114 protein-coding genes and 1 pseudogene (2 of these 115 only partly in view) are annotated in these 114,280 nt (G+C 55.2%); 89 read left to right on the top strand and 26 right to left on the bottom strand.

What is annotated here, in order from left to right; genetic code table 11:
* A protein-coding gene (locus MOMUL_RS01100) for an ATP-binding cassette domain-containing protein (RefSeq protein ID WP_062280460.1) crosses the window boundary here: on the bottom strand, nt 1-17 show its start. It extends 961 nt beyond the left edge of the window; only the first 17 of its 978 coding nucleotides appear in the window; its start codon is at nt 15-17; the stop codon falls past the left edge of the window.
* 191 nt (nt 18-208) lie between these two features.
* Between MOMUL_RS01100 and MOMUL_RS01095 the strand changes: the two genes are divergently transcribed.
* Nucleotides 209-958, top strand: coding sequence for an N-acetylmuramoyl-L-alanine amidase (locus tag MOMUL_RS01095; RefSeq protein ID WP_062280458.1), 750 nt, complete (start codon nt 209-211; stop codon nt 956-958).
* Between the two features lie 82 nt (nt 959-1,040).
* On the opposite strand, the gene MOMUL_RS01090 is transcribed toward MOMUL_RS01095, so the two are convergent.
* The 3 genes from MOMUL_RS01090 to MOMUL_RS01080 form a co-directional block, all read right to left on the bottom strand.
* Nucleotides 1,041-2,483 carry a carbon starvation CstA family protein gene (locus MOMUL_RS01090; RefSeq protein WP_062280455.1) on the bottom strand — a complete coding sequence of 481 codons (1,443 nt, stop codon included), beginning with the start codon at nt 2,481-2,483 and terminating at the stop codon, nt 1,041-1,043.
* Between the two features lie 117 nt (nt 2,484-2,600).
* Nucleotides 2,601-3,350: a LytR/AlgR family response regulator transcription factor gene (locus tag MOMUL_RS01085; protein ID WP_062280453.1), complete on the bottom strand. Its 750-nt coding sequence runs from the start codon at nt 3,348-3,350 to the stop codon at nt 2,601-2,603.
* On the bottom strand, nt 3,347-5,053 hold the full coding sequence (locus MOMUL_RS01080) for a sensor histidine kinase (RefSeq protein ID WP_062280450.1): 1,707 nt from the start codon (nt 5,051-5,053) through the stop codon (nt 3,347-3,349). The genes MOMUL_RS01085 and MOMUL_RS01080 overlap by 4 nt, the downstream gene beginning before the upstream one ends.
* Before the next feature lie 259 nt (nt 5,054-5,312).
* Between MOMUL_RS01080 and amrA the strand changes: the two genes are divergently transcribed.
* From amrA to MOMUL_RS01065, 3 genes are all read left to right on the top strand, one after another.
* Entirely contained in the window at nt 5,313-6,689 is a 1,377-nt protein-coding gene (gene amrA, locus MOMUL_RS01075; RefSeq protein ID WP_062280449.1) for an AmmeMemoRadiSam system protein A, read from the top strand.
* A 24-nt stretch (nt 6,690-6,713) separates the two neighbouring features.
* Nucleotides 6,714-7,715, top strand: coding sequence for an AmmeMemoRadiSam system radical SAM enzyme (amrS, locus tag MOMUL_RS01070; RefSeq protein ID WP_062280446.1), 1,002 nt, complete (start codon nt 6,714-6,716; stop codon nt 7,713-7,715).
* A gap of 66 nt (nt 7,716-7,781) precedes the next feature.
* Complete coding sequence (locus MOMUL_RS01065; RefSeq protein WP_062280443.1) at nt 7,782-8,714, top strand: aminopeptidase; 933 nt, start codon at nt 7,782-7,784, stop codon at nt 8,712-8,714.
* Here MOMUL_RS01065 and MOMUL_RS01060 read toward each other — a convergent pair.
* Nucleotides 8,711-8,983, bottom strand: a complete 273-nt coding sequence (locus tag MOMUL_RS01060) for a hypothetical protein (RefSeq protein WP_062280440.1) — start codon at nt 8,981-8,983, stop codon at nt 8,711-8,713. The two genes, MOMUL_RS01065 and MOMUL_RS01060, sit on opposite strands and share 4 nt — an antisense overlap.
* Nucleotides 8,984-9,055: 72 nt before the next feature.
* On the opposite strand from MOMUL_RS01060, the gene MOMUL_RS01055 reads away from it, so the two are divergent.
* Together MOMUL_RS01055 and MOMUL_RS01050 are read left to right on the top strand one after the other, a co-directional pair.
* Nucleotides 9,056-10,243 carry a M20 family metallopeptidase gene (locus MOMUL_RS01055; RefSeq protein ID WP_062280439.1) on the top strand — a complete coding sequence of 396 codons (1,188 nt, stop codon included), beginning with the start codon at nt 9,056-9,058 and terminating at the stop codon, nt 10,241-10,243.
* A 26-nt stretch (nt 10,244-10,269) separates the two neighbouring features.
* Nucleotides 10,270-11,229 (top strand): SH3 domain-containing protein, encoded by a 960-nt coding sequence (locus MOMUL_RS01050; RefSeq protein ID WP_062280437.1) that lies wholly within the window; start codon nt 10,270-10,272, stop codon nt 11,227-11,229.
* A 15-nt stretch (nt 11,230-11,244) separates the two neighbouring features.
* Here the strand turns inward: MOMUL_RS01050 and MOMUL_RS01045 are convergent, their stop codons facing one another.
* A complete protein-coding gene (locus tag MOMUL_RS01045; RefSeq protein WP_062280427.1) occupies nt 11,245-12,462 on the bottom strand; it encodes an MFS transporter in 1,218 nt (405 codons plus the stop codon).
* 205 nt (nt 12,463-12,667) lie between these two features.
* On the opposite strand from MOMUL_RS01045, the gene argC reads away from it, so the two are divergent.
* The 7 genes from argC (at nt 12,668) to argH (ending at nt 20,792) form a co-directional block, all read left to right on the top strand.
* Entirely contained in the window at nt 12,668-13,708 is a 1,041-nt protein-coding gene (gene argC / locus MOMUL_RS01040) for an N-acetyl-gamma-glutamyl-phosphate reductase (RefSeq protein WP_062280424.1), read from the top strand.
* A gap of 92 nt (nt 13,709-13,800) precedes the next feature.
* Nucleotides 13,801-15,018, top strand: a complete 1,218-nt coding sequence (argJ, locus tag MOMUL_RS01035) for a bifunctional glutamate N-acetyltransferase/amino-acid acetyltransferase ArgJ (protein ID WP_062280422.1) — start codon at nt 13,801-13,803, stop codon at nt 15,016-15,018.
* Between the two features lie 19 nt (nt 15,019-15,037).
* Complete coding sequence (gene argB / locus MOMUL_RS01030) at nt 15,038-15,931, top strand: acetylglutamate kinase (RefSeq protein ID WP_062280419.1); 894 nt, start codon at nt 15,038-15,040, stop codon at nt 15,929-15,931.
* A gap of 30 nt (nt 15,932-15,961) precedes the next feature.
* The gene (locus tag MOMUL_RS01025; RefSeq protein WP_062280416.1) at nt 15,962-17,170 is read left to right on the top strand and encodes an acetylornithine transaminase; all 1,209 of its coding nucleotides are present in this window, start codon (nt 15,962-15,964) and stop codon (nt 17,168-17,170) included.
* Between the two features lie 36 nt (nt 17,171-17,206).
* Nucleotides 17,207-18,148, top strand: a complete 942-nt coding sequence (gene argF / locus MOMUL_RS01020) for an ornithine carbamoyltransferase (protein WP_062280412.1) — start codon at nt 17,207-17,209, stop codon at nt 18,146-18,148.
* A gap of 53 nt (nt 18,149-18,201) precedes the next feature.
* Entirely contained in the window at nt 18,202-19,410 is a 1,209-nt protein-coding gene (locus MOMUL_RS01015; protein ID WP_062281402.1) for an argininosuccinate synthase, read from the top strand.
* Nucleotides 19,407-20,792 (top strand): argininosuccinate lyase, encoded by a 1,386-nt coding sequence (gene argH, locus MOMUL_RS01010; protein WP_062280410.1) that lies wholly within the window; start codon nt 19,407-19,409, stop codon nt 20,790-20,792. The genes MOMUL_RS01015 and argH overlap by 4 nt, the downstream gene beginning before the upstream one ends.
* A gap of 63 nt (nt 20,793-20,855) precedes the next feature.
* On the opposite strand, the gene MOMUL_RS01005 is transcribed toward argH, so the two are convergent.
* Both MOMUL_RS01005 and MOMUL_RS17750 read right to left on the bottom strand, forming a co-directional pair.
* Nucleotides 20,856-21,539 (bottom strand): nucleotidyl transferase AbiEii/AbiGii toxin family protein, encoded by a 684-nt coding sequence (locus MOMUL_RS01005; RefSeq protein ID WP_062280407.1) that lies wholly within the window; start codon nt 21,537-21,539, stop codon nt 20,856-20,858.
* On the bottom strand, nt 21,488-21,787 hold the full coding sequence (locus tag MOMUL_RS17750; protein ID WP_407937680.1) for a DUF6922 domain-containing protein: 300 nt from the start codon (nt 21,785-21,787) through the stop codon (nt 21,488-21,490). The genes MOMUL_RS01005 and MOMUL_RS17750 overlap by 52 nt, the downstream gene beginning before the upstream one ends.
* 235 nt (nt 21,788-22,022) lie before the next feature.
* On the opposite strand from MOMUL_RS17750, the gene MOMUL_RS00995 reads away from it, so the two are divergent.
* From MOMUL_RS00995 to MOMUL_RS00920, 17 genes are all read left to right on the top strand, one after another.
* Nucleotides 22,023-24,758, top strand: coding sequence for a sigma-54-dependent transcriptional regulator (locus MOMUL_RS00995; protein WP_062280402.1), 2,736 nt, complete (start codon nt 22,023-22,025; stop codon nt 24,756-24,758).
* Between the two features lie 233 nt (nt 24,759-24,991).
* The gene (locus MOMUL_RS00990; RefSeq protein ID WP_062280400.1) at nt 24,992-25,483 is read left to right on the top strand and encodes a PTS sugar transporter subunit IIB; all 492 of its coding nucleotides are present in this window, start codon (nt 24,992-24,994) and stop codon (nt 25,481-25,483) included.
* A 13-nt stretch (nt 25,484-25,496) separates the two neighbouring features.
* Nucleotides 25,497-26,264 (top strand): PTS mannose/fructose/sorbose/N-acetylgalactosamine transporter subunit IIC, encoded by a 768-nt coding sequence (locus tag MOMUL_RS00985; protein ID WP_062280397.1) that lies wholly within the window; start codon nt 25,497-25,499, stop codon nt 26,262-26,264.
* A 2-nt stretch (nt 26,265-26,266) separates the two neighbouring features.
* Nucleotides 26,267-27,100, top strand: coding sequence for a PTS system mannose/fructose/sorbose family transporter subunit IID (locus MOMUL_RS00980; protein WP_062280394.1), 834 nt, complete (start codon nt 26,267-26,269; stop codon nt 27,098-27,100).
* Nucleotides 27,101-27,171: 71 nt separating this feature from the next.
* Nucleotides 27,172-27,582 carry a PTS sugar transporter subunit IIA gene (locus tag MOMUL_RS00975; protein WP_062280391.1) on the top strand — a complete coding sequence of 137 codons (411 nt, stop codon included), beginning with the start codon at nt 27,172-27,174 and terminating at the stop codon, nt 27,580-27,582.
* The gene (locus MOMUL_RS00970) at nt 27,579-28,691 is read left to right on the top strand and encodes a uroporphyrinogen decarboxylase family protein (RefSeq protein ID WP_062280385.1); all 1,113 of its coding nucleotides are present in this window, start codon (nt 27,579-27,581) and stop codon (nt 28,689-28,691) included. The genes MOMUL_RS00975 and MOMUL_RS00970 overlap by 4 nt, the downstream gene beginning before the upstream one ends.
* A gap of 25 nt (nt 28,692-28,716) precedes the next feature.
* Nucleotides 28,717-28,986: an HPr family phosphocarrier protein gene (locus MOMUL_RS00965; protein ID WP_062280382.1), complete on the top strand. Its 270-nt coding sequence runs from the start codon at nt 28,717-28,719 to the stop codon at nt 28,984-28,986.
* Nucleotides 28,987-29,023: 37 nt separating this feature from the next.
* On the top strand, nt 29,024-30,727 hold the full coding sequence (gene ptsP, locus MOMUL_RS00960) for a phosphoenolpyruvate--protein phosphotransferase (protein WP_062280379.1): 1,704 nt from the start codon (nt 29,024-29,026) through the stop codon (nt 30,725-30,727).
* An 80-nt stretch (nt 30,728-30,807) separates the two neighbouring features.
* Complete coding sequence (locus MOMUL_RS00955; protein WP_062280376.1) at nt 30,808-31,290, top strand: hypothetical protein; 483 nt, start codon at nt 30,808-30,810, stop codon at nt 31,288-31,290.
* A 57-nt stretch (nt 31,291-31,347) separates the two neighbouring features.
* Entirely contained in the window at nt 31,348-32,127 is a 780-nt protein-coding gene (locus MOMUL_RS00950) for a DNA-methyltransferase (RefSeq protein WP_201786440.1), read from the top strand.
* Between the two features lie 96 nt (nt 32,128-32,223).
* Complete coding sequence (locus tag MOMUL_RS00945; RefSeq protein ID WP_062280371.1) at nt 32,224-33,738, top strand: sodium:solute symporter family transporter; 1,515 nt, start codon at nt 32,224-32,226, stop codon at nt 33,736-33,738.
* The gene (locus MOMUL_RS00940) at nt 33,716-35,014 is read left to right on the top strand and encodes a phenylacetate--CoA ligase family protein (RefSeq protein ID WP_062280369.1); all 1,299 of its coding nucleotides are present in this window, start codon (nt 33,716-33,718) and stop codon (nt 35,012-35,014) included. The genes MOMUL_RS00945 and MOMUL_RS00940 overlap by 23 nt, the downstream gene beginning before the upstream one ends.
* Nucleotides 35,015-35,150: 136 nt before the next feature.
* A complete protein-coding gene (locus tag MOMUL_RS00935) occupies nt 35,151-35,384 on the top strand; it encodes a ribbon-helix-helix domain-containing protein (protein ID WP_062280366.1) in 234 nt (77 codons plus the stop codon).
* Entirely contained in the window at nt 35,369-35,539 is a 171-nt protein-coding gene (locus MOMUL_RS17745; protein ID WP_407937679.1) for a type II toxin-antitoxin system PemK/MazF family toxin, read from the top strand. The genes MOMUL_RS00935 and MOMUL_RS17745 overlap by 16 nt, the downstream gene beginning before the upstream one ends.
* 114 nt (nt 35,540-35,653) lie before the next feature.
* Nucleotides 35,654-37,450, top strand: a complete 1,797-nt coding sequence (iorA, locus tag MOMUL_RS00930; RefSeq protein WP_062280364.1) for an indolepyruvate ferredoxin oxidoreductase subunit alpha — start codon at nt 35,654-35,656, stop codon at nt 37,448-37,450.
* On the top strand, nt 37,443-38,027 hold the full coding sequence (locus tag MOMUL_RS00925) for an indolepyruvate oxidoreductase subunit beta (RefSeq protein WP_062280361.1): 585 nt from the start codon (nt 37,443-37,445) through the stop codon (nt 38,025-38,027). Before iorA ends, MOMUL_RS00925 begins: the two co-directional genes overlap by 8 nt.
* Before the next feature lie 214 nt (nt 38,028-38,241).
* Nucleotides 38,242-39,546, top strand: coding sequence for a pyrimidine-nucleoside phosphorylase (locus MOMUL_RS00920; protein WP_062280358.1), 1,305 nt, complete (start codon nt 38,242-38,244; stop codon nt 39,544-39,546).
* 128 nt (nt 39,547-39,674) lie between these two features.
* Here the strand turns inward: MOMUL_RS00920 and MOMUL_RS00915 are convergent, their stop codons facing one another.
* The gene (locus MOMUL_RS00915; RefSeq protein WP_062280355.1) at nt 39,675-40,415 is read right to left on the bottom strand and encodes a sulfite exporter TauE/SafE family protein; all 741 of its coding nucleotides are present in this window, start codon (nt 40,413-40,415) and stop codon (nt 39,675-39,677) included.
* Nucleotides 40,416-40,512: 97 nt separating this feature from the next.
* On the opposite strand from MOMUL_RS00915, the gene MOMUL_RS00910 reads away from it, so the two are divergent.
* The 9 genes from MOMUL_RS00910 to sucD all read left to right on the top strand — a co-directional run bounded on the left by MOMUL_RS00910 (nt 40,513) and on the right by sucD (nt 49,853).
* The gene (locus MOMUL_RS00910; protein ID WP_062280352.1) at nt 40,513-41,457 is read left to right on the top strand and encodes a LysR family transcriptional regulator; all 945 of its coding nucleotides are present in this window, start codon (nt 40,513-40,515) and stop codon (nt 41,455-41,457) included.
* Between the two features lie 348 nt (nt 41,458-41,805).
* Nucleotides 41,806-43,311 carry an SLC13 family permease gene (locus tag MOMUL_RS00905; protein WP_062280349.1) on the top strand — a complete coding sequence of 502 codons (1,506 nt, stop codon included), beginning with the start codon at nt 41,806-41,808 and terminating at the stop codon, nt 43,309-43,311.
* Between the two features lie 218 nt (nt 43,312-43,529).
* On the top strand, nt 43,530-43,676 hold the full coding sequence (locus MOMUL_RS16495; protein WP_161484945.1) for a hypothetical protein: 147 nt from the start codon (nt 43,530-43,532) through the stop codon (nt 43,674-43,676).
* Between the two features lie 35 nt (nt 43,677-43,711).
* A complete protein-coding gene (locus MOMUL_RS00900) occupies nt 43,712-45,271 on the top strand; it encodes an FAD-dependent oxidoreductase (protein WP_236712928.1) in 1,560 nt (519 codons plus the stop codon).
* Nucleotides 45,272-45,285: 14 nt separating this feature from the next.
* Nucleotides 45,286-46,458, top strand: a complete 1,173-nt coding sequence (locus MOMUL_RS00895; protein ID WP_062280343.1) for a 2-oxoglutarate ferredoxin oxidoreductase subunit alpha — start codon at nt 45,286-45,288, stop codon at nt 46,456-46,458.
* Nucleotide 46,459: 1 nt separating this feature from the next.
* Nucleotides 46,460-47,296 (top strand): thiamine pyrophosphate-dependent enzyme, encoded by an 837-nt coding sequence (locus MOMUL_RS00890; protein ID WP_062280341.1) that lies wholly within the window; start codon nt 46,460-46,462, stop codon nt 47,294-47,296.
* Nucleotides 47,296-47,832, top strand: coding sequence for a 2-oxoacid:acceptor oxidoreductase family protein (locus MOMUL_RS00885; protein WP_062280338.1), 537 nt, complete (start codon nt 47,296-47,298; stop codon nt 47,830-47,832). Before MOMUL_RS00890 ends, MOMUL_RS00885 begins: the two co-directional genes overlap by 1 nt.
* Before the next feature lie 7 nt (nt 47,833-47,839).
* Complete coding sequence (sucC, locus tag MOMUL_RS00880) at nt 47,840-48,970, top strand: ADP-forming succinate--CoA ligase subunit beta (RefSeq protein WP_062280335.1); 1,131 nt, start codon at nt 47,840-47,842, stop codon at nt 48,968-48,970.
* A 4-nt stretch (nt 48,971-48,974) separates the two neighbouring features.
* Nucleotides 48,975-49,853, top strand: a complete 879-nt coding sequence (sucD, locus tag MOMUL_RS00875) for a succinate--CoA ligase subunit alpha (protein WP_062280332.1) — start codon at nt 48,975-48,977, stop codon at nt 49,851-49,853.
* An 85-nt stretch (nt 49,854-49,938) separates the two neighbouring features.
* Here sucD and MOMUL_RS17740 read toward each other — a convergent pair whose 3' ends face one another.
* On the bottom strand, nt 49,939-50,151 hold the full coding sequence (locus MOMUL_RS17740) for a HepT-like ribonuclease domain-containing protein (protein ID WP_269085178.1): 213 nt from the start codon (nt 50,149-50,151) through the stop codon (nt 49,939-49,941).
* A gap of 384 nt (nt 50,152-50,535) precedes the next feature.
* Between MOMUL_RS17740 and MOMUL_RS00870 the strand changes: the two genes are divergently transcribed.
* The 12 genes from MOMUL_RS00870 to MOMUL_RS00815 all read left to right on the top strand — a co-directional run bounded on the left by MOMUL_RS00870 (nt 50,536) and on the right by MOMUL_RS00815 (nt 64,181).
* The gene (locus MOMUL_RS00870; protein ID WP_062280329.1) at nt 50,536-51,231 is read left to right on the top strand and encodes a FadR/GntR family transcriptional regulator; all 696 of its coding nucleotides are present in this window, start codon (nt 50,536-50,538) and stop codon (nt 51,229-51,231) included.
* Between the two features lie 376 nt (nt 51,232-51,607).
* On the top strand, nt 51,608-52,609 hold the full coding sequence (locus tag MOMUL_RS00865; RefSeq protein WP_062280326.1) for a LacI family DNA-binding transcriptional regulator: 1,002 nt from the start codon (nt 51,608-51,610) through the stop codon (nt 52,607-52,609).
* Between the two features lie 23 nt (nt 52,610-52,632).
* Nucleotides 52,633-53,484: a creatininase family protein gene (locus MOMUL_RS00860; RefSeq protein WP_062280323.1), complete on the top strand. Its 852-nt coding sequence runs from the start codon at nt 52,633-52,635 to the stop codon at nt 53,482-53,484.
* Between the two features lie 88 nt (nt 53,485-53,572).
* Complete coding sequence (locus MOMUL_RS00855) at nt 53,573-54,166, top strand: class II aldolase/adducin family protein (protein ID WP_062280320.1); 594 nt, start codon at nt 53,573-53,575, stop codon at nt 54,164-54,166.
* 81 nt (nt 54,167-54,247) lie between these two features.
* Nucleotides 54,248-55,165: a sugar phosphate isomerase/epimerase family protein gene (locus MOMUL_RS00850; RefSeq protein WP_062280317.1), complete on the top strand. Its 918-nt coding sequence runs from the start codon at nt 54,248-54,250 to the stop codon at nt 55,163-55,165.
* A gap of 21 nt (nt 55,166-55,186) precedes the next feature.
* Nucleotides 55,187-56,449, top strand: a complete 1,263-nt coding sequence (locus MOMUL_RS00845) for a Tm-1-like ATP-binding domain-containing protein (RefSeq protein ID WP_062280314.1) — start codon at nt 55,187-55,189, stop codon at nt 56,447-56,449.
* Nucleotides 56,450-56,538: 89 nt separating this feature from the next.
* Entirely contained in the window at nt 56,539-57,615 is a 1,077-nt protein-coding gene (locus MOMUL_RS00840) for a zinc-dependent alcohol dehydrogenase (RefSeq protein ID WP_054938175.1), read from the top strand.
* Between the two features lie 150 nt (nt 57,616-57,765).
* On the top strand, nt 57,766-59,220 hold the full coding sequence (locus MOMUL_RS00835) for an SLC13 family permease (RefSeq protein ID WP_062280311.1): 1,455 nt from the start codon (nt 57,766-57,768) through the stop codon (nt 59,218-59,220).
* A 172-nt stretch (nt 59,221-59,392) separates the two neighbouring features.
* Nucleotides 59,393-60,532 carry a fructose-1,6-bisphosphate aldolase/phosphatase gene (gene fbp / locus MOMUL_RS00830; protein ID WP_062280309.1) on the top strand — a complete coding sequence of 380 codons (1,140 nt, stop codon included), beginning with the start codon at nt 59,393-59,395 and terminating at the stop codon, nt 60,530-60,532.
* Between the two features lie 304 nt (nt 60,533-60,836).
* Nucleotides 60,837-62,336: an aminotransferase class I/II-fold pyridoxal phosphate-dependent enzyme gene (locus tag MOMUL_RS00825; protein ID WP_062280306.1), complete on the top strand. Its 1,500-nt coding sequence runs from the start codon at nt 60,837-60,839 to the stop codon at nt 62,334-62,336.
* A 450-nt stretch (nt 62,337-62,786) separates the two neighbouring features.
* Nucleotides 62,787-63,938: an HD-GYP domain-containing protein gene (locus MOMUL_RS00820; RefSeq protein WP_062280303.1), complete on the top strand. Its 1,152-nt coding sequence runs from the start codon at nt 62,787-62,789 to the stop codon at nt 63,936-63,938.
* Nucleotides 63,939-63,962: 24 nt separating this feature from the next.
* Entirely contained in the window at nt 63,963-64,181 is a 219-nt protein-coding gene (locus tag MOMUL_RS00815) for an FmdB family zinc ribbon protein (protein ID WP_062280300.1), read from the top strand.
* 59 nt (nt 64,182-64,240) lie between these two features.
* Here MOMUL_RS00815 and MOMUL_RS17450 read toward each other — a convergent pair whose 3' ends face one another.
* Entirely contained in the window at nt 64,241-64,372 is a 132-nt protein-coding gene (locus MOMUL_RS17450; protein WP_269085171.1) for a hypothetical protein, read from the bottom strand.
* 344 nt (nt 64,373-64,716) lie between these two features.
* Here MOMUL_RS17450 and MOMUL_RS00810 point away from each other — a divergent pair, with 344 nt between their 5' ends.
* The 11 genes from MOMUL_RS00810 to cimA all read left to right on the top strand — a co-directional run bounded on the left by MOMUL_RS00810 (nt 64,717) and on the right by cimA (nt 79,462).
* Nucleotides 64,717-66,462 carry an L-lactate permease gene (locus MOMUL_RS00810; RefSeq protein ID WP_062280297.1) on the top strand — a complete coding sequence of 582 codons (1,746 nt, stop codon included), beginning with the start codon at nt 64,717-64,719 and terminating at the stop codon, nt 66,460-66,462.
* A gap of 245 nt (nt 66,463-66,707) precedes the next feature.
* Nucleotides 66,708-67,586 (top strand): branched-chain-amino-acid transaminase, encoded by an 879-nt coding sequence (gene ilvE / locus MOMUL_RS00805; protein ID WP_062280294.1) that lies wholly within the window; start codon nt 66,708-66,710, stop codon nt 67,584-67,586.
* A gap of 21 nt (nt 67,587-67,607) precedes the next feature.
* A complete protein-coding gene (ilvD, locus tag MOMUL_RS00800; RefSeq protein ID WP_062280292.1) occupies nt 67,608-69,266 on the top strand; it encodes a dihydroxy-acid dehydratase in 1,659 nt (552 codons plus the stop codon).
* A 37-nt stretch (nt 69,267-69,303) separates the two neighbouring features.
* Entirely contained in the window at nt 69,304-70,989 is a 1,686-nt protein-coding gene (ilvB, locus tag MOMUL_RS00795; protein ID WP_062280289.1) for a biosynthetic-type acetolactate synthase large subunit, read from the top strand.
* Nucleotides 70,986-71,504, top strand: a complete 519-nt coding sequence (ilvN, locus tag MOMUL_RS00790) for an acetolactate synthase small subunit (protein WP_062280286.1) — start codon at nt 70,986-70,988, stop codon at nt 71,502-71,504. Before ilvB (MOMUL_RS00795) ends, ilvN begins: the two co-directional genes overlap by 4 nt.
* Nucleotides 71,488-73,170: a biosynthetic-type acetolactate synthase large subunit gene (gene ilvB / locus MOMUL_RS00785; protein WP_062280283.1), complete on the top strand. Its 1,683-nt coding sequence runs from the start codon at nt 71,488-71,490 to the stop codon at nt 73,168-73,170. The genes ilvN and ilvB (MOMUL_RS00785) overlap by 17 nt, the downstream gene beginning before the upstream one ends.
* 25 nt (nt 73,171-73,195) lie before the next feature.
* Nucleotides 73,196-74,743: a 2-isopropylmalate synthase gene (locus MOMUL_RS00780; RefSeq protein ID WP_062280281.1), complete on the top strand. Its 1,548-nt coding sequence runs from the start codon at nt 73,196-73,198 to the stop codon at nt 74,741-74,743.
* A 297-nt stretch (nt 74,744-75,040) separates the two neighbouring features.
* On the top strand, nt 75,041-76,306 hold the full coding sequence (leuC, locus tag MOMUL_RS00775) for a 3-isopropylmalate dehydratase large subunit (protein WP_062280278.1): 1,266 nt from the start codon (nt 75,041-75,043) through the stop codon (nt 76,304-76,306).
* A complete protein-coding gene (locus tag MOMUL_RS00770) occupies nt 76,303-76,803 on the top strand; it encodes a 3-isopropylmalate dehydratase small subunit (RefSeq protein WP_062280275.1) in 501 nt (166 codons plus the stop codon). Before leuC ends, MOMUL_RS00770 begins: the two co-directional genes overlap by 4 nt.
* Nucleotides 76,796-77,869 carry a 3-isopropylmalate dehydrogenase gene (gene leuB, locus MOMUL_RS00765; RefSeq protein WP_062280272.1) on the top strand — a complete coding sequence of 358 codons (1,074 nt, stop codon included), beginning with the start codon at nt 76,796-76,798 and terminating at the stop codon, nt 77,867-77,869. The genes MOMUL_RS00770 and leuB overlap by 8 nt, the downstream gene beginning before the upstream one ends.
* Nucleotides 77,870-77,872: 3 nt before the next feature.
* On the top strand, nt 77,873-79,462 hold the full coding sequence (gene cimA, locus MOMUL_RS00760) for a citramalate synthase (protein ID WP_062280270.1): 1,590 nt from the start codon (nt 77,873-77,875) through the stop codon (nt 79,460-79,462).
* Nucleotides 79,463-79,475: 13 nt separating this feature from the next.
* Here the strand turns inward: cimA and MOMUL_RS00755 are convergent, their stop codons facing one another.
* Together MOMUL_RS00755 and MOMUL_RS00750 are read right to left on the bottom strand one after the other, a co-directional pair.
* Nucleotides 79,476-80,201 (bottom strand): DUF881 domain-containing protein, encoded by a 726-nt coding sequence (locus MOMUL_RS00755; protein ID WP_062280267.1) that lies wholly within the window; start codon nt 80,199-80,201, stop codon nt 79,476-79,478.
* Nucleotides 80,202-80,936: a DUF881 domain-containing protein gene (locus MOMUL_RS00750; protein ID WP_062280264.1), complete on the bottom strand. Its 735-nt coding sequence runs from the start codon at nt 80,934-80,936 to the stop codon at nt 80,202-80,204.
* 155 nt (nt 80,937-81,091) lie between these two features.
* Here MOMUL_RS00750 and cdaA point away from each other — a divergent pair, with 155 nt between their 5' ends.
* From cdaA to MOMUL_RS00685, 15 genes are all read left to right on the top strand, one after another.
* A complete protein-coding gene (cdaA, locus tag MOMUL_RS00745) occupies nt 81,092-81,925 on the top strand; it encodes a diadenylate cyclase CdaA (protein ID WP_106007069.1) in 834 nt (277 codons plus the stop codon).
* A gap of 2 nt (nt 81,926-81,927) precedes the next feature.
* Entirely contained in the window at nt 81,928-82,893 is a 966-nt protein-coding gene (locus MOMUL_RS00740; RefSeq protein ID WP_062280262.1) for a CdaR family protein, read from the top strand.
* A 50-nt stretch (nt 82,894-82,943) separates the two neighbouring features.
* On the top strand, nt 82,944-84,278 hold the full coding sequence (gene glmM, locus MOMUL_RS00735) for a phosphoglucosamine mutase (protein WP_062280259.1): 1,335 nt from the start codon (nt 82,944-82,946) through the stop codon (nt 84,276-84,278).
* A complete protein-coding gene (locus tag MOMUL_RS16490) occupies nt 84,275-84,439 on the top strand; it encodes a hypothetical protein (protein ID WP_161484944.1) in 165 nt (54 codons plus the stop codon). Before glmM ends, MOMUL_RS16490 begins: the two co-directional genes overlap by 4 nt.
* A 314-nt stretch (nt 84,440-84,753) precedes the next feature.
* A complete protein-coding gene (glmS, locus tag MOMUL_RS00730; protein WP_062280256.1) occupies nt 84,754-86,574 on the top strand; it encodes a glutamine--fructose-6-phosphate transaminase (isomerizing) in 1,821 nt (606 codons plus the stop codon).
* Nucleotides 86,575-86,730: 156 nt separating this feature from the next.
* On the top strand, nt 86,731-88,152 hold the full coding sequence (locus tag MOMUL_RS00725; protein ID WP_062280253.1) for an ATP-binding protein: 1,422 nt from the start codon (nt 86,731-86,733) through the stop codon (nt 88,150-88,152).
* 54 nt (nt 88,153-88,206) lie between these two features.
* On the top strand, nt 88,207-88,719 hold the full coding sequence (locus MOMUL_RS00720; protein WP_084785369.1) for a YkgJ family cysteine cluster protein: 513 nt from the start codon (nt 88,207-88,209) through the stop codon (nt 88,717-88,719).
* Between the two features lie 334 nt (nt 88,720-89,053).
* A complete protein-coding gene (truD, locus tag MOMUL_RS00715) occupies nt 89,054-90,214 on the top strand; it encodes a tRNA pseudouridine(13) synthase TruD (protein ID WP_062280248.1) in 1,161 nt (386 codons plus the stop codon).
* Between the two features lie 45 nt (nt 90,215-90,259).
* Nucleotides 90,260-91,030, top strand: a complete 771-nt coding sequence (locus MOMUL_RS00710) for a pseudouridine synthase (RefSeq protein ID WP_062280245.1) — start codon at nt 90,260-90,262, stop codon at nt 91,028-91,030.
* A gap of 42 nt (nt 91,031-91,072) precedes the next feature.
* On the top strand, nt 91,073-91,558 hold the full coding sequence (locus tag MOMUL_RS00705; protein WP_062280242.1) for a flavin reductase family protein: 486 nt from the start codon (nt 91,073-91,075) through the stop codon (nt 91,556-91,558).
* Nucleotides 91,559-91,587: 29 nt separating this feature from the next.
* A complete protein-coding gene (locus MOMUL_RS17145) occupies nt 91,588-91,788 on the top strand; it encodes a DUF6485 family protein (protein WP_084785368.1) in 201 nt (66 codons plus the stop codon).
* A 240-nt stretch (nt 91,789-92,028) separates the two neighbouring features.
* Complete coding sequence (locus MOMUL_RS00700) at nt 92,029-93,240, top strand: DUF401 family protein (RefSeq protein WP_153018185.1); 1,212 nt, start codon at nt 92,029-92,031, stop codon at nt 93,238-93,240.
* A 155-nt stretch (nt 93,241-93,395) separates the two neighbouring features.
* Nucleotides 93,396-93,740, top strand: a complete 345-nt coding sequence (locus MOMUL_RS00695; RefSeq protein ID WP_062280239.1) for an ArsR/SmtB family transcription factor — start codon at nt 93,396-93,398, stop codon at nt 93,738-93,740.
* A gap of 193 nt (nt 93,741-93,933) precedes the next feature.
* Nucleotides 93,934-94,281, top strand: a complete 348-nt coding sequence (locus MOMUL_RS00690) for an ArsR/SmtB family transcription factor (protein ID WP_141304769.1) — start codon at nt 93,934-93,936, stop codon at nt 94,279-94,281.
* Nucleotides 94,282-94,292: 11 nt separating this feature from the next.
* Nucleotides 94,293-96,413: a heavy metal translocating P-type ATPase gene (locus MOMUL_RS00685; protein WP_062280237.1), complete on the top strand. Its 2,121-nt coding sequence runs from the start codon at nt 94,293-94,295 to the stop codon at nt 96,411-96,413.
* Between the two features lie 55 nt (nt 96,414-96,468).
* Here MOMUL_RS00685 and trxB read toward each other — a convergent pair whose 3' ends face one another.
* From trxB to MOMUL_RS00665, 4 genes and pseudogenes are all read right to left on the bottom strand, one after another.
* On the bottom strand, nt 96,469-97,707 hold the full coding sequence (gene trxB / locus MOMUL_RS00680) for a thioredoxin-disulfide reductase (protein WP_062280234.1): 1,239 nt from the start codon (nt 97,705-97,707) through the stop codon (nt 96,469-96,471).
* Nucleotides 97,708-97,807: 100 nt separating this feature from the next.
* Nucleotides 97,808-98,350: pseudogene (locus MOMUL_RS00675) on the bottom strand (YeeE/YedE thiosulfate transporter family protein).
* A 37-nt stretch (nt 98,351-98,387) separates the two neighbouring features.
* On the bottom strand, nt 98,388-98,615 hold the full coding sequence (locus MOMUL_RS00670; RefSeq protein ID WP_062280232.1) for a sulfurtransferase TusA family protein: 228 nt from the start codon (nt 98,613-98,615) through the stop codon (nt 98,388-98,390).
* Nucleotides 98,616-98,646: 31 nt separating this feature from the next.
* Nucleotides 98,647-99,318 (bottom strand): YeeE/YedE thiosulfate transporter family protein, encoded by a 672-nt coding sequence (locus tag MOMUL_RS00665; protein ID WP_062280230.1) that lies wholly within the window; start codon nt 99,316-99,318, stop codon nt 98,647-98,649.
* A gap of 154 nt (nt 99,319-99,472) precedes the next feature.
* Between MOMUL_RS00665 and MOMUL_RS00660 the strand changes: the two genes are divergently transcribed.
* Nucleotides 99,473-100,375, top strand: coding sequence for a selenium metabolism-associated LysR family transcriptional regulator (locus MOMUL_RS00660; protein WP_062280227.1), 903 nt, complete (start codon nt 99,473-99,475; stop codon nt 100,373-100,375).
* Here MOMUL_RS00660 and MOMUL_RS00655 read toward each other — a convergent pair whose 3' ends face one another.
* The gene (locus MOMUL_RS00655) at nt 100,376-100,603 is read right to left on the bottom strand and encodes a sulfurtransferase TusA family protein (protein ID WP_062280224.1); all 228 of its coding nucleotides are present in this window, start codon (nt 100,601-100,603) and stop codon (nt 100,376-100,378) included.
* A gap of 289 nt (nt 100,604-100,892) precedes the next feature.
* On the opposite strand from MOMUL_RS00655, the gene MOMUL_RS00650 reads away from it, so the two are divergent.
* From MOMUL_RS00650 to MOMUL_RS00640, 3 genes are read left to right on the top strand one after another with little or no spacing between them, the layout of a single operon-like run.
* Nucleotides 100,893-102,062, top strand: coding sequence for a permease (locus MOMUL_RS00650; protein ID WP_062280222.1), 1,170 nt, complete (start codon nt 100,893-100,895; stop codon nt 102,060-102,062).
* Nucleotides 102,063-102,099: 37 nt separating this feature from the next.
* A complete protein-coding gene (locus MOMUL_RS00645; RefSeq protein WP_062280219.1) occupies nt 102,100-102,345 on the top strand; it encodes a thioredoxin family protein in 246 nt (81 codons plus the stop codon).
* An 18-nt stretch (nt 102,346-102,363) separates the two neighbouring features.
* Entirely contained in the window at nt 102,364-102,735 is a 372-nt protein-coding gene (locus MOMUL_RS00640) for a putative zinc-binding protein (RefSeq protein ID WP_062280216.1), read from the top strand.
* Between the two features lie 96 nt (nt 102,736-102,831).
* Here MOMUL_RS00640 and MOMUL_RS15460 read toward each other — a convergent pair whose 3' ends face one another.
* The 3 genes from MOMUL_RS15460 to MOMUL_RS00625 form a co-directional block, all read right to left on the bottom strand.
* Nucleotides 102,832-103,578 carry a DUF2703 domain-containing protein gene (locus MOMUL_RS15460; RefSeq protein WP_084785367.1) on the bottom strand — a complete coding sequence of 249 codons (747 nt, stop codon included), beginning with the start codon at nt 103,576-103,578 and terminating at the stop codon, nt 102,832-102,834.
* 14 nt (nt 103,579-103,592) lie between these two features.
* A complete protein-coding gene (locus MOMUL_RS00630; protein WP_062280213.1) occupies nt 103,593-104,489 on the bottom strand; it encodes a permease in 897 nt (298 codons plus the stop codon).
* 180 nt (nt 104,490-104,669) lie between these two features.
* Nucleotides 104,670-105,032 (bottom strand): PadR family transcriptional regulator, encoded by a 363-nt coding sequence (locus MOMUL_RS00625; RefSeq protein ID WP_062280211.1) that lies wholly within the window; start codon nt 105,030-105,032, stop codon nt 104,670-104,672.
* A 170-nt stretch (nt 105,033-105,202) separates the two neighbouring features.
* On the opposite strand from MOMUL_RS00625, the gene MOMUL_RS16485 reads away from it, so the two are divergent.
* The 3 genes from MOMUL_RS16485 (at nt 105,203) to MOMUL_RS00615 (ending at nt 107,241) form a co-directional block, all read left to right on the top strand.
* Nucleotides 105,203-105,373 (top strand): hypothetical protein, encoded by a 171-nt coding sequence (locus tag MOMUL_RS16485; RefSeq protein WP_161484943.1) that lies wholly within the window; start codon nt 105,203-105,205, stop codon nt 105,371-105,373.
* Nucleotides 105,374-105,472: 99 nt separating this feature from the next.
* A complete protein-coding gene (locus MOMUL_RS00620) occupies nt 105,473-106,624 on the top strand; it encodes an aminotransferase class V-fold PLP-dependent enzyme (protein ID WP_062280207.1) in 1,152 nt (383 codons plus the stop codon).
* 101 nt (nt 106,625-106,725) lie between these two features.
* Nucleotides 106,726-107,241 (top strand): (Fe-S)-binding protein, encoded by a 516-nt coding sequence (locus MOMUL_RS00615; RefSeq protein ID WP_062280203.1) that lies wholly within the window; start codon nt 106,726-106,728, stop codon nt 107,239-107,241.
* A gap of 4 nt (nt 107,242-107,245) precedes the next feature.
* Here the strand turns inward: MOMUL_RS00615 and MOMUL_RS00610 are convergent, their stop codons facing one another.
* Entirely contained in the window at nt 107,246-107,788 is a 543-nt protein-coding gene (locus tag MOMUL_RS00610; RefSeq protein WP_062280200.1) for a permease, read from the bottom strand.
* Nucleotides 107,785-108,267 (bottom strand): permease, encoded by a 483-nt coding sequence (locus MOMUL_RS00605; protein WP_062280198.1) that lies wholly within the window; start codon nt 108,265-108,267, stop codon nt 107,785-107,787. The genes MOMUL_RS00610 and MOMUL_RS00605 overlap by 4 nt, the downstream gene beginning before the upstream one ends.
* A gap of 111 nt (nt 108,268-108,378) precedes the next feature.
* On the opposite strand from MOMUL_RS00605, the gene MOMUL_RS00600 reads away from it, so the two are divergent.
* The gene (locus MOMUL_RS00600) at nt 108,379-108,789 is read left to right on the top strand and encodes a PadR family transcriptional regulator (protein WP_062280196.1); all 411 of its coding nucleotides are present in this window, start codon (nt 108,379-108,381) and stop codon (nt 108,787-108,789) included.
* Here the strand turns inward: MOMUL_RS00600 and MOMUL_RS16480 are convergent.
* A complete protein-coding gene (locus MOMUL_RS16480) occupies nt 108,786-108,884 on the bottom strand; it encodes a DUF5320 domain-containing protein (RefSeq protein ID WP_161484942.1) in 99 nt (32 codons plus the stop codon). The two genes, MOMUL_RS00600 and MOMUL_RS16480, sit on opposite strands and share 4 nt — an antisense overlap.
* Before the next feature lie 369 nt (nt 108,885-109,253).
* Here MOMUL_RS16480 and MOMUL_RS00595 point away from each other — a divergent pair, with 369 nt between their 5' ends.
* The 4 genes from MOMUL_RS00595 (at nt 109,254) to MOMUL_RS00580 (ending at nt 113,110) form a co-directional block, all read left to right on the top strand.
* The gene (locus MOMUL_RS00595) at nt 109,254-110,432 is read left to right on the top strand and encodes a putative sulfate/molybdate transporter (RefSeq protein WP_084785366.1); all 1,179 of its coding nucleotides are present in this window, start codon (nt 109,254-109,256) and stop codon (nt 110,430-110,432) included.
* 282 nt (nt 110,433-110,714) lie between these two features.
* Nucleotides 110,715-111,104, top strand: a complete 390-nt coding sequence (locus tag MOMUL_RS00590) for an ArsR/SmtB family transcription factor (RefSeq protein ID WP_084785365.1) — start codon at nt 110,715-110,717, stop codon at nt 111,102-111,104.
* A gap of 72 nt (nt 111,105-111,176) precedes the next feature.
* On the top strand, nt 111,177-112,250 hold the full coding sequence (arsB, locus tag MOMUL_RS00585; RefSeq protein WP_062280191.1) for an ACR3 family arsenite efflux transporter: 1,074 nt from the start codon (nt 111,177-111,179) through the stop codon (nt 112,248-112,250).
* A 155-nt stretch (nt 112,251-112,405) separates the two neighbouring features.
* Nucleotides 112,406-113,110: a hypothetical protein gene (locus tag MOMUL_RS00580; RefSeq protein ID WP_062280188.1), complete on the top strand. Its 705-nt coding sequence runs from the start codon at nt 112,406-112,408 to the stop codon at nt 113,108-113,110.
* A gap of 143 nt (nt 113,111-113,253) precedes the next feature.
* On the opposite strand, the gene MOMUL_RS00575 is transcribed toward MOMUL_RS00580, so the two are convergent.
* Both MOMUL_RS00575 and MOMUL_RS00570 read right to left on the bottom strand, forming a co-directional pair.
* On the bottom strand, nt 113,254-114,015 hold the full coding sequence (locus MOMUL_RS00575; protein ID WP_062280184.1) for a LytR/AlgR family response regulator transcription factor: 762 nt from the start codon (nt 114,013-114,015) through the stop codon (nt 113,254-113,256).
* Nucleotides 114,005-114,280: the end of a histidine kinase gene (locus MOMUL_RS00570; RefSeq protein ID WP_062280181.1), read on the bottom strand. Its footprint extends 1,080 nt past the window's final position; the window shows 276 of its 1,356 coding nt (coding positions 1,081-1,356); its start codon lies beyond the right edge, outside the window — the gene reads right to left on this strand; its stop codon occupies nt 114,005-114,007. Before MOMUL_RS00570 ends, MOMUL_RS00575 begins: the two co-directional genes overlap by 11 nt.

Genomic DNA, 114,280 nt, shown 5'->3' with positions numbered 1-114,280 from the left:
ACTACGATTACGGCCACACGGTTTCTTCCCTTCGTATTCCCAGCGTTTTCACTTCTTAGATGGTTTATTTTCGCTTTTACTTGAGAATTAATTTTAACAATGTAAGGAACAAGGATCAAGGATTAATTATTTTACTCCCGGCAGGAAATAGTTCCCTGGTTTAACGAATTAATCAGGGGCATATTTTTTACGGGGGGAGGCGGGGTTCATGGCGCGGGTGGTATTTGTTCGCCGGCGGCGCAGCCTTAAGTTTATGGCAGCCGTACTGGTAGTTATGGCTGTATTTTTGGCCTGGAGTCGCTACCAGGGCCTGAAAGAGGAGCAGGCCATCCAGGCCCTTTCCTGGGCGGTGGCCAACCAGGTGGTGGTGGTCGACCCCGGCCACGGCGGGATTGATTCCGGAGCCACAGGCCCGGCTGGAACCCCGGAAGACCGGATTAACCTGGCTATCAGCCAGCGACTGGCAGAATTTTTAAGCCAGGGCGGCGCCAGGGTTTTCCTCACCCGCCAGGATGAAAACGTCCAGGAAGGAGAATCCGGCGATGACCTGGTGGAACGGGTTAAGCTCGCCCAGAAGGTCAAGGCTGACCTCTTTATCTCCGTCCACTGCAACGCCTTTGACGGCCGGGAGAGGGGCGCCCAGCTCTTTTATGATCCCAAATCGCCGGAGGGGAAAAAACTGGCTGAGGCCATCCAGGCTGAAATCAGGCGCCGCCTGGCCAATACCGACCGGGTGCCTTTAAGTATTGATGCCTTTGTCCTGCGTACCCAGAAGATCCCGGCAGTTATTGTAGAAGTTGGCTTTATCTCCAACCCCCGGGAAGAAAAGCTCCTGGCCGATCCCCACTACCAGCGCCAGATGGCCTTTGCCATCTATGCCGGTGTTGTTAATTACCTGGCGGGAAAAGGCCCCGGGGCTGAAGGGGAGTCCAGCCAGGCAAAAAGGGAAGCCCCCTGATGCCAGAGGGGTACGGGCGACCAGGATGGTCGGGAGATATAAAAATCCCCGGGTTAGGGGCTTAACCCGGGGATTAATTTCTTTACCTGGTCTCCGGTTTTGGCTTGGCGCCGCTTAAGACAGCTTCCCGGCTGTAAACCTGCCACAGGAAGGCCAGCAGGGTCAGGGCGGCTGCGGCTATACCTACCGGGTAGGAAATGCTGGTAGCCAGGTGCAGGCCTTCCGGCGCCTGGAGGATATAGGTGATGCTGACGGCTGTCATGAAGGTAGCCGGAAGGGTGGCTACCCAGTGGAAGCTGCGCTGCCGGGCCAGGTAGACGGCGGCGGCCCAGAGGGCAATCATGGCCAGGGTCTGGTTGGACCAGGCGAAGTAACGCCACACGATGGTGAAGTCAATCTGGCTCAAAATAAAACCTATGGTAAAGATGGGAATGGCAATTTTATAGCGGTTAATTATGGGCCCCTGCTTTAACCCCAGGAATTCGGCAATGGTGAGCCTTGCTGCCCGGAAGGCGGTATCACCGGAGGTGACGGGCAGGACGATAACCCCCAGGACGGCCAGGACGCCGCCAATGGTACCCAGGAGGGTAAAGGAGGCCTGGTTGACGACACCGGCCGGACCGCCCAGGCTCTTCAAACCGTTAGCCAGGCCGTTGGTGCCGCCAAAGAAAGTCATGGCAGCAGCGGCCCAGATAAGGGCGATAATCGACTCAACAATCATGGCCCCGTAAAAGACCCGGCGGCCATAACGCTCATTTTCCAGGCAGCGGGCGATTATAGGCGACTGGGTGGCGTGGAAGCCGCTGATGGCGCCGCAGGCGATGGTGATAAAGAGCAGGGGCCACAGGGGCGCTCCCTGGGGATGCAGGTTGGCCAGGGTTAACTCAGGAATATGATACCCCTTAACCATAATCCCACCGACAATCCCTACGGCCATGATAATCAGGACGGCGCCAAAGAGGGGATAAATCCTGCCGATAATTTTATCAATGGGCAAAATTGTCGCCAGCAAGTAATAGACTAAAATAACGCCGAGCCAGAAGGTGTAATTTAGACTTTCAGGAGTAAGCCTGGTCAGGAGCTGGGCCGGGCCGGTCATAAAGACGGTTCCAACCAGGATCAGGACGATGACGGTAAAAATGTTAACGAACTGTTTCATCTTGGAGCCAAGGTAATTGCCGACAATGGCCGGCAGGTTGGCGCCGTCGTGGCGCACGGAGAGCATGCCGACGAGGTAATCATGGACGGCGCCGGCAAAAATACCGCCCAGGACGATCCAGATAAAGGCCACCGGTCCCCACAGGGCCCCCTGGATGGCGCCGAAAATGGGCCCCAGGCCGGCAATGTTTAAGAGCTGGATCAGGAAATCCCTTTTCCAGTCCATGGGCACATAGTCAACGCCGTCGTTGAGCCTTACTGCCGGGGTGGGGCGCTGTTCCTGGGGGGCAAAGACCCTCTCGACAAAAGTGCCGTAAAGGAAGTAGCCCACCACCAGGATGACGATGGATACCCAGAAAGTTATCATGATTGCTGTAACCTCCCCTGTTTGATTATTTATTTAAAATTTTAAGGCCAGAGGGAGGAAGCAACCATTAATATTGCCCCAACGACGCTATTGATGCCTGAACGGCGCCGGGAGAACTTAAAAGCCGAGGATAGTCCGCACGTCCTTGAGATAGGTGCGGCCGACGGGTATTTCGGTTTTTTCCTGGTCCTTGAGCAGCAGGTGGTAGGTGCCGTGGAAATAGGGGACTACTTCCCGCACCAGGTCAAGGTTGACAATAAAACTGCGGTGGACCCTTAAGAAACCCCTGTCCAGCTTGTCTTCCAGTTCCTGCAGGGTACCGGGAAATCGCAAAGCGCCCTGGTTAGTTTTCAGGAGCACCTGGTGGCCCCGGGCTTCGGCATAGATAATTTCCCCCGGGTCGATAACCAGCAGCCGGTCTTCTTTCCAGGCAGCCACCTTGGTAGTCTTGCGGGTGGTCGCCAGGTGGCGCAGGAGGCTGGCCAGGGGTGGGGTTTCATGTTGCTGGAGCAACTGGCGCACCCGGGCCAGGGTGGTGGCCACCCTTTCGGCCGTGAAGGGCTTTAACAGGTAATCGACAGCATTGAGTTCAAAGGCCTCGATGGCGTAGGCGTCATAGGCAGTGGCAAAGATGATTAAGGGGGGACGGGGCTGCTTTAAAAGCAGCCGCGCCACCTCTACCCCGTCCAGGTCCCAGAGTTCGATATCCAGGAAAACAACGTCCGGCTGCAGGAAAGAGGCTAGTTCCAGGGCCTCGCTGCCCCCGGCAGCCTCCCCGCAGACCGTAAAGTTGGCATCCCGTTCAATATAATAACGTAGTTCCTGGCGGGCCGGTTCTTCGTCGTCGACGATGAGGGCCTTGATCAACTGGCAACCCCTTCCTTGAAAGCTGCCTGGCTCTGCCGGGGCAGGGAGAATTCCACTCGCGTACCACCTCCCGGATTCAGGCTAAAGCGGAGGCCATATTCCGGGCCGTAGAGCAGGCGCAGGCGCTCGTGGACGTTAAGCAGGCCAACATTATTACTATTGGCCTGGTTACCCGCTAATAAACCGGTTACCTTGTTTAAATCTATACCCACACCATTGTCACTAACTGTTATCCGGGCCTCGCCGTTTACCTCCCGGGCGGTGATGGTTACCTGTCCTCCTTCCCGGCGGGGTAAAAGGCCGTGCTTGACGGCGTTTTCCACCAGGGGCTGGAGGGTCAGGGCCGGTAACAGGTAATGGGCCACTCCGGGCTCGACATCAATGGTTACCTCCAGGCGGGAGCCGAAGCGGGCCTTCTCAATGGCCAGGTAAGAACGTACATACTCAATTTCCGTAGCCAGGGTGACCGGCCGCTCCGGGTGCTGCAGGTTGCGGCGGAAAAAGTCCCCCAGGTAGCCCAGGAGCTGCCGCGCCTTTTCCGGGTCCAGGCGGCAGACGGACATGATGGTGTTCAGGGCATTAAACAAAAAGTGGGGGTTGATCTGGGACTGCAGGGCCCGGATTTCGGCTTTGGCAACCAGTTGTTCCTGCCGGTCAATTTCCGCCAGTTCCAGCTGGGTGGAGAAGAGGTGGCCCAGGCCGGCGGCCAGCTCCAGGTCCAGGGGGCCAACGGCATTGGCCCGGGTATGGTAGAGCTTTAAGGTGCCGATTACCTTGCCCCGCGACTCCAGGGGGACAACTACGGCTGCCCTTAAGGGGCAATCCTGGTGGTGGCAGCCGATTTCTGCACCCGTCTGGGCCACCTGGATTTTGCCGGTGTCCAGGGCCTGGCGGGTGGCGTTGGTCAGGACCTTCTGGCCCTGGCGGTGGTGATCGCTCCCGGCACCGACGTGGGCCAGGATCTCATCGCCGCTGGTAATGGCTACAGCCTCCAGGCCGGTAATTTCCATAATAATAGCGGCTGCCTGGCGGGCGGAATCCGCATTTAGACCCTGGCGTAAGTACGGCAAGGTCTTGTTGGCAATCTTTAAGGCCTTCTGGGCCTGGACGGCGCCGGCCAGCTCCTGCTCCCGGAGTACACTCTGGATAATGATTACCGCCAGGGCAATACCGCTGGCATTAACCAGCATCATGGGCCAGGCGATGACCTTGACCAGGCTCCAGGCGGCGGTAAAAGGCCGCGCCAGGGCTAAGATAATCAGCATCTGCAGGGCTTCAGCAACAAAACCGGCAGCAAAGGCCACCGGCCAGGGCAAAGGGCGCCGGCGGTAGGCCCGGGCCACCAGGCCCCCCAGCAGGCCTTCGACAGTGGTGGAAACGCCACAGGCCAGGGCCGTAAAGCCCCCCATAAAAAAACGGTGGCCGCCGGCAATAAGCCCGGCGAGGAAACCAACCAGGGGACCACCAAACAGCCCGCCGACCATGGGGGCAATGACCCGGGAGTTGGCCAGGGCATCCTGGATGGGGATGCCGGCATAGCTGCCGAAGATCCCCAGCAGGCCAAAGACCAGAATTAAAAGTAATTTTTGGTGAGAACTGGCCTGCTCCTGGAGCAGTTTCCGGAATGTCCGGGAACGGCTCAGGATAAAGGCCAGGGTTATAACTACACTCATCCGTTCAACCAGGGATATGAAAAGAGGCATTTCCTGTCACCTCCGGGAAGGCAAATTGATTTAAACCTGCCACCGGGTTGCCGGAAACAGCAGCGTGCGCTTAGCCAGCTTATTCCCTTTTATTGTAACGTAATTACCGCCACCGGCACAATAGCAAATGGCGCCAGGCCTTCACCCCCTGTCAAAATGCTGGTGGGTGTGGTAAAGTTAATTTTGAAGGGAAGACCCGGGCTGGAAGCAGTTACATGAAAGGATGGGCGCCGGGCTATATTAAAAAAGGGGTGATTGTATGGGACGGTTACTGGATGTGGCCTTTATGCCCCACCCACCTGTTATGGTCCCGGAGGTTGGGCGCGGCGAGGTGGCCAGAATTACTGCTACAGTTACGGCGGTTAAAGAACTGGCAGCAAAACTTGCCGCCCGCCGCCCGGAGGTGGTAGTCATTATTTCCCCTCACGGGCCGGTTTTCCGCGACGCTGTAGGACTTTGGGCCACTGGGCAGCTAAAGGGTGATCTGGCGGCCTTTAGAGCCGGGGAAGTCAAGTTTACTTATCGCCTGGACCTGGAGCTCAGCCGGGACATAGCTGATGCAGCCCGGGAAGCCGGGTTGCCGGTGGCCTGGCTCGACGCTGCCGCCTGCCGGCGTTACGGCTTAACTCCGGAACTGGACCACGGCATGATGGTGCCCCTCTATTTTTTGCGCCAGGCAGGCATCGATACCCCCCTGGTAGCCATGGGCATGGCCTTCCTGCAGCGGCAGCAGCTCTATACCTTTGGTGCCGCCCTGGCCCGGGCGGTTGCGGCCAGCCCGCACCGGGTCCTGCTGGTGGCCAGCGGTGATCTGTCCCACCGGCTGTTGCCCGGGGCGCCGGCAGGGTATGATCCCCGGGGAAAAGATTTTGATGCAAGGGTGAAGGAGCTCCTTGCGGCCGTGGACGTGGAGGGCATCCTGGCCATACCGGAAGAACTGGCGGAAAAAGCCGGCGAGTGCGGCCTGCGTTCCTTTATCATGGGCCTGGGGGCCCTGGACGGCTATGAAGTACGGGGGGAAGTTTTGTCCTACGAAGGCCCCTTCGGCGTCGGTTACCTGGTGGCCCACCTGGAGCCTGTAGGGGAAGCTCCAGAACGGAGCCTGCTGGCTAAAGATAAGAAACCGGTAGCGGAGTCGCTGCCGGTGCGCCTGGCCCGCCAGAGCCTGGAGTATTACCTGCGGACTGGCAAGGTGCTGCCCGTTCCCGAACCCCTGCCCCCGGAACTGGCCGGCCGGGCCGGTGCTTTTGTGTCTATAAAGAAGCACGGCAGCTTAAGGGGATGTATCGGTACCATCGGCCCTACCAGGACCAACCTGGCCGAGGAGATTATTTACAACGCCCTGGCAGCCGGCCTGGAAGACCCCCGTTTTCCCCCGGTCACAGTAGACGAACTGCCGGAACTCCAGTATTCAGTAGACGTTTTGAGCGAACCCGAACCGGCCACCCTGGCGGACCTGGACCCCAAAGTCTACGGCGTCATCGTCAGCCGCGGCCGGCGGCGGGGACTGCTCCTCCCCGACCTGGAGGGTATTGATACCGTCGAGGAGCAGGTGGCCATTGCCCGCCAGAAGGGCGGCATCGGCCCCGATGAACCATATCAAATAGAAAGATTTAAGGTTACACGCTACCATTAACGGAGGCAGGAGGCAGATAAGCCGGTGACTGGCGTTACGGAAGCCTTATATTATGTAAAGTTACCCGGGGAGAAGGTGGAATGCCGCCTCTGCCCCCATACCTGCGTCATCGCCCCCGGCGGCCGGGGCATTTGCCGGGTGCGGGAAAACCGGGAGGGGCGCCTTTATACCCGCAACTACGGCCGCTGTTCCTCCCTGGCCCTGGATCCCATTGAAAAAAAACCCCTCTATCATTTTTATCCCGGGAGTCTCATCCTTTCGGCCGGGACGGTGGGCTGCAATTTTCGCTGTGAGTTCTGCCAGAACTGGGAGATAGCCCAGGAAGAGCCGGAGACGGTAGCTATTACCCCGGAGGACCTGGTCCTGAAGGCCCGGGAAGTAGACAGCCTGGGGATAGCCTATACCTATTCCGAACCCCTGGTGTGGTTTGAGTTTGTCCTGGATACAGCCCGGCTGGCCCGGGAAGCGGGGCTGAAGAATGTCATGGTAACCAACGGCTTTATCCGGCCGGAACCCCTGGCCGAACTCCTGCCCTGGATTGATGCCTGGAATATTGATTTCAAGGGTTTCAGCCTGGAATTTTACCGTAAAGTCGTCCATGGCGACTACCGGCCCGTCCTCGAGACGGCGGCGGCGATAGTTGCGGCCGGCAGCCATGTGGAGATAACCACGCTGCTGGTGACCGGCTTAAACGACGACCCGGAGGAGCTGGCTGAGCTGGTAAAATGGGTGGCGGATAAGTTAGGAGTAGATACGCCCCTGCACTTTTCTCGCTACTTTCCCCAGTACCGCCTGCAGGCGCCGCCGACGCCCCTGGCGACCATGCGCCGCACCTGGGAAATGGCCCGGCAGCACTTGCATTATGTTTACCTGGGCAATGTGGCCGACCCGGAGGCCAGCAACACCTATTGCCCGGCCTGTGGCGAGCTGGTCATCCGCCGCACGGGCTATCATGTTTCCCTGCCGGGCCTGGCAGGGCGCGCCTGCCGCGCCTGCGGAAATGAGCTGGCCATTGTAAGGGATTGACGACCAGGGAGCGCGGCGAAAACAAAGCCAGCCTGCGAAAGAGCCATTTATGAAGGAGTTGTTAACATGCCTGATCTAGCTTCAGCCTGCCGCCTGGCCCTTGCGGAGTGCCTGGCGGTCAGGGCCGGAGATACAGTCCTCGTTGTTACCGATACTGTTCTCCAGACCATTGGTGATGCCTTCTTCCAGGCCGCCCGGGAGTTAAAAGCCGAAGCGGCCATCATCACCATGCTGCCGCGGGATAACCACGGCCAGGAACCGCCGGCCATGGTGGCGGCGGCCATGCGGCAAAGCCAGGTCGCCGTCCTGGCTACCTCCAGATCCCTGTCCCATACCCGCGCCCGCCGGGAGGCTAACGCAGCCGGCGCCCGCATAGCCTCCTTGCCCGGCGCTACAGCCGATATGCTGGAACGCACCCTGGCCGTCGATTATACAGCCCTGGCCGCAGATTGTGAGCATTATGCGGCCATTCTGACCCGTGGCCAGGAGGTCCACCTGACGACGCCGGCAGGGACGGATCTTACCTTTAGTATTGCCGGCCGCCAGGGTTACCCCGATACCGGCCTCTACCGCCGTCCGGGCAGCTTTGGTAACCTGCCAGCGGGGGAGGCTTATATTGCCCCGGTGGAAGGTACGGCGGCGGGGCTGCTGGTTATTGACGGGGCCCTGGCCGGGATCGGCGTTTTAGAGAAGCCCCTGCGGATTAAAGTTGAAGCAGGGCAGGCCGTTGCGGTCGGCGGCGGCCGGGAAGCCCGCCTGCTAGAAGATATTTTCACCCGCTATGGCCCGGCCAGCCGCAACATCGCCGAGCTGGGCATAGGGCTAAATCCCCTGGCCAGGCTGACAGGCAACGTCCTGGAAGATGAGAAGGTCCGGGGTACCGTGCATATTGCCCTAGGCGATAACAGTACCTTTGGCGGCCAGGTAGAAGCTCCCAGCCACCTGGACGGCATTCTCCTGCAGCCACAGCTCAGGGTTGACGGGCAGCAGGTCCTTTAGCTTACACCCGGTTCCGGCGGGGCGCTGATCCCCTGGGAAGAGCGGCTGCCGGTACATACTGGATTAGTTCCGGGGTAGCGGTAATGAGGGGGAGTTGCGAGGCTGCGGGGCAGTCTGGCCGGCGGAAAGCTTACTTCCCCGGTAAGGGCGGCCGTTTCCCGGTGCCGGTAAGGGCAAAGGACGGGCTGGCCCTGCTCCAGGATCCCGGCCAGCTCACAGGCACCGTCGTTTAAATAGGAGCAATGCCGGTTGCAGGTTGCCAGGGTCATGGGAGTACCTCCTTCAGGTTGTATTATTTCCCCTGGCCGTAAATCTAATCTACTACTGCAAGGGGTCTATATATGCTTGCCGTCAAAGAAAGAATTGCCCGGGCCATTGCATCTTTAAAAGAACAGATTATCAATGTAGCCGAAGCTATTTATGATCACCCGGAACCGGGCAACCAGGAGTTTTTTGCCGTAGAGCTGCTGACAGGTATCCTGGCGGAACGGGGTTTTAAGATTACCAGGCCCCTGTGCCAGCTGCCGACTGCCTTCAGGGCCGAGCTGGCTGGCGGTTCCGGCCCGCGGGTGGCCCTGCTGGCCGAATACGACGCCCTGCCGGGGCTGGGGCATGCCTGTGGCCACAATCTGATAGCTGCTGCCAGCCTCGGGGCGGCCTTAGGGTTAGCAACCATAATTAAAGAACTCCGTGGTACCATTGTCGTTTTAGGTACGCCGGCCGAAGAAACCCGGGGGGCCAAGGTGGTGCTGGCTCGCCAGGGCGCCCTTGACGACCTGGATGCGGCCATGATGTTCCACCCCGGGGATACCAATACCGTGGAAGTGAGCTCCCTGGCCCTGGAAGCCCTGGAATTCGTTTTTGAGGGCCGGGCGGCCCATGCTGCCTCCAGCCCGGAGGAAGGTATTAATGCCCTGGAAGCGGTCATCCAGTTATTCAATCATATCAACAGCCTGCGCCCCTACCTTAAAGACGGCGCCAGCGTCCACGGCATTATTACCGAGGGGGGGACTTCGCCCAACATCATTCCCGAACGCGCCGTGGCCCGCTTTTACCTCCGGGCCCGTACCCGGGGGGCCTTAAATAAGGTTATCGAGCGGGTGGAAAATTGCGCCACGGCGGCAGCCCTGGCAACCGGCAGCCGTTACTGGTACCACAACTACGAACCTTCCTATGAACCCATGCTGACCAATCGCGCCCTGGCCGCAGCCTGGCGAGACAACGTGAAAGAGCTGGGGGTAATCGATTCCGGCTTCCCCAGCATTAGCCGCGGTTCCCTGGACATGGGGAACGTCAGCCAGGTGGTGCCGGCCATCCACCCCTACCTTTCCCTGAATGCTGGCAAGCTGGTGCCCCACAGCCGCCAGTTTGCCCAGGTAGTCCGGGGTGAGGCCGGGCGGCGGGTTGTAATCCTGGCTGCCACGGCCCTGGCCTGGACGGCAGCGGATGTCATGCTTGACAGGGATTTGTTGCAGCGAATTAAAGAGGAATTTACCAGCACTATTCATACCCGCCATCCTGGTGCATAAAGATTTAAAAGGATGGGGGTGGGGACATGGATAATCGCTGGCGCTGGTTACGGGCCTTAATTATCCTGGCTGTGGCAGCCTTTATCTTCTGGCAGCGGGCAGCAAGCGGGCAGGTCAATGTTTATGAAGCCCGGGCCCTGGCCGTTATGGGCCAGAATAGCAAGGAAGGCAGGGAAATATTAAAGGAACTGGCCGAAGGCCGTAAGCCAGGGGTCTATCACCTGCAGGCTGAAGGAGATATTGCCCCGGCGGCAGGGACGGAAAAAATTATTGGCGTTACTGTATCCAAAGACCGGGGCCTGCTGGGTATCTTCAGCACCCCGGGAAGCCAGCCGGTAATGCTGGACTGCATCGATACCTTGCCGCTGCAGGAAGTAAAGGTGGTCCAGCTGGAGGCCGGACGCAATGCCATTTTAATCCGGGAACTCCTGGACGAGCGCTTCGGTGCCTATTTTTTAAGCAGCTTTTATACCCTTTATACCTGGCAGGGGGAAGGTTTGCAGGAAATCTGGCGTAAAGTTGCCGGCAATGAAGAACGCTGGCATAAAAAATGGCTGGACCAGGGCGAAGGCTGGCAGGGGGTCAGCGAACAGGTGACGACGGACTTTACCCGGGAAGAGGGGCGTCTGGCCATTAAAACCATTAGCAGCCAGACCCTCTGGTCGGCCCCGGCAGCAACCGGTCCCCGGACGAAAATCCAGAGCCGGACGGTAACCCACACCTATCGCTGGGAACCGGCCTGGGGGGCCATGGTCATGGCCGTAGGCAGGGTAAATAAAGCTACCAGCCTTAAAGAGCGCCAGGGAAATAAGTATGCTGACCGGCTTAATCTGGCGGCCGGGGAGGAGGTAGCTGTCCTGGAGGATGAGGACCTGCTGTCCTGGTTAAAACCGGGGGAACCTTCTTACTGGCGGGTAAAGACCAAAAGCGGCCGGGTGGGTTATGTTTTAAAAGGTCACCTGGACCTGTTGGCAGGCAAGGCTTAGAAGGTTGCCGATCCTTCACTTGCCGCTGCTTATTTTTAAGGCTGTTTGCGGTTCCCGCACTTCCCGCCACACCCAGATGAAATTGAGGAACAGGAGGATACTGGCGGCGTAAAAAACCGATCGCAGGCCAAAGAGGGCGGCCCAGAAGCCACCGGCCAGGGGGCCGGAGAAGTTGCCCAGGAAGAAAGCGCTCTGGGTAAGGCCATAGACCCGGCCCCGTTTTTCAGGCGGGGTAAACAGGCCGATGAGGGAATTGGCCATGGGCAACAGGCCCCCCAGGAAAAGGCCCTGGAAGAAACGCAGGCTGATGAGGGGGAAAACCTGGCCGACAAGGGCCTGGGGGAAGTAAAACAAAGCCGAACCGGCCAGGCAGGCCAGGAGGCAACGTTTGTAGCCCCAGTAAGGGGCCTGGCGACCGAGGATGGTGACGGCTATTACCTGGGCCAGCCCTGTCACCGCCACCACCAGGCCTACCAGGGTATTAAAATTGGAGCTCCCGGCAGATAGTTCTCGCACATAGAGGGGCATCAGGGGTTCAACCCCCCGCGTGGCAAACTGGGACAGGAAGATAACGACAAACAGGCTATAAATAGTTAGCGGCCAGGAGAGCAGCCCGATCAAGCTGCTCTTTTCTGTGGTTTTGGCTGCTGTCCGCACAGGTGGGTGAAAGTCTTCATGGACCAGGGTGGCCGCCAGGATGGTACCGGTTATGGCCAGCAACCCGGCCAGCATGAAGACGACCCGGAAGGGAAAAATATCAGCCAGGACGCCGCCAATTAAAGGTCCCAGTACCAGGCCCAGGACCTGCCCGGTTTGCAGCCAGCCCAGGGCAAACCCGAGGCGGTTTTCCGGGGTGGTACTGGCGGCCAGGGTCAGGGCAGCAGAGGAAAAGCCGCTGAAGACACCCATCAGGATGCGGCAGATTAACAGTTGATAGGCGCTGGTAACGAAGGCGGGTAATACAGTAAAGATGGCAACGCTGGCTGCTGAACGGACCAGCATGGCCTTGCGGCCGTAACGGTCGGCCAGAGCACCCCAGAAAGGTGACATCAAGCCGGAAAAAAGGGCGTTGACGCCAACGAGGATACCGGACCAGGCTTTAAGGGAGCGGGGATCGGTAACCCCCAGCTCGGCAACAAAGAAGGGTAAAAAGGGAGTGACAATCTGGAAGGTACTTGTCGCCAGCAGTTGAATGATGACCAGGAGATAAAGGTTGCGCTGCCATTCGGACATAAATTCCTTTCCCCTCCAGGTTGCACCTTTTCACCGGGCACCGGTATGACAGAATTTATCGGCGTATAAAGTCCAACATTTATCTTATGCCTCTTGGCAACTGTTGTCAATGCAATGTTAAGATAAAGTAAAATTTTACCCTGCTATTGCATTAATATGCATTTCTATTGTATAATTATAACATCACTCAAGGAGGTTCCCACCCTTGGTCAAAGCAGGCATTATCGGCGCCACCGGCTATACCGGAGCCGAACTGGTGCGCATCTTAAGCCGGCACCCGGAAGTGGAGCTGGTGGCCCTTACCTCACGGAGTTATGCCGGTGAGGATATGGCGGCCGTTTACCCGGCCCTCACCGGCTATACCGGCCTTCCCTGTGCAGATCTAACCCCGGAAGAGGTCCTGGAACGGGTGGAAGTGGTCTTCATCGCCCTGCCCCACGGCCACGCCGTGCCGGTGGCCGCCCGGGCCCTGGAGAAAGGCGTCAGGGTCATCGACCTGGGAGCCGACCTGCGCTTCAGGGAGGCCAAAACTTACGAAGAATGGTATAAAGTCCCCCACGGTAACCCTGAGCTGGCAGCCAGGGCCGTTTACGGCCTGCCCGAAATCCATAGAAAAGCCATCCGTCAGGCCCGGGTGGTTGCTAATCCCGGCTGCTACCCCACTAGCGTCATTCTAGGCCTGGCGCCCCTGCTCAAGGCCGGTTATATCGACCCGGCAACCATTATTATCGATGCCAAATCAGGCGTGTCCGGGGCCGGCCGGGAGGCCAAAGTTACCAGCCTGTTTGTGGAGTGCAATGAAAATATTAACCCCTACGGCGTGGCCGGCCACCGCCACACCCCGGAGATCGAGCAGGAACTGAGCGCTCTCGCGGGGATGGAGGTTAAGGTATCCTTTACCCCTCACCTCCTGCCCATCAGCAGGGGGATTTTAAGCACCATGTATGCCACCCTGGCCCGGCCGGCAACGGAAGCAGAACTCCGGCAGGTATACCAGGATTTTTACGCCGGGGAACCCTTTGTCTATCTCCTGCCGCCCGGCAGGTGGCCCCATACCCGCTGGGTCTATGGCAGCAACAACTGCCATATCAACCTGGCGGTGGACGGCCGCACCGGCCGGGTGGTAGTCGCCAGCGCCATTGACAACCTGACCAAAGGCGCTTCCGGCCAGGCGGTGCAAAACTTCAACCTCATGTGCGGTTTCCCGGAGACCACTGCCCTGGCCGCACCGGGACTATGTCCTTAAATACGGAGGAGCCTCCCATGGCGACGAGCTGCTACCAGCGAGGGTATGACAATGCCAGCCTGCGATAGAGTTATTTTTGGAGGAAGGAAGAGATGACTGGAGACATCCAGAAGGTTGATGGCGGCATTACCGCCCCCCAGGGTTTTGTGGCCGCCGGTGTCCATGCCGGCTTAAAAAAGGAAAAGAAGGACCTGGCCCTGATTGTCAGCGAAGTACCGGCGGCGGCGGCAGCCGTCTATACCAGGAATCGCGTCAAGGCAGCACCCCTGATAGTTACTAAAGAGCATCTCAAAACCGGGATAGCCCGGGCCATTGTCTGCAACAGCGGCAATGCCAACGCCTGCACCGGGGAGCGAGGTTACCGGGATGCCCGGGAAATGGCAGCTATTACGGCTGAAGCCATAGGCTGCGAACCCTGGCAGGTGGTGGTGGCTTCCACCGGTGTGATTGGCGTGCCCCTGCCCATGAATAAGATCAGCGCCGGCATCCGGGCAGCGGTAGAAAAGCTGGCAGTAGATGGCGGCAGCGATGCGGCGGCGGCTATTATGACTACCGACACTAGGAAGAAGGAAATTGCCGTCCAGTTGCCCCTCGGGGGGGCGACGGTAACCATCGCCGGCATAGCCAAAGGTTCTGGCATGATCCACCCTAACATGGGAACCATGCTCTGCTTTTTGACCACCGATGTCGCCATGGAACAGCCCGACCTGGACCAGGCCCTACGGGCAGTGGTAGACCGGACCTTCAATATGGTAACGGTAGACGGCGACACCAGTACCAACGATATGGCCGTTATCCTGGCCAATGGCTGCGCCGGCAACGCCCCCCTGACCATTGAAGATCACGCCGCCTTCCGCGCCGGCCTGGAGTACGTCTGCCGTCACCTGGCCCGCCTGATTGCCCGGGATGGTGAGGGAGCTACCAAACTCATCACTGTGGAAGTGCGGCGGGCGGCCAGCGAGGCTGAAGCCCGTCTGGTTGCCCGGACCGTGGCCGGCTCTAATCTCGTGAAGAGCGCCATCTTTGGCGCCGATGCCAACTGGGGTCGCATTCTCTGTGCTGCCGGTTACTCCGGGGCAGAGATTGACCCGGAGAGAGTGGACATTTACCTGGAAAGCCGGGCCGGCTGCGAGCAGATGGCCATGGACGGCGAGCCCCTGCCATTTTGTGAAGAGAAGGCGGCGGCCATCTTACGGGAAGAGGAAATCACCATTACCCTGGATTTAAATCAGGGAACGGCCACAGCCACCGCCTGGGGCTGCGACCTGACCTATGACTATGTGAAGATCAATGCTTCCTACCGGACTTAAGGAGAGGAGGGACCGGAAGATGACCCTTTCGCCCCTGGAAAAGACGGGCATCCTCATCGAAGCCCTGCCCTATATCCGCCAGTTCTACGGCAAAACGGTAGTGATCAAGTATGGCGGCCATGCCATGACCAACTGCGACCTGAAAAGGGCTGTTATGCAGGACGCCGTCCTCATGCACCTGGTGGGCATGCGGCCGGTGATTGTCCATGGCGGGGGGCCGGAAATTACCGGGATGCTCAAGCGCCTGGGCAAGCAGTCGGAGTTTATCCAGGGCCAGCGGGTAACCGACGCCGAGACCATGGAGATTGTGGAAATGGTCCTGGTGGGGAAGATTAATAAAGAAATCGTCACCAATATCCACCGTTACGGTGGCAAGGCCATCGGCCTCTGCGGCAAGGACGGCAATCTCATTGAAGCCAGGAAGCAGCTGGCCCATATCCAGCAGGAAGATGGGGCGGAGGTTGACCTGGACCTGGGCTTTGTCGGCCGGGTGGAAAGGATCAATCCCGGCATTATTGAAACTGTCATCGCCGAAGGTTACATCCCCGTGGTGGCCCCCATCGGCGTGGGCCCGGAGGGTGAAAGCTATAATATCAACGCCGACCTGGTAGCGGGAGAACTGGCCGTGGCTTTGAAGGCCGATAAACTGGTCCTCCTGACGGATGTGGAGGGGATTTTAGCGGACCGCAATGATCCCGGCTCTTTAATTTCCGCCCTGGAGGTTGGCCGGGTGCCGGAACTCATCCGGCAGGGCGTTATTACCGGCGGCATGATCCCCAAGGTCAACTGCTGCATCCGCGCCCTGGAGGGCGGCGTTAAGAAAACCCATATTATTGACGGGCGCATACCCCACTCTATTTTGCTGGAGATATTCACCGATACCGGCGTGGGGACCATGGTAGTACCGGGGTAAAACGAAAGTCGGAGGCAGGAGGTGCCGGAAATGGATAATGCGGCTCTTATCGCTCTGGGGGAAAAATATGTGATGCGTACCTACGGGCGCTACCCCCTGGCCCTGGTGCGGGGTGAGGGAGCCCGGGTCTGGGATGCCGACGGCCGGGAGTACCTGGACTTTGTGAGTGGCCTGGCAGTTAACTCCCTGGGGCACTGCCACCCCCGGGTAGTGGCGGCCGTCCGGGAGCAGGTGGGGAAGCTCATCCACTGCTCCAACCTTTACTGGATTGAGCCCCAGGTTGAGCTGGCGCAATTGCTGGTGGAAAATTCAGCTCTGGATAAAGTCTTTTTCTGCAACAGCGGCGCGGAGGCCAATGAAGCGGCCATTAAACTCGCCCGCAAGTATGCCAAGGAACACCGGGGGCCGGAAAGCTACGAGATTATTACCATGCGCCGTTCCTTCCACGGCCGTACCCTGGCTACCCTGACGGCTACCGGCCAGGAGAAATTCCACCGCGGTTTTGCTCCCCTGCCGGCAGGCTTTAAATACGTCCCCTTCAATGACCTTGCCAGCCTGCGGGCAGCGGTAGGTCCCCGGACCTGCGCCGTCATGCTGGAACCGGTCCAGGGGGAAGGCGGCGTCTACGCGGCCAATAAAGATTACCTCCAGGCGGTGCGGGCCCTCTGCGACGATGAAGGACTTTTACTTATTTTTGACGAAGTGCAGTGTGGCCTGGGCCGCACGGGCTATCTCTTCGCCTACCAGTATTATGGGGTGGAGCCCGACATTATGACCCTGGCCAAGGCCCTGGCCGGCGGGGTGCCCATCGGCGCCATGCTGGCCAAAGAAAAGGCAGCCGCTGCCTTTGGCCCTGGGGACCATGCCTCCACCTTTGGCGGTAATCCCCTGGCTACGGCCGCCGGGGTGGCCGCCTTTAAGGCCCTGCTGGAAGAGGGCCTGGTGGAAAATGCCCGGGTCCTGGGAGAATATTTCTACCAGGAGCTGGAGAGGCTGGCCCGGGAATTTCCCCAGTTAACAGATGTAAGGGGCCGCGGCTTCCTGCTGGGAATAGAAATTGACGGCCCGGCTGATGCCGTGGTGGCCGCCTGCCAGGAGCGGGGTTTATTAATCAACTCCCTCCACGGCCACGTCCTGCGTTTCCTGCCCCCCCTGACTATTAGTAAGGACGAAATCGACCAGGCCATAGCTATTTTAAAGGAGGCTTTACAGGAAGTTTTGGGGCAAGGAGCGAATTAAGGGAGACAGGGTTTATATAGAAAGGAGATGCATTTAATGAACGACCTGGCAAAGGGCCTCAAAGGCCGCGACTTCATCTCCCTGAAGGACTTTACCACCGAAGAAATCTTTTATCTCCTGGACCTGGCCGCCGAGCTCAAGGCCAAACTAAAAAGGGGGGAGCCCCACCCAATACTTGCCGGCAAAACCCTGGGTATGATCTTTACCAAGCGTTCCACCCGCACCCGGGTATCCTTTGAGGTGGGCATGTACCAGCTGGGCGGCTATCCCCTTTTCCTGACCAAGGACGATTTGCAGCTGGGGCGGGGAGAAACCATTGCCGATACGGCCCGGGTCCTGTCCCGTTACCTGGATGGCATTATGATCCGCACCTATTCCCACCAGGAGGTGGAGGAACTGGCGGCCCACGCCACCATCCCCGTCATCAACGGCCTGACGGATTTTCTCCACCCCACCCAGGCCCTGGCGGATATCATGACCATCCGCGAGTGGAAGGGGGAGCTTAAGGGTTTAAATCTCATCTTTATCGGTGATGGCAATAACGTCGCCCATTCCCTCATGTACGGCGGGGCCAGAGTGGGCCTCAATGTGACCATCGCCTGCCCGTCTGGCTATGAACCCCTGCCCCAGGTAGTAGAAGAAGCCCGGCGCATAGCCGCCTATAACGGCTGCCAGATAGCCGTTACCAATAATGTCCGGGAAGCAGTGGAGGGGGCCGATATCCTCTATACCGATGTCTGGGCCAGCATGGGCCAGGAAGCCGAGGCGGAAAAGCGGCGCCAGGCCTTCCAGAAATACCAGCTTAACAGCGAACTATTAAAACGGGCCAAACCTGACGCCATGGTCATGCACTGCCTGCCGGCCCACCGGGGCGAAGAGATTACCGACGAAGTGATCGACGGTCCCCAGTCGGCCGTCTTTGACGAAGCCGAAAACCGCCTCCACGCCCATAAGGCCATTCTGGCAGCATTGATGTAGGTTTGCTGGTCGATAACACAGGCTATTTTACCAGTGAGAAAGGAGTCTTTATTGTGGCGGAAAAGGTAGTCCTCGCCTATTCCGGCGGGCTGGATACTTCCATTATTATCCCCTGGCTCAAAGAAACCTACGGCTACGAAGTTATTGCCCTGGCCGTTGATCTCGGCCAGGGAGAGGAACTGGCGCCCCTGGAGGAAAAGGCCATCAAGAGCGGGGCGAGCAAGATTTACATCCTCGACAAAAAACGGGAGTTTGTCGAAGAGTACATCTGGCCAACTTTAAAAGCCGGGGCCATTTATGAAGGCAAGTACCTCCTGGGTACCTCCTTCGCCCGGCCCCTTATTGCCAAATGCCTGGTAGAGGTGGCGGAGAAGGAAGGCGCCACTGCCGTGGCCCACGGCGCTACCGGCAAGGGTAATGACCAGGTGCGCTTTGAACTGGGAGTTAAAGCGTTAAACCCCAATTTGAAGGTCATTGCCCCCTGGCGCCTCTGGAACATTCGCTCCCGGGAAGAGGCCATTGACTATGCCACCGCCCGGGGCATCCCGGTACCGGTCACCAAGGACCGGCCCTACAGCATGGACCGCAACCTCTGGCACTTGAGCCACGAAGGCGCCGACCTGGAGAACCCCTGGAACGAACCCCAGGACGACCTCTATTTAATCATTACCCCGCCGGAACAGGCCCCGGATAAACCCACTTATGTGACTATTGACTTTGAAAAGGGCATCCCGGTGGCCGTGGAGGGGGAAAGGCTGGACGCCGTAACCCTGGTGGAAAAATTGAACGACCTGGCGGCGGCCAACGGCGTCGGCATCGCCGACATGGTGGAAAACCGCCTGGTGGGCATGAAATCCCGGGGCGTCTATGAAACCCCCGGCGGTACCGTCCTTCACCTTGCCCACCGGGAGCTGGAAGCCCTCACCCTGGACCGCATGACCATGCACTTCAAGGAAATTGTGGCCGCCAAATACGCCGAGCTGGTCTATGACGGCAACTGGTTCTCGCCCCTGAAAAAGGCCCTGGACGCCTTTGTGGACAGCACCCAGGAAACGGTCACCGGCACCGTGCGCATGAAGCTGTACAAGGGTAACTGTACTCCGGCAGGAGTTAAATCACCCTACTCCATCTACAGCGAAGACCTGGTGACCTTCGGCGCCGGCGGCGATTACGACCACAAGGATGCCACCGGCTTTATCAACCTCTTCGGCCTGCCTTTGAGGGTTCGGGCCTTGATGGAAAAGAAGGCAGGCTTAAAATGAAGCTCTGGGGCGGACGTTTTACCAGGACTACCGACCGGCTGGTGGAGGACTTTCATTCCTCCATCAGCTTCGACCAGCGCCTTTACCGGCAGGATATTGCCGGGTCGATAGCCCATGCCAGGATGCTGGCAGCGGTGGGGCTCATTACCCCGGCCGAGGGCGAGGCCATTATTAAAGGGCTGGAGGAAATCCGGACCGACATAGAGGCCGGGCGGGTAACCTTTGATGTGGGCGCTGAAGACATCCATATGAACATAGAAAAGCTGCTCACGGAACGGATCGGCGAGGCCGGGAAAAAGCTGCACACGGCGCGCAGCCGCAACGACCAGGTGGCCCTGGACCTGCGCCTGTATTTAAAAGAAGAAATTCCAGAAGTAAAAAGACTCCTGGCCGGCCTGCAAAAGGTCCTGGTGGACCTAGCGGCTGAGCACCTGCACACCATCATGCCCGGCTATACCCACCTGCAGAAGGCCCAGCCCGTCACCCTGGCCCACCACCTGCTGGCCTACTTTGAAATGTTCTACCGCGACCAGGAGCGTTTAGACGGGTGCCTGGCGCGGGTAGATGTCATGCCCCTGGGCGCCGGCGCCCTGGCAGGGACAACCCTCCCCATTGACCGGGAGATGGTGGCCCGGGAACTGGGCTTTAAAGAGATCAGCGCCAACTCCCTGGATGCTGTGGCCGACCGCGATTTTGTGGTGGAATTCCTGGCGGCAGCTTCCCTCATCATGATGCACTTAAGCCGCCTGGCCGAAGAAATAATCCTCTGGTCCAGCGAGGAATTCGGCTTTATCGAGCTGGACGACGCCTACAGCACCGGCTCCAGCATGATGCCCCAGAAGAAAAACCCTGACGTGGCTGAACTGGTGCGGGGGAAGACGGGCCGGGTGTACGGCCACCTCATGGGCATGCTGGCGGTCCTGAAAGGTTTACCCCTGGCCTACAACAAGGACCTGCAGGAGGATAAAGAAGCCCTCTTTGACGCCCTGGATACGGTGAAGGGGTGTCTCATGGTCTTCACCCCCATGCTGGCCACGGCCAGATTCCGGGTTGAGCGGATGCGGGAAGAGGCGGCCCGGGGGTTTGCCGCTGCCACCGACGTGGCCGAATACCTGGTGCGCAAAGGTTTACCCTTCCGCGAGGCCCACGCCGTGGTGGGGTCTCTGGTGCTGCACTGCCTGGAACAGGGCAAGTCCTTTGAGGACCTCACTTTAGCCGAGTGGCAGTCCTTTTCACCTTATTTCTCGGAAGATATTTTTAGCCGCATCAAGGTAGAAGCCTGCGTGCAGGGCCGCGACCTCCCCGGCGGTCCCGCCCCCGCCGCTGTAGCTAAGGCCCTGGAGCGGGCCAGGAAGATTCTTGCGGGAATCTACAGCATATAATAGCGCCCGGACTTTAATAACAGGTCCGGGTTTTTTTATCCTGGCTGGGAAATCTCTAAATTATTACAGAACGGCTGCCTCAAAAAATATTATCTCCAGTTCTATTATTATGCCAGGGAAAACTTTTGGTTGTAACGGCGCTTTTCCCGTACGGGTATATAAAACAGGAGCCTGGTTCCAGCTTACCCGGCGCAGGAGTACCGGTTCTTTTTCCCTTTCGGCATCGGCAAAATAGGTCAGGCTTTTCAGCACGTGATACAAGTTAAAGTTGGTCCCTGCAAACTTGCGCTTGTAGAATTCCAAGCACTGGCGCAGGTCGGCAATTTCCCGGGCAATAAAATACAGGTCATAAAAGTCCTTTCTACTGCCCCGCGAGGCGATGGCTTCTATTTTCATAGGGGCAATATCTTCAGGGGATGCCACCGGGCAACCCCTGAACGTAGCAATGGGAAAGAGAAGGGGATACCGGTAATACAGAAAACTAACTTTAGTTCCCCGGAAAATCCCGTGCAAGGTGCCCCACCTTTCCCCCAATAACTGAAAGTCGTCCAACTCATCGAGCCTTTGTTTAAGCATTAAAGTATCTACAGGAGATGGCGAAAAGAAATCCAGGTCTTCCGAAAGGCGATGTCCTAGGTGTAAGGCCAGGGCCGTGCCACCGGCCAGGTAAAAATTTTGCAGTAAACCGGTAGAGCTTAATAATTCCAGTGCCTCCTGTCCCTGCGGTGGGAGGGCGGACGTAAACACCTGAGGTCATCCTCCTGCAAATGGTAGTAACAGCGCCAGAAGTTGCCGGTTTTAGCGGACAATCTAGGGCTCGTCTTGATTACTTCCAGGAGCTCTTCATCCCTGTACTGTCTCATAACCCACCGGATGGCTCTAGTATCCCCATATTCCAGCAATCGCTCGAGGATAAAATATGACTCATTCCAACTATCCAGGCTGTCAAAGGATACGTCCCAAAAATACTTTTTTAAAAAAGCCGGTAACCTCAACGGATATCTCCTGCCCTTTTACCAGCTTCAGGAAAATCTTTTTCGGTCACTCTTTCAACTTTTTCACCACGATAATTATACCATTTTTTACGGGGATGTGAAAGTTTACCAGTGACTTTTCCTTACTTGAGTTCTCCCGTTTATTTCAAAATGTTCTTGCTCTCAGCCTGAAAATAAGCTACATTATACATTATAATAGTGTTTTAAAGTGTTTTAGGGTGAGGAGCGGGGGATAATGGAACGCAAGAAAAAAGTATTGTTAGCCCTGGCCAGGCTCTGCCGGGAAAAGGCGCCGGCAGGTCAACTGGAAATTGGCTTTACGGCGCAAGAAGTGGCCCGGGAGGCAGGCATAATCCGTAGCAATGCCAGCGGCGACCTTAATTACCTGGTCAAGGAAGGGCTGGTGGTTAAATTTCCCGGCCGGCCGGTAAGGTTTGTCACCAGGCAATACTGGGAAGAGAGTAAGGCCAGGAATGGCAGGGAAGATACCGGAAGGATGGCAGTCCAGGAAATCGAAATGAATCCTTTTACCAGTCTATTGGGCTGGAATTCAAGCCTCAAGGTAGCCGTGGAGCAGGCCCGGGCCGCCCTCCTTTACCCGCCCCACGGCCTGCATACCCTCCTTATCGGCCCTACCGGCAGCGGTAAAACCCTTTTTGCCCGGACTATGTTCAGGTACGCCCAAACTTTGGGGCGAGTTACCGGCCAGGCCCAGCTGGTCTCTTTCAACTGCGCCGATTATGCCCACAATCCCCAGCTGCTCATGAGCCAGCTCTTCGGCCATGTTAAAGGCGCCTTCACCGGGGCCGCCCAGGAAAAGCCCGGCCTGGTAGATGCCGCCCACAAGAGTATCCTCTTCCTGGATGAGATCCACCGCCTGCCCCCGGAAGGCCAGGAAATGCTCTTTTATTTAATGGATAACGGCCAGTACCGGCGTTTAGGAGAAACCGGGAGCTACCGTTCCTGCACCACCCTGGTTATCGGCGCCACCACCGCCGACCCCCATTCTTCCTTACTGGCTACCTTTTACCGGCGTTTTCCGGTAGTGATCAACATCCCGGCCCTGGCCGAGCGCCCCCTGGCCGAAAGGTTATTGCTTCTAAAGCAACTATTGGCGGGCGAAAGCCGGCAAATTGGCCGGCCTTTAAAGGTTACTGCTGATGCCATCCGCGCCCTGCTCCTCTATGATTGTCCGGGAAATATTGGCCAGCTATTTAACGATATCCGTTTAACCTGTGCCCGTGCCTTCCTGGATGCCACCAGCAAGGGGACCAGGGAAGTAGTTATTACAGCGGCCAGCCTGCCGCCCCATGTTCAGCCACGCTCTGCTGCTGGAGATAACTACCTCCAGGAACTGGCCGGGCTGGTCCTGGAAGAGGAATGGTATATTGAACCTGATGAAGCCGGGGTTACCGCGGCTTGCCAGGTACCAGACCTTTATACTTTACTGGAGAAAGAAAGGGAAGCTAACGGGGTTGAGGGTATAAACAATGAAGTTCAATGGAAGCGGTCCCGGCAGGCCCTAGAAGAATATTATCACCGCTACCTGAAAGAGACGGTCCAGGATTGGAAAAATGCCAGGTTACGGCTGGCGCGCCTGGTTGGCCAGGATATCATCGCCCTGGCCCAGGAGGCCGTTAAAATAGCCAGGGAAGACTTGCCGGGGCAGGTCGACACCAGTACTTTCCTGGCCCTGGCCCTGCATCTCAACGCCTGCCGGCAGCGGTTAAAGGCCGGCCAGGAAATTGTCAACCCCTACCTGGAGGAAATTCAAAAGGAATACCCCCGGGAGATAGAAGTCGCCCGGAAAGTCATGGCTTTGATTGAAAAGAAATTAAACCTTGCCCTCCCGCCGGATGAAGCGGGATTTCTGGCCATGTTGTTCCGGGCAGGCAGGCAGGGAAAAGAACCGGCAGGGGAACCGGTGGGCGTCGTCGTCATGGCCCACGGCAGCCGCACGGCTACCAGCATGGCGGAAGTAGCCAATAAACTGGTAGGTACCAATGCGGCCCTGGCCCTGGATATACCCCTGGAGGGCGAACCGCAGCAGTGGCTGATTGAAGCCACCAGGGTGGTCCGCCAGGCTGATAGAGGAAGGGGTGTACTCCTGCTGGTAGATATGGAGCCTTTAATTTCTTGGGGTGAAATAATTGCCAAACGGACGGGTCTTAAAATTCACGTTCTGGATAATGTCACGACGGCGATGGTTATCGAGGCTGTGCGTAAAGCCAGCAGGTTTCCCCTGCATGAACTGGTAGCAGAAATAGGAAAGTATCATTACCTGGAAGAATATTGGCCCCTGGAAGGGCAGGGGAATAAAATCATCGTAGCCACCTGCCTGACAGGGGAAGGGGCGGCCCGCCGGATCAAGGCCATGATCCGGGAATGGCTGGGGGATAGGGAGGAGATAAATATTGTTACGGTTAATATGAACGGCCAGGTAACCGGCAGCGGTATGGGATGGCAGGCTTTGAAAGGAAAAGGGAAACTGGTAGCCGTGATCGGTAGCGTTGACCTGAAAATCCCGGATGTACCCTTTATTTCCCTGGAGGAATGGCTGCTGGGGCAGGGCCGCTGGCGTTTGCAGGAACTATTGCAGTTACCAGCTAGAGAGCAGGATATTACACCTCAGGAATTGGAGGCGGTCCTGGCCCAGTACCTGCGTTTTTTGGAGCCTGGCAAGATGCTAGATCTTTGTTCACAAATCACCCGGCAACTCAGCCAGAGCCTTGGGCGCCGGCTGTTGCCGCACCATAAAATTAACCTGATCGTCCATTTGAGTTGCCTGGTAGAAAGGCTGCAGGCCGGCGAACAGGGCAGTTTCTGGCCGGGGGAAGAGGAGATAAAAAGACGCTACCCGCGGGAATGGCTGGCAGTAGCCGAAGCCATGGCCGGCCTGGAAAAAAATTTTAATATAACTATCCCTACCGGTGAGATAGCCTTTGTGGTTCAATTTCTCCAGGAAACTTAAGCCGGGCGGGGACGATGGGGCCGGGGCTTTTAACCCCGGCTGATTATTTTTGCCACCGGCCTTTAGTGTTTTCTTGTGTTTTAAACACTAATCTCCGGCCCGGATGCCCTAAAGGCTGGCATGAAACTTGCAATGTTAAGGAATTGTTACGTTGATTAAAATTTCTTTACGGAGGTGAGAGAAAGGAGAAAAGGACTGCTCGAGATACAAGGGAAAGGAGGTGTTGAGAAGGCTTGAGTGCGGTAGTTTTATTCCGGATCGATGAACGCTTGATTCATGGCCAGGTGGTTACGGCCTGGGTAGGTCATGTTAAAGCCAAAAGTATTATGGTTGTCGATGATGCCAGTGCTCGTAACCCTGTGCTGACTAAAGTTTTAAAAATGGCGGCGCCGCCGGGAATACCGGTAAGTGTCTATGATGTAGAAGCAGCCAGCCAGGCTTTAGCCCGGAGTGATGAGACCAGCCGGGTCATGCTCATTGTCAAGACGCCGGAGGTAGCCCGGAGGCTTATTGCCAGGGTGGATAACAATAACGTGTTTCCTCCGGAGATTAATATGGGCAATGCCGGCAAGACGCCGGAGAGGACGAAAATTACTCCTAACGTTTACCTGGATGCCAGCGGCCTGGCGGCGCTAAAAGAAATTAAAGCTACAGGTTATGAAGTGTATTTTCAGACTGTTCCGGGCGATACTCGTTTTACGTGGGAAAAGGTAGTAAAGGTATGAGGGAGGGTTAAAGATGGAATTATGGCAGGCGGCAGCTATTGCCTTTGCCGGCTACCTGGGATGGATTGCCACCCCCTGGCTGGGAGGTCAGCCTATAGGCTGGTATGTTTTTGGGCGTCCCCTGATTGCCGGTACCATAGTTGGATTAATTTTAGGGGACCTGCCTACCGGTATGATGATTGGTGCTACTATTAATGCCTTGTATATTGGTGCTGTTACTCCCGGCGGGGCAATGGCGGCTGATCTGAATTTTGCCGGCTATGTCGGCACGGCTTTAGCAATGTTAACTAAAGTGTCACCGGAGGTTGCCGTTACCCTGGCCGTACCCCTGGGACTGGTAGGCACCTTTACCTGGCAGCTCTTTGCCACGGTGGGGGTATTTTTTGCCCATGCTGCCGACCGGTATGCTGAAAAGGCTAATATTCCCGGCCTTACTTTTATGCTAATGGGTGCCCCCCAGATTTTAGCTTTTATTCTGCGCTTTGTACCGGCCTTCCTGGTTATCTACTTCGGAGCACCAATTGCCAATAACCTGGTAGCCTTCATCCCGGCCTGGCTGACTAAAGCCTTAACCGTTATCGGTGGTATGCTCCCTGCCCTGGGTATGGCCGTCCTGCTCAAAATGTTAAATAAAGACAACCGGTATATGGCCTTTTTCCTCCTGGGTTTCCTGGCCGTGGCTGCTTTGAAACTACCTATTTTACCTGTATCGGTGGCAGGGGTTGCGCTGGCCCTGATTAACTTGATTTATACCAGCGAAACCAGCCAGAAGGAGGCATAAAAATGCAGGAACAACCGGCCAAAGCGGTACCTGAAATAACGAAGAAGGACCTCCGGGCAGTTACTTTACGATGGCTTTTCTTCAATACTTCGGCCTTTAACTGGGAACGCATGCAGCATATTGCCTTTGCGTGGAGCCTGCTGCCGGTTCTAAAAAAGCTTTATCCAGGTAGAGAGGAACTTGGTGCGGCGCTGAAAAGGCACATGGTTTTCTTCAATACCGAGATGACCATCGGCAGTCCTATTATTGGCGCCATAGCAGCCATCGAACGCCAGAAGGCTGCCGGAGAGGAAATAGCCGATGAAACCATTAATGCTATTAAAAGTGGTCTTATGGGACCTTTTGCAGCTATCGGGGATTCCCTCTGGGCCAGCGCTGTAAATGCCATTCTGTTAAGTTTTGCCATGAGCATGGCCTTGCAGGGCAATATCTTGGGACCTGTAATCTATGCCATCGCCTGGATTGCCCTGACCTGGTATATGATGTCTACCGGAATCAATTTAGGTTATCGCCTGGGAGTAGATGTGTTAGATTCGGAATTTTTGACTCCCCAGACTATTGAGCGGGTGACCCGGAGCCTTAATATTTTAGGCCTCGTTGTAGTAGGAGCTTTAAGTGCTACCTTTGTTTCCCTTTCCACTCCTATCCAGTGGACTTTACAGCAAAAGGCGACTACCCTGCAATCCATCTTAGACGGCATGATGCCCAAGTTTTTACCCCTTTTGTGGGTAGGCCTGGTGTGGTACCTGCATCAATTCCGCAACTGGTCGATTATGAAGTTACTTGGCTTTACCATCGTGGTAGGTTTCGTTGGTTCTTTACTGAAAATCTTTTAACTTATCTTACCTGGGGCTTGGAGGCAAACTCCAGGCCCCACCAACCCGACTTCAACTGGGAGGATTATATTTTGGTTGGCATATTATTATTGACTCATGGGAAACTCGGCGAGGCTGTACTGGATGTAGTAACAATGCTTTTAGGTCCCCAGGAACAGGTCCGGGCCCTGGCCTTAAATCCAGGCGACCAGATTGATGCCTTTCGGGAAAAGGCCCGGGAACTGGCTACGGCGCTGGATCAAGGTGACGGGGTTTTACTTCTGGTGGATGTCGCCGGGGGTAGCCCGGCTAATATAGCCCTGGAGATGGTTACTTCGAGCAACAGGGCCGTGGTAACCGGTGTTAACCTGCCGATGTTGCTGGAATTATTTATCCATCGCAAAGGGGCAACATTGGCGAGTTTAGTTGACCGGGTTCAGGACTGGGGCCGCGAAGGGATCTCTACCATGAAGCCGGAAGATATGGGGAGTGCAGCTGTATGAACAGCAGGGAAAGGGTTATTAAAGCCTTAAAACACGAAGAACCCGACCGGGTACCTCTGGCTTTGGGCGGTAGCGCTTACAATATCCATGATCAAGCTTACCGTAGGCTCCTTGAATATCTAGATTTACCCAGTGACTGGCCGCCGTTTCGCCAGGATGGGTTTAAGACAGGTAACTACCTGGACGAAAGGGTACAGGCCGCCCTGGGGATAGATTTTCGTTATGTTTATCAACCAACACCTGATCTGGTACGCCTGAATGGTACTAGAGCCGTGAACGGCTGGGGGCTTACTTTAGAAAAGGTAAACGGGTTTTCCCATGCCCAGCCGACCCTGGCCGGAGCTACAATTAAAGATATTGAAAACTATCCCTGGCCTGATCCCCGCGATTACCGGCCTGCTCCCGGGACCGGGAAACGGGCGCGGGCCTACCAGGAGGCCGGACTGGCGGTAGTGGCCCGTTCGGTTTGTTCTTATGGCTTCCTCGAGCAAGCAGGGCAATTACGCGGCACCGAACAGTTCATGGTTGACATGTTGCTGGATGAAGCCCTGGCCCGGTGCCTGGTTGATCACATCGGCAATACGATTTATAGTTTAATGGAAGTATACCTGGATGAAGTAGGGGGATATATTGATATCCTGGAACTGCCTGGTGACGATTACGGCTCCCAGGCCGGCCCGATTATTTCCCCGGACCTGTTTAAAAAATACTTCCAGCCCTGGTACAGGAAGCTGGTGGATTTAGTAAAAAGCAAGTCGCCCGGTACTTATGTCCTGGCCCATAGCGACGGTTTTATTACTCCTTTCATACCCGGTTATATTGAAGCCGGCATTGAAGTGCTGCACCCCTTACAACCGGGTGTAGGCATGGACCTGGCGGCCGTTAAACAGGAATTTGGCAAGGATATTGCTTTTATAGGCGGTATTGACATCCAGCAGGCCCTGCCTGCCGGCCCGGAGGCGGCAGTAGAAGAAGTTAAAAAACGCTTGCAGGAGCTGGCTCCCGGCGGCGGCTATATCCTGGCACCCGCCAACCATATCGGGCCGGACGTAGCCCCGGAAAGCATTATGGCTATGTACCGGGCGGCAGCAGAACTGGGGAAATATTAAAAACCGTGAACAGGGAGATGACTTTATGCCAGAGGCAAGGGTTATCCTTAAGAACCCTTCCGGCTTACACGCCAGACCGGCAGCAGTATTCGTCCAGGCGGCGAATGGCTTTACAGCAGACATTATCTTGCAGCGTGACGGTAAAGAGGCAAACGGTAAAAGCATCCTAGCGGTTATGGGACTGGGAGCCAAATGTGGTACCGAACTGGTTATCCGCGCCGAAGGGGAAGATGCCGACCAGGCTCTGGTTACCCTGGTGGAACTGGTGCAGGCAGGCCTGGGCGAAGCAAGCTAGCGGGGTAACTGCTTAATGCTTAAAAGGAGATGGCTGTATGCTGAAAGGAATTGCCGCTGCGCCGGGAATAGGTATTGGGCCGGTGTACCTGCTAGAACTAAAACCCGGGCAAGAAGAAAGCCACAATAACCAGTTCTTAAATGGTTCGGAGGAAGTCAAGGCCGAGCTGGCGCGGCTGGAGGAAGCCATTGGCCGGGCCAAAAGAGACCTGGAAGAGCTGGCGAACAGAACAAGGCAAGAAATCGGTGAGGCAGAGGCCGGCATTTTCAACGCCCACATCCTGATGCTTACCGATCCCACTTTTATTGCCAGCGTAAAGGAAAAAATTAAGGTTGAGAAAAAAAAGGCCGCCCGGGCGGTAGAGGAAATAGCCGAAGCCATAGCCAGCAGCTTTGCCGTCCTGGACGACGACCTGTTCCGGGAAAGGGCTGCGGACATCAGGGATGTGGCCGCCAGGCTTCTGGACAATCTTGCGGTGGGGTCACGCCGGGCCCTGGAGCTGAAAGCAGGTTCAATCGTCGTAGCCAGGGAACTTACTCCTTCCCTCACGGCTAATTTTTCCCGGAATACTGTAGCCGGGATTGCCACAGAGATAGGAGGACCTACCAGTCATACGGCAATTATGGCCCGGGCCCTGGGGATACCTGCCGTCCTGGGTGTTCAGGGGCTAATGAACCAGGCCAGAGACGGTGAACTGGCCATTATCGACGGTAGTGCCGGGGTGGTTTACTTAAACCCCGGCAGCGAGCTATTAGAGGAATATAAAAAGAAAAAGGCGGTACTGGAAGCAGGCCGGCGCGATAGCAAATATGCCGGGCCGGCCAGGACGAGGGATGGCCGGCACATTGAAGTGGCGGCCAATATCAGGAACGCTGCGGAAGTAAAAATGGCCCTGGAGCATGGTGCCGGGGGCGTGGGATTATTTCGTACCGAATTTCTCTTTATGAACCGGGAGGAACCGCCTGGAGAAGAAGAACAATTGCAAGCATACAAAGAGGTAGTGGCCGCCTTTCAGGGGAAACCAGTCGTGGTCCGCACCCTGGATGTTGGCGGCGATAAGCCCTTGCCCTATCTTAACCCCGGCCACGAAGAAAATCCCTTCCTGGGCTTAAGGGGGTTGCGGCTTTGTCTGGCCCGGCAAGAACTTTTCAAGACCCAGTTGAAGGCCCTCCTCCGGGCTGCCAGTTATGGCAACCTGAAGATTATGTTCCCCATGGTGACCACCCTGGAGGAGATACGACAGGCTAAAAAGATAATGGCAGAAGCCCGGATGGAACTGGAGGCCAACGGGTTAACTGTTAGCCACGTAGAAACAGGCATTATGATCGAGGTTCCGGCAGCCGCCCTGATGGCGGACGTCCTGGCCCGGGAAGTAGACTTTTTTAGCATTGGCACCAACGACCTGGCCCAGTATACCTTGGCGGTAGACCGGGGTAATGAAAGGGTGGCCGGGATGTACGATGCCTGTCACCCTGCCGTGCTGCGGTTGATAGATGTCACCGTTAAGGCGGCCCACCGTTACGGCAAATGGGTGGGTTTGTGCGGCGAACTGGGCAGCGAGGTTGATGCCGCCCCCCTGCTGGTTGGCCTGGGACTGGATGAAATAAGCATGAGCCCTGTTTTTATACCACCAATGAAAGAGGCTGTAAATAAGATTGCTTACCACGAGGCCAGGGAACTGGTGCGGAGGCTGCTCGAACTACCAGGTCCCGGGGAGGTACGGGTAGCATTAAGCAAATAATATCTTCGCACCCAGGACAGGGTGCATTTTTTCTTGCCTGGCTTTAGCTGCCATGATAAGATTTTATGGGAGGGGTAACAGTGGAGGAACAAAAAGTCCTTTTGATGCTGGAAAATATCCAGGCGATGGTTAAAGCCAACCTGGAAGGACAAAAGGCTTTTGAAGAGGCCTTTGAAAGGCGCTTGTCAGCGCTGGAGAAAGGTGTTGATTGTCTTAATGAAAAAATGCAATGGGCCGCTAATGCCGTCAGGGATTTGAGACAGGAAGTGGGCGCAGTTCAGGGTGAAATAGTATCGCTCAAGGCAGATGTAGCCGAGTTAAAGGCGGAGATGGCAGCCGTAAAAGCAGATGTAGCCGAGTTGAAAACGGAGATGGCGGTGGTAAAAGCAGATGTAGCTGAGCTTAAGGTGGAAATGGCGTCGGTAAAAGAAGAGATAGCAAACCTGCGTGCCGAAAATACAACTCAACATCAAAAAATGGAGAGGCGTTTAAATGTTTTAGCAGGAGAATTTGGTCGCCAGCATATTGAAATTGAGATGCTAAAAGCCAATGCAGGATGGTAATCAAGGATGGTGCTCATCGATAGACCGGAAGCAGCGAATTATCCCTTGTCAGAGATTATGAACAGGGTTATTTTGGGTAATGCCCTGGAGGTGCTGAAGAAAATACCGGCAGAGGCGGTGGATACAGTCTTTCTGGATCCTCCATATTTTCTCCAGCTGCCTAAAAAGGAGCTAAGAAGATGGACGGTAAACACGGTCGTTGAAGGTGTTGATGATGACTGGGATAAGTTTGGGTCTTTCGAAGAATATGATGAATTCATCTGCCGGATTCTTACTGAAGTAAAGAGGGTAATGAAGCCCCAGGCTACCATTTGGGTAATTGCTACTTACCATAGTATTTTCCGGATCGGTAAGATTATGCAGGACATGGGGTACTGGATCCTCAACGATGTTATCTGGGCCAAGACCAACCCTATGCCGAACTGGCTGGGAGTAAGATTTACCAATGCCACGGAGACGCTAATCTGGGCAGTCAAAGACAGGAGGGCCAAAAAATATACCTTTAATAAAGAACTGGCTAGAGAATTTGGGATAGGTAAAGTTGCTGCCAATATCTGGGTTCTACCAATATGTAACGGACCGGAGAGATTGAAAGATGGGAATGGGAAGAAATTACATTCAACCCAAAAACCAATTGAACTGCTGCGGAGAATCATCCTTACTTCGACCAGGGAAGGTGACGTCGTCCTGGACCCCATGGCCGGGGTGGGGACCACGGGATACGTAGCTAAGGCCCTCAACCGGAATTTCATTATGATCGAGATTAACCCCAAATACATCGAAGGTATAATGAGGAGGTTCCAGCAACCTTTGCAATTAACTTTGCCATCTGCGTAAAATCGTAAGAAACTTTACTGGCCCGGCAGGATTCTGGCCTTTGTTGTGGAATATGTAAAGGCATTAAACTTCACGGCAGGACGGGGGGAAGGCAGGATGAAGTTTTTTATTTTGGGCTTATATTTTGCAGTACTTATCGTTATCGGTTTTTACAGCTTGAAGAAATCGCGGGATGTCGGCGGTTTTTTCCTGGGTAACCGGACCGTGGGCCCCTGGATATCGGCCTTTGCCTACGGGACGACCTACTTCTCCGCCGTTATTTTTATTGGCTACGCCGGCAAGGTGGGCTGGGGTTTCGGCCTTTCGGATTTATGGATCGTTATCGGCAACGCTTTTATCGGTTGTTTCCTGGCCTGGAAGGTGCTGGCGCGGCCGACCCGGGAAATGACGGTGCGCCTGAATGCTATGACCATGCCCGAGTTCCTGGCAGCGCGTTATGACAGCCCGGCTCTGCGAACGGTAGGGGCGCTGTTAATCTTTATTTTCCTGGTTCCCTATTCCGCCTCAGTATATATGGGTTTGAGCTACCTCTTTGAACAGGTCTTCCAGATTGACTTTGCCACCGCCCTTATCATTATGGCCGCCCTGACGGCCGTCTACCTTGTCCTGGGTGGTTATATCGCCGTCACCCTGACGGATTTCATCCAGGGCTTGATTATGATCGGCGGCGTCTTTATTCTAATTTATTATGTTATTACCGCGCCACCAATAGGCGGCCTGGTCACCGGCATCAGCCGCCTGGCAGCCATAAATCCCCGGCTGGTTTCCCCGGTGGGACCTAACTGGTTTGCCCTTTTATCCCTGGTGATTCTCACCAGCCTGGGACCCTGGGGCCTGCCCCAGATGGTGCAGAAGTTCTATGCCATTAAGGATGAGCGTTCTATCTGGCCGGCCACGGTGGTCTCGACCCTGTTTGCCCTGATTATCGCCACCGGTGCCTATTTCACGGGTGCCTTTGGCCGCCTCTTTTTCAACAACCAGATGCCTCTCTTGAACGGCCAGCCCAACCCGGACCTGATTATGCCCCAGATTATCAACCAGTACCTTCCGTCCTGGGTAGGTTTGCTCCTGCTCTTGCTGGTGCTGGCGGCTTCCATGTCCACCCTGGCTTCCCTGGTGCTGGTCTCCAGTTCGGCAGTGGCCATTGACCTGGTCCAGGGGTCAGTGCCTCACGTTTCACGGCGAACGGTCATGGCTTTACTGCGTTTCTTATGCGCCTTCTTTATCGGACTGTCAGTGTACATAGCCTTAAAGCCCACCATTATCCTAGTCCTCATGTCCCTGTCCTGGGGTACGGTAGCCGGGGCCTTCCTGGCACCCTACCTGTACGGTTTGTACTGGCCCCGCACCACCAAAGCCGGGGCCTGGGCGGGACTTTTGAGCGGGCTTATTATTTCCCTGGGGTTAGCTTTCTACTACCACCTTGACGGCAGCGTTATCCCCACCATTGGCTCCCTGGCCATGATTATTCCCCTGGGAGTGGTACCCCTGGTGAGCCTTGTGACCCCGGCCTTTTCCCGGGAGCATTTAGCCAGGGTTTTTGGCCCCGGCAGGGTGAGTACGGCAACAACTAAAGGATTGGTGACTGATGATCTGGGATTTGGCAAATGAGTGTCGTTCCCGGGCGGATATCGAGGCTTTGCAGCTGGCCCGGCTCCAGGAAACGGTAGCCAGGGTCTACGAGCGGGTGCCTTTTTACCGCCAGGCTATGGATGCCAAAGGTATCCGGCCATCGGATATCCGTACCCTGGCGGATGTCCGCCTGCTGCCCATGACCACCAAGGAAGATTTTCGCCAGAATTACCCGTATGGCCTCTTTGCCGTGCCCCTGAAGGAAGTGGTCCGCCTCCATGCTTCTTCCGGTACTACCGGGAAGCCCATTGTCGTGGGCTATACCCGCCGCGACCTGGAAACCTGGACGGACCTAGTGGCACGGATGGTGACTCTCGCCGGCGTCACTGCTGACGATGTCGTCCAGGTAGTCTTCGGCTACGGCCTTTTCACCGGCGGTTTTGGCCTGCACTACGGCCTGGAACGGGTAGGAGCCACGGTGGTACCGGCTTCAGCCGGCAACTCCAAACGGCATATTATGTTAATGCGGGACTTTGGCACCACCGTCCTGGTGGGGACGCCGTCTTACGTCCTGCACCTGGCCGAGGTGGCGGAAGAAGAAGGTGTGGACCCGCGCGAATTGCCCGTGCGCCTGGGCCTGTTTGGCGGCGAGGCCTCCAGCCGGGAGATGCTCCGGGAAATCGAGCGGCGCTGGGGAATGCTGGCCACGGATAATTACGGCCTGTCGGAAGTCATGGGCCCGGGCGTCTCCGGCGAGTGCGAGTACCAGGACGGCCAGCACGTGGCCGAAGACCACTTCCTGGTGGAGGTCCTTGACCCGGTTACCGGGGAACCCTGCCCGCCGGGGGTCAAGGGCGAGGTGGTTATTACTACCCTGACCAAGGAAGCACTGCCGGTGCTGCGTTACCGCACCCGGGACATTTCCTCTTTAAATTTTGAACCCTGCCGCTGCGGCCGTACCACGGCGCGCCTGGCCAAAATTACCGGCCGGACTGATGATATGCTCATTATCCGGGGGGTCAACGTTTTTCCCTCCCAGGTGGAGAGCGTCCTCATGGAAATCGAGGGGGTAGCCCCCTACTACCAGCTTATCGTCAGCCGGCGCAACTACCTGGATGAACTGGAAATCCAGGTGGAAGTAGACCCGGAGTTTTTCAGCGACCGCTACCGCCAGCTGGAGGCACTGGAAGAAAAGGTGGTCGACCGCCTGCATACAGTGCTGCAACTCAAAGCCCGGGTGCGCCTGGTGGAGCCCCACAGCATTCCCCGGAGCGAGGGCAAGGCACGGCGGGTGGTAGACCTGCGGCCGAAGTAAGCTAATGGTTCCTTATCGCCACCTCGTTAATTAAGGCGTCAATTTGAGTATTTTCACATGCCTTATTGACGCCTATATTATTAATATGTATTATGATGTTGAATAGATTCCACATAAAGTTAGGGGTGGCGACTCCATGCGTACTATCCAGATTACAATTGATGAACCTATGTTAGTAGAGGTAGACCGGGTTACGCAGCAGCTTGGTATAACACGGTCGGCGTTTATTCGCCACGCCCTGCAACTCGCCCTTAAACAGCAAAAAATCTCATTGTTGGAACGCAAGCACCGCGAAGGGTATGCTAAAAAACCTGTTGAAGCAGGTGAATTTGATATCTGGGAAGCTGAACAGGAGTGGGAGAACCTGTGAATCGTGGGGAGGTAAGGTGGTATTCATTTAAGCCGCCGGATAAAAGGCGGCCTGTTTTAATTTTAACCCGCAATTCAGCCATTTCTTTTCTTAACGATGTAACCATTGCACCTGTAACGTCAAATATCCGGGATATACCTCACACTTTCAGCTGATAAAATGGCTGAAGCTGGTGTAGCTATATGCTTCGCCCTGGGTATCGAAATATAAAGTGAATGAAAGCCCTGGCCCGGATTACAACGGGCCTGAAGTGTGGGAGAGGTGAAAGTGTGCGGGAACTGTTGATTGGTAACCATGCCCTGGCCCGGGGCGCCTGGGAAGCAGGCGTCCGGGTAGCCGCCGCCTACCCGGGGACGCCGAGCACGGAAATAATCGAAGCCCTGGCCGGGTACCCGGAAGTATACGCTGAATGGGCGCCCAACGAGAAGGTGGCCCTGGAGGTAGCCATCGGCGCGGCTATTGGCGGTGCCAGATCCCTGGCAGCCATGAAACACGTGGGCGTCAATGTGGCCGCCGATCCCCTGATGACCCTGGCCTACACCGGCGTCAATGCCGGCCTGGTCCTGGTGTCGGCCGACGACCCGGGTCTTTTTAGCTCCCAGAACGAACAGGACAACCGCTTTTACGCCCGTATGGCCCAGATACCCTGCCTGGAGCCTGCCGACAGCCAGGAAGTTAAGGATATGGCCATGCTGGCTTTTAGTTTAAGCGAGGAATTTGATACCCCGGTAATCTTGCGCCTGACCACGCGCATTGCCCATTCCTACAGCCTGGTGGAACTGGGCGAGCGGCGGGAAGTGCCGCTGAAGGATTATGTTAAACAGCCCGCTAAATACGTCATGCTGCCGGCCTTTGGCAAGGTTCGCCACCGGGTGGTGGAAGAAAGGCGTCTCAAACTGGCGGCCTATGCGGAAACTACACCCCTGAACCGGGTGGAATGGGCTGACCGGCGCGTAGGTGTTATTAGTAGCGGTGTTGCCTACCAGTACGTTAAGGAAGCCCTGCCAGGGGTTTCGGTGCTGAAGCTGGGGTTAACCTATCCCCTGCCGGAGAAATTGATCCGCGATTTTGTCAATGCTGTTGACACCTGTTATGTAGTGGAAGAGCTGGAACCCTTCCTTGAAGATCAAATCCGCGCTTTGGGCCTGGCCGTAACTGGAAAGGAACTGGTACCACGGGTAGATGAACTGAGCAGCGTTATTGTCGCCCGCACTGTAGGATCCCGGGTAGCAGCTTTCGCTCCGGAACTCGTTTCGCCGGCACTGGCCCCGGCAGCAAGAGCCCCGGAAGCGGCGGCGACGGCAGCTGCAGAACTTCCCGGCCGCCCGCCCCTCATGTGCCCCGGCTGTCCCCACCGCGGCGTCTTTTACGTCCTGAAAAAGCTCCAGCTGGTAGTGGCCGGAGATATCGGCTGCTATACCCTGGGGGCCACCCCGCCCCTGCAGGCTATGGATACCTGTATCTGCATGGGGGCCAGCCTGGGTGTGGCCATGGGCATGGAGAAGGCCCGGGGCCCGGAGTTTGCCCGCCGGGTGGTGGGTGTTATCGGTGATTCCACCTTCCTGCACTCAGGCATGACCGGCCTCCTGGACATGGTTTATAACGGCAGCAACGGTACCTTGATTATTTTAGACAATGGCACCACGGCCATGACGGGGCACCAGGATCACCCCGGTACCGGTTATACCGCCGCCCACCGGCATGCTCCCAAGGCCGATCTGGAGCAAATCGCCCGGGCCCTGGGGGTGCAGCGGGTGCAGGTGGTCGATAGCTACGACCTGGAGGCGGTGGAAAGGGCTATCCGTGAAGAAACGGCGGCAGCCGGACCTTCGGTAATTATCGCCCGCCGTCCCTGCGCCCTTTTGCATAAGGAGAAAGAAGCAGTCTATTTAGTAGATAAGGAAAACTGCCTGGGCTGCCGTTACTGCCTGGAACTGGGCTGTCCGGCCCTATCCTTCAACGGAGAGCAGGCCGTCATTGACCCAATCCAGTGCAACGGCTGTGGCCTCTGCATCCAGGTTTGCCCGGCGGAGGCTATCAGGAAAGCAGGTGAAGGTAATGAATAATGGCGTTGTTAATGTCCTGCTGGTCGGCGTCGGCGGCCAGGGGACGATCCTTGCCGGCCGCGTCCTGTCCCGGGCGGCCGCCTCCCTGGGAGGCGAGGTCAAGGTTTCCGACATCCACGGCATGGCCCAGAGGGGCGGCAGCGTAGTGACCCAGGTCCGTTTCGGCCCCAGGGTATATTCTCCCGTGATGGCTCCCGGTACGGCTGACTTCCTGGTGGCCTTTGAAAAGCTGGAGGCCCGGCGCTGGCTCTATTACCTGAAGGACGGGGGGCAGCTCATCGTGAATAATCAAGAACTCCCGCCGCTACCTGTTCTTACCGGGGCGGCGGTTTACCCGGATAACCTGGTAGCTGAGATGGAAAAGCTGGTTAAAAATATGCTGGTCATCGACGCCCTGGATCTGGCCCGCCGGGCTGGAAACGTCAAGGCCGTCAATATGGTCCTCATGGGAGCCCTGGCCAGGCGCCTGCCTATCAGCCGGGAGGCCTGGGAAGAAGCCCTGGCCGCCTCGGTGCCGGATCGGTTTTTGGAGGTTAATAAAAAGGCATTTAATCTTGGGTGGGAGCAGAACGGGTAACAAAAAGGTCATATCTTCCAGGCTATTCCTGGGGATATGACCTTTAGTTTTAGATGCAGGAGGCACTCTTGCCCCGGATAAGCCGGCAAGGTATAATGCTTGCAAGAGTATTTCCTGGCATTTCCACCTGGCGGACTGCCAGCAGTCTATGAGGGGCTTTTTCGTTACCGGCGGGTGAGAAAAAATCGATTGTTAGCGGGAGGTTTATATAATTATGCAGATGCTCGACTTAATCCGCCGCAAGCGGGAAGGCCAGGCCCTGACACCGGCAGAAATTGAGGCCATGATTCAGGGTTATACGGCCGGTACGATTCCCGACTACCAGATGGCGGCCTTTCTTATGGCTGTCTACTTCCGCGGCCTGGACCGGAAAGAGACGGCGGCCCTGACCCGGGCCATGGTAGCCTCGGGGGAGAGAATTGACTGGAGTTCCATCCCCGGTGTCAAGGTCGACAAGCACAGCACCGGCGGCGTAGCCGATACCACTACGCTGGTCCTGGCACCCCTAGTAGCGGCCGCCGGGGTACCGGTGGTCAAGATGTCCGGCCGCGGCCTGGGCCACACCGGCGGCACCATTGACAAGCTGGAGTCCATTCCCGGTTTCCGGGTGCAGCTATCCAGGGAGGATATGGTCCGGCAGGTGAAGGAAATCGGGCTGGCCATCACCGCCCAGACGGGCAAACTGGCCCCTGCTGACGGCAAGCTCTATGCCCTGCGGGATGTTACGGCCACGGTGGAAAGCATCCCCCTCATCGCCAGCAGCGTTATGAGCAAAAAAATCGCCGCCGGCGCTGAGGCCATCGTCCTGGATGTCAAGGTCGGCAGCGGCGCCTTTATGCCTGATCTGGAATCAGCCCGGAAGCTGGCCCGGATCATGGTGGACCTGGGCCGGGAGATGGGCCGGCGGGTGGTAGCAGTGATTACTAATATGGACGAGCCCCTGGGGATGATGGTGGGCAATGCCCTGGAGGTCCGGGAAGCCCTCAACGTCCTGAGGGGCGGCGGGCCCCGGGAACTGCGGGAGGTCTGCCTCACCCTGGGCAGCCAGATGCTTTTGCTTGCCGGTGCGGCCGGGAGCAACAAAGAAGGCCGCCGGCTCCTGGAAAATTTGCTGGCCGGAGGCCAGGGGTTGAAAAAATTCCAGCAGTTTATCGCCGCCCAGGGAGGCGACCCGGAGGTGGTAGACAATCCGCAACTCCTGCCGCAAGCCGGGGAACAGGTGACGGTAGCTGCCCCGGCCGGCGGTTACATCAGCGCCGTCCAGGCCCGTCTGGTGGGCGAGGCGGCCCTGCTCCTGGGCGCCGGCCGGTTGACCAAAGAAAGCCCTATTGACCTGGCGGTTGGTATTGAACTCAAAAAACGCCGGGGTGAATACATCCATGCTGGCGAACCCCTGGCCGTCTTCCATGTTAATGACCGGACCAACCTGGAGGCGGCCCGGGAAAGATTCCTGGCGGCCTATACCCTGGCACCAGAACCGCCGGCCCCCCAGCCGCTGGTGTATGAGATAATTAAGTGAGGGCTCTGTGGTAATTTTATGCAGGTTATGCCGGTAGCGGCACAGTGCGTTCCCTCGCACAGGTGGCTTATCAGGCCCTTGCTGGGAACCCTGATTCTGGCCAGGGACAGGATAACGGGGCTCAAATTCTAAAGAATAGTTGTCAGCAAGGAATACAGGCCGGTGGCAATGACGAGCAAAGGTACGCTGTAATGAAAATGTTTTTGTGAAACCCGGGGAAAAAGGAATAACCCCAGGTTGCTACCCAGGAAAGCAAAGGGTAGAAGTAGAGCAGCGTTTAAAATAATTTTTGTGTTGACACCCCTGGAAAGGGCCATAAGGGTAAGACTGACGGCATACAGCAGGGTAAAATAGGCGGAGGCTGTAGCACGGAATTTGTCCTTACTTAAATCCTGATGATTTAAGAACAATATCACCGGTGGCCCGGCGATACCAATGCTGGTACTTAAAAAGCCGGAAAGGCTGCCAACCAGGTGTTCTACCCAGCGACCTGCCAGCTTATCTATTTTTATGGTCTTTAGTTTCAGCAAAACCAGAGCAAAAACTATAGTTAAGATGCTGATTAATATTTTCAGGCTTTTAACGTCAAAGTGTAAAAAAACATATAAACCGGCAGGTATACCTAAAAGGCTACCTTGAAAAAGGTTAATAAGTAAAGAGCGAACTATCCCCTGCCGTACCCGGAGACTTAAAACCAGCTGGGTACAAAAAGAAACTAGCAGATTTAAAACCACTGCCGTATGGGCATCGAAAACAACCATTAGTAAAGGGACGGCAATTAAGGCAAAGCCAAAACCTGTAATTCCCTGTAGTACGGCGGCCAGCAAAACAGCCAGGGGAGCAGGCAGCCAGATTAAAAAGCCAGGCAAGCTTATCACCCCCTTCTAAATCTAAATCAAAAAGGGAAAAACAGGATTACGGCGAATTATTTTCTTTATAACGCCTTTATAAAGTGAGGTGTACCCTGTGGACAGCCAGCTCCTCACATTTGTAACCGTTGTCGAGAAGAAAAGTTTCTCCCTGGCTGCCCGGGAACTCCATCTAACCCAACCAGCGGTTACGACGCAAATCCATAATTTAGAGAAACATTATGGTGTCAAACTTCTCGATCGTGATAATAAATATGTAAGACCTACGCCCGCGGGGCAGAAGCTGTATGAATATGCGCGCCAAATTATTGCCCTTTACAACTATGCCCATGCTGAACTTAAAGAGTTAGGAGGTATTATGCATGGCCGTCTAAGTGTAGGGGCAACCTACACTATCGCCGAAAACATTTTACCACAGGTTATAGGGTTCTTTAAGACGGAATATCCAGAAGTCGAAATTGCTATTTGCCTGGGTAACAGAGAAGAGATCTTTCGTGCACTTTCAGAAGGGCGTTGTGATGTTATCCTGGTAGCAGGAGACTGCTATAACAAGAAAGTGATTTGCGAAAATTGGCTGAAAGATAATCTGGTACTGATTGTTAACAGCGATCATCCGTGGGCTGAACGCGGGAGTATTGTTCCCCTTGAACTTTATGAAGAAAGATTTATCCTCAGGGAGGTTGGTTCTAGTTCCCGGCAGCTTTGGGAAAACGCTTTAAGGGAGAAGGGTTTTGAGCCAGCTAAATTAAATGTTTTCCTGGAATTAAATAGCCATGAGGCCATCAAAAAATGGGTAGAGCTTAATTTCGGTGTGGCTGTGCTTTCCGAATGGGTTGTAATCAAGGAGGTGCGGTTAAAAACCCTTGTTAAAGTTAACATTGAAGGTTTATCCCTCTGTCGCAATATCAATCTTATTTATCCCAAACACCGCCTGCACCCTGTAGCAGAAGAATTTCTCAGGTTCTGCCGTTTAAATAAAAATCGTTTTCTTAATATGCTGGATGAATCTGGTGTGGTAAATACTCCTGCGGTTAACAAATAATTCATATAATATTTTATGAAAGGAGTCATGCTGGGTGACGACTATTATTGAGATGTGCCCTAAGGGTAACCAGGAGTTCTACATTGTACTGGTGGGAGAGGAATTTGGCTATTAAAACCAATTATAAAAGACTTTTATAAGATGATAATTTTTATTGATTTGCCTGATAAATTGGCAACCGGTAAAATATAAAATTGAAAGGGGTTTTCATCGTATTTAAGGAATGTTACCCCATGAACTTTTATCAAGGGAAAAGGTGGTGGTTAAAGCCCAAGTCTGCTAAAAAAGTGTAAATAACTATCACTAAAACGGGGGAAACAAAATAGTGATTCATGAGGAGGGAAAATAATGGCATCTATCGGAAGGCAACCCCTGACTACAAAATACCCTATCAATCAACAGTATTCAAAAATTATTATCTTCATTATTGCCATATTAGCCATGTTATTGCTACATTTTTTGCCGGCCCCGCAACCCCTGGTTCGTAACGGGCAGGAAATACCGCTGACATTGGCAGGGAAAACCGCCATCGGAATATTGGTTTTTTGTATTATCCTCTGGATGACAGAAGCCATTCCTTTCGCAGTAACTGTCTTGATTGCCAACCTGCTTTTACCTGTGTATGGTATCTATGATTTTAAAAAAGCCATCCAAACAAGTTTCGGCGATACTCTGTTTGTTTTTTTCTTAGGTGTTCTAGCTCTAGGTGCGGCTTTTGTTAGTTCTGGCCTGGGAAGGAGATTAACCCTTATCCTTTTAACTAAAATAGGTACTAAAACTGATCGAGTTGTACTAGGTTTTATTTTAGTTGGGAGTATTATTTCCATGTGGGTAACAGATGTAGCTGTAGCAGCCATGCTTAGCCCCTTGGCCGTAGCTCTGCTTCAGGAAATAGATGCCAAACCATTGCAAAGCAATTTCGGCCGGGCGCTCCTTATGGGTTGCGCCTGGGGAGCTCTTTTTGGGGGCATTGGAACACCGGTGGGTTGCGGCCCAAATGTAGTTGCTATGACTATGTTAAGAGAAATGACAGGATATGTTCTTACCTTTCCAGCCTGGATGGCAATAGGTGTTCCTACAGCTATTTTATTAGCGGTAGTTGGGTGGTTTATTCTGATTAAAATTTATCCTCCGGAAATCAAAGAATTGCCCTATGGTATCCATCATATTAGAGAAGAACTTCATAAATTAGGACCTCTAAGTTTACCTGAAAAAAAGACACTGATAATTTTTGGGATAGCGGTATTATTATGGATAACCAGTCCTTTTATCCGGCCATATAAATTTTTTGGCGGCTTCCCTTATGGAGATGAATATATAGCTATTTTGGCAGGTATCTTGCTTTTTTTACCCGGTATTGGTGTTATGAGCTGGAAAGAAGCTGAAAAAGAAATATCCTGGGACAGTATCATATTAATCGTAGGTGGAGTTTCCTTGGGAATGGCTATTTATGATACAGGTGCGGCACGATGGTTGGCCTGGATTCTTTTGGGTCCCGCATCGCAGATCAATCCCATTTTGAGGATTGGCGCGATCTCATTGATAGTAGCCATCCTCCATATTGCTTTTTCAAGTAATAGCGTTACTGGTGTTATTATAATACCACTGGTTATAACTTTAACCAAGGATCTTGGTGGCAACCCATGGACTCTTGTTGCTCCGGCTGCTTTTACCATGTCTCTGGCATTTATTTTAGTAACAGAAACTCCAACCAATGTTATTCCATACAGTACCGGATATTTTACCATAAAAGAGTTTGCTAAAGCAGGCGTGATTATGACCATAGCGGCAGCTATATGTGTTATGATAACCGTAACTGTTATTGGCAGTTTGACGGGGATTTATAAAATATAAAATTCAAAGATAATTGGCAACAACAGCCCCTCATGGGAGAAAGCCTGATAGGCTCCTGCGAGGGGCCTTTTCGAACCGCAAGAGTCTTTTGCTTCGCTCGGGAAAGATGAATAAAACCTGTTAATAGGCATATAAACAGGAATTAATTTACAAAAATTTTACCTTGCATTTAGAATGGAATCAGGAGGTGAACTGGAGTTTAGGTAGGGGGATAAGGATTGAAAGAATTTACACAAGGACAGAGGAATTGCCAACCCGGCAAAGGAGCAGAATTAGAATTTATTCCCCTTCAAAAAAACGAAGGTTTAAACGCTAGAAAGGAGTTGGCAAGAGGATCATGGGAGATCGAAATTGCCAGAAGTTAGCCCCGTGCAAGGAAGCCTGCCCGGCTGGTGTGGATGTGCCACGTTATGTCAGGTATATCCGGCAGGGAGAATTTCAAAAAGCGCTCGAGGTTATCAAAGAGAGCATACCTTTCCCGGCCATCTGCGGCTATGCCTGTGTGCACCCCTGCGAAAGCAAGTGCGCTCGCAACCAACTTGATGGACCGGTAGCTATCAGGCTCCTGAAGCGTTTTACGGCTGAAAACAGCACAAAAGGCGCCGCCTGCCAGAGTGAAACCAGGCAGGGAAAGACAGGCAAAAAAGTAGCTGTCATCGGCGCCGGCCCCAGCGGGCTGACGGCAGCCTATTACCTAGCCCGTTGCGGCCACCAGGTTACGGTCTTTGAGGCCAGAGCTGAAGCGGGCGGCATGATGCGGTATGGGATCCCCGCCTACCGCCTGCCGCGGGAAATTTTAGATAAGGAAATCAGGGCTATCCAGGAGGCGGGTGTGGAGATCAGGGTTAATACTCCGGTCACTTCCCTGGACGAGCTTAAAAAAGATTATGATGCCGTCCTGGTGGCCTGCGGCAGCTGGAAGAGCAGCAAACCGGGCATTCCCGGCGAGGATTTGCCGGGCGTCAAGGACGGCCTGGCTTTCCTGGAGGAAGTTAACGGCGGCCAATCAGTATCTATAGGGAAAAAGGTTGCCGTTATTGGAGGCGGCAATACGGCTATTGACGCCGCCCGGACGGCCCGCCGCCTGGGAGCCAAAAATGTAACCATATTCTACCGGCGGACGCGGGCGGAAATGCCTGCCAGCCAGGAAGAGGTTAACGGCGCCCTGGAGGAAGGCGTGCAGATTGAGTTCCTGGCCGCGCCGGTTAGCATAGCCCAAGCGGGTGGAAGTCTAAATCTTACCTGCCAGAGGATGGAACTTAAAGGTAAGGACGCCAGCGGCAGGCCCAAACCTGTTCCGGTTGCAGGCAGCGAGTTTAGCAATCTCTTTGATACGGTGATTGTGGCTATCGGGCAGGCTCCTGAGGTGCCGGCAGCATGGGGCCTGGAAGTAAGCGAGGGCGGCCAGTTAAAAGCCTGCGCGGAAACCCTGGCCACAAGCTTGGCAGGCGTATTTGCCGCAGGCGATGTAGTAAGCGGGCCAGCCTCGATTATTGAAGCCATTGCCCAGGGCAAAAAGGCAGCTAACAATATCGATAAATTCCTGGGCGGCCAAGGCAACCTGGCCGGGCATGTGATAGAAGAGGCTAACGCAGCCGAACCGGAAGTAATTTTAACCCCCACCGGGCGGACATATGTACCTGCTATTCCCCTGGGTGACCGTTTGCATAGTTTTGCCAGCGTAGAGCTGGGTTTTGATGCCGTTGCAGCGCAAAAAGAGGCAAAAAGGTGCCTGGCCTGCGACCTGCGGACTTATATGGTGGAAGTGGATGGGAACGGTTGTAAAGAATGTGGCTATTGCGCCCACGTCTGTACATTGGGAGTCTTTGCACCGGCTAATTACTTTAACGACCGCGGTTATAAGCCCATGGTCGCAGCACACCCCGAGAAATGCATTGGCTGCCTGAAATGCTTCTTTGTTTGCCCTGATTTTTCCATCAGCATAGAGAAGAATGCATAGGGGGAAGGAACGCTATGAGACGAACGCTGGATACCGGCAACGCTGCCATTACTGAAGGCGCCATTATAGCCGGGTGCAGGCTCTTTGCCGGCTACCCCATTACCCCGGCGACGGAAATTGCTGAAAATATGTCCCGGCGCCTGCCCCAGGTGGGCGGGTATTACGTCCAGGCCGAAGACGAAATGACGGCCCTGCATATCTGTATCGGCGGTTCATTGGGCGGTTTAAAGACCATGACGGCTACTTCAGGTCCGGGTTTTATCCTCTACGCCGATCCCATGGGGTGGGCCCTGGGCAGCGAAATTCCGCTGGTAGTGGTCAATGCCCAGCGGGTCGGCCCGGTGAGCGGTATTACCGGGGCCCCGGGACAGGGCGAGTTTTACATGAGCCGTTATCCCACCCAGGGAGGCAATTATGAGACCATTGTCCTGGCCCCCAATAGCGTCCAGGAGGCCTTTTCCATAACCGTCGAGGCTTTCTACCTGGCAGAACGCTTCCGCATGCCGGTGATTATTCTCGCCGACCAGCTGGTTACCGACGGCTGGGAGAGTTTGAGCATACCGGAAACACCGGAAGAAGTTGAAGCTATGGGCCTCAAAGTTATTCCACGCCGTATTAATGAAGGCCCGGAATTCTACCCGGCTACCGATGAAATCGACATCCCTCCCGTAGTTCTGGGGCACAATACGGACGCGGCCTGTTCCGACTGGACGCCGACCCCGGAAGGTTACGATACAGAAGAAGTAGATTTCCAGCATAAACACGCCTACCGTTTAATTTATAAAGTAAGAAACCATAAAGACCTGATCACCCGGTATGAATCTTACTTTGTCGACGATAACCCTGATTTAATCCTGGTGGCTTACGGCAGCCCTTCCCGGGTGGTCATCAGCGCTGTCAAGCAGGCCAGGGAAAAGGGATTGAAGGTTGGGGCACTGAGGCTTATCTCCCTGTGGCCCTTCCCGGATGAAATTTTTAAAGTGCCGGCCAAGTATTTAAGTGTGGAATTAAACTACGACGGGCAGCTGGTGCGCGAAGTGCAGCGGGCCATGCCCAAGGGCAGCGAAGTCCATTTCTTTGGCAAATGCGGAGAATTACCAACGGTAGCTGAATTAGAAGAAATGATGCAGGCGTTGCTAGCGGGTAAAGAGATAAAAGCGCGCAACTGGGAATGGGAGGCGTGGTAAAATGGATTATTTAGCTACTAAATATTTGCGACCCCGGAAAATACCCAGCACGGCCTGCAGCGGTTGCGGCCTGGGCCAGGCTCATAAAAAAGTCGTCAAGGCCATCGATGAGCTGGGTTTGGGTATTGGGGATGTAATCTGGGGGACCGGCATCGGCTGCGCCGGCCGGCAGACCTTTAACACCTGGAAGGGCGATAATTTTGCCGGTACCCATGGCCGCGCCTATGCTATTGCTACAGGCCTGAGAATGGCCCTGGCGCCGGACAAAAAGATTATTATGACCGTGGGCGACGGTGACGCCTTTGGTATCGGTTTTCTCCACCTGTTAAACTGCGCCCGGCGCAATGTCGGCATGACGGTAATCGTCCTGGATAACCTCGGTTACCAGTCTACTGGCGGCCAGTACGGGTGGACGACGCCCCGCGGCTACCGCACCGACAGCAGCCCCTATGGTATGCGCGAGCCCAACTGGACCCAGGAAGGCCGGGACGTGCTTAATATACTGCGGGAGGCCGGAGCTACCTTTCTGGCCCGTTACACCAGCCTCCAGGGACAGGAAGCGGTAGAAGCCATTAAAAAGGCCATCATGAACAACGGTTTTTCCCTGGTCCATATGCCGTATCCCTGCGTTACGAATTTTGCGGAGCGGGCCCTGGGCACCCGGAAACCGGTAGAGATTTATAAATGGTTTGGAGAGCATACCTGCAGTATGCATGAAAAGGGTCCCGATGACTTTGCCTTCCGGACCGGGATTTATCATGATGCCAGCAATAGCCGTCCCGAGTTTTCCGAGTATATGAAGACATGGGTCGCGGAGATCCAAAGGAGGTATAGCTGATGGCCAAACGGACGGAAGTGCTTGTGAGCGGTTTCGGCGGGCAGGGAGTTGTGCGTATCGGCCAGACCCTCAGCACGGCAGCCGTGTACCAGGGTTTAAATACAACCATGCTTGTCAGCCACGGTACGGAAACCCGGGGTGGCTATGTCCGCACCCAGGTGGTTATGGCATCAGAAAGCATTGACAGCCCGGTGGTGGAGAACCCGGATTATTTTATCGCCCTTTCCAAGGCGGCCTATAACCGTTTTATTTCCCTGGTCAAAGAGGGTACGGTGATCTATGACCCGGCTTACGTTGAGCCGGACGAGTCCCTGCCAATCAAGCAAGTACCCCTGGCGGCCCGCGATACAGCCGTAAAGGAGCTGGGGCGGGAACTCTATGCCAATGCCGTCGTTTTAGGCGCCATGGCCAGGATGATGGCGGGGCTGGTAGATAAAGAGAATATCTTGAAAGCCATGCTGGAAAGGATACCCCGCTTCCATGAGGAGAACAAAAGGGCCTTTGAATTAGGCTATGCCCTCATGCCAAAGGAGTAATGCCGGTATGAAATTATATGAATATGAGGGAAAGGAACTCTTTAAGAAAATAGGGATTCCCGTCCCCCGGGGAATAATGGTAACTTCAGCTGCGGCGGCCGGGGAGGCCGCTGCGCAGCTGGGGACGGAAGTAGTAATCAAGTCCCAAATCTTACAAGGTGGCCGGGGCAAGGCCGGCGGCATCAAGTTTGCCGCAACCACCGGTGAGGCCCGGGAAGCTGCGGCGGCTATCCTGGGCAGCCAGCTCAAAGCCGAGACGGTAAGCAAACTTTTAGTCGAGGAGAAGCTGGCCATTGCCCGGGAACTCTATCTTGCCATTACCATCGACGCTGTTAAGGCTTCGCCCCTGATTATGGCCAGCGCGGCCGGGGGCATGGATATTGAAGAAGTGGCCCGGGAAACGCCGGAACGAATTGTGCGGGAAGCTGTCCCCATTTTCCGCGGCCTGCTACCCTTTCAGGCCAGGCGGGTAGCCTACCGCCTGGGACTGGCGGGTAAGGAGGCCAGTGCCTTTACTGATATCCTTCTAAAACTCTACCGTGTTTTCCGTTTTTATGACGCTGAACTCGTGGAGATCAATCCCCTGGTCGTTACGGACGACGGTAAAATGGTGGCGGCCGACGCCAAGGTGAACATCTATGATGGAGCCCTTTTCCGCCAGATAGATTTTGTTAAAGGGCCGGAGCGTTATGATAACGAGCGGGAATACCGGGCGGCCCGGTACGGTTTGGGTTACGTGAAGTTGGAGGGCAATATCGGCGTCCTTTGTACCGGCGCCGGCCTGACCATGACGGTCCTGGACCTGATTAACTACTACGGTGGCAAGCCAGCCAACTTCCTGGAGTTTGGCGGCGCTACTTATAAAAATTCCTATTATGCCATGCAGCTCGTATTAGAAGACCCCGATGTCAAAGTAATTTTAATCAACACCTTCGGGCTGGTGGCCCGGGCCGATGTAATCAGCCAGGGCCTGGCCCAGGCTATTAAGGAGCTAAAACCCACCCAGCCCATAATTGCCTCGATACGTGGTACAGGGGAAGAGGAAGCCCGGGAGATTTTACGTAAAGAGGTGGGCCTCGAGCCTTATGCCAATGTGGAAGAGGCCGTCCGGGCAGCCGTAAAATTAGCAGGAGGTTAAAGACATGGGCATCCTCTTGTCAAAGGAAACGCGAGTTGTGGTACAGGGTATAACAGGCAATGAAGGTACTTTCTGGACGGAACGGATGCTGGCGGCCGGTACCAATATCGCCGGCGGCGTTACCCCGGGGAAAGGCGGCACCCAGGTCCATGGGGTACCGGTCTACAATACAGTGCAAGAGGTAGTAGAAAAACATGGGGCGGAAGCCTCGGTAATCTTTGTGCCGCCGCCCTTTGCCAAAGATGCCACCTTTGAAGCACTGGAAGCCGGGCTGAAGCTCATTGTTCTGCTGGTAGACGGCCTGCCGGTCCAGGACGCCCTGGAGGTCAGGACTTATGCCAGGGAGGTAGGGGCCTATGTTATTGGACCCAACAATCCTGGTATGGCCACCATTGGGGAAGCTATGCTCGGTTTTATCCCCGTGTGGCTATCTTATGTTTACCAGCCCGGCAATATCGGTGTGATCGCTCGCAGCGGTAGCCTGATTAACGAGGTCTGTTCGCATATTGTGGCCGCTGGCATGGGTATCAGTACCTGCATTGGTCTTGGTGGCGACCCGGTTCCCGGGACCACCCTTACCGAGGTCCTCGCCCTGTTCCAGCAAGATGAACACACCCAGGGTGTAGTAATAATTGGCGAAGTAGGCGGGAGCATGGAAGAAGATGCGGCTGATTTCATGAAGGTTGGCGGCTTTACCAAACCGGCAGTGGCCTTTATCGCCGGTCGTTCGGCGCCGCCGGGAAAAAAGATGGGCCATGCCGGCGCCATTATGACCCTCGGGCGCGGTTCAGTCCAGAGTAAAGAAAGCGCTCTGAGTGCAGCGGGCGTAAAAATTGCCCAGCGGCCCTCGGAAGTCGGCCGGCTATTAAAAGATATAGTTTAGATTCAATCTTATTCAATCTAAGTGATTTTGATATATAGTAGTTCCCCCACGCTTTAGGAAGAACCTTATTTGGGGCTCTTCCTTTTTATTTGTCCAATCTCCTCTGCTGTAGGCGATTTATACTTTTATAGTCCTCGGGTCGGTCATAACCCTTCTTGGCGACAATATGTCGGCCGATGTCCAGGAGGGCTTCCAGAGCCCGGCGCAGGTGGTGCTCGGCGATGGCAAAGTTATCATTATCGGCTATAAAAGTATCTCTTGGGAGAGCTATAAGGCGCTTTAAGCGATTGGTGGAAATACGAACCTGATCCAGACGCTCATGGATAAGTTTAAGATTTCTTTCGCTATCATGACCTTACTTTGCACCTGCTATTCCAGAAACTTTCAGCCTCATTTTAGCAGAGAAGAGGTAGAATAGCAATTTGCTTTTGAGAGCATCACGGGATTCTAGCAGTTACCACTTTAGAACCTGCCTGTGTGCGTGTCTGTCCTGCAAAAGCACTGCAATTTGGCCCGGTAAATGAATTGCTGCACCAGGTGGAAGGTCAGGTTGCCGCCAGGATGGCAGATGCTACGAGCTGCCTGGTGGTTGGCAAAATCATGTCCAAGCCTAAAAATAGCCAGTTGCCATCAGCCTGAAATAATGCAATAATGATCTAAAAAGAACTCCGAGGTAGGGCCGATGGAACTGCAGCCTATTAAAACGAAAAAGATTTACGAAGAAATTGTCGAGCAGGTAAAAAAATCCCTCAGTGAAGGCAAGCTCATGCCTGGGGAGCGTTTTTATTCTGAACGGGAGCTGTCGGAGAAACTGGGCGTCAGCCGGGCGTCTGTCCGGGAGGCCATCCGCGCCCTGACTACCATGGGCGTCCTGGAGGTAAAACCCGGTGAAGGTACTTTTGTCCGCAAGGTGCAGAACTGCGATATTGTCCAGCCCCTGGTCATGGCCCTGCTGCTGGAAGAACAACAGGCCATATATTTACTGGAAGCCAGGCAGATCCTGGAACGGGAGATAGTTTACCTGGCGGCGCGGCGAGCTACGACCGAGGAAAAAGAAAAGCTGGTAGAGATAATCCAGCAGATGAGCAACGAACTGGCCCGGGGATTTCTCCAGGAGGATACGGATGTCAAATTTCATTTAACCATTGCCGGCATGTCCCATAATCCCATCCTTTCCCGTTTGATGTACACTATTGCTGATACCATTGCCCAGACCCTGGCCAATAAACGCAACCGTCTTTACTCTGATCCGGAGAACGCTCGCGTGCTTTTTGAACAGCACAGTGAAATTGCCCAGGCCGTTATTTCCGGAGCCGCGGAATCGGCACGCCGGGCCATGGGCAAACACCTGCGCTTTGTGGCCCGGCAATTGAAATAGGAGGCCTTGTCCTGGCGGCCTTTGCCAACAACTCTATAATGGGATATTGTTCACCTGAAACTCCCCGTAATTTTTAGTTACCCTACGGGGAGATTTTATTTTTTGGAAGAATGTCCACGGTATCTGAGTGGCGTATGAATACTGGGTTTGTTACTATGGCAGCAGATTGTGGCAAAAAGTATGGTCGCATATTTCATGGCTTTCCATAAAGGGGTGCGGAAGAACAAAAAGAAAACGTTTACCATAACATATAATGCCAGGGGAAAACGATTACCATAAGAAAAATATTCACGATTTAAAATTGGTTATTGACATGGGGGCTAAACCATGCTAAATTTATAGCCAAGGAAAACGTTTTCCGAAAGGGGTGAAAGCCATGGTAACCATAAAAGATGTGGCGAGGCATGCCGGGGTTTCTGTTACTACCGTTTCTCGTGTCCTTAACAACAGCCAGCATCCTATCAGCCCCGAGACGAGGGAACGCGTCCTGGCAGCTATCAAAGAACTTGGCTTTTACCCCAACGCCATGGCCCGCAGCCTCCAGCTGAATGAAACAAAAACCATCGGCCTGATCCTCCCGGATATTGCCAACCCTTATTACCCGGGGATTGTCCGGGGGGTGGAGGATGTAGCCCATGAAAAGGGCTATACAGTTATCCTCTGCAATACCGACCGTTCCCGGGAACGCACGAAAGAATATCTCCGTGTCTTGCGGGAAAAACGGGTGGACGGGGTAATTTTTACCGGCGGTGGAGCTGTAGAGGATGCCAGCCGGGAACACTTTTTTGAACAGGGCTCGGTGGCGACGGTGGTCATCGGGCGCCATAAAGCCGACCTGCCGGCGGTGCAGGTTGATAATGTACGGGCTGCCCGGGAAGCTGTTGAGCATTTATTACGTCTCGGCCACCGGCGGATTGCCACGGTTACCGGCCCCGCGGTTTCGACTACGGCCAGGGACCGCCTGGAAGGTTACCGCCGTGCTATGGAGGCTGAAGGGGTAGATATAGAACCCGGGTGGATCATCGAAGGCGACTTTGAGTTTAACAGCGGTTACCAGGCTGTTGCGCAAATGCCCCTTAGCGGCAACCAGAGGATAACTGCCATCTTCGCCCATAACGATCTTATGGCTATAGGCGCTATTAAAGCCCTGTACGAACGGGGAATTAAGGTGCCAGAAGAAGTTGCTGTTGTGGGTTTTGATAATATCCCCCTCGCATCCTTTGTTACGCCGGCACTATCTACTGTAGCAGTCCCGGTCTATGACCTGGGGGTGACTGCCATGAGGGTACTGGCTGAGCTCCTTGCCGGCCGGAAGGTGCCGCCGGTTACCACCCTGGCAACCCACCTCGAGGTCAGGGAATCTTCAATTCTAAAATAAAAATTGGCAGGAGGTTTACTGAAATGGCAAAACGTTACAACCTCTTGGAATGTTCTTTCGTTGATGCCCAGGAATGGTTCAAGGAAACCGACACCGTTCTCGTACCAGTCGGGAGCTGTGAAAAGCACGGCGCCCATGTGCCCCTGGGAACGGACAGCATTACTACCATTTCCGTAACCGAGCGGGCCGCTAAACTGGCCAATGTTCCCCACACACCCTTGCTGCCCTTTGGCTACTCACCCCACCACATGGGCGAAGTTGGGGAAGGATGTGGCACCATCACCCTTGCTGCCGAGACTTTCCGCCGTGTGCTCCATGATATTGCTCGCAGCTTGATTTTCCACGGTGCTAACAAGATTGTCTTTGTATCCCACCATGGTTCCAACACCAAACCCATTGATGAACTCTTGCGGAAACTTCGTTACCATACCGGCGCCTTTGTGGCCTGGTACAAGACGCCCACCGAGAGGGAATGCGAGGTAGTTAAAGGTATCCTCGAAGGTCCTCCCGAGGAGACGCCCGGCTGGCACGCCGGTGAAATGGAAACGGCCCAGGTAATGGCTTACAACATTGAGCTGGTGGATATGAGCCGGGCGGTCAATGACCGTGCCCACGCGCCGCGGTGGATGGGACCCGAATTCTCCAAGATCGACGGCACTGCTACCGTTAAATTCCGGGGTTCCGAAAATATCATTGTCCCCATGGAGCACCATGAGTACTCCGATCACGCCACCATTGGTAATCCCTTCCGGGGCACCCCAGAAAAAGGCCTGAAGCTATTTGAGAAAGAAGCCGAGCACCTGGCTGCCTTCATTGAGGAAGTTAAGAAGTTCCCCTTCAAAGTAGAAAATCGCGATTTCCCCGAGAGGGCATAACAGCTGCGTAAACCCCTTGGCTCAAGGTACAAGCCTGGCTTTAAAAGCCTGGCTTGTACCCGCGAGCAAGGCTGGGAGGAAACTAAAAATGATCGATATAGATGCGGTTAACAAGTTGCGCGAGGAAATGGTGCAGGTCAGCCGGCAGATCTTTGCCCGCGGCCTTACGTCGGCTACCAGCGGCAATACCAGCGCCCGCGTCCCGGGACACCCGGAGCAAGTCCTTATTAAAGCCAGCGGCAAGTCCTTCGGGGACGTGGAACCCGAAGATTTCATTCTGGTTGATTTAGAGGGGAATATCCTGGCGGGCGAGGGCAAACCTTCCAAGGAGATCCGCTTTCATCTTGGTATTTTAAAGGCCCGTCCGGAAGTCCAGGCCGTCGTTCACGGCCATTCGGCCTTTGCTACGGCTTATGCGACGGCCAGGGGCGAGCTGCCGGTGGTTACAGCCGCCGCGGAAGCGGGTCTTAACAAAGTAGGCATTGTCGAATATGCCGCGCCGGGGTCAGTGGAACTTGCGGAAATGGTTATTAGAGCCTTTGAGGATCCAACCCTCAAAGCTGCCGTCCTTAAGCGCCATGGTTTTGTTACAGTGGGTAAAGATATTCATCATGCTTTCTACCTGGCAGATGTTTTGGAAGATAATGCTAAAGTCGCCTTCTTGTTATCCCAGTTAGGATAAATTTTTTTCCAGGAGTTAGCCAGAATTAATCTACACTTCCGGCGAGTGGGGAAAATGGCGTAAATTAAGGGGAGGTTAAGTATGAGGGCTTCCATTTATGAATTCATGAAGGTGGGCATCGTCCATTTTAAGGCCTTTCCCGAGGTAGTAAACGGTACCGGACCGGTGGTGGAAACCCTGCGCCGTATTACCGAAGACGATTTCTTTACAGCCGTGGAAGTAGGCTGGATCAAGGACATTAAACAGCGCACCGAAGCAGCCCATTTATTAAAGATCGCCCACATGGAGGTTTGCTATGCCTGCCAGCCGGCCATCTTTTCCCAAAAATTAAACCTTAATTCCTTCGATCCCGGAGAAAGAAAGCGGGCCGTCAAGCAGGTTTTCAATTGCCTGAAAGAAGCTTCCGACCTGGGTGCCGTTGCCGTGCGCATCCCGGCGGGTAAAGACCCCGGCCCGGAACGGCGGGAAGAGGCCAAAAAGCTGCTTGTTGACTCCCTGGCCCAGATTTGTGAATATGCCAGGGAGATGGGCGACCCGGCCATTACCTTAAAGATTTTTGACCGGGACATTGACAAAGAATCCTTAATTGGCCATTTCAGGGATGCTTTTGATATTGCCCGGGAACTGCGTCCCAGTTATCCTAAATTCGGGCTCCTGGCGGACCTCTCCCATTTCCCTTTGCTTAGGGAAAAGCCCGAAGAAGCCCTGCCCCTGGTAAAGGATTATTTAATGGCTTTTCATATCGGCAACTGCGTTATGAAGGACCGGCGTCATCCCCTGTACGGCGACCTGCAGCCGAGGTTCGGTGTGGAGGATGGGGAGATAGATACCGGGGAGGTCAGCGCTTATTTCCGCCTGCTGGCCGACATGGGCCTCATCGGCCCGGAAAAACGCCCTGTCCTGAGTGCCGAAGTGCGCCCCCTGCTACCCGGTGAGACTTCGGAATTAATTCTGGCCAATGCCAAAAGGGTCATTAAAGAAGCCTGGGCCCTGGCTTAAAGCAACCAGGAGGAGAAAAGCGTGCCTCGCAAGGCTATCGCCATTATTGCCACAGTCGATACCAAAGAAGCTGAAACTCGTTTTTTGCAGGAATTCATCACTTCCCGGGGCTGGCAGGCTCCGGTTCTGGATGTGAGCACCTACCTCCCCCATGGTTTTAAGGCTGCCTATCCGCGGGAAGAAATCTGCCGCCTGGGCGGGGTGGAATTTAAGGATTTGCCGGCTTTGCGCCGCGATGCCATGATGCAGACCATGGGGCTGGGAGCGGCCCGGGTGTTAACCGGCCTCTATGCACGGGGCGAGCTGGCCGGCGTCCTGGGCATCGGCGGCAACCAGGGTACGGCCATAGCGGCCATCGCCATGCGGGCCTTGCCTATCGGGCTGCCCAAGGTGATTGTCTCCACGGTGGCTTCCGGTAACATCCGCCCCTATATCGAGTACAAGGATATCATCATGATGTTCTCGGTAGCCGACCTCCTGGGAGGACCCAATACCGTCAGCCGTACCATCCTCAGTAATGCTGCCTGGGCGGTCATGGGCATGGCTGCCCACGGCGAGCCCCTGCAGGCCAGCGACCGGCCGGTAATTGCCACTACCGCCTTTGGCAATACCAATGAGGTAGTCACGGCCGCCCGGGATAGGCTGGTAGAGCTAGGTTATGAGGTAATTGCCTTCCATGCTTCCGGGGCCTGCGGTTCGGCTATGGAAGAATTAATCGAGGCCGGCCTGATTCAGGGTGTCCTCGATCTCACTACCCATGAATTAATCGGCGAGGTTTTTGGTGAGGCCGGCGACATCTATACCCCCATGCGGCCGCGTCTGGAGGCAGCGGGCCGGAGGGGTATTCCTCAGGTGATTTCCCTTGGGGGACTGGATTACTTCTGCTTCGGCCCGGCGGAGAGCATACCGCCGGCCTACCGGGGCCGCCCGACCCATTACCATAATCCTTACAACACTAACGTCCGGGCGACTAAAGAAGAGTTAACCCGGGTGGGCGGAGTGCTGGCCGCCAGGTTAAATGCCGCCCGCGGGCCGGTGGCCGTTATGGTCCCGCTTAAAGGCTGGTCGGAAAACGGCCGCGCCGGTGGCCCCCTCCACGACCCCGAGGCCGATGCCGCCCTGGTGGCGGCCCTGGAGGCCAACCTGGAGCCCCGGGTAAAGTTAATGAAATTGGACGCCAATATCAACGACCCGGTCTTTGCCGCCAGCGCAGCTGCCGTTATGCACCAGTTGATGGAAGTATGGCTGGCGGGCCAGGAAAGTTCTGCCGCCTGCGAACACTAAAAATTTGCCTGGGCGTTAGGATGGGGATATGTCCCCAGCCAGCAGATACAATTTCCGGTATAATCATTCGGAGGAGGTTATTCATTAAAATGGAATATCAAATCCCCGAGAAAATGAAAGCCCTGGTCCTTTTTGGTCCCAATGACGTGCGCCTGGTGGAAAAGCCGGTACCCAAGCCCGGCCCGGGGGAAGTGCTGGTGCGCGTAGCGGCCTGCGGCATTTGTGGTACCGATGTGAAAATCATAACCAAAGGAATGCCCAAGATGCCGCCCTACGGGGAATTTACCTTCGGCCATGAGTGGGCCGGTACGGTAGTGGCCCTGGGGGAAACGGTGGACGAGTTCAAGGTAGGCGACCGGGTGGCCATTGAGGCCCATAAGGGTTGCGGCCGTTGCGAGAACTGCATTGACGGCAAGTATACCGCCTGTTTAAACTACGGCCGCCTGGATAAAGGCCACCGGGCTGCCGGCATGACGGTAGACGGCGGCTTTGCCGAGTATGCCGTCCAGCACGTGAACTCTGTTTATAAAATTCCAGATAATATTTCCTTTAACGAGGCAACCTATGTGACTACCGCCGGCTGCGCCCTTTACGCCATTGATAAGAGCGGCGGCTATATTGCCGGTGATACGGTCCTGGTTATCGGCCCGGGTCCCATAGGCTTATCCGTTGTCCAGGGAGCCCGTGCTTTAGGTGCTGAAAAAATCATCCTCATGGGCACCAGGGAAGACCGCCTGGCCAAGGGCCGCCAGCTGGGGGCAACCCATACCATCAATATCCGCGAGGTTGCCGATCCCGTCGCCGAAGTCATGGCCATCACCGGTGGTAAAGGTGCCGAAAGGGTTTTCGAGTGCGGTGGCAACTCCCAGGCCTTTGAATACGGCATCAAGTCAACTAAAAAAGGCGGCGTGATGGTGCTGGTTTCCTTCTACAAAGAGCCGGTTACTGCCAACCTGGACTATGTGGTCATGAACCAGATCAGCCTTTTGACGGTACGCGGTGAAGGCAACCAGAACTGCAAGCGCGCCCTGTCCCTGATGGCTCAGGGTAAAATCGACGCCAAACCCATCATGACCCACGCCTTCCCGCTGGAAGAGTTCCACAAGGGCCTGGACTACTTCGTCAACCGCAAAGACGGGGCCATGAAGGTAGTTATTAATCCTTAAAAGAGAACGGCCTTGATTAAGGCCGCTCGTCCCGGCAGGGAGCAGGATAATATCCCTCACCTGAAAGCCGGCTCCCTGCCCACTTATATATTAAATGCTCAATTTCCCATTTGGCAATAAAAATATAAATATTGGAGGCAGGGATATTTAATGTGTGCAGCTAATCAGGCGGCTAAAATCCAGCCGGCAACGTCTAATAGCAAAACCAACGTTAAGTGGGCTTATTTTATTGTCGGACTGGCTATTCTGGGTCTCTTCTACGTGTTACCAGTCCCGGCCAGTATGAAACCCGAGGCTTTGCGTACCCTGGGCGTCATGGCGACTACTGTCTTCTGGTGGCTTACAGAGACGCTGCCCATCCCGGTAACAGCTTTAATGGTTCCGGTAATGCTGCATATAACCGGCATACTAAGTTTGGATAAGTCTATTGGCCAGAGTTTTGGTGACAGCTTTGTGCCGTTCCTGATCGGTGTATTGGCCCTGTCGGTAGCCTTCACTAAGTCCGGTCTTGGCAAGCGGATCACTTACCTGTTACTTGCCCTTTCCGGCACCAAAGTTAGCCGGGTAATAGGTATTTATTTCCTGGTATCTTTTGTTATATCCATGTTTGTTACCGACGTTGCCGTGGTTGCCATGATGCTGCCCATTGTCGTGGGCTTACTGCAGTCGGTGGATGCCAAGCCGGGGCAGAGCAACCTGGGCCGGGGTCTGATGATGGCCATCATGTTTGGTTCGACCCTGGGCGGTATCTGTACTCCTTCGGGGGTTGCTTCCAATGTTATTACCATGAGTTTTCTGAACAAAGCTAAAGTAAGCGTGTCTTTTTTGGAATGGACTGCCATTGCCACACCAATCTTTGCAGTAGTGAGCATTATCTCCTGGTGGTTAATTCTTAAGCTATTCCCTTCCGAGATTAAAGAATTGCCCTATGGCAAAGATGTTATTTACAAAGAACTTAAAGGTATGGGTCCCTGGTCCACGGAGGAAATTACTACGCTGGCAGTTTTTCTCCTGGCTGTGGTGCTGTGGCTTACCGGAACATGGAATAAATTACCCATAGCCTTTGTTTCCTTACTCATTCTTGGCCTCCTATCAATGCCGGGGGTGGGTGTTTTCAAGAAATGGAGCGATGTCGAAAAACGCCTGGAATGGGGGGCTTTGATGCTGGTGGTGGGCGGTTTCGCCCTGGGCCTGGCAGCCAGCCAGAGTGGCCTGGCCCAGTGGGTTGCCCAGCATGCTTTAAAACCCATGGCAGCATTGCCCCTGGCTTTGCAACCTTTTGCGGTAACCCTGCTGGTAGCCATCGACTCTTTAGGGTTTTCCAGTTTTACGGCGGCAGCTTCTGTTAATGTGCCCTTTATTATCGCCTATGCCCAGCAAAATGGTTTTCCGGTGTTATCTCTGGCTCTGGCAGCAGGATTCGCCTCTTCGACCCACTTCATCCTGGTAACTGAGAGCCCATCCTTCGTCTTGCCCTACGCCTACGGTTACTTCAGCTTTAAAGACCTTTTCAAAATCGGGGTTATTTTAACACTCATCAGCGCAATTGCCATTGCGTTAGGGCTGGTTATTGCCGGGATGCCGGCGGGGATACCGTTACAGTAATAGAACGTTATAAAATAAGGTAATAGAATACATCCAGGGGTCAAAATGACCCCTTATTTTTTTATCCCAAAAAATTTACTTCGAATAGAGGAATCTGCTATTCTATATCGAATAAAAGAGCATATAGTATAACACAATTATTTTTATTACGGGATAAGGGGGTTATGTAACCTTGGGTGAAAAGATCACTTTAAGCGTCATTAAGGCTGATATTGGTGGCTATGTAGGGCATTCCAGCGTCCACCCGCGGCTCCTGGAGACGGCTGAGCGCTGCCTGGCCGCCAGCAAGCTGTTGATAGATTACCGGGTGGCCCATGTGGGTGATGATATTAACCTCATCATGACCCATAAATATGGCGTTGATTGCCCGGAAATTCATCACCTGGCCTGGAATGTTTTTCTTCAATGTACCGAGGTCGCCCGGGAGCTGAAACTTTACGGTGCCGGCCAGGATCTCCTTTCCGACGCCTTCTCCGGCAACGTTAAGGGTATGGGTCCCGGGGTTGCAGAAATGGAATTTGAGGAACGTAAGAGTGAGCCGGTGATTGTCTTTGCCGCCGATAAGACTGAACCCGGCGCCTGGAACTTTCCCCTCTACAAGATGTTTGCCGATCCCTTCAATACCATCGGCCTGGTTATCGATCCCAAGATGCACCAGGGCTTCCGCTTTGAGGTTTACGACCTGATTAAAAATGAGCGGGTGGAGTTTTCTTTACCCGAAGAACTCTACGACCTCCTGGTCTTCATTGGCGCTCCGGGGCGCTATTGCATCAAGGCTGTTTATTCTAAAACCACAGGCGAAATCGCCGCCGTGTCCAGTACCCAGCGCTTGAACCTCATGGCCGGGCGTTATGTGGGTAAGGATGACCCGGTGTGCATTGTCCGCTGCCAGAGCGGCCTGCCGGCCGTAGGAGAAGCCCTGGAACCCTTTGCCAGTCCCCACCTGGTGGCTGGCTGGATGCGCGGTTCCCATATCGGTCCCCTGATGCCTGTGGGGCTTAACCAATCGGCGCCGACACGCTTTGACGGGCCACCGCGGGTGGTAGCCATGGGCTTCCAGCTGGCCCAGGGACGCCTGGTGGGTCCCCAGGATCTCTTCGCTGATGTGGCCTTTGATAAGGCCCGCCAGACGGCCAACGAAATTGCCAATTACCTGCGTTCCCTGGGGCCTTTCGAACCCCACCGCCTGCCCCTGGAGGATATGGAATATACCACCATGCCCGAAGTTATGGCTAAACTGAAGAGCCGCTTTGTTAAAGTGGGCAGGGATGGAGAGACCAGAAGGTTTGCAGCTGAACTGGGGGCGAAGTAAATCGGGAGCTCGGAGCCTCACGGCTGACCCAGCACTCAACCTGGCCCTCTAATTATCCTGGCCAACCCGAAAGTAAGCATGCAAAATTTTAGGCTGAGTGCTGGGCGCTCCGCGAGGGCCATGGAGCGATGCGAAAACAAAAGCCGGCAAATACCAGAGTCACCGGGTGGTGGCTCCCTTTTATTTTAGGGGTAACCCGGCATGGCTAAAGCCCATAGAAATATAAAGAAAGATTCTGCTTGCATTCCTGCGCCTTTTGTGGTGTAATAAATTCTGTTGCAAAGCATGATAGGGGGCTTTTGTCATGCTGGACCAGACCAGGACACCGGTTTTTACGGCCATCAAACAGTATATTGAAGAAGGAGTTATTCCCTTTCACGTACCCGGTCACAAACAGGGCCGGGCCCTGGCAGAATTTAAAGAGTATGTCGGCGAGCGGGTCCTGGCCATGGACCTGACCTGTGTGCCCGGACTGGATAATATCTGCAATCCCCGGGATGTTATCCGGGAGGCAGAAGCTCTGATGGCGGCTGCCTACGGGGCGGATTATGCCTTTTTCCTGGTAAACGGTACTACCTCCGGTATCCAGGCCATGATCCTGGCCGTTTGCCAGCCGGGAGACAAGATTATTATCCCCCGCAATGCCCACCGGTCGGCCCTGGGCGGCCTTATTTTAAGCGGGGCTCACCCTGTTTATATCGAACCGGAGATTAACGAGGATTACGGCATTTCCATGGGGGTAACGCCGGAGAAGGTAGAAAGGGCGTTAAAGGACCACCCCGACGCCAAGGCGGTTTTTGTCATTAGCCCCAATTACTACGGGACAGTACCGCCCCTGAAGGAAATAGTAGCTGTAGCCCACGAGTTTGACGTGCCCGTGCTGGTGGATGAGGCCCACGGTGCCCATTTACCGTTCCACCCGGCGCTACCCCTGTCGGCCATGGCAGCGGGGGCGGATCTCGCGGCCGTGAGCGCCCATAAATTAGCCGGGTCTATGACTCAGAGTTCTTTTCTCCTTTTCCAGGGGGAGAGATTGGATCCCAAGCATATTAAGGCCGTCCTCAACCTTTCCCAGACCACAAGCCCTTCGTATATTTTACTGGCTTCCCTGGATGTGGCCCGCAAACAGATGGCCCTCCGGGGACGGGAGCTTTTAGAGCGCACCTTAGAAATAACCTGGTGGATACGCCGGGAACTTTCCCAGATCGAAGGCCTGAACATTATGGGAGACGAAGTAACCTCCCTGCCCGGCTGTACCGCCCTGGACCCGACCAAAATCACCGTCAACGTCCAGGGATTGGGCCTTTCTGGCTATGAGATGGAAGCCATTTTGCGCCGGGAATACAAGATCCAGGTAGAGCTTTCCGACCTCTACAATGTCCTGTTGCTTGTTTCTATTGGTGATGACCGGGAAACGGCCGGCCGCCTGGTTGCTGCCTTCCAGGATATTGCCAGGAAACGCTCTTTAAAAAACGTGATTCGTTTTTGTCCACCCCTGCCGGCCCTTCCGCGGATGGCAGTGCTGCCCCGGGCGGCCTTCTACAGCCAGACGCGCAGCATTGAACTGGAGTACGCCGAAGGGGAAATCAGCGCCGAAGCCATTACGGCCTACCCGCCGGGTATTCCCCTGGTCTGCCCGGGAGAAGTCATCACCCGGGAGATTATAGACTATGTCAACTTGCTTAAGAACGAGCATGCCGACCTCCAGGGACCGGAAGACCCGGAACTGAAATTCATCCGCATCCTCAAGGATACGGTGAGCCTCATGGAACACGAAAAGGCCAGCCGGGCCGGGCTGGCATGAACGTTGACACCACCCGGCAGGTTTTTTATACTAAAGCTGGTGGTAGAAAGCAGGAGGAAACTCTCCTGCTGCGGGAGCCAGTGATAGGTGGCTGAAACAAAAGCTGGGGGTGATAGGGAGTGATTTACGGGATAGTAATCCTCGGCGGGGCGGTACTGGCCCTGGGCTATTACCTTTACCGCCAGCAAAAAGACCCGGGTTATAACATTTTCCCCCATAACCAGCAATCCCGATAAAAACGCAACCACCCTCACAAAGGGTGGTTACTTTTTTCCGGGGCAGGCTGCCGCCGCTGCCGGGTGTTATTATCCTGCTTAAGTCAGGACGCCTCCGGTCGATATTACATACTGCTGGTCTCTTTGGCAGACAGGCCAGGTCGGCCCTTACAGGAAGGATTTTACGTTACCGGTGTCGAAATAACGGCGCGGCGGGAAATGGGGAGTGCCGGTATTGCGTAAGCTATCGGTAGATAGTTTAAAACCGGGGATGGTAGTGGCCCGGGCCATTTACAGTGCCGAAGGGCAGGTATTACTGAATAAAGGGGTAGTTTTAAAGCCCAGCTACATAATTCGCTTAAAAGAACTGGGCGTGCCGGCGGTATATATTCGCGATGAACTCCTGGGGGACCTGGAAGTAGAAGATATGGTCAGTGAGCAGACCCGCCTGGCAGCCGTCAGGGCTGTGAAGGAACTCTTCGGCAATTACCAGGGCTGGGAAAAAAGCCATGTGCCCCTGCTGGTAGATTCGGGACGCATCCAGCGGATAGTCAGCAGATTGCTCGAGGACCTTTTAAACCGCAAAGAACTTATGCTTAATCTTACCGATATCCGCGCCATGGATGATTATACCTTTGCCCATTCCGTTAATGTCTGTATTTTAGCCCTGGTTACTGGTTTAACCCTGCGTTACAGCCGCGAGGCCCTGCTACACCTGGGCGTGGGAGCCCTGCTTCATGACATTGGTAAGACCTGTGTACCCCTGCATATCCTTAATAAACCCGGGAAGCTGACCATGGAGGAATATGAACTGGTCTGCCGCCATGCCCAGTGCGGTTTTGATATTCTCCGGATGCAGAAGGAAGTCAGCCTGGTTTCAGCCCGGGTGGCCCTGGAACACCATGAGCGCTATAACGGTAGCGGCTATCCCCAGGGGTTAAAGGGGCAGGAAATCCATGAATTTGCCCGGATTACCGGCGTAGTGGATGTTTATGATGCCCTGACGGCCGACCGGGTCTACCGCCGGGCCTACCCACCCCATGAGGCCTATGAAATGCTGGCCGGGTCGGGCAATTTTACCCATGATTTCGAGATAGTTAAAGCCTTCCTGGCCAATGTGGCTGCTTACCCGGTGGGGACCCTGGTGCAACTGAACAGCGGCGATGTCGGTGTAGTAACGGGCACGGCCCGGGGACATTCTCACCGGCCCCGGGTACGCCTCCTTTACCGGCCTTCCGGAGAACCTTATAGCGAACAACTGACCCTTGACCTGGCGGTAGAAATGGACTATTATGTTAGCCATCTCCTGCCGGCAGAGGCTTCACTACCCTTAACCTGTGATCTTAAGGTTGCTGAGGGTGACAACGAGGGTTACCGGGTGTTATAATCATTAGGGGAAGGAGATGAAGCCATGCCGACTTATGATTTTAAGTGCAAAGAATGCGGGCACCTGTTCAGCCAGTTTGTAGCCATTAAGGATAAAGATAAAGTCCGTTGCCCGGAGTGCGGCGGCGAGGTAAGCCAGCGTTTTACCGGTTTTTTATATGTCCGCAAAGGTGAGCCGGGCGCGGCTACTTCCGGCAGCAGCTGCAGCGGTGGTAGTTGCAGCAGCTGCAGCGGTTGTCATTAAAAACCCCGGTCAGGGGCAACCACTACACCCGGGACTTGGCCCGGGTTATTATTTTTGGTTTACTTTTTCTTCAAGGCCATCAGGTAGATGTCCTGGTTGCCGGCGGCGTTGATCAGCTTTTCGGCTTCCTGCAGGCGTTTGATCTGCTCTTCAGTCAAGGGGGCGATTTCTAAATCGTTTAATCCGGCCATAAATGACAGGTCCTCCTTTGTAATTTTAAACTTAGTATGCAACAAAGAATTTTATTTATACCGGAGGCCATATGTGTTCAAGTTATCACAAGTTTAAGGTGAAATAAAAATTTTTTCATCATTCAGCAGGAAAATCTGGTCCCTTGTTGAATATATTATAGTACCTAAACCTGGTCTAACCAGCAGGACAGTTACGCCGTGGGGATTAATGTGAGCCGGCGTTTCCCTACTGGTGGCATAAATTTAATCAGGGGGGTGAGAATGTTATAATGTTAATCATTTAAAAATGACTTTATTTTTGTTTTCCACTATTCTTGGGGGAAAATTGAGAGGAGGGTTATTATTTGCAGTACTTCCAGAATTATAACCCGCTGAACAACGTTTTTTTATCTACCGTTGTGGCCGCCCTGCCCATTGTCGTCCTGCTGTACTTGCTGGCCATTCATCCCCATAAGGATAAGTATGGCCGGACCGAGCGTGGTATTTTTGCACCTTATGCAGCTATCAGCGCGGCTGTTGTCGGTATCCTGGTGGCAGTACTGGTAATGAAAATGCCGGTGCCGTCAGCCCTGAGTGCTTTTGTCATGGGTGCTATGTATGGCCTGCTGCCCATTGGCTGGATTGTTTTTTCGGCAATTTTCCTTTATACAATGACTCTGGTAACGGGAAAATTTGAAATCGTCAAGAATAGCGTGGCCAGTATTTCCCCCGACCGGCGCCTGCAGGCATTGCTGGTGGCCTTTAGCTTCGGTGCTTTCATGGAAGGTGCGGCCGGTTTCGGCACCCCGGTGGCTGTGGCCGGCGCCCTGATGGTGGGCCTGGGATTCCGGCCCCTGACCGCGGCCGTGATTTGCCTGATCGCCAACACGGCGCCGGTGGCGTGGGGAGCCATCGGCACCCCTATTCTTACCTTGAGCAATGTCAGTGGTATCCCCGCTGAACTGATTACCAAGATGGCCGGGCGCCAGTTACCCTTTTTCTCGATCATCGTCCCCTTCTGGCTAGTAGCTACGCTGGTCTTTATGGATAAAGGTAAGTGGAAGGACGTGTGGGAGGTCTGGCCGGCCACCCTGGTATGCGGCGCTTCCTTTGCTTTGACCCAGTATGCCATGTCCCAGGCCGGCAACGTCATGCTGGTGGATATTGCCAGCGGCATCGTCAGCATGGTGGCAACAGCCCTCTTCCTCAAAATATGGCAACCCAGGCACATTATTGCTACGGAAGATGCCCTTGCCGGTAGTGAAGCAGCAGCGACCAGCGCTGTGGCCGTTAAGAAGCAGCAATTGCCCAGGTATACAACAGGCGAGTTAATCCAGGCCTGGCTGCCCTGGGTGCTGCTGGCGGCAGCAGTTTTCCTCTGGGGTATGGGCGATTGGAAAGCATTTCTTAATAAAATTTCTGCCCCCAAAATCAATATGCCCTATCTCCACGGTCTTGTTTTCCGCACGCCGCCTGTAGCACACGGCAACAAGCCGGAATTAGAGGCGGCAATCTATGTTTTTAACTGGCTGTCGGCTGCCGGTACCGGCATAATGGTGGCAGCATTGATTTCAGGCTTTTTCGTGCTGCGGCTGACGCCGGCCCAGTGGTCGGAAACCCTCCGGCGCACAGTAGTCCGCATGAAGGTTCCCATTACCGTTATCGCGACTGTCGTGGGCCTGGGTTATACCACCCGTTATGCCGGTACCGACGCCATTCTGGGCCTAGCCTTTACCAGGACGGGGGCGGCCTACCCCTTCTTTGCCTCCATGCTCGGCTGGCTGGGGGTCTTCCTGACAGGCAGCGATACCTCATCCAATGCCATGTTCGGCAGCCTGCAGCGCATCACGGCCGAGCAGCTGGGCTTGAACCCGGTCCTCATAGTGACGGCCAACAGTACCGGCGGTGTTATGGGTAAGATGATTGACGCCCAGAGCATCGTGGTTTCCACGGTGGCCTGTTATGAAGACCATGAAGAAGGCATGGCAGCAGTCGGGCCCATCTTCCGCAACGTGGTCTGGCACAGCCTGGCCCTGGCCATCCTGTTAAGTGGTCTGATCTGGCTGCAGGCTTACGTCTTTACGGGTATGCAGGTGCCCTTTACACCATAATAACCCTTGCGGGTTAAACTGCCGGGCTACTCCTGAACGGGAGTAGCCTTTTCTTTTTATCAGGACCACTTTCGTGCGAAGCTGTTTTTGTTTTACCGGGACTTAATGTTGTATAGGGGTATTTTTGAAAAATCCTTGACACTTAATTTATGGTTATTTATACTGAAACATAAACATATTTTGCGGCTCCTGTCGCGCCGGCCTAAAAACTGCCACTGACCGGTAGAAAATGAGGAGGAAGAAGCGTGGGGCTCATTATCTATCTTGACGGCCAGTATGTGGACGAAGAAGAGGCAAAGTTGTCTGTTTTCGATCACGGCCTGCTCTATGGCGATGGGGTCTTTGAAGGGATACGCGCCTACCACGGGCGGGTCTTCCGCCTGAAGGCGCACATCGACCGCCTTTATGAGTCCGCCCGGCATATCAACCTCGACCCGGGCCTGACCAAGGAAGAGATGACGCAGATAGTCCTGGAAACCTGCCGGCGCAATAATTTGCGGGATGCCTATATCCGCCTGGTGGTTACCCGGGGCAAAGGAGACCTGGGACTGGATCCCCGCAAGTGTCCCCGGCCTTCAGTCTTCTGTATCGCCGCGGCCATTGAACTTTACCCGGCGGAACTGTACGAGAGGGGCCTGGAGCTGGTAACCCTGGGTACCCGGCGTAACGCCCCCGACGCCCTGGATCCGCGGATTAAATCGTTAAACTACCTTAATAATATAATCGCCAAGATGGAAGCCACCCGGGCCGGGGCCCCGGAAGGCCTGTTCCTCAACAAAGAAGGCTATGTAGCCGAAGCTACAGGCGATAATATTTTTATCGTCAAAAACGGCCAGCTGATTACCCCGCCGCCTTATGTGGGCTTGCTGGAAGGCATTACCCGTAATGCCGTTATGGAGCTGGCCGCCGGGGCCGGGATACCTGTTTATGAAAAGGTCTTTACCCGTCATGATGTTTATACGGCCGACGAATGCTTCCTCACAGGCACGGCGGCAGAGGTCATCCCGGTTGTCAAGGTAGACGGTCGCGCCATAGGGGATGGCCAACCGGGACCCATCACCAGGGATCTCATCGCCAGGTTCAGGGAACTGACAAAAACAGATGGCCCGGAAATCTTTATTTAGTTAAAGGTTAGGGGAGAAACCATGCGCAGTGATGCTATGAAAACGGGTCTGGCCAGGGCCCCCCACCGGTCGCTCTTAAAGGCCATGGGCCTGACCGACACCGAAATAGAACGCCCGCTTATAGGTATTGTCAACGCCCATAACGAACTTATTCCCGGTCATATTCACTTAAATACCCTGGCCGAAGCAGTTAAAGCCGGGGTCCGCCTGGCCGGCGGGACGCCCCTGGAGTTTCCCACCATTGGTGTCTGCGACGGCCTGGCCATGAACCATGTGGGCATGAAGTATTCCCTGGCCAGCCGCGAGCTCATTGCCGATATGATTGAAGTCATGGCCATTGCCCATCCCTTTGATGCCCTGGTATTTATACCCAACTGCGATAAAATCATCCCGGGCATGCTCATGGCTGCGGCCCGTCTAAATATCCCTTCGATTTTTGTCAGCGGCGGCCCCATGCTGGCCGGTCGCTACCGGGGCAGGGATGTCTCCCTAAGCACCATGTTTGAGGCTGTAGGCGCCACCCAGGCTGGTAAGATGGCCGAAGCTGAACTGGCCGAGCTGGAGGATTGCGCCTGCCCGGGCTGCGGTTCGTGTGCGGGGATGTTTACGGCCAATACCATGAACTGCATGACGGAAGCCTTAGGGTTGGCCCTGCCTGGTAATGGTACCATCCCAGCCGTTAGCGCGGCCCGCGTACGCCTGGCGAAGCAGGCCGGGATGCGCATTATGGAATTGCTGAAGGAAAATATTCGACCCAGGGATATCATGACAACAGCTGCTTTTCACAATGCCGTTGCTGTAGATATGGCCCTGGGTGGTTCCACCAACACCTGCCTCCACCTGCCGGCCGTTGCCAGGGAAGCGGGCGTGGAGCTGGATTTGAGCACCTTCGACGCCATTAGCAGGCGGACGCCCCAGATCTGTAAACTGAGCCCGGCTGGCAGCCAGCATATCCAGGACCTGGATGAAGCCGGCGGTATCCCGGCGGTGATGCATGAGCTTTACCGCCATGGCCTGATTGATGGCAGCGCCCTGACGGTAACCGGTAAAATGGTGGCGGACAACGTTACCGGCCGGGAGGTAAAGCGACGGGAGGTAATCCGGCCCGTCGAGGATCCCTACAGCCCTGAAGGTGGCCTGGCCATCCTGTACGGGAATCTCGCCCCGGAAGGAGCGGTGGTGAAAAAGGGTGCCGTCCTGCCGGAGATGATGCAGCATGAAGGGCCGGCCCGGGTTTTTAACAGCGAGGAAGAGGCTTTTGCGGCCATTATGGGGCAACGGATTAAGCCCGGTGATGTCGTCGTTATCCGTTATGAAGGCCCCAGGGGTGGCCCAGGTATGCAGGAAATGCTCAGCCCTACAGCCGCCCTGGCCGGTATGGGCCTGGATAGCTCCGTGGCCTTGATTACCGACGGTCGCTTCTCAGGGGCCAGCCGCGGCGCCTCCATCGGCCATGTCTCGCCGGAGGCGGCGGCAGGGGGCCTCATTGCCCTGGTGGAAGAAGGAGATATCATTGCCATTGATATTGAGGCCGGCAAGTTAGAATTAAAAGTACCGGAAGAAGAAATTGCCCGCCGCCGGTCCAGGTGGCAGGCACCGCCGCCGAAGATCACCAGCGGTTACCTGGCCCGCTATGCCCGGATGGTGGGTTCCGGGGCTAAGGGTGCGGTATTGGAGTAAAAAAGCGCAAAGGAGTGCTTCAACCATTGGGGATCGCGTGGAAACGAAAAAATTAACCGGTTCCGAAATCATCATTAAAGCCCTGCAGGCGGAAGGTGTGGATACTGTATTTGGTATCCCCGGCGGGGCGGTTTTACCCCTTTACCACGAACTGGCAGTAGCCAGTATCCGCCATATTTTAACCCGCCATGAGCAGGCAGCCGCCCATGCCGCCGAAGGCTATGCCCGTGCCTCCGGGAAACCGGGTGTCTGTATAGCTACTTCCGGACCGGGGGCTACCAACCTGGTCACAGGGATAGCTAACGCCTATATGGATTCTATTCCCATTATTGCCATCACCGGCCAGGTCGGCCTGGCCATGATTGGCCGGGATTCCTTCCAGGAAGCCGATATTACCGGCATCACCATGCCTGTTACCAAGGCCAATTACCTGGTGAAAAGCATCAGGGACTTGGCGGCAACTATCCATGAGGCCTTCTACGTAGCAACTACCGGCCGGCCGGGGCCGGTCCTCATTGATATTCCCAAAGATATCACCACCCAGCGGGCGGCCTTTCACTACCCGCCGCGGTTACGCCTGCCCGGCTACCGCAGCCGGGTGGAACCCCATGCCCTGCAGGTAGCCCAGGCCGCTGCTGCTATTCAAGCTGCCGAGAAACCCCTGCTCTTTATCGGGGGCGGGGTGATTACTTCCGGGGCCCATGAAGAAGTACGGCAGCTGGCCGAAGAGCAGGATATTCCCGTCATCATGAGCATGATGGGCAAAGGGGCCTTCCCAGAGACCCATCCCCTCTTTGCCGGTATGGTGGGGATGCATGGTACGGCCGCCGCCAACTACGCCGTCTGTGAGACGGACCTGATTATCGGTGTCGGTGTCCGCTTTGACGATAGGGTGACAGGGAAAATTGAGGCCTTTGCCCCGAGAGCGAAAATCATCCATATTGATATTGATGCGGCCGAGATCGGCAAAGTTGTCCCGGCCCACATCCCCATTGTCGCTGATGCCCGCCAGGCCCTCCAGGCCTTACTGGCCAGACTGCCTGAGAAAAGGGAGCGCCCGGCCTGGCGCCAAAGAATCCGGCGCTGGCAGGAAGAGCATCCCTTACGCTATGATGAGTGCGGCCTGAAACCCCAGTATGTAATTGAGGAATTATACCGCCTAACCCGGGGCCGGGCCATTATCAGCACCGATGTAGGCCAGCACCAGATGTGGGCGGTGCAGTATTACCCCGTGGATCGACCGCGGGCCTTCCTCTCCTCCTGTGGCCTGGGGACCATGGGTTTTGGCGTCCCGGCAGCCATGGGGGCGGCTGTAGCCAGGCCTGATGAAACCGTCGTGGCCATTACCGGGGACGGCAGCTTCCAGATGAATATCCAGGAACTGGCCACCTTAAGCCATTACCGCATCCCGGTGAAAATTATCCTCCTCAATAACGGTTATCTCGGTATGGTGCGCCAGTGGCAGGAGTTCTTCTTTGACCGGCGCTACGCTTATTCCGAACTGGCCGGCAACCCGGATTTTGTCAAGGTGGCTGAAGCTTACCGGCTGCCGGCCCGGCTGGTGGCTGCCCGGGAGGAAGTCGTCCCGGCCCTGCAGGAGGCCCTGGAGACAGATGGCCCCTTCCTGGTGGATATCTTAATCGACCGGGAAGAAAACGTCTTCCCCATGGTGCCCCCGGGTGGTACCCTGAACAAAATGGTGACGGGAGGTAGGCAGGAGTGAAACGCACCCTTTCGGTTCTGGTGGAAAATCGCCCCGGGGTTTTAACCCGGGTGGCCGGCCTCTTCAGCCGCCGGGGTTATAATATCGACAGCCTGGCCGTAGGCCGTACGGAGAACCCATCTATTTCCCGCATGACTATCGTGGTGGATGGCGATGAGCAGATTATCGAGCAGGTCTGCAAACAGCTCAATAAGCTCATCGATGTCATCAAGCTCAGCGATATAACCGATGATCCCCATGTGGGCCGGGAATTGATGCTCATCAAGGTTAATGCCGAGCCGGCGGTCCGGGGCGAGATTATGCAGATAGTTGACATCTTCCGGGCGCGGATCGTCGATATTGCCCGCAACAGCCTGATTATCGAAGCTACCGGCGATGCCGACAAGATTGATGCCCTGGAAAACTCCCTGCGCCCCTTTGGTATCAGGGAAGTAGTACGCACAGGTAAAATCGCCATGCTCCGGGGAGCGAGAACAAAGGGAATGGAGGCCAGCGGCGATGGGACAGGAGTCTAGGGAACGCACCGGTGCCCGGGCTGTAATGGAGGTCCTGCAGGCCGAAGGCGTGGAACTGGTCTTCGGCTATCCCGGCGGCGCCGTCCTGCCCCTGTACCATGAACTGGCCCGGACTTCCATCCGTCATATCCTGGTCCGCCAGGAGCAGAATGCCGTCCACGCCGCCAGCGGTTACGCCCGCACCAGCGGTAGGACGGGCGTCTGCTTTGCCACCTCCGGTCCCGGGGCCACCAACCTGGTAACGGGGATTGCTACGGCCTACATGGATTCCGTGCCGGTAGTAATCTTTACCGGCCAGGTACCAACCTCTCAGGTCGGCAGTGATGCCTTCCAGGAAACCGATATTACCGGGATCACCATTCCCATTACCAAGCATAATTACCTGGTCAAGGATGTTGAGGAACTGCCCCGTATTGTCAAAGAAGCCTTTTATATCGCCAGCACCGGTCGCCCGGGGCCGGTGCTGGTGGATCTCCCTAAAGACGTAGCCCTGGCTCCCTGCCGGGCACCGGTTCCGGAGAAGGTTGAGCTGCGGGGCTATAAACCCACCTACCAGGGCCACCCGGGCCAGCTCCGTGCCCTGGCAAAGCTCCTCCAGGAAGCCGAGCGGCCGGTACTGTTTGCCGGTGGGGGGGTGGTGGTTTCCGGGGCGGAAGGGTACCTGCGGGAACTGGCGGAAAAAATCCAGGCGCCGGTGGCCACCTCCCTTACCGGCCTGGGGGCTTTTCCTGAAGATAATCCCCTTTCCCTGGGAATGGTCGGCCTCCACGGCAAACCCTGCGCCAACCACGCCCTTATGGAATGCGATCTCTTGGTGGGCCTGGGGGTGCGCTTTGACGACCGGGTGACGGGGGCCATAGAAAAATTCGCGCCCCAGGCTAAAATAGCCCATGTGGATATTGACCCGGCAGAAATTGGTAAAAACGTGCGGGTAGACCTGCCCCTGGTGGGGGATATCAGCTGTGTCTTGAAGGAACTCCTGCCCCTGGTAGAGCCAGCCGGGCACCCGGCGTGGCTCGAGCGGGTTAAAACCCTGCGCAATAATTACCCCCTCACTTACGGCCGGGGCGGTGAGGTGCGGCCCCAGTGGGTCATCGAACGCCTGGGAGAAATGACCCGCGGCCGGGCCATCATTACCACCGACGTTGGCCAGCACCAGATGTGGGCGGCCCTCTTTTACGGCTATACTGAGCCCCGCACCTTTATTTCCTCCTGTGGCCTGGGCACTATGGGTTACGGCCTGCCGGCAGCCATTGGCGCCGCCCTCGCCCGGCCGGACAGGCAGGTGTGGGTCATTACCGGCGACGGCAGTTTCCAGATGGGGATGGCCGAGCTGGGTACGGCCGTGGAGCAGGGATTACCCTTAAAGATTTTGCTTTTTAACAACCAGAGCCTGGCCATGGTGCGCCAGCTCCAGCATTTTTACTACGAGCGCCAGTATACAGCCGTGAAATTCACGGGCAACCCCGATTTTGTCCGCCTGGCAGAGTGCTACGGGGCAACCGGCCTGCGTATTACTAAACAGGAAGAAGTGGTACCGGTGCTGGCGCAGGCCATGCAGAATGATGGTCTCACCCTTATTGAGTGCCTCATCAGCGAAGAGGAAATGGTTTACCCTATGGTCCTGAATGGAGCCGCCCTGAACGAAATGCTCCTACCGGAATAAACTGGCCAAGGAAGGTTGATGTCTCTTGCCGGATACCAGCAAAAGGATTTATATCTTTGATACCACCCTGCGTGATGGCGAGCAGTCGCCCGGGGTAAGCCTCAACGTCGAGGAAAAGCTGAAAATCGCCCACCAGCTGGCCCGCCTGGGGGTTGACGTCATTGAAGCCGGCTTCCCCATTGCCTCTCCCGGGGACTTTGAAGCCGTGCGGGCCATAGCCCGGGAAGTGGAGGGCCCGGTGATAGCCGGCCTGGCGCGGATCAATGACCGGGATATCGACCGCGCCTGGGAGGCTTTGCAGGAAGCCAGGCGGCCGCGGATTCATGTCTTTATTGCTACCTCTGACATTCATTTAAAATACAAGCTGCGCATGACGCGGGAAGAGGTCCTGGCCGCCGTCCGTAAAGGGGTGGCCCGGGCCAAAAGTTACTGCCAGGACGTGGAGTTTTCCCCGGAAGACGCATCGAGAAGCGACATCGACTTCCTGTGCCAGGTGCTGGCAGCAGCCGTTGAGTCCGGGGCCACCGTCCTCAATATCCCGGACACCGTCGGCTATGCCACCCCGGCCGAGTTCGGCCGCCTTATCGCCGAGATTCGCCGGCGGGTACCTGGGATTGAGCAGGTGCAAATCAGCGTCCACTGCCATAACGACCTGGGGCTGGCAGTGGCCAATTCCCTGGCGGCCATTGAGAACGGCGCCCTCCAGGTAGAAGGGGCCATCAACGGCATCGGCGAGCGGGCCGGCAATACAGCCCTGGAAGAGCTGGTCATGGCCCTCTATACCCGCCGCGACTATTACGGCTGCCACACCAACATTGTCACCGAGGAGATCTACCGTACCAGTAGGCTGGTGAGCAGCCTGACGGGCATGCCCGTCCAGTACAATAAGGCTATCGTGGGCAAGAACGCCTTCGCCCATGAGGCCGGCATTCACCAGGACGGCGTCCTGAAGGAGCGCACCACCTATGAGATTATGAACCCGACCATGATCGGCCTGGTGCAGAACAATATTGTCCTGGGCAAGCACTCCGGCCGCCATGCTTTGCGCAGCCGCCTGGAAGAACTGGGCTTTAAACTTAATGAAGCGGAACTCGACAAAGCCTTTGCCCGCTTCAAGGAACTGGCCGATCGCAAGAAGGAGATTACCGACCGCGACCTGGAAGCCATTGTCGAGCACGAAGTTAAACAGATACCCGAAAAATTCGCCCTGGAGCATATCCACATCTCCACGGGTAACCGGGTGGTACCAACGGCCACCATCGGCCTCCGAGTGGACCAGGAATTAAAGGAAGAGGCGGCTTGCGGCGAAGGACCGGTGGACGCCGCCTTCAAGGCCATCGACAAGATAACGCGCATTCCTGTTTGTCTTAAATCCTACGCCCTCAATGCCGTTACCGGCGGGAAAGACGCTGTGGGCGAGGTAACCGTCAAGGTCGAGTATGCCGGCCGGGTCTTCATCGGCCGGGGCATCAGCACCGACGTCCTGGAAGCCAGCGCCCGCGCCTACGTGAACGCGATTAATAAAGTCGTTTACGAGATTGGGGAAGAGAACCTGCAGGTTTTGGAAGCATGAGGCGATAAGCCGGAGCCGAAACAGAGCTGGAGCGAACCATGACTATTTTGGGCTGGCTATGTTTGCGCTCGCTCCGTGGTCCTCGCGGAGCGGCCTAGGGCTCTGCCTCGGGCTCGGGCGGGGTTCCCGGCCTATTCGGCATCCTTGCCTCAAAGGCCGGCCTCGGACCTCCTGTCCTCGGCCCCGCCCTCGCTCCTCGGCACAGCCTGCGGCCGCTTCGCCGCTCGGACCAAGTCGCTCGCTGCAAACAAATGCCAGCCCAAAAAGAGTTACTTTAGCAGGAAGAAGGTAAACTCCATGGGCATGACCATCACCGAAAAGATCCTGGCCGCCCACGCCGGCCTCGATCATGTAGAGCCGGGCCAGCTTATCAACGCCAGGATAGACCTGGCCCTGGGGAATGACATCACCGCCCCCCTGGCCATCAAGGAGTTCAAGAAACTCGGCCTCAAGAAAGTCTTCGACCCGGAAAGGGTCGTCCTGGTGCCGGACCACTTCACCCCGGCCAAGGACATCAAGTCCGCCGAGCAGGCGAAAATCTTACGCGATTTCGCCCGGGAGCAGGGGCTTGCCCACTACTTCGAAATCGGCCGCATGGGCATCGAGCACTGCCTGCTGCCCGAGGCGGGCCTGGTCGGCCCCGGGGACCTGGTCATAGGGGCCGACTCCCACACCTGCACCTACGGGGCACTAGGGGCCTTCGCCACCGGCGTCGGCTCCACGGACCTCGCCGCCGCCATGGCCACTGGCGAGCTGTGGTTTAAAGTACCCGAGACCATCCTCTTTCGCTACCACGGGAAGCTTAAGCCCTGGGTCGGCGGCAAGGACCTCATCCTCTACACCATAGGACAAATCGGCGTCGACGGCGCCCGCTACATGGCCATGGAATTCACCGGCGAAGCCATAAAAGAACTTTCCATGGACGGCCGCTTCACCATGGCCAACATGGCCATCGAAGCCGGGGCCAAGAACGGTATCTTCCCGGTGGACGAAAAGACCATAGCATACATCCGGGGCCGGCTGCAAAGGGACTACCGCATCTACCAGAGCGACCCGGATGCCAGGTATGCCCGGGAAATAGACATCGACGCCGGTAGCATCGAGCCCCAGGTAGCGCTGCCCCACCTGCCCGAGAACGCCCGGAGCGTAAGGGAAATAGGAGAGATCAAAATCGACCAGGTAGTCATCGGCAGCTGCACCAACGGCCGCCTGGAGGACCTGCGGGTGGCGGCAGAGATCCTCAAAGGGCAGAAGGTCCATCCCGAAGTAAGGCTCATCGTCATCCCCGGCACCCAAAAAATCTACGCGGAGGCCCTGGCCGAAGGGCTCATCAGCATCTTTATCGAAGCCGGGGCGGCGGTATCCACGCCCACCTGCGGCCCCTGCCTGGGCGGGCACATGGGGATCCTGGCCCAAGGCGAACGGGCCCTGGCCACCACCAACCGCAACTTCGTAGGCCGCATGGGCCATCCGGAAAGCGAAGTCTATCTCGCCGGCCCGGCCGTAGCCGCCGCCAGCGCCGTTAAAGGGCGCATCGCCGCCCCCGAGGAGGTAGTAAAATGATCATTCAGGGTAAATGCCACACCTTCGGCAACGACATCGACACCGACGCCATCATTCCGGCCCGTTACCTGAATACCTCCGACCCCGAAGAACTCGCCCGCCACTGCATGGAGGACGCCGACCCTACCTTTGCCGGGCGGGTGCAAAAAGGGGAGATTATCGTGGCCGGGAAAAACTTCGGCTGCGGCAGTTCCCGGGAGCACGCGCCGGTGGCCATCAAAGCCGCCGGGGTGGCGGCGGTCATCGCCGCCTCCTTTGCCCGCATTTTCTACCGCAACGCCATCAACATCGGCCTGCCCATCTTTGAGTCCCCGGCCGCGGCGGCAGGGATAGCCGCCGGGGATGAAGTAAAGATTGACGCCGAGAAGGGCGAAATTGTGAACCTTACTAAAGGAGAAACCTACCAGGCGGCGCCCTTCCCGCCCTTTATGCAGGAACTCATTGCCGCCGGGGGGCTGATGCCCTACGTGGCCAGGAAGGTGAAGGCGCATGTATAAAATTGCCGTTTTGCCCGGTGACGGCATTGGTCCCGAGATTGTCCCGGAGGCGGTAAAGGTCCTGGAGGTTGTCGGCCGCCGCACGGGGATAGAGTTCCAGTTTACCGAGGCCCTGGTAGGGGGAGTGGCCATTGATGCCCGCGGCCAGGCTTTACCGCCGGAAACCCTGGACCTCTGCCGCCAGAGCGATGCCGTGCTCCTGGGGGCGGTGGGCGGTCCTAAATGGGATGCCCTGCCGCCAGAGGAACGCCCGGAAACGGCCGCCCTCCTGCCATTGCGCAAGGAGCTTGGCCTTTACGCCAACTTAAGGCCGGCCTACCTCTTTGAGCCCCTGGCGGAGGCTTCGCCCTTAAAACGGGAAATTGTTGCCGGCACTGACCTGATCATTGTCCGGGAGCTCACGGGCGGCCTCTACTTCGGCCCAAAAAAGCGAGAAAAGACGGACACAGGCGAGGTAGCCTACGACACTATGCTTTATTCCACGGCGGAAATAGAGCGCATCGCCCGCCTGGCCTTTGAGATAGCCCGTAGCCGCCGCTGCCACTTAACCAGCGTTGACAAGGCCAACGTCCTCACCAGCTCGCGGCTGTGGCGGGATACGGTGGAAAGCCTGAAAGGCGAGTTTCCCGAGGTTACCCTGGAGCACATGTATGTCGACAACTGCGCCATGCAGCTGGTCCGCCGGCCGGCCCAATTTGATGTAATTGTGACGGAAAATACCTTCGGCGATATTTTAAGCGACCAGGCTTCCGTCCTTACGGGTTCCATCGGCATGCTGCCCTCGGCCAGCATTGGCGGTCAAGTGGCCCTTTATGAGCCGGTCCACGGCTCCGCCCCGGACATTGCCGGGCAGCAAAAGGCCAATCCCCTGGCGACCATCCTCTCGGCAGCCATGATGCTCAAGTACTCTTTCAAGATGGACGGGGCAGCGGCAGCCGTGGAGGCAGCCGTCGGCCGGGTGCTGGCCCAGGGTTACCGTACCGCGGATATCTACGTTCCGGGGACCAGCCTGGTAGGTACGGCCGAAATGGGTGCCCTGGTACGGCGGGAGCTGCAAGAGGGATAGCCTATGCCGGAAAAGATCTATGTCTACGACACTACCCTCCGGGACGGCAGCCAGGGTGAGGGCATCAGCCTGTCGGTAGAAGACAAGTTAAAGATTGCCGCCCGCCTGGACCGGCTGGGCGTGGACTATATCGAAGGCGGCTGGCCCTGGGCTAACCCCAAAGATATGGAGTTTTTCCTCCGGGCCAGGGAGATTAACTGGCGGCAGGCTAAACTCGCGGCCTTTGGCCGCACCCGCAAGCCCGGCGGGAAAGCTGAGGAAGACGCCAACCTGCTGGCCATCAAGCGGGCCGGGGTGAAGGTGGCCACTATCTTCGGCAAGGCATGGGACCTCCATGTAACGGCGGCCCTGGAGACAACCCTGGAGGAAAACCTGGCCATGATTGCCGACAGTATCGCCTTCCTAGTGGAGGCGGGCCTGGAAGTAATCTTTGATGCCGAGCACTTTTTTGACGGCTTCAAGGCCAACCCCGATTATGCCCTGGCTACCTTAAAGGCCGCGGCGGCTGCCGGGGCCAGCTGGGTGGTCCTGTGCGATACCAACGGCGGCTGCCTGCCTGGTGATGTCGCCGCCGCCGTAGCCCGGGTACGCCAGGAGCTCCAGGTACCCCTGGGCATTCATACCCATAACGACGGCGACCTGGCCGTGGCCAACACCCTGGCCGCCGTAACCGCCGGCTGCCGCCAGGTGCAGGGGACCATCAACGGTTTCGGCGAGCGCTGCGGCAATGCCAATTTGTGCTCGGTATTACCCAACCTGGAACTGAAAATGGGCTACCAGTGCCTGCCCGCCGGACAATTGACCTTTCTCACGGAAGTCTCCCGCTATGTCAGCGAGATTGCCAATGTAGTACCGGCCGGCAACCAGCCCTTTGTCGGCTACAGCGCCTTTGCCCATAAGGGCGGCATCCATGTGAGCGCCGTCTTAAAGGCCTCCCACACCTACGAGCACATCCGCCCCCAGCTGGTGGGCAACGAGCGGCGCATACTAATGTCGGACCAGGCCGGGGCCAGCAACCTGCGCTGTAAGGTAGAAGAGATGGGCCTGGAGCTTTCCCCGGAAAAGGAACGGGCCGTCATGAACGGCATTAAGGAAATGGAACGCCAGGGCTACCAGTTCGAAGGGGCCGACGCTTCCCTGGAATTATTTTTACGGAAAACAACGGGGGAATACCGGCAGCCCTTTGAAGTAGAGTACGTCAAGACCCTGGTGGAAAAGCGGCCCGGGCAGGAAGCCATCGCCGAAGCCATTGTTAAACTCAAGGTGGGTGACCAGGTAGTCCATACGGCGGCCGAAGGCAATGGTCCCGTCAATGCCATGGACAACGCCCTGCGCAAGGCCCTGGAGGAAGTTTTCCCGGCCATCGGCCGCATGCGCCTGACGGACTACAAGGTGCGGGTCCTGGATGAAAAGGATGCCACCAGCGCCAAGGTCAGGGTCCTTATTGAGTCCCGGGACGGCAGCAGCTCGTGGAATACCGTCGGCGTCTCCACCAACATCATCGAGGCCAGCTGGGAAGCCCTGCTGGACAGCATGGAATACGCCCTCTTAAAGCAGTCCCGGGAGTTAAACAAAAAAGCGGCAGCCACTTAAAAAGCCAGGCTTTTTATTTTGCCTGGCTTTGCTTTGGCGCTTGTTTATCAGGGGGCAGGGGTTTAGCATACTGCCAGCGGGGCAGGGAAGTTCCAGGCAGCTGCAGGTCCTGCTCTTTTTTAATGTCGGGGTAAATATTGAACATGTTGTTGAGGTTCTCGATCAGCCCGCCGGTGAAGGTTAAACCCTTTTCCAGGGTATGGGGGTCACCGATGGCTTTGATGACAATGGGATAGAGGAGCTTCTGACCGTCGATGGTGATGTAAACCCGCGACCCCTCTTCTTTATCGGCAATGGCAGTGAAGGCGCCGATGCGGTGGTCGTTGATGGCGATGGCCTCGGCTCCTGAAGCCCAGAGTTCGTTAACGATGTCCACCAGATCCTCATAGAGAAGAGGGGCGTCGCCAGTAATGGTAACCGTAATCCCCGGGCCTTTGACAGGACTAAGGCCGGTGCTTACCTGCAGGCGGGCCAGCTCTTTTTCCAGAGCCGTTTCGGCGTCACTATCCTGGCCGGAACCGGTCTTAAGGGTGAAGAGCTGCTGCTGGAGCTGGGCAATCTCATCCTGGAGCTGGCTGCGCTTGCTGCTCAAATTTTTCCACATGGCCACCAGGTCTTCGGTTTTCTGGGCTTCCAGGGAGCTGGCCAGCAGCCGCTGGGTACGAAACTGGAGCGATAAAAGTAAACCCAGGATTAAGAAAACAATGGCCAGGGAAACAGGCCAGTATTTGCCTCGCATTTATTGCTGCCCCCCTGCTTTAACCAGCCGGACGTAGTCCTGGGAGAAACCGCCTTTATACGCGGGAAGGGTCAGGTTCTGGGATTTGGTTACCTTGACCGGGAAGTCGCGGCTTTTTAAGTAAGAAAAGTCAACAGCCTTTTGAATGGCTGCCTCCAGGCTATCGGGGTTGCCGATGGCCTGAACCTCGTAAGGCGGGGCCAGGCGGGTGGAATTCACCAGGATGACGGTGCCGACGCAACGGATGTCCGAGCTGGTGACAATCCGCTGGCCGTTGACGGCAATAGCTTCGGCGCCGGCAGCCTTTAATTCATTGACCAGGTAGAGGACATTCTTATCATGAATTATATAATCTTCCGGATTGTAGGTTGCCGGTGAACTGTTTTTAGCCGCCTGGGCGCCGGCGTTATTATCATCCAGGGTAACGGTTATCCCCGGTCCCGTCACGGGAGTTAGGCCGGCAGCCAGTTTCAGGGCTTCTATTTCCTGCTGCAGCTGGGCCAGCCGGCCCTTTCCTTGGGCGCGATCCTTCTGGAGGGCTTCAATCTGGCTGCGCAGGTCGGCGATGGTATTTTCCAGGGAGGCGTCTTCTTTTTCCAGGGAATGAATAATATCAATGAGTTCGGGATCCTTTCGTTCTATAGCCGCGGTGGCCTGGTGGGAACGCCACTGCCAGGCTACCAGGAGCCCGGAAAAAAGGCTGATGAGGAGCAGGGAAAGATAAATTTTACGCACCAGGGACTCCTCCTTTAGCGCTATTTTATATGAAGTCTTGCCCGGTGGCAACTAGTAAAAACGGGCAGCCATAAAAAGAAGGGATTTAGCCTCTACCTGTCGAATGAAGTGACTGGACCTTCATATACTAACTAAAGCCGGCGGGAAAATTTGGGGTGACTGGTTTGGCGGCCCTGTGGCGCTACTTGTTATCGTTAAACATAATTGACCTTCTGCGGATAATCCTTGATATCAGCATCGTCGCCTTTGTCATTTATAAATTCATCATGCTCATCAGGGGTACACGGGCCGTCCAGCTGATCAAGGGACTGGTGGTGCTGGTGGTAGCCTCGGTCATTGCCGAGCGCCTGCACCTGACCACCATCAACTGGCTTTTGAGCCAGTTGCGCCTGGTGATTGTCGTGGCCCTGCCGGTAGTCTTCCAGCCGGAACTGAGGCGGGCCCTGGAACAGCTGGGCCGGGGCAAGTTTTTTGCCCGTCCCTTGACGGTCCTGGGCGCCGAAGATATGGAAAAGCTTATTAATGAGCTGGTGCGGGCCGCCCAGGTGCTGGCTAAAAACCGTACCGGCGCCCTGATAGTTGTCGAGCGGGAGACGGGCCTCAATGACTATATCGAGACGGGCATTCGCGTCGACGGCGTCGTTTCCGCCGAGCTGTTAATCAATATCTTCGTACCCCTGACGCCCTTCCACGACGGGGCAGCCATTATCCGGGGGGACCGGGTGGTAGCCGCCGGCTGTTTTCTACCCCTTTCCGAAAGCCCCTATTTAAGCAAGCAGCTGGGGACCAGGCACCGGGCGGCTTTGGGCATCAGTGAAATATCCGACGCCGTGGTCCTGGTGGTCTCGGAAGAAACGGGCGCCATTTCCGTTGCCGAGGGGGGGAAGCTGACCCGCTTCCTGGATGAGAAAAACCTGAAGGAACTCCTCCAGAGTTTATTATTACCGCAGGTTAACCACAGTACTTTCTTCTGGCCCTGGAGGTCGTAAGAATGCGGGAGCATTTTCGCCACGATTGGATTTACCGCCTGCTGGCAGTCGCTTTGGCCATTATTCTCTGGATGTATGTAACCGGCGAGCAGAACCCCACCGGGGAAAAGGTGGTCCGGGTCCCCCTGGAAACAGAAAACTTGAGGGAGGGCCTGGTGGTTGCCGACCGCCCGGCGGAAGTCCAGGTGCGGGTGGAGGGGCGCAAGGCCGCGGTAAATACTTTGCTGTCCAGGGACGTCCATGCCTATGTCAGCCTGCGGGAGGCTAAAGTCGGTGATAATCTTTTACCCGTCCGGGTCGAGGTGCCGGAAGGGATAAATGTAATTCACGTGAACCCTTCCCAGGTGACGATAAAACTAGATAAAATTGAGCAGGTACAGCTGCCGGTCCAGGTGAACCTCCTGGGCACGCCGGCCAGCGGCTACCGGGCGCTGGAACCGGTCATCAAGCCTTCCCAGGTAGTTGTTTCCGGTTCTGCTGAAACCCTGAAAAGCATCGGCCGGGTCTATGTGGAGGCCAAAATCGACCAGGCCAGCGGCAACTTCCTGGCCCAGCTGCCGGTAAAGCTGGCTGACCGGGAGGGTCGTCCTTTGCAGGAATGGTTAACCGTCTCCCCGGAAGTGGTAGAAACATTTGTACCTGTAGTCCAGGACATGCCCAGCAAGTTCCTGGCGGTGCGTCCCCAGCTGGCAGGCGAGCCGGCCAAAGGCTATGCCGTCCAGCGGGTAATTCTCCAGCCGGAAGTGGTGGAGGTCTTTGCTTCCTACAACCATTTAGCGGCCCTGGATTATATCAATACGGCCCCAATTAATATTGCCGGGGCTACGAAGAATGTTACGGCGGAGACGAACCTGGAAATACCGGCTGGCGTACAGGTCAGCAGCTTCCCGCGGGTAAGGGTGGTAGTGGAGATAGGCAAGGCTAGCGACCCTGGCGGAGGGGCTGCCAATCCTAGCAGCACGCCGTGACAGTAGCGATTTTCCAGCAAGAACATATAATGCAGTAAACAGGTGAGAGCATGGCAAAGTTATTCGGTACTGACGGAGTCCGCGGGGTGGCCAACGCCGGCCTTACCCCGGAGTTAGCCTTTCGCCTGGGACGCGCCGGCGCTGCCGTCCTGGCGGGGCCGGAAGGCCGGGCCAGGGTGGTGGTGGGCCGGGACACGCGTATTTCCGGCGATATGCTGGAAGCCGCCCTGGTGGCCGGCATTTGTTCTGTCGGGGGTGACGTCCTGAAGGTAGGGGTGGTGCCTACCCCGGCGGTAGCCTGGTTGACCCGGGCCCTGGAAGCCGATGCCGGCGTAGTGATCTCGGCGTCCCACAACCCCGTGGCGGACAACGGTATTAAATTCTTCAGCGCCAGCGGGCACAAACTGCCTGACCCGGTGGAAGAAGAGATTGAACGGCTGGTCCTGGAAGCGGAAGATAACCTGCCCCGGCCGGTTGGCGTGGAGCTGGGGCGGGTGCAGGAGCTGGAGGAGGCTGCCGAGCGCTACATTGCCCATATCTGCAGTACCGCCGGGCGGGGCCTGGCCGGCCTGCGGGTGGTGCTGGACTGCGCCTATGGTGCCGCCTGCCGGGTCGCGCCGGCGGTTTTCCAGCGCCTGGGGGCGGAAATTTACCTCTTGCATAATACCCCCGATGGGACTAATATAAACGTCGGGTGCGGTTCCACCCACCCGGAGGTTCTCCAGGCTGAGGTTGTCGCCCGGGGGGCCGTTGTGGGCCTGGCCTTTGACGGTGACGCCGACCGGGTGATTGCCGTGGATGAAAAGGGGCAGGTGGTCGATGGCGATGCCATCATGACCATCCTGGCCCTGTACCGCCAGGAGCAGGGAGGCCTGCCCGGCGGCCAGGTAGTGGTGACGGTCATGAGCAACTTCGGCCTCCACCAGGCCCTCACGGCAGCGGGCCTGCGGGTGCACCAGACCCGGGTCGGCGACCGCTATGTCCTGGAGGAGATGCTGCGGACGGGTGCCGTCCTGGGCGGCGAGCAGTCGGGCCACATTATCCTGTTGGAGCACAATACCACCGGCGACGGCCTGCTTACCGGGGTGCAACTGTTGCAGGTTATGGCCGCCACCGGCCGGCCCCTGTCGCAGCTGGCGGCAGCCATGCCGCACTTGCCCCAGCTGCTGGTCAACGTAACGGTGACGGATAAAGAGGCCGCCATGGCCAGCCCGGCCCTCCTGGCAGCCGTGGCGGCGGCCCGGGAGCAGCTGGCGGGCCGGGGGCGGGTCCTGGTCAGGCCTTCGGGAACAGAACCCATTATCCGTCTCATGTTAGAAGGCCCGGACAGGGAAGAGCTGGAGGCCATTATGGCCTGCCTGCAGCGGGCTGCCGCCGGGTTGTGAGCCCTGCCGGCAAAGGAGCGCAGGAACTGCCGGATGCCGCCGCTGTTACCCGGCAGCACCAGGGCACGAAAGGACCAGGCGGTTTTAAACCGGCTTATCACCGCCGTTACTACCTGGTGGCGCCGGGGCATAAGGAAATCCGTTCCGGGGAAAGGGGGTGATTTTTACCCGGGCCGCAGGAGGTCCGGGTTATACAGCAGGTTAAAGGGGAGAGATAAAGGAATCAGGACAAAGGCAAGCGCCGGGACCAGCCGGCCCGCCGTTTATGCCCGGGTGAGCCAGGAGGGCCATCCAGGCAGGCGGGTGCCGGAGGGTTGACGAGGCGGGGGTTGATCGAGGCATCGGCGGGTGCCCCCCGGTCTGGTTACGACCGTCAAAGGCGCTACAAAACCCGGGAGTAATCCCGGGGACAAAGGGCGCCGGGTAACCCTTTATCTCTCCCTGGTTAAAAAAATACAGGGAGAGTGAGCTCTATATGTGCGGTATCGTTGGTTATCTGGGCCCGCGCCCGGCGGTCCCTATATTGGTTCAGGGACTGGAAAGGCTGGAATACCGGGGTTATGATTCTGCCGGTATAGCGGTATTGAACGGCGGGGGGTTGGTAGTAGAAAAGAGCGCGGGTAAGCTCCATGTCCTGAAGAGCCGTCTCAATGGCAATCTTAACGGGGCCCGGGTAGGCATCGGCCACACCCGCTGGGCCACCCACGGCCGGCCGTCCGACGTCAACGCCCATCCCCATCTGGACTGCACGGGCAAGTTTGCCGTCGTCCACAACGGCATCATTGAAAACTACCAGGAACTGCGTGAGCAGCTTGTGGCCGCCGGTCACCGCTTTATTTCCGAGACGGATACGGAAGTCCTGGCCCACCTGGTGGAACAATTTTATGAAGGTGACCTGCTCCAGGCAGTCCTCAAGATGCTGCCTAACTTACGCGGCTCCTATGCCCTGGCCGTGGCCAGCGCCTACCACCCCCAGGAGCTGGTGGGGGTACGCCAGGACAGCCCCCTCATTATCGGCCTATCCAACGGCGAGACCTACCTGGCTTCGGATATACCGGCCCTGTTGCCCTACACCCGTGATACTTACATCCTGGAAAACGGCGAGGTTGCCTGGATCAGGCCCGAAGGAGTAAATGTCTATGATGCCCAGGGTACCAAGCGGGCCAAGGAAGTTTTCCATGTGGCCTGGGACCTCCAGGCGGCGGAAAAGGGCGGCTATGCCCACTTCATGCTGAAAGAGATCCACGAGCAGCCGCGGGCTTTAAGGGATACCCTGGCGGGCCGCCTGCAGGGTGACGGCCGGGTGCGCCTGGAAGGCGCTAACTTCACGCCGGAAGAAGCGGCGGCCCTGGAGAAAGTCGCCATCATTGCCTGCGGTACGGCCCATTACGCCGGCATGGTCGGCAAGTATATCTTCGAGAAATTGCTGCGCCTGCCGGTGGAAGACGACGTCGCTTCGGAATTTCGTTACCGGGAGCCGGTTCTCAACGAACGCACCCTGGGCCTGGTCATCAGCCAGTCCGGGGAAACGGCCGACACCCTGGCCAGCCTGCGGGAGGCTAAGAAAGCCGGGGCACCGGTGCTGGCCATTACCAATGTGGTCGGCAGTTCGGTAGCCCGGGAGGCAGATCACATTATCTACACCTGGGCAGGGCCGGAAATTGCCGTAGCCTCCACCAAGGCTTATTTAACCCAGGTGGGGGCCCTCTATCTCCTGGCCCTGTACCTGGGAGAAAGGCGCGGCGAGGCTCCCTGGGCACCCGGGCTGGCCCGGGGCCTCAAGGAATTGCCGGGCCGCGTGGAGGAAGTATTAAAGCTGGAGCCCCGGATACGCGAGCTGGCCGGCCGCATGGCTGCCCACGAACACGCCTTTTTCATCGGCCGCGGCCTGGATTACCCCGTCTCCCTAGAAGGGGCCTTGAAGCTGAAGGAGATCTCCTACCTCCATGCCGAGGCTTACGCGGCCGGGGAATTAAAGCACGGCACCCTAGCCTTGATCGAAGAAGGCACGCCAGTGGTGGCCCTGGCCACCCAGGCGGAACTCCTGGAGAAGATGCTCAGCAATATCAAGGAAGTCAAGGCCCGGGGCGCCTGGGTGCTGGCCCTGACCCAGGAAGGCAACACAGCGGTAGCCGCCGAGGCCGACGCCGTCCTCTACCTGCCGCCTGTACCGTCCCTGCTGGCGCCGGTGGTGACGGTAGTGCCCCTGCAGCTGCTAGCCTACTACACCGCCGTCGCCCGCGGCTGCGACGTCGACAAGCCGCGCAACCTGGCCAAGAGCGTGACGGTGGAGTAGTAAGATAAATAATTCTGCTAGCTAGATGTGTTGACCTTGGTTCTTCTTGCCAAGAAAAAGGGCTCTCTTTCCAGATTGGGAAGAGGGCCTTTTCCTTTGAATTCATGTTGCCAACATAGTATAATTATGATTAGACTAATGATGCGAGGTACTAAAATGGTTTTTGTAAACCGCCAAACAGAATTAAACTGGCTGGAGGAAGTTTATAAAAGCGGTCGTGCCCAGCTGCTGGTGTTATACGGCCGCCGGCGGGTTGGGAAAACGGAACTGCTTAGGTTTTTTTGCCGGGAGAAAAAACACGTCTTTTTTGTGGCCGACCTGGCGCCTGACCGGGAGCAGCTGGCCGCTTTTTCGCAACGACTGTGGGAGCGGGCTTACGGACAGGCAGAAACGGGTTTTTCCTTTCCTTCTTGGGAGGCTGCCTTCCGTTTTATGGGTGGGCTGGCCCGGCAGGAGCAGCTTATTGTGGTCCTGGATGAATTTCCCTATCTTATGGAAACCAATCCTAGTATTCCTTCCATTTTGCAGAAAGTTTGGGACGAAGAATTGAGGAATACCAGGATATTATGTATTTTGTGTGGTTCTTATGTAGGCGTGATGGAAAGGGAGGTTCTGGGGTATAAAAGTGCCCTTTATGGCAGGCGTACGGGGCAATATTTGATTGAGCCCCTGCATTTTCACGATATTGCTGGCTTTTTCCCGGGAAGGGGTTCCGTATGGCTTGTGGAAGCCTACGCCGTGCTCGGTGGAGTACCGGCATACCTGCTGGAGTTTATGGATGAAAACGATCTTTTTACTGGTATTGCCCGCCGGGTGTTACGCCGGGGTACTTTCCTTTATGAAGAACCTCGTTTTCTTCTTATGCAGGAACTGCGGGAACCGGCCAATTATTTTGCTGTACTGAGGGCTATTGCCCATGGTAAAACCCGCTTGAATGAAATCACCCAGGCGGCGGGCCTGCACGACCGCAGCGCCACTTCTCGTTACCTGGACATATTAAGAGACATGGGTTTAATCCAGCGTCTGGTGCCGGTGACGGAAAAGCAGCCGCAAAAAAGCCGCCGGGGTATTTACCGGTTACGGGATCAATTTCTACGTTTCTGGTTTCGCTTCGTTTATCCCAACCGCAGCGAGCTGGAGGAGGGAGAAGCAGAACGGGTGCTGGAAACCAGGATCAAGCCCCATTTTCCGGATTTTGTTGGTCCGGTTTTTGAAGAGGTTTGCCGGCAGCATTTACGATTTTTGGGGCAGGGTGGTAAACTACCCTTTTATCCTTATCGCCTTGGTTCCTGGTGGGACGGGCAGAACGAATTGGATCTGCTGGCCATAAATGAGGACGAATCGGCCATTTTAGTGGGTGAGTGTAAATGGTGGGGGAAACCGGTAGGGGCAAATGTACTCTCCGAACTCCAGCAAAAGGTCAAAGCCGTAGTACCACATTTTCAGCGGCCGCCGCAAGTATATTACGCCCTCTTTGCCCGGAACGGCTTCAGCGAGGAACTGCATCAGATGGCGGCAGAACGACATGACCTGCTGCTTATTGAAGCCTGTCAATTCCATGGTAATGGTAATCTGTGAGCCTTTAGGTGCTTTGATTACGTTTTCTAAAAATCTTTCCGCTGAGGTGAGGGAATGATGGTTTTTGCAATTGCACCGGAAAAGCTAAAATTGATAGCCGCACAGAAAGAAGATGAAAACTGGGAATTCCGTTCGTTCTTAAAAACTCGTATTGCGGATAAAAAAGTGGATAACCTGGTACACAGGTTATATAAAGATATTTCTTCGCAGATTGACTGCAAACAGTGCGCCAACTGTTGCCGGGAATGCACTCCCGTTCTGCACGATAAAGATATCACAAGGTTAACTCAAGGGATGGGTATTCCGGGTTCCGTAGTTAAAGAGAAGTACTTAAAAAAAGTTGAAAACAATTATGTTTTTAACCAGCAACCCTGCCCGTTTCTAAAGGACAATCTATGTACGCAATATTTATACCGTCCCGATGATTGCCGGAGTTATCCTCACTTGCACAAAAAAGGCTTTGTTTTCCGGTTAATTGGAGTAATTGATAATTATGCCGTCTGCCCCATTGTGTTTCATGTTTACGAGGAACTAAAAAAAGAGTTGGGCTGGAAAAAGAATAGCTAAGTCAGAAACGGCCTTTAAGAGCTTCGACGGCCTGGGCGTATATTTCATCTTTGAGAGCTTTTTCCCGGTGACCCCGGGCCAGGGCCGCCCTTGCTTCGGCATAGGCAATTTTACTGGTAGCTACAAGGAGAGAGTTGGTGACAAGTTTTTTTACCTCCAGGGAGCCTTCCTCATAACGTTATTGACTACTAAATGATATTCACCTGGTGCTTCCAGATACCGGGCCGGGCATGATGGTGTCCCGGCTTTTGTTTTCGGTCAGGCACATTTGCAAACCGGTAGGGATTGTGGTACATATTTAGGGAGGCGATAAACAGGCATAAGGAGTAAGACAATGAAATTAAAGGTGATCCCCGAGGATTTCGTGGTCCGGGAACTGGCCCGCCTGCCTGTCCGGGAAAAGGGTCTTTACCGGCTGTACCTTTTGGAAAAGAAGGGCTGGAATACCATTGATCTTTTAATGCGGCTGGCAAAGGCCCATAACCTTCCCTACCGCCTTTTTGCTTACGGGGGATTAAAGGACAGGCACGCCCATACCTTTCAGTACGTCACGGTGAAGCATGCTGCTGATTTAACCACTAAAGAAGAAAACTTTTCCTTGCGGAGCATTGGCTATATGGACCGGCCCATGGGGCCCGATCTCCTGGAGGGGAACGAGTTTGCCATCACCCTCCGCGCCCTCGGCACGGTAGAAGTATCCCGCATCACCCGCCGGGTTGATGAAGTACGGGGTTTCGGCTACCCCAATTACTATGACGACCAGCGTTTCGGCAGCATGGACCGCCAGATGGGCCTCATGGCCGAAAGGCTGCTGAAAAGGCACTATAACGGCAGCCTGCAGATCTACCTTACCGGTATTTACCCGGAAGAAAAAAAAGAGGCCCGGGAACGCAAGCTCTTTTTCCGCGAGCACTGGGGTGATTGGGCGACCTGCCTGGCGCGTGCTAAAACCACTATGGAGAGTAGAATATTTTCCTTGCTTGCCGGGAAACCGAAGGCTTACATAGAGGCTTTGCAGATGATCCCCGGAGAAGAGCTTTCGCTTCTTTTTTCGGCCTACCAGAGTTTTCTCTTTAATGAGCTTTTAAGAAGGATTTTGCAGGATCTGGGGCTTGATCTTGTGGCCGTACCCGGAGTAGCCGGGCCCTACCTTTTTTACCGGCGCCTGGAAAGAAAAGAGCTTGCCTATTTGAAGTCTCTTTTCTTGCCGCTGGCTGCCAGCCGCATGGAGTTTCCCGATGCCAGCACCGAGCAGCTCTTTGCGGCCATCATGGAGGAAAGAGGTATCAAGCGCAGCAGTTTCAACCTGCGTAAGGTCCGGCAGGCCTTTTTTAAGTCGACGCCCAGGGAAGCCGTAGTTTTTCCCGGCGATTTTCGTTTGCAGCCCGCGGAGCCTGATGACCTTTACCCCGGCAGGCAGAAAATGCGCCTCTTTTTCAAGCTGCCGCGGGGGAGCTACGGGACAATGCTTATCAAGAGGCTGACCATGCCATGATGATTGGCATGGCCGGCGTAAGGAAACAGCGGTGAGGTAAGAAAAATGGCGGCAAAAGAGCGGCAGCGCCTGGATAAACTGCTGGCCCACATGGGGTTGGGCACGCGCAAAGAGATTAAGAAGCTGATAAAAGAAAAAAGAGTGCAGGTCAACGGCAGGCCGGCCGGGGACCCGGGACTACATGTTTTGCCCGGCCGGGATTATATTGAGGTGAACGGCGAACCCTTAGAGTATAGACAGTATGTCTATTTAATGCTAAATAAGCCGCAGGGTGTCCTGTCCGCCACCGAGGATAGATTTGCGAAAGTAGTAGTTGACCTGCTCCCTCCCCAGTATCGCGCTTTTCATCCATTTCCTGTAGGGCGTTTAGACAAAGACGCCGGGGGACTGCTTTTACTTACCAATGACGGCAAGCTGGCCCATCAGCTCCTGTCACCCAAAAAACATGTGCCCAAAACGTATTATGCCGTGGTATGTGGAATGGTTACAGAAATAGATGTGGAAGCGTTTCGCCAGGGGGTAATCTTAGATGACGGTTACCGTACCATGCCGGCCGAGTTAAAGATTCTTCGCCAGGGATTGGAGTCGGAGGTTGAACTCACCATTTATGAAGGAAAATATCACCAGGTAAAGCGTATGTTTGCCGCTGTAGGCAAGAAAGTAACCTATCTCAAGCGGATTGCCATGGGGCCTTTGGTGCTGGACGAACAATTAAAACCCGGGGAGTACCGGGAATTGACGGCGGAAGAAATCGGCAAGTTGCAGGGAATAAACCCGCCAACGTTGCCTCCCGACCTGTTTTCAGCTAAAATATAAACGTTAGGAAACTTTTCCTTTGCAGGAAGGAGTTGAACCTTTATGAGCAGCGATATTACCCGCGCTCTGGGTAAAATTGCCTGCCCTTGCGGACTGGTAGGCGTTAAACAAGGGGAAAATCACGACCTGACCACCGTGGCCTGGTTTACCCAGGAATCCTCCAACCCGCCCCAAGTAATGGTGGCCCTGCACCCCGATCGCTATGTGTTGGAACTGTTGGATGCTGCCGGGGAGTTTGTTCTTTCCATCCTGGCCGAGGACCAGGAGAATATTGCCGTCTTCTGCGGCACCCATTCGGGGCGGAACGTGGATAAAATTAAGGAACTTGGTCTGGCTACCGAACCGGCGGCGGTGGTTGCCACTCCCAGGGTAAAAGACGCCCTGGCCAACCTGGAGTGTAAGGTCTCTGGTCGCTATCAAAGCGGCGATCATGTGATTGTTGTCGGCCAGGTCGCGGCGGCCAATGTCAGCGGCGATAAAAAACCCCTTCTCTACTATGAACACAACATCGCCCGCTGGAGCCGGTAAAGAGTTTGGACCCGGTAAGGAGTGAGAAAATGGCGCAGTGCAACCTGCAGGCCAACAAGGAGAGGTGTACCTGTACCTATGAGCCCTGCAGCCGCAAGGGTAAATGCTGTGAGTGTATAACCTATCACCGGAAATATGGGGAGCTGCCGGGCTGCCTTTTTCCACCGGAAATAGAAAGAACTTACGATCGGAGTATTGCACGCTTTATAGCCTGCAATAGTCGCGCTTAACATCAAAAGTGAGAGGCTAACGTGGTGGGAAGGCAGAGTGAAAAGATGGGGGGTTGGCCCCGTCTTTTTACTTTTGTTTTTTTTGCAAGCCGGTAAAATTCGTACCCTGAAAAATTCCGCCGCCACGGCTGCCCTAGCAGGTTTCTAGAATTTCCCGCTTCCAGGGAGTAATACCCCTTGATTTATTGCTACGGCGTGATTATTATAAGTGATAACTTAACAATAGAGAAGGGAATATCGTTGGAAGGGCTCAAGCTGTTGCTGGTGTTCGGGTTAATGATGGTGCTCCTGGGGCGGCAGGCGCCCCTGGGACCGGTGATGCTTGGCAGTTCGCTCCTCCTGGCTGCCCTTTACCACACGGGTCCCGTCGCTTTCCTGGGCATGGCCTGGCAGGCCACCAAAAGCCCGGTCACCCTGGAAATGGAGGTTATCCTGGCCCTCATCATGCTCTTTGAGCACCTCCTGGGACAGCAGGGTTACCTGGAGAAAATGCTGCTAGGGCTGCGGGGCCTTATTCGTAACCAGCGGCTAGTGATGGCCATGTTGCCGGCCTTTATCGGCCTGATGCCTTCGGTAGGGGGTGCGCTGTTTTCTGCTCCCCTGGTAGGGCAGGCGGCGGCGCGTACCTCCATGGCTGCCGAAGAAAAGAGCTTTATCAACTACTACTACCGTCACATCTGGGAGTACTTCCTGCCCCTTTACCCGGGGGTCTTGCTGGCCTCACGCCTCAGCGGGCTCCCCTTACCTCGCCTGATTGCTGCCCTGGCTCCCTATGGCCTGCTGGTCATCTTACTGGGTATACCAGCCCTGCGGCGAGTAAAAATCGAGCCGGAGGGAGAAGAAAGGGAAGGCTTGCCGGCCAGTCACCACGCCCTGGCCGGGGAACTCTTCCTCAGCATCCTGCCGGTACTGGTGGTAGTGGCCCTGGTACTGGTTTTCCAGGTGGAGGTCGGCCTGGCGGTCGGCCTGGTGCTTCTTGTCTTGCTGGTGCGGCACCGCTATACACCGTTAAAATTCTGGCACCTGTGCCGGGAGGCAATAGCCGTAAAGACCCTCCTGCTGGTGTGGGGGGTAATGCTCTTCAAGCAGGTACTGGTAGATACCCGGGCGGTGGATGGCCTGCCTTCTTTACTGGCAATGCTGCCTGTGCCCGAATTTGTGATTTTCGGCCTCATTAGTTTCCTGGTGGGCATGCTGACCGGCCTGACGGTGGCCTACGTCGGGATTGCTTTTCCCATTGTCATGACTGCCGTGGGTGGGCAGATAAGCTTGCCCCTGGCGGTATTCATTTTTATAGCCGGCTTTACCGGGAACATGTTAACCCCCATGCATCTCTGCCTGGCCCTCACCGTGGACTTCTTCAAGGCCGACCTGCGCAAGGTGCTCAGGATGATGGTTGGCCCGGAAGCGGCACTCCTGGCGGTAGCTATGGCCGCGTATCTGGTATGGTGACCCCTTCAGGAACAGGGCAGGGGCCATAAGGCCTCTTTTTTTCGGTAAATTGCCGGAAGCCTGTTTACCACCCGGCTAGACCCTGGTCCTTGACAATCCAGATTTTAAAGCATAAACTAATATATGCAGAAATTCGCATATAAGGAGGATATTCATTGGCTGAGAGACTCTACAGCCTGAAGGCGGAATTTTTTAAAGCCCTGGCCCACCCGACCAGGGTGAGGATCCTGGAACAACTGCGCCAGGGGGAGAAGTGTGTCTGCGAGTTTATAGAAGACCTGGAGCTGGAGCAACCGAATATCTCCCAGCACCTGGCCGTTCTGCGGAAGGAGGATATTGTCGTCTCCCGCAAAGAAGGGTTAAAGGTTCTCTACCGGGTCAAGCACCCGGAAATCTTCCAGGTTCTAGATCTGGTGGGCGGGATTTTAACCCAGGAGATAGCCACAACCATGGCGGAACTGCAGGGGCTACAGGGTAAAGTTGAAAGTAAGGGAAGTTAGACCGGGATGCAACCCCTGGCGCGGGTAACTACCGCAAAAGATATGTATCGTGGGAAGCTATAAGCTTCCTTTTCTATTTTCTCCAAGAATTATAAAACGTAGTGCGATAATTGAACTTCCTGAGCTTGACATTGAAGGAGTAGATAAATATACTACAATTAAACAATTGATTAATCGTTTGGAGTGGTTATCCTTGCCTAATAATGACCTCTGTGACACCTTCTGTCCTTCCGGCCACCTTGAACACCTGAAGGACAGGGTGCTGGATGTAGCCGGTTTATCGGAAATTTTTAAGGTCCTCGGAGACGAAACCCGGACCAAAATCCTCTATCTGCTGGCCCACCAGGAACTTTGCGTGTGTGATCTGGCCGCGCTCCTGGACACGAGTTTGCCTGCCGTCTCCCACCACCTGCGCCTGCTGAAAGCTTTGCGCCTGGTCAAGTACCGCCGGGACGGCAAGATGGTCTATTATTCGCTGGATGATGAGCACATCTTAAACCTGATCCGTGAGGCTCAGGCCCACTTTGCTGAGGGGAGATAGGAGGCCAAGGTATGCGTTACACCCTGGAGGGACTGGACTGCGCCAGTTGCGCTGCCAGGATTGAGCGGGAACTGCGTAAAGTAAAAGGTCTAGAAAAGGTTACCGTTAACTTCGCCAACCAGAGCTTAGACCTGCCCCCGGAACTGCTACCGGCGGCCCGGGAGGTCATCGCCCGGGTCGAACCCGGCGTGAATATTGTAGATACTACCAGCCAGAGGCCGGAGTCCCAATTATATATCATCTTAGTTGCAGGCCTTCTCCTGGCAATAGGGTTTATTTTTAACCAGCAGCTTCATCGTACTCCTTACGCGTGGGCCGAGTATACGATTCTTTTGTCCTCCTACTTCCTGGTAGGCTGGCGGGTGCTCACGACAGCCGTGCGCAATCTGACCCGGGGCCAGTTTTTTGACGAAAACTTCCTGATGACCATTGCCACTATTGGCGCCATTGCCATTCACCAGCTACCCGAGGCGGCAGCGGTGATGCTCTTTTATGCTGTAGGCGAGTATTTCCAGGAGCGGGCTGTCAATCGCTCCCGCCGTTCCATTGCTGCCCTGCTGGATATCCGGCCGGAGTACGCCAACTTGAAGCTAAACGGGGAAACAAAACAGGTACGGCCGGAGGAGGTAGAGGTGGGTCAAACTATTGTTGTCAAGCCGGGCGAGAGAGTACCCCTGGACGGCGAGGTGGTGGAGGGCGTTTCCTTTGTCGACACCTCGGCCCTGACGGGGGAAGCCGTGCCCCGCAAAGTGGAAAAGGGTGAAAAAATCCTGGCCGGGATGATTAACGGCCAGGGCCTCCTGACCGTCAAAGTGACGAGGCCCTTCGGCGAATCCTCTGTGGCTCGTATCCTGGAGCTGGTAGAAAACGCCGCGGCCCGTAAAGCCCCGACGGAGCAGTTTATCACTGCCTTTTCCCGTTACTACACCCCGGCAGTGGTCTTGGGAGCCCTGGCCCTGGCTATCATCCCGCCCCTGGTCCTGCCCAGGGCTACCTTCTCGACATGGGTCTACCGGGCTCTGGTTTTACTCGTCATCTCCTGCCCCTGCGCCCTGGTAGTTTCTATCCCCCTGGGATACTTCGGTGGTATCGGCGCGGCTTCGCGCCAGGGCATCCTGGTCAAGGGCGCCAACTTCCTGGACGCCCTGACCGGGCTGCATACCGTGGTTTTTGATAAAACCGGTACCCTGACGAAAGGAGTTTTCCGGGTTACGCAGGTGGTTCCATCCAACGGTTTTCAGGAAAATGAACTCCTGGCAGCTGCTGCTGCCGCCGAGGTCTACTCCAGCCATCCCATCGCCCAGTCCATCCGGGCGGCCTACGGGCAGGAGATTGACTCCGAGAGGGTCAGCGAGTACCAGGAAATTCCCGGCCACGGCATCAGCGCCGTGGTCGACGGGAAAAGGGTCCTGGCCGGCAACGACCGCCTGCTGCACCGGGAAGGAATCGCTCACGAGGTTTGCAATGTGGCAGGCACCGGTGTCCACGTGGCCATTGACGGTACCTTTGCCGGCTACATCGTCATTGCCGACGAGGTGAAGCCTGATGCCAGGGAGGCTATTACCAGGCTTAAGGAGCTGGGTATAAAGAAAATAGTGATGCTTACCGGGGACGAGGAGGCGGTGGCCCGCCGGGTGGCTGAGGAAGTGGGCGTCGACGCTTACTTTGCCGAGCTCCTGCCGGAAGGCAAGGTGGCGAAGGTGGAGGAATTGCAGGCTGCTCTGCCTGACCGCCGCCGGAAACTCGCCTTCGTGGGTGACGGCATCAACGACGCCCCGGTCATCACCAGGGCCGACGTGGGGGTGGCCATGGGCGGCCTGGGGAGCGATGCCGCCATCGAGGCCGCCGATGTGGTTCTCATGGAGGATGCTCCTTTCAAACTGGCCACGGCTGTGGAAATTAGCCGGCATACGGCCCGGATCGTGAAACAAAATGTGGCCCTGGCCTTAGGCGTAAAGGCCTTTTTCCTTGGCCTGGGGACTTTTGGTGTAGCCACCATCTGGGAGGCTGTTTTCGCTGACGTAGGTGTCACCCTGCTGGCCGTTTTTAATGCTACCAGGACCTTAAGATATGGAAGCAGGGGTTGTGGCTATGGCAGTTGCAGCGGGCGTAACTATGGTGAAAATAATTAACGGCGGGCAAAAAAGTCCCGAACCAGACCAGTTCGGGACCATGATTATTAAAAATTCATGCCGCAAGCTGCTTTATCCTGGCCTCAATGAGCTCGGGAGTCAACCCCGGGAGGGCCAGGACTTCAGTAACCCTGCCGCCATGTATTAAAACCAGGCAGGGGTCGCCCGTAAGACCCAGGCGCAGGGCCATACTCTTGCCTTTATAGACATCGATCTTGCTCAACTTGATTTCCGGATGTTTTTGCAGGATAGCTTCAACTACAGTCATCATCTCGCGGCAGCGGGCATCGGTAGGATCGTAGCAGAATACCAGCTGCGGCCCTTTGACTTCCCGGAATTCCCGGGCAAAATACTCGCTTTCCGCAATGTAGCGTTCCGCCATAAAACCGGCAATGGCCCCGTCACCCACGGCCGTGGCCACCTGCCGCAAGACTTTATCCCGCACATCCCCGGCGGCAAAGACGCCCGGGATATTGGTCTCCATTTGCTCATTGGTAATGATGTAACCGCGCTCATTCATATTGATTATACCGCGGAAGAGATCGGTGTTGGGCAGGTAGCCGATAAAGAGGAAGCAGCCGTCGACTTTTACGGGAATCCTCTCCCCAGTCTTGACGTTCTTTAGAATTACTGTGTCCAGGCGCTCGCTCCCGGCAAACTCTTCGACTACAGTGTTCCAGATAAAATGCAGTTTTTCATTCTGCCGCGCCTGCTCCTGGGCCACCTTGTTGGCGTCCATAATGCCTACATCGTGGATAACAGAGATATACACCTTGCTGGCAAATTTAGTCAAGAAGATGGCTTCTTCAATGGCGGCATCGCCGCTGCCGATCACCATTACCTCCTTGCCGGTGTAATAAGCCGCGTCACAGGTGGCACAGAAGGAAATGCCTTTGTCGTAGAGGAACTTCTCCTCACCCTTGGCTCCGGTCAGGCGCGGCTTGCCGCCGGTAGCGATAATCACCGCTTTGGCATGGTAATCGGTGCGAAAGGTCTTGACGACCTTGGTTTCCCCCTCCAGTTCTACCCCCTGGACCTCGGCCAGCTTGACCTTGACGTTGAATTTCTTGGCCTGGCGTTCAAAAAGTTGCATCAGGCCCAAGCCCGTGTTCCCCTCGGGAAAACCGGGGTAATTCTCAATCTCATTGGTATAGGTAGCCAGGCCGCCCGGCAGGGACTTTTCGATCATAATGGTTTTCAGGCGGGCGCGTCCGGCATAAATAGCGGCCGTCATCCCCGCAGCGCCGCCGCCGATAACCACCACATCGTAGTTTTCAACCTTCTTTTCCCGCATCTTCTCATGCACCCCTTTCTCTTAAGAGCGGGGCAGTGGAGCTAACCCCTGTGCCCCGCTTGTTTAATTAAGCCCACCAGTCCAGGTTAAATCATCCGGGTTAAATCAGATACTTGGTTAAAATTTTCGATCCAAAGAAAGCACCCGCCAGCAGGAAAATACCAAACACCCAACCATGAAGCGACATCGTAGCCGTGCCGCTAAATAATGCACCGATGTTTCAGCCATAGGCTATCCTGGCGCCGTAGCCCATCAACAAGCCCCCGGCTACAGCACCGACAACCTGCTTGTAATTCTTAATCTTTTTAATGCGAAACTGGGAAGCCAGCAGTGTCGCCAGGAGGGCTCCCAGGATGATGCCCACATCAAGGATGGAACCCCCGTCATTCAGGAAACCACCGGCCAGCATTTTGGCGTTGGCCTCTGACTGGTAGAAGGCCCACTTCTCCGGGTGCAGGCCTAGAGCCTGGCCGATCCAGGCACCCCAGTTGGCAAAGGCGGTGGTGATACCCCACGGCGCACCAAAGGTGGCAAAGTGGGCAATATTGAGGACGCCTAGAAAAATACCCCCCAGCCAGTAAGGAAACGGGTCTTTTAGCAGGGCGTTTTTGAGTTTCAGCACCTCTTCCTGATACCTGCTCATCGTTATCCTCCCTTCCTGCCCGTAATATTTTGGATGATTACTTGGTTTTCTCGATAATAATGTCCCAGCGACCTTCTTCAACCTCTTCCAGCTCTACGTTGTAACCCTGCTTCCGCGCCCATTCCGGGACGTTTTTCATGGCGCAGCTATGGTCAACCTGGACAATCAAGATATCGCCTGCTTTCAGCTCCTGCATCTTTTTCTCCGTGCGGATTAATGGTACCGGGCAGGCTTCGCCCAGGGCATCAAGGGTATATTCGGCCATGCTTAATCAACCTCCATTTATTTAGAAATAATTATTCCACTTTCCGGTATTCCCACCAGGTGGCCATCCAGTATAGGGCGCCCAGGAGGCCGAATTGGACCAGAAGGGCCAGCGGCCAGCCCAGGACGTTGGGCAAAAATATTGACGGCGAGGATTTCATGGAGAAACCCTGCCACCAGCCGAAGTGATAGGCGCCCAGGGCCGAACCGGTGACGAAGAAGACCAGGGTGACCATGAGCATGATGAAACCCTCGCCTACGCGCATCAAGGTACCGGAGGCACAGCCGCCGGCGATAACCATACCGATGCCGAATAAAATAGCGCCAATAACGGTATGGATACCTACGGGGCTAATAAAACCCGGAATAGGTTTGCCGGCCATATAAGCGGAGAACTGGATGGCGGCAAAGCCAACAGTGGCTACTGCTATGGCTATAATCACGGCCCGGGTTAAAGAGGTGCTGCCTGTTAGTACAGGGTCACGCATAGATGCGGTAAAGCAGAAACGGGAGCGCTGCAAAACGAAGCCAAAAGCAAGGCCGAAGACCCACTTGGCAGCGAGGGCGATTTTTAAGCTCCCCAGGAAGACGCCAAAGGCAATTACCAGGGCCAGGACCAGGAGGGCATAACCTATCTGGTTCTTTTTCTTTGCTTTAGAGCGTGAGCTAACCCGGGAGCGCAAAGAAGCCTCACTTTGTGCCATGTTCCCACCTCCATTAAGTTTTATTATCGTGAAGGCCTTCACTATCACCAGTTTAAAATAACAACCGCCCCTTGTAAACTTAGCTTCACTTATGCTACTATAAGTATAACTTATAGCAAAGGGATTAAAGAACCTGCCAGCAGGGGAGGATAAAATGAACCTGAACAACTTGCGCGTTTTCGCTACTGTTGCCGAAACAGGGAACCTTTCGGAAACGGCCCAGCGTCTCTTCCTGACCCAGCCGGCGGTTACTCAACAGATCAAACACCTGGAGCATGTTTTTGCCATCCAGCTCCTGGAACGCACCAACCGGGGGGTTACCCTCACCGATGCCGGTGAAGTTTTAAAAGACTACGCCCGCAAAATAGTATCCCTTTACGACGAGCTGGAAAGCGCCATGGAGGGTTTACGTGCCTCCGTCGGAGGCCAATTGACCGTGGGGGCTACCTCGACGATTGGCGGTTATGCTGTTCCCTGCAGCATCTGCATCTTTAAGGAAAAATTTCCCGAAGCTGTATTAAAGCTAAAGGTGGCCAACCGCCAGCAGATTATCAATGACTTGAAAGAAGGGCGGATCGACATCGCCCTTATTGAGGGCAAGGATTTAAAGGGGCCTTTTGTTGCCTGTGAGCTGGCCGTAGACCAGCTAGTGATCATCGCCCCTAATAGAAAACCCTGGACTGATCGAACCAGTATCAGTATTGAAGAATTAAAAAAACAGCCTTTTATCATCCGCGAGGCTGGTTCGGGTACCCGCCAGGTCATCGAAGAGGCCCTGAACTCTATTGGTCTGGATTTGTCCCACCTCAATATCGTGGTGGAGCTGGCGAGCGTTGATTCTATCAAAGCCGCCGTAGAGGCCGGCGTCGGCATCTCCATCATGTCCCGGCTGGCCCTGCGCAAGGAACTCCATACGCGCACACTGCTGGCCCTGGAACTTGAAGGTCTTTCCCTTGAGCAAAAAATATACCTGGCCTATAACCGCGAAAGGATCCAGACCAGGCTGGGTAAAGCCTTTATCAACTTCCTGCGTTCCCCGAACCGGGGTTTCTGTTAATTATTTCACCCGCCGCACAGTTACCTGCCAGATGCCGTTATCGATCTCCTGAACTGCCGTCTTATAACCTTTACGACGCATTTCGTTCCTGATAGATATGGTGGCACAGCTGTGGTCGGTTTTCAGGATGATGGCGTCGCCTACTTCCAGCTCCTTGAGTTTTTCCCGTATCTTGATATTGGGTACCGGGCACATTTCGCCCAGGGCGTCAATAAAATATTCTGCCATAAGCCCTCACCTCAGTTATCCTATTTTCGTACCTTAAGAGTGAGATTCCTGCCGGCGGTTTGTTCCCAGCGCAATCATAAATAAAGTTTCAGGTTAAAGGTTATTACCCTTGACAAAACTAGCGGTTGCATCTAAACTCATATATAGCAAAATTCTAATGTAATAATAAAACATTCCGCCTGCCCGGATGTAATATGGTTAATCCACTTTAGGCATGGGCTCTGGCCGGGTTAAGGTGAGACTGGCTTTTGCCAAACTGTAAAAAACCGCAAAAAGGAGATGCTTTTCTGTGAGCAAGCAGGGCAAATTGCTGTTGATTGTCGCCGTATTTTTGGCTGCCTATTTCCTGCCCTTCCAGCATCCCCGGATGCAGGGCGCCATCCTGGAAGCCTTCTACATGCTGCAGGAATACGCCAGGGAACACGTGCTGTTCTGCCTGGTACCCGCCCTTTTCATCGCCGGGGCCATGAGCAATTTCCTCTCTTCCCAGGCTGTCATGAAGTACCTGGGACCGGAAAGCCCCAAGGTTACAGCCTATGGAGTGGGAGCTGTGTCGGGAGCAATCCTCGCCGTCTGTTCCTGCACCGTCTTACCCCTGTTCATGGGGATATATAAGCGCGGCGCCGGCCTGGGACCGGCTATAGCTTTCCTGTATTCCGGGCCGGCCATTAACGTCCTGGCCATTATCCTTTCGGCCCGGGTCCTGGGCTGGCAAATAGGGCTGGCCAGGGCTCTGGGTGCGGTGCTGTTTTCTGTAGTAATCGGCCTGATCATGGCCCTGCTCTTCAGGGGCGAAGAGCAGGAGCGGGCGAAAGGGCTGCTTATGCCGGAAACAGGAGAAACCCGGCGGACGCTTGGGCAGACTGCTTTATATTTCCTGGTGCTGGTCTTAATCCTTGTCTTTGCCGCCTGGGGCAAGCCGGCAGAACAAGCGGGCTTCTGGTATGCGGTATACAGTGTCAAATGGTATTTAGTTATCGCTCTTCTCTTAGCCCTGGCGGTGATTTTAAAGGCCTGGTTTAAGCGGGAAGAACTGTCAGCCTGGGTGGATTCTACGTGGGATTTCAGCATTAAAATCCTGCCCCTCCTTTTCGGGGGCGTGCTGGTGGCCGGCTTCCTGATGGGCAGGCCCAACGTCGATACCGGTATTATACCGGCAAAATATATCGCCATGGTGGTGGGGGGCAACAGCCTTTTAGCCAACTTTACCGCTTCTATTGTCGGCGCTTTTATGTACTTTGCCACCTTGACGGAAGTACCGATAATCCAGGGACTTATAGGGTCCGGGATGGGCCAGGGGCCGGCCCTGGCCCTCCTGCTGGCGGGCCCGGCCTTGAGTTTGCCCAATATGCTCGTTATCAACAGCATACTGGGGTTCAAGAAAACCTTTGCCTACGTTTCCCTGGTAGTCATTATGGCTACCTTAACGGGGATGGTATTTGGAGCCCTGGTGGGCTAAAATTAAAGTAAAAAATTGAAAAAGGAGATGGATGGTCATGGAAATCAAAGTTTTAGGTACGGGATGTGCCCGGTGCAAGGCGCTGGAACAAAACGTGATAAACGCCTTGGCGGAAATGGGCGTGGCCGCTGATGTGGAAAAAGTGACGGACCTCAATAAGATAACCGATTATGGGGTTATGATGACGCCTGGACTGGTGGTCAACAACAAGCTCAAAGTGTTCGGCCGGGTGCCCGACAAAGAAGAGATCAAGAAATGGATCCAGGAGGAAATGAGCCAGTAAAAGGGAGATGAGCTGGTAATGGCGAAATGCACCTGCGAACCGGCAGAAATTATGCTCTTTCCCTGCGCGGGAGGTTCGAACGTAGGCCAGCTTGCCAACCAGGCGGCGGTAAAGCTGGATCAAGAAGGCGCGGGCAAGTTGTTTTGCCTGGCCGGGCTGGGTGGCCATGTCCAGAGCATTGTTGAGTCCACCAAGGTGGCCAGGAGAATTGTGGCGATAGACGGCTGCCCTATAGGCTGTGCGAAAGCAACTGTGGAGCATGCCGGCTTTCTGGTGACGGACTATGTTATGGTGACCAGGCTGGGAATCCAGAAGAATCATGAATTTGCCTGGACGGGCGAAGAACTGGACCGGGTGGTCCAGGCGGTAAAAGAATCCCTGGAATCTTAATGGCCGGGCCACGGGTTATATTTCCCGTGGCCCTGTGCCCATCTTGTAGCTTAAAGCACTTGTTAATGTTTCAACGACAGAGCGGGCATATACGCTTCAATCGCAACACCTGGATAATGGGGAAATGCCGCAGCAACAATCTTCTGCTGCCTGTTTACTCGTACTGCCGGCTGCGTTTTCTTCTTTTTTGCGCTTGGCCGCAAAGAAGCGCTTTAAATTATCAGGCAGCTCCTTCGGTACTTCCCTTTCTGCCGGGGCTTCCATACCGCCGCCGTAAACATGCTTCAGGATGGCCTCAATAATCATTCCTTTGGGAGCTTCGGTATATTCCTTGCCCTGGTATACCCAGACGCGGCAGTCCACATCTTCGCCGCAAAGGTCGCCGCAGGATTCGCAAAGGCTTTCCCTCACTTCCAGCTGGATGTCCCGCCCGTTGATGCGAATGGTGGGTGAACTGACAAATCCCAGGGCCAGGGCCTGTTCTTCCGTCTGGACGTGGATCTTTTTCAGGTTAACCTTGATCCCGGTAGCCTGTAAAACCCCGGCCACTTCGTTAAGGGCCTCTTCCAGGTTGCGTCCCGTACCCCGGCACCTGGTGCAGGCATCCAGGTCCAGGTAGAGAAACTCGATGTCGAGGGTACGCTGGTTATCCTGGGTAACGAGCGATGTTCCTATTTCTTGCCCTGCAGTTTTTTCCGGACTGCCCGGTGACGGAACGCCGCAGCAGCAACCGTTGTTGGAGGTTTGGTTTTCACCTTCAGGGATCTCCTCGATACGGATAGAGCAGCAAGAACCTCCCTGCCGGCCAAAGACCTTGGCCAGCAGTCCTTTCTTTTCCGCCATAATATATTGCCTCCTCATGCAAAGATAATATTAAAAACATACCCGGCCAGGACGGCGACGGTAAAGATGGTGAGAACGAAGGCCACCACTAGGCGGGGCTTAAAGATGCTTGCCAGCAGGGTAACCTCGGGGATACTGGCCCCGGCGCCACCGATGATCAGAGCCACGAGGGTGCTCAGGCTCATACCTTTCTGGAGCAAAACCATACCAATGGGGATCATCGTTTCGACGCGGATATAGAGGGGGATGCCGATAACCGCCGCCACCGGGATGGCCAGGGGGTTGCCGGGGCCGGCTACGCGGGCCACCCACTCGGCCGGGACAAAGCCGTAGATAAAAGCGCCTATCGCCACACCGATAAGGAGATAGGGCAATACGCCGGTAAACTGATGCCACGCCCCGATTAGGGCGCGAAGCAACCGGGAGCGGAAATCCCGGCTTTCCTGGTTGTCAACATGGCCGCCGCTGATGCGGATCCTTCTTACCTGGCTGGCCAGGCCAATTTTTTCCCATACAGCCCCCAGGACGACGCTGAGGATGAAGGTTATAGCCGCGTAGGCAACCGTGGCCCGCCAGCCCAGAAAGGCCAGGAATAAGCTGAGGATTACGGGATTGAGAAGGGGGGAAGCCAGGAGGAAGGAGCTGGCGGCGCCGAAGGGGGCGCCGGCGTTTATCAATCCCACCATAATCGGGATGGTGGAACAGGAGCAAAAGGGAGTAATAGCCCCCAGAGCCGCACCAAGGACGTTACCCTGGCCCCGGCGTCCAGTAAGTAGCCGCTGGATGGTGGCCGGCGGGATATACTCCTGCAGTAACATCACCAGGAAGCTGACGCCGATGAAGAGTACCACCAGTTCGATTGTAATGACAAAGAAAAAATGAAGAGCCTGGCTTAAGGAATTGATGCCCATTTTTGTACCTCCCTAGTATTGTATTAGCTCCAGTTAACAGGTGTTAAGTGCTATTTTGGTTTACGCGTAGTTTAAACCTGGAACTTATAATATATCCATCAATGCATAGATGGGCAATGTATAAATCTAAACATATTCATCCCTCCTCCGGTTAAGTGACATTTGAGTTGTATCAATTCATTACAATTGGTCGTTATTTTCCTGTACTTTTACCGCCTGTAAAATATAATTGGTAACCTCCCGCCAGGCCTCGACAGCGACCCGGAAGGCTTCCTGTCCCTTAGGAGTAAGGGTATAGACTTTGCGCTCCCGGCCCCCGGCTATCTCCAGGGAAGAAGTGACGTAGCCGCCCTCCTCGAACTCCCTGAGTACCGGGTAAATCGTCCCCTCGGTAGGCGTGCAGCAGCCCCTGGTAACTTCGGCTACGGTGCGGGCTATCTCATAGCCGTGCATGGGCTGGGTGTAGAGAACCCGCAGGATAAAAAATTTAGACAGGCACATCTTGATGATACCGTTCCAGTACTCGCGATCAGTATAATCCATATATGCCCCCTACCTTTAACCTCTATACATAGATGGGCAATGCTTCTGCTTGTATTATATGGTACCCGGCTGGTGGTGTCAAGGTATTTTCCAGAAGGGATATAGTTATTAAAGCGTATTTATAGGAAAATTAGAATGAGCTAGTTTTAAGGCTGGGGAGTTGGTATCACATGGGTAAAGTTCTTATTGCTCTTGATGAGGAAGACCAGCTAATACTACAACGTATATGCCTGGATAAAGAGGCCGAAGAGGCCCTGGAATTTGTATTAGAGAAAATTGCTCCCAAGCTACCTAAAAAGATTCCCTGCCTGGCAGGGGTGCTTATGCAACCCGAGAGGTAGAAGATTTTCTAGTTTTCCACATCTTGGGGAGCATGGGGTTCATGCAGAGGTTACATAACATCGCCCAAACACTATACTTACAGCCGGGGAGGTAATTATATGGCCATTTACCTGGATAACGCGGCCACCACCTTTCCCAAGCCGCCAGCAGTCTGGCAGGCTATGGAGCATTTTATGAAGAATATAGGAGCCAGCGCCGGCCGGGGCGGCTACCGCCGCGCCCTGGCGGCGGAAGAGATAGTCTTCCAGTGCCGGCGGCTACTGGGGAAGTTATTTAACATTAATGACGCCACCCGCATCGTTTTTGCCACCAACGCCACCGAGGCAATCAACCTGGTCCTCAAGGGCTGGTTGAACCCCGGCGATCATGTCATTACTACGGCTATGGAACATAATGCCGTCTGGCGCTGTTTGAAAACCCTGGAGAAGGAACGCGGTATAAGCATTACCGTGGTGCCCTGCCGGGAAGACGGCGAATTGCTACTGTCAGAGTTGGATGCGGCCTTCCATGAGGAAACGCGCCTGCTGGCCTGCACCCATGCCTCCAATGTTACAGGAACGGTGATGCCGGTGCAGGCAATTACTGCCGCAGCCCACCGGCACGGGGTGCCTGTTCTGCTGGACACCGCCCAGACGGCCGGGGCATATCCCATAGATGTCCAGGAACTGGATATCGATTTCCTGGCCTTTACCGGTCACAAAGGCCTGCTCGGCCCCATGGGTACCGGCGGCCTCTATATACGTCCCGGTTTCGACCTGCGTCCCCTGAAGGAAGGGGGTACCGGTTCGGTATCCCGCCTGGAGTACATGCCTGAGGGCCTTCCGGATCGCTTTGAGGCCGGGACGCTGAACGTTGTCGGCATCGCCGGCCTTAAAGCGGCTGTGGAATATATCCTCAACCAGGGGATCAGCCGCATCCGTTCCCACGAGGAGTTTCTGACGGCCAGGATACTGGCCGGGCTGGAAGAGTTACCTGCAGTGATCGTCTATGGCCCCCGGGAAACGGCGCGCAAGGTGGGCGTGGTTTCCTTTAACATTAAAGAACTGGCCCCGGAAGAGGTGGCCTACGCCCTGGACGAGAGCCACGAAATTATGGTCCGGGTGGGCCTGCACTGTGCGCCCCTGGCCCATAAAACCCTAGGCACCCTGGAGCGGGGAACGGTGCGGGCCAGCGTAAGTTATTTTAATACCACGGAAGAGATAGATGCCTTTTTAACGGCGGTAAAGGAAATTGTAGAACTAACAAGCTGAATTATTGGGAGGTCCTGTTATCAAAAGGGCCCTAGTGGGCCGGCATGGGGAAAGAGGCTATGATTCATCAGGCAGCAATAGAGATATGGGAGGCGGCACCTGTGTTTCTGGAAAAGATAGACGTCACCAAAGTGGAGACCTGCCTGGCCGATGCGGAAAAGATCCGCCTGCAGGCGGTTTTGAGCCAGGACATTGAGGAGTTATTACCCTACCTCAATACCGTGATTAAAAATGCCGTATATAACCATTACGCTAAAAACCTGACCTTTATGAAAGAGTTTCGGCTCATAACCCTTTACCCCCGCAAGCTTACCATGGCCAAAGCGGTCAATATGACGGACGCCCTCCAGGTGCTGGACTGGCTCAAGGATTTAATCAACGATACCCACCGGCGGCAAAAGGAAATCTCGCCCACTTTCACCAAAAAGGAAAGGCCCACAGCGCTGCAAATATACAAATGGCTGCCCGGGACCAACTGCCGCCGGTGCGGCCAGTTAACCTGCCTGGCTTTTGCCACCAGGTTGCTGAGCGGTGAGAACGCCCTGGCGGATTGCCTGCCCCTGGCGGAGGCGGAAAATAGTGAACGCTTCAACGCCTTGCAGGGGTTGCTGGGGTAAGCCGCTATGGATTTGCCATCTGGCGCCGGTAGAATTCCGCTTTGTTTTCCGCTCCTATGAGGCGGTCGATAATATAAGCAATCGCCAGTATCCCGGGGATGTTGACCAGCCAGCGGGTCAGGGCAAACTTTATGCCCAGGGCTGACATTTCAAACAGGAACATTGGGATTTTTAAAGTCGACCAGGAACAGAGGAAAATAATAATGTTGCTGTATTTGGTGCCTTTCTTCGCCATGACGGCGGCCACTGGGAAGGCACCGTAAAGGGGCCCGGCGGCGGCCGCCCCCAGTATTATGCTTAGGACAATGCCCTTTAAGCCGGAGCCTTCACCCAGGTAGCGGATAATCGTTTCCCGCGGTACCCAGACATCCAGCAGGCCCAGGAGGAGAAAAATCGGCGGGAGAATGGAGAGCATTTCTGCAAAGTTACCGGCGGTGTATTTAAAAATTGTATAGCCGGTGCCTGGATGAAAGAAGGCTATTACCACGTCAAAGAGAATGATTAATAAAAAGTAGCGGTAAGTCTTAATTAAGTTAAGTAATTTCATGCTCCCACCACCATCCCGATGATAATAGCCACGATAAAGGAAAAGACATAGCTCAAAGAATTACGGAGGATAGTTTCTTTTTTACCGAAATACCTGCTTTCCAGGGGAGCGGTGACGACGCCCACCATCATCAAGGTCGAAACGAAGACAGCCATCTGCATGATTCCAGCGCCCCGGTCAAGCAAAGATTTGGCCAGGGGAAAGGCGACAAACCCGGGAATAAGGGTAACGGAGCCGACTATGGAGCTGGCCAGCATGCCCGGGAAGCCGCTGTTTTTGCCCACCAGGGCGGCAATGGTATGAGGTGACAGGTAAGTCAGCATGATCCCTATCAGGGCCAGGACGACAGCAAAGTCGGGTAAGATGTTGGTAAAGGCCTTCCAGCCTTTCATTAAAGCCAGCCGGGTTTTATGGCGGTCTTTCCAAAAAGAAATTAACAGCCCGCCCAGGGCCAGCAGGTAAAGAAGCAGGGTAAACATGGCATCTCTCCTTTATATGTTATAGCGTCTTATTGACGGGATGGAATTATTGGTTTATCCTATTATTGTATATTAACACACATATGTAAATAGCAGATAGGGAGTGAATCCATGTGCGGTTATGAACCCGGCGGGCATCACAATCGCTGCGATTGTCGCGGCGCTCGCATGGAAGGCTTTTTGCAGCCCTGCCTATTATTGCTGCTCTATGAGAAATCCACCCACGGTTACGAGCTGATGGAAAGCATGAACCGCCTGGGATTATGGGAAGGCGTTCCCGATGCCGGGGCCGTTTACCGCCACTTACGCCGCCTGGAGGAAGAAGGCCTGGTGCGGTCCCACTGGTCGACCAGCGGCCCGGGACCGGCCCGCCGCCGGTATGAGATAACCCCGGAAGGGGTAGATTACCTCCATGACTGGGCGGTGACCATCCGGCGCAATAAAGCCGCCCTGGAAACTTTCCTGGCGCGATATGAAAAACTTTTTAGCGGGCACGACACGGATGCGGCGAAGGGGTATTAAGCCCCTTCGCCCAGTTCCTTCAGCCTTTCCTCCACGGCTTTTACTTCGGCCTGTAGTTCCTTAAGGTATGCTTCCAGCCGGTCTTTTTTCTCCACTGCAGTTAGATAGTGACGGTGGAAGCCCCCGGGGTGATGGCCATGGCAGCAGCACCCGCCCTGATGACCGCTATGGCCTCCATAGTAATAGCCATGACTGTGGTGACACTGGCACATATTTAATCCCCCCATGCTGTAATTAGCTTATATATGTCGTTGGCATATATAAGTTTAATTATATTATACAACCTCCAGGATGTAATTGTCAACGGTGTCTTTGTCTGATGAAAGAACTACAGGTTTATTTGCAAGGCTGGATATAAAGGGCAAAAAAGGCACCTGAGGAAGGATATTACGTTTATAGAGGCGAATGATTTTATTAGCGATATGTTTATTTAGTCATAACGTCTTGTTGGAGGTGTTTTAGCAATGGGTTTTCAAAAAGCAAAGGCAAGCTTTCTCATAAAAAAAGAAGCAGCCTCCTTTTTAGCCGGTAATCGCTATGATCTGCTTGAGTGGGCCGGCGCTTTTGGTGACCTGGGTACCCTTATTCCCTTTGTTCTGGCCTACATAACCATTTTAAAGATGGATCCTGCCGGCCTTCTTTTTGCCTTTGGCCTGGCCAAGATCATTGCCGGTTTTTTTTATAAGACGCCTATACCCATTCAACCCATGAAGGCCATCGGTATTGGCTCTGTTGCCCAGGCCGGAGGTTTTACACCCGCAGCCATATGGGGTGCCGGGTTTTTTACAGGGTTGGTATGGTTATTCCTGGGGCTGACAGGCATTATTGACCGGGTGGCGGCCCTGGCCAAAAAACCTGTTGTCCATGGGATTGTGCTGGGCCTGGGTTTTACATTTATGGTAGAAGGCATCCGTTCCATGGCTACAAATTACTTCTTAGCGGCTGTGGCGCTAATTGTGGCCTTTACCTTGCTGGGTAACCGTAAATTTCCGGTCATGTTTTTGTTGCTGGCGTTAGGAATTGGCACCAGCCTTGCCGCTAACCCGGCGCTAATAGTAGATTTAAAGAAAAGTATAGGCTTATCCCTGCCGCAATTCACCCTGGCCCGGTTCACCTGGCCCGAACTGGTCAGGGGTTCGTTGCTCCTTGCCTTACCGCAAGTCCCTTTGACTCTAGGTAATGCCGTTATTGCTATCGTGGCGGAAAATAACGAGCTCTTTCCTGCGAGGCGTATCACCGAGGGTAAAATTGCCATTTCCACAGGCTTAATGAACCTCCTGGCCCCTTTTTTTGGCGGGGTACCCATGTGCCATGGAGCGGGAGGAATGGCCGGCCACGTACGTTTCGGTGCCCGGACCGGCGGAGCCCTGGTTATCTTGGGCTCCCTGGTTATTGTAGTTGCCCTCTTTTTTAATCATGGGGTAAATATACTTTTTCAGCTGTTCCCCCCGGCCATTTTGGGCGTGATTTTGTTTTTTGCTGGGGCGGAGCTGGCTTTAACGGCGAAACCTGATTCTGCTAGCAGGCAGGAATTTTACGTTACGCTGGTCACGGCGGGTTTTGCGATGTGGAATATGGGAGTTGCTTTTGTAGTGGGGTTATTGTTAAATGAAGCTCTGGCGAGGGGATGGGTAAGGTTTTGAGGCCCTTATAGGGCAGGGAGGAACATCAGTAGGCATTCATGCCGGCTGGTGGCACCCACGGAGGATGAAAATGATAGCAAGAGCCTATTTTTAAATAAGCCCCCTAAGGGGGGGCTAACGCCCCCCTCCACGATCTATAAAAATGGAGAATGTTTTCCTTTGCTTTGTTCTTCCGGGTTGGCCACCGACTGATAAAATTAAGCTTGACGCTTAAATCTACTTGACAAAGTTCTTTAAGCCCAATATTATATAACAAATGACTTATAAAGGAGGTGAAGGGGGGTGACATTGAAGGAGTGGGAAAAGACCTTTAAAGCCCTGGGCCAGCACCTGCGGCTGCGGATTATTGCCCTGCTGGCCGAACAGGAGCTGTGCGTCTGCGAGCTGGAAGAGATCCTGGGCATTACCCAGCCGGCCATCTCCCAGCACCTGCGGGTCCTGAAGGAAGCGGACCTGGTCTGGGAGGAAAAAGTGAGCCAGTGGGTATTTTACCACCTTAATAAAGAAAAACTGGCCGCTGTCCTCCAGGGCTGGCTGGCCTATCTGGATGTGCCCCTAGCGGAAAAGAAAGAGTTTACTGCCGACTACCATAAGCTGCTGCAGCTACTGGAGAACCCCAAGGTTGCCTGCCGCCCGCCCCGGAAGAGGGGTAGTAAAGACGGTGACCGTTAGGGAAAGAGATCAGATGATCCCACTTCGCACTTTCTACCTCTCACCTCTAATAAAATGAGGAGTATTTAAATCATGGCACCAGCAAATAACTATCAGCCCGTGGGCAGGTTATCCCTGCTGGACCGTTTTTTGACCCTGTGGATCTTCCTGGCCATGGCCTTCGGCGTGGCCCTGGGTTATATCGTACCCGGGGTGGCGGAGGCCTTGAATAAAATGTCTGTGGGAACAACTTCCATCCCCATCGCCATCGGCCTGATCGTCATGATGTACCCGCCCCTGGCCAAGGTCAAGTACGAGGAATTGGGCAAGGTGTTCCGCAACGGCAGAGTTATGGCCCTGTCCCTCGTTCAGAACTGGATTATCGGCCCTATCCTGATGTTTATCCTGGCCATTATCTTTTTACACAATTACCCGGAATACATGGCCGGCCTCATTTTAATCGGCCTGGCGCGATGCATTGCTATGGTCATTGTCTGGAACAGCCTGGCCCGGGGTGATGCCGAGTACGCCGCCGCCCTGGTGGCGCTAAACTCCATCTTCCAGGTTATCTTTTATTCAATTTACGCTTATATTTTCATCACCCTGCTGCCGGCGTGGCTTGGCCTGCAGGGGATGAAAGTCCACGTCTCCATCGGCGAGGTGGCCACCAGCGTGGCCATTTACCTGGGTATCCCCTTCCTGGCCGGCGTTATCACCCGCTTTACCCTCATGCCAGCCAGGGGCAAAGAATGGTACGAGAAAACCTTTGTCCCCAAAATCAGCCCCCTGGCTCTAATCGCCCTGTTATTTACCATTGTCGTTATGTTTTCCCTGAAAGGGCAGTATATCGTCTCTCTACCCATGGATGTGGTCAGGGTAGCCATTCCCCTAATCTGTTATTTTGTCCTCATGTTCTTAATCTCCTTTTTCCTCAGCATGCGGCTGGGGGTCAACTATGAGCAAACCACCACCCTCTCCTTTACGGCCGCCAGCAACAACTTTGAGCTGGCCATAGCCGTGGCCGTGGCCGTCTTCGGCATCAATTCCGGCCAGGCCTTTGCGGCGGTTATCGGGCCCTTGATTGAAGTGCCGGTGATGATCGGCCTGGTGAACGTGGCCTTGAGCTTCCAGCGGCGGTACTATGGAGCTGTACCGAGGAGGAAATAAATAGGAAATAAGACGGGAAATGAAGAGGAAAAGGGAGGCGGTAAGCATTTGCCTCCCTTTTGACATATTACCCTGCGAGGAACCCGGCAGGTAAATTTTGCTTGTTGGTCCCTCCGGAAAGTGTTAAAATAATAGCAGAAAGGAGAGGGGAAGTGATGGCCATGTCGGAAAAAGAGATAATAGAAGGCGCCAGGCAAGAGATTGCCGCGGCTTCGGAAGGCGTGGAACCTAAGATAGCGGAATTCGGTTATTATCACCTTGCCCAGCGGGTGGACAACCTCTCCTTGAGGATAGACAATTTATCCCAGCGTATTGACGGTGTAAAAGATAGTTTAGAGGGAAAAATAGCAGCCCTGGACCAAAGAATAGATATAAAAGTAGCCGAATTGGATAAGAAAATCGATGTAAAACTGGATAATTTACGCCAGGAAATGAAAGAAGGTCTAAACGGGCTGGAAGGCAGGCTAAATCAATCCCGGCAGGAAATGAAAGAAAGTCTAAACGGCCTGGAAAGTAGATTGAATCAAACGCGCCAGGAAATGAAAGAAAGACTGGACAGCATGGAAGACAGATTCAATGAGGTGCGCCGGGAAACTAAAGACGGGCTCAACGGCCTGAAAGGCAGACTGAATCAGTCGCGCCAGGAAATGAAAGAAGATCTTAACCGTTTGGAGAGCAAATCAAACCGATTACGCCAGGAAATGGGAGAAATATATAGCAGGTTTGAGGAAAGGCTGAATTTACTGCATCAGGAATTACATGAGTACAGCAGGAGTCAAAGGAATACTTTAGCCGGTGTGATTATAAGCGCCATTGCTATAATAATAACTGTTTTATTAACAAGCAGGTACGGTTTCTAAACTATATGGCTCAAAAAAAGAGGCAGCTTCCTGCCTCTTTTCAAATACCCACTTCTTATTTTAAATTCCCACTTCTTACTTTGGTCTTACCTGGGTTACTTTTTCCCCTTCTGATTTTCGGGTGCTGGCCCGCTTAAAATATTTTAATTGATGCCCAGGAGGCTTTTCAGCTTGCGGGCCTGGTTGCGGCTCACCGGCACCTCGCTCTGCTGCTTGTCGGCCATTATCAGGGTGTAGGTGCCGTTGAAGAAGGGAACGATTTCCCGCACCCTGGTCAGGTTGACGATATAACAGCGGTGGCAGCGGAAGAAAACCCGGGGGTCCAGGCGGTTTTCCAGTTCTTTGAGGGTAAAACGGGTTAGGTATTGTTCATTTAATGTTTTTAAATAAACATTATCCCCCTGGGTACAGGCATAGATCAGGTCGTTTTGATCCAGGAGGATGGTCTTGCCATCCTTTTCTACCGGCAGGCGGTTGAGGCGGCCCTTGCCGTCGCTGCCGGGACCTGCTTCAGGAGTTGCCGGCTGCTGCTGGCGCTGTTCCACCAGGCGGCGGACTTTATCAATGGCCTGGCGCAGGCGTTTTTCATCGAAGGGCTTTAAAAGGTAATCGACGGCGTTGACTTCAAAGGCCTGCAGGGCGTACTCCTCATAGGCCGTGACAAAGATAATGAAGGGCGGGTTGGGTCGCTTTTGAATAGCCCGGGAGAGTTCCAGGCCGTTCATCCCGGGCATATTGATATCCAGGAAAAGCACCGTGTAATCAAGGGCGCTGACGAGATTCAAAGCCTCCCGGGCATTGGTCGCTTCTCCCACTACTTCCACATCTTTGAACTCCTGGAGCATAAAGCGCAGTTCCTGCCGCGCCGGGTATTCGTCATCCACAATCAGGGCTTTAAGCTTCATTGACTAGCAACTCCTTTGCTGAGGCGTCTTTTACGACTGCCGGCCGGATAACGGGCACCCGCAGGAAAACTGTCGTGCCGTTAGCGTTGCTATCCAGGCGCAAACCGTAATCGGGGCCGTAAAGATTTTGGAAGCGCAGGTTGACGTTACTTAAACCGACGCCGTTACCAGACCCGTATCCTGGCTGGAGAACCAGGGGGATTTTCTCAGGCGGGATACCGACACCGTCATCCTTTACGGTTAAATGGAGCTCATTGCCTGCCAG

It is taken from the genome of Moorella mulderi DSM 14980 (assembly GCF_001594015.1).
Lineage (GTDB): Bacteria > Bacillota > DSM-521 > Neomoorellales > Neomoorellaceae > Neomoorella > Neomoorella mulderi.
The sequence above is the reverse complement of the archived record's forward strand: the minus strand, read 5'-3'. Positions and strand labels throughout refer to the sequence as shown.

Excerpts from the sequence above, each read along its gene's own strand:
- MOMUL_RS01095 (WP_062280458.1), top strand. The coding sequence starts at position 209 with ATGGCGCGGGTGGTATTTGTTCGCCGGCGGCGCAGCCTTAAGTTTATG.
- MOMUL_RS01090 (WP_062280455.1), bottom strand. The coding sequence starts at position 2,483 with ATGATAACTTTCTGGGTATCCATCGTCATCCTGGTGGTGGGCTACTTC.
- MOMUL_RS01080 (WP_062280450.1), bottom strand. The coding sequence starts at position 5,053 with ATGCCTCTTTTCATATCCCTGGTTGAACGGATGAGTGTAGTTATAACC.
- amrA (WP_062280449.1), top strand. The coding sequence starts at position 5,313 with ATGGGACGGTTACTGGATGTGGCCTTTATGCCCCACCCACCTGTTATG.
- MOMUL_RS01065 (WP_062280443.1), top strand. The coding sequence starts at position 7,782 with ATGCCTGATCTAGCTTCAGCCTGCCGCCTGGCCCTTGCGGAGTGCCTG.
- MOMUL_RS01060 (WP_062280440.1), bottom strand. The coding sequence starts at position 8,983 with ATGACCCTGGCAACCTGCAACCGGCATTGCTCCTATTTAAACGACGGT.
- MOMUL_RS01055 (WP_062280439.1), top strand. The coding sequence starts at position 9,056 with ATGCTTGCCGTCAAAGAAAGAATTGCCCGGGCCATTGCATCTTTAAAA.
- MOMUL_RS01050 (WP_062280437.1), top strand. The coding sequence starts at position 10,270 with ATGGATAATCGCTGGCGCTGGTTACGGGCCTTAATTATCCTGGCTGTG.
- MOMUL_RS01045 (WP_062280427.1), bottom strand. The coding sequence starts at position 12,462 with ATGTCCGAATGGCAGCGCAACCTTTATCTCCTGGTCATCATTCAACTG.
- argJ (WP_062280422.1), top strand. The coding sequence starts at position 13,801 with ATGACTGGAGACATCCAGAAGGTTGATGGCGGCATTACCGCCCCCCAG.
- argB (WP_062280419.1), top strand. The coding sequence starts at position 15,038 with ATGACCCTTTCGCCCCTGGAAAAGACGGGCATCCTCATCGAAGCCCTG.
- MOMUL_RS01025 (WP_062280416.1), top strand. The coding sequence starts at position 15,962 with ATGGATAATGCGGCTCTTATCGCTCTGGGGGAAAAATATGTGATGCGT.
- argF (WP_062280412.1), top strand. The coding sequence starts at position 17,207 with ATGAACGACCTGGCAAAGGGCCTCAAAGGCCGCGACTTCATCTCCCTG.
- argH (WP_062280410.1), top strand. The coding sequence starts at position 19,407 with ATGAAGCTCTGGGGCGGACGTTTTACCAGGACTACCGACCGGCTGGTG.
- MOMUL_RS00995 (WP_062280402.1), top strand. The coding sequence starts at position 22,023 with ATGGAACGCAAGAAAAAAGTATTGTTAGCCCTGGCCAGGCTCTGCCGG.
- MOMUL_RS00985 (WP_062280397.1), top strand. The coding sequence starts at position 25,497 with ATGGAATTATGGCAGGCGGCAGCTATTGCCTTTGCCGGCTACCTGGGA.
- MOMUL_RS00980 (WP_062280394.1), top strand. The coding sequence starts at position 26,267 with ATGCAGGAACAACCGGCCAAAGCGGTACCTGAAATAACGAAGAAGGAC.
- MOMUL_RS00970 (WP_062280385.1), top strand. The coding sequence starts at position 27,579 with ATGAACAGCAGGGAAAGGGTTATTAAAGCCTTAAAACACGAAGAACCC.
- MOMUL_RS00965 (WP_062280382.1), top strand. The coding sequence starts at position 28,717 with ATGCCAGAGGCAAGGGTTATCCTTAAGAACCCTTCCGGCTTACACGCC.
- ptsP (WP_062280379.1), top strand. The coding sequence starts at position 29,024 with ATGCTGAAAGGAATTGCCGCTGCGCCGGGAATAGGTATTGGGCCGGTG.
- MOMUL_RS00950 (WP_201786440.1), top strand. The coding sequence starts at position 31,348 with ATGAACAGGGTTATTTTGGGTAATGCCCTGGAGGTGCTGAAGAAAATA.
- MOMUL_RS00945 (WP_062280371.1), top strand. The coding sequence starts at position 32,224 with ATGAAGTTTTTTATTTTGGGCTTATATTTTGCAGTACTTATCGTTATC.
- MOMUL_RS00940 (WP_062280369.1), top strand. The coding sequence starts at position 33,716 with ATGATCTGGGATTTGGCAAATGAGTGTCGTTCCCGGGCGGATATCGAG.
- MOMUL_RS00935 (WP_062280366.1), top strand. The coding sequence starts at position 35,151 with ATGCGTACTATCCAGATTACAATTGATGAACCTATGTTAGTAGAGGTA.
- MOMUL_RS00925 (WP_062280361.1), top strand. The coding sequence starts at position 37,443 with ATGAATAATGGCGTTGTTAATGTCCTGCTGGTCGGCGTCGGCGGCCAG.
- MOMUL_RS00920 (WP_062280358.1), top strand. The coding sequence starts at position 38,242 with ATGCAGATGCTCGACTTAATCCGCCGCAAGCGGGAAGGCCAGGCCCTG.
- MOMUL_RS00905 (WP_062280349.1), top strand. The coding sequence starts at position 41,806 with ATGGCATCTATCGGAAGGCAACCCCTGACTACAAAATACCCTATCAAT.
- MOMUL_RS00895 (WP_062280343.1), top strand. The coding sequence starts at position 45,286 with ATGAGACGAACGCTGGATACCGGCAACGCTGCCATTACTGAAGGCGCC.
- MOMUL_RS00890 (WP_062280341.1), top strand. The coding sequence starts at position 46,460 with ATGGATTATTTAGCTACTAAATATTTGCGACCCCGGAAAATACCCAGC.
- MOMUL_RS00885 (WP_062280338.1), top strand. The coding sequence starts at position 47,296 with ATGGCCAAACGGACGGAAGTGCTTGTGAGCGGTTTCGGCGGGCAGGGA.
- sucC (WP_062280335.1), top strand. The coding sequence starts at position 47,840 with ATGAAATTATATGAATATGAGGGAAAGGAACTCTTTAAGAAAATAGGG.
- sucD (WP_062280332.1), top strand. The coding sequence starts at position 48,975 with ATGGGCATCCTCTTGTCAAAGGAAACGCGAGTTGTGGTACAGGGTATA.
- MOMUL_RS00870 (WP_062280329.1), top strand. The coding sequence starts at position 50,536 with ATGGAACTGCAGCCTATTAAAACGAAAAAGATTTACGAAGAAATTGTC.
- MOMUL_RS00865 (WP_062280326.1), top strand. The coding sequence starts at position 51,608 with ATGGTAACCATAAAAGATGTGGCGAGGCATGCCGGGGTTTCTGTTACT.
- MOMUL_RS00860 (WP_062280323.1), top strand. The coding sequence starts at position 52,633 with ATGGCAAAACGTTACAACCTCTTGGAATGTTCTTTCGTTGATGCCCAG.
- MOMUL_RS00855 (WP_062280320.1), top strand. The coding sequence starts at position 53,573 with ATGATCGATATAGATGCGGTTAACAAGTTGCGCGAGGAAATGGTGCAG.
- MOMUL_RS00850 (WP_062280317.1), top strand. The coding sequence starts at position 54,248 with ATGAGGGCTTCCATTTATGAATTCATGAAGGTGGGCATCGTCCATTTT.
- MOMUL_RS00840 (WP_054938175.1), top strand. The coding sequence starts at position 56,539 with ATGGAATATCAAATCCCCGAGAAAATGAAAGCCCTGGTCCTTTTTGGT.
- MOMUL_RS00835 (WP_062280311.1), top strand. The coding sequence starts at position 57,766 with ATGTGTGCAGCTAATCAGGCGGCTAAAATCCAGCCGGCAACGTCTAAT.
- MOMUL_RS00825 (WP_062280306.1), top strand. The coding sequence starts at position 60,837 with ATGCTGGACCAGACCAGGACACCGGTTTTTACGGCCATCAAACAGTAT.
- MOMUL_RS00815 (WP_062280300.1), top strand. The coding sequence starts at position 63,963 with ATGCCGACTTATGATTTTAAGTGCAAAGAATGCGGGCACCTGTTCAGC.
- MOMUL_RS17450 (WP_269085171.1), bottom strand. The coding sequence starts at position 64,372 with ATGGCCGGATTAAACGATTTAGAAATCGCCCCCTTGACTGAAGAGCAG.
- ilvD (WP_062280292.1), top strand. The coding sequence starts at position 67,608 with ATGCGCAGTGATGCTATGAAAACGGGTCTGGCCAGGGCCCCCCACCGG.
- ilvB (WP_062280283.1), top strand. The coding sequence starts at position 71,488 with ATGGGACAGGAGTCTAGGGAACGCACCGGTGCCCGGGCTGTAATGGAG.
- leuC (WP_062280278.1), top strand. The coding sequence starts at position 75,041 with ATGGGCATGACCATCACCGAAAAGATCCTGGCCGCCCACGCCGGCCTC.
- MOMUL_RS00770 (WP_062280275.1), top strand. The coding sequence starts at position 76,303 with ATGATCATTCAGGGTAAATGCCACACCTTCGGCAACGACATCGACACC.
- leuB (WP_062280272.1), top strand. The coding sequence starts at position 76,796 with ATGTATAAAATTGCCGTTTTGCCCGGTGACGGCATTGGTCCCGAGATT.
- cimA (WP_062280270.1), top strand. The coding sequence starts at position 77,873 with ATGCCGGAAAAGATCTATGTCTACGACACTACCCTCCGGGACGGCAGC.
- MOMUL_RS00755 (WP_062280267.1), bottom strand. The coding sequence starts at position 80,201 with ATGCGAGGCAAATACTGGCCTGTTTCCCTGGCCATTGTTTTCTTAATC.
- MOMUL_RS00740 (WP_062280262.1), top strand. The coding sequence starts at position 81,928 with ATGCGGGAGCATTTTCGCCACGATTGGATTTACCGCCTGCTGGCAGTC.
- glmM (WP_062280259.1), top strand. The coding sequence starts at position 82,944 with ATGGCAAAGTTATTCGGTACTGACGGAGTCCGCGGGGTGGCCAACGCC.
- glmS (WP_062280256.1), top strand. The coding sequence starts at position 84,754 with ATGTGCGGTATCGTTGGTTATCTGGGCCCGCGCCCGGCGGTCCCTATA.
- MOMUL_RS00725 (WP_062280253.1), top strand. The coding sequence starts at position 86,731 with ATGGTTTTTGTAAACCGCCAAACAGAATTAAACTGGCTGGAGGAAGTT.
- MOMUL_RS00720 (WP_084785369.1), top strand. The coding sequence starts at position 88,207 with ATGATGGTTTTTGCAATTGCACCGGAAAAGCTAAAATTGATAGCCGCA.
- truD (WP_062280248.1), top strand. The coding sequence starts at position 89,054 with ATGAAATTAAAGGTGATCCCCGAGGATTTCGTGGTCCGGGAACTGGCC.
- MOMUL_RS00710 (WP_062280245.1), top strand. The coding sequence starts at position 90,260 with ATGGCGGCAAAAGAGCGGCAGCGCCTGGATAAACTGCTGGCCCACATG.
- MOMUL_RS00705 (WP_062280242.1), top strand. The coding sequence starts at position 91,073 with ATGAGCAGCGATATTACCCGCGCTCTGGGTAAAATTGCCTGCCCTTGC.
- MOMUL_RS17145 (WP_084785368.1), top strand. The coding sequence starts at position 91,588 with ATGGCGCAGTGCAACCTGCAGGCCAACAAGGAGAGGTGTACCTGTACC.
- MOMUL_RS00685 (WP_062280237.1), top strand. The coding sequence starts at position 94,293 with ATGCGTTACACCCTGGAGGGACTGGACTGCGCCAGTTGCGCTGCCAGG.
- trxB (WP_062280234.1), bottom strand. The coding sequence starts at position 97,707 with ATGCGGGAAAAGAAGGTTGAAAACTACGATGTGGTGGTTATCGGCGGC.
- MOMUL_RS00670 (WP_062280232.1), bottom strand. The coding sequence starts at position 98,615 with ATGGCCGAATATACCCTTGATGCCCTGGGCGAAGCCTGCCCGGTACCA.
- MOMUL_RS00665 (WP_062280230.1), bottom strand. The coding sequence starts at position 99,318 with ATGGCACAAAGTGAGGCTTCTTTGCGCTCCCGGGTTAGCTCACGCTCT.
- MOMUL_RS00660 (WP_062280227.1), top strand. The coding sequence starts at position 99,473 with ATGAACCTGAACAACTTGCGCGTTTTCGCTACTGTTGCCGAAACAGGG.
- MOMUL_RS00655 (WP_062280224.1), bottom strand. The coding sequence starts at position 100,603 with ATGGCAGAATATTTTATTGACGCCCTGGGCGAAATGTGCCCGGTACCC.
- MOMUL_RS00645 (WP_062280219.1), top strand. The coding sequence starts at position 102,100 with ATGGAAATCAAAGTTTTAGGTACGGGATGTGCCCGGTGCAAGGCGCTG.
- MOMUL_RS00640 (WP_062280216.1), top strand. The coding sequence starts at position 102,364 with ATGGCGAAATGCACCTGCGAACCGGCAGAAATTATGCTCTTTCCCTGC.
- MOMUL_RS15460 (WP_084785367.1), bottom strand. The coding sequence starts at position 103,578 with ATGGCGGAAAAGAAAGGACTGCTGGCCAAGGTCTTTGGCCGGCAGGGA.
- MOMUL_RS00630 (WP_062280213.1), bottom strand. The coding sequence starts at position 104,489 with ATGGGCATCAATTCCTTAAGCCAGGCTCTTCATTTTTTCTTTGTCATT.
- MOMUL_RS00625 (WP_062280211.1), bottom strand. The coding sequence starts at position 105,032 with ATGGATTATACTGATCGCGAGTACTGGAACGGTATCATCAAGATGTGC.
- MOMUL_RS16485 (WP_161484943.1), top strand. The coding sequence starts at position 105,203 with ATGGGTAAAGTTCTTATTGCTCTTGATGAGGAAGACCAGCTAATACTA.
- MOMUL_RS00620 (WP_062280207.1), top strand. The coding sequence starts at position 105,473 with ATGGCCATTTACCTGGATAACGCGGCCACCACCTTTCCCAAGCCGCCA.
- MOMUL_RS00610 (WP_062280200.1), bottom strand. The coding sequence starts at position 107,788 with ATGAAATTACTTAACTTAATTAAGACTTACCGCTACTTTTTATTAATC.
- MOMUL_RS00605 (WP_062280198.1), bottom strand. The coding sequence starts at position 108,267 with ATGTTTACCCTGCTTCTTTACCTGCTGGCCCTGGGCGGGCTGTTAATT.
- MOMUL_RS00600 (WP_062280196.1), top strand. The coding sequence starts at position 108,379 with ATGTGCGGTTATGAACCCGGCGGGCATCACAATCGCTGCGATTGTCGC.
- MOMUL_RS00595 (WP_084785366.1), top strand. The coding sequence starts at position 109,254 with ATGGGTTTTCAAAAAGCAAAGGCAAGCTTTCTCATAAAAAAAGAAGCA.
- arsB (WP_062280191.1), top strand. The coding sequence starts at position 111,177 with ATGGCACCAGCAAATAACTATCAGCCCGTGGGCAGGTTATCCCTGCTG.
- MOMUL_RS00580 (WP_062280188.1), top strand. The coding sequence starts at position 112,406 with ATGGCCATGTCGGAAAAAGAGATAATAGAAGGCGCCAGGCAAGAGATT.
- MOMUL_RS00575 (WP_062280184.1), bottom strand. The coding sequence starts at position 114,015 with ATGAAGCTTAAAGCCCTGATTGTGGATGACGAATACCCGGCGCGGCAG.